Below are 115,343 nucleotides of genomic sequence, written 5' to 3'. Positions count from 1 at the left end.
GTCGGCACTCACAGATTCGGCTACCGCCGTCGCAGGTCTGGAGGCGGGTTCAGTTTCCCCCGGTGATGCTGCAGTGCAGGCCGTGGTCGCGTTCCTGCCGGCGTTCCTGGAGCTGAACACCCTCTTTGTGGAAGTGGGGGGCCAAGAGACCGAGATCGCTGCGGAACTCGGCCGCGCTCGTTTTGAAGTGTACGGCACGGACGTTCCACCCGATGCCACGTTCTCTCTCCGCATCGCCGACGGCGTTGTGGCCGGGTACGAATACAACGGCACTGTTGCACCCGCGTTCACCACGTTCTACGGGCTCTACGACCGGCACTATTCCCATGCCGGTATGGAAGACTGGGCGCTCCCGGATCGCTGGGCCAACCCTCCAGAGACGCTGGATCTCTCGACACCCATGAACTTCGTCTCGACGGCGGATATCATCGGAGGAAACTCTGGGTCTCCCGTACTGGATCGAGACCTCGAAGTGGTGGGTGTGGTGTTCGACGGCAACATCGAGAGCCTTCCTGGGGACTACATCTACCTCCCGACCTTGAATCGATCTGTGACCGTGGACGTTCGGGCGATTCTCGAAGCGCTCGATGAGATCTACGACACGGATCGGCTGGTACTGGAGCTGACCAGTGGTGATCTGGCTACGACGGAGGCGCAAGCCGACGGGCGTCGCTGAAGAACCTTGCGGCGTGGGGCGTAGCGTGGTTGTACGTTGCGGGGGAATTAAGCGTTAGGAGGTCGTATGGCCGGCAGTTTCTCGAATAGTTTTGCCCTGGTGAAGGCGAGCGCAAACGTATTGAGGCTCGACAAAGAGCTCTTGGTCTTTCCGCTCATGTCAGGCATCGCCACGGTATTGGTTACCGCGAGCTTTATCGCGCCGCTCGCGGTGACAGGTGGCTGGGAGATCTTCGCCGAGGACGGCGGCTACGTCAGCTACGTCCTCGGATTCTTGTTCTACTTGGTCCAGTACACGGTGATCTTCTTTTTCAACTCGGCGCTTGTGGGCGCCGCTTTGATCCGGCTCGATGGAGGTGATCCGACCATCAGCGATGGTCTCGCGATCGCCTCGAAGCGCATGAGCACCATCGTTGGCTATGCGATGATCGCCGCAACGGTAGGCATGGTGCTTCGTTTCATTTCTGAGCGATCCGGCTTCCTCGGACGTCTCGCAGCCGGCTTCTTGGGCATGGCGTGGACGCTGACCACGTACCTGACTGTCCCGGTCTTGGTGACCAAGAATGTGGGCCCCATCGATGCGGTTAAAGAGAGTGCTGCTCTCTTCAAAGCGACGTGGGGCGAACAAGTGGTGGGCAACTTCGGCCTGGGTTGGGCTGTAACGCTGATGGGGCTCTCCTGGGCTGCCGTTTCTGCAGTGCTGATTACCGTTGCCGCACAGCTCGGTGCCGCGCCAGTCATGGCGATGGTCGGTGTGGCTGTGCTTGGATTCGTGCTCTTGGCTCTCTTCTTTTCGGCGTTGAAGGGGGTCTATACGGCGGCGCTATATCGATACGCGACCACCGGAGAAGTCGGGTATTTCGACCCCGACATTATGGGTAACGCCTTCCGTCCCAAGGGGTGATTTGCCGCCTTGCCGTGTGGGGTAGCCAGTTCTACAATCAAGTTCCCAAGCGAGTTGAATCGGGGCTCTCGGCCATTCGGCAGAGGGCCTCGAGTCATCGAAAGATCCGGGAGGATTGGGAATGGCATCCGGTAAGGAATACACCACGGACCGCATCCGGAACGTTGCCGTGCTGGGGCATGGCGGGGCCGGGAAGACGAGTCTGGTTGACGCTCTTTGTTGGGTTTCTGGCACGACCAAGCGCCACGGAAGTGTCGACGATGGGACCGCCCTCACCATGCATTCGCCTGAGGAGCATGCCCACGACATCTCGATTCAGATGACGCCGGCGTTTGCCGAGCACTTGAATACGAAGATCAATCTGCTCGACACGCCTGGATATCTCGATTTCACTGGAGAGGCTATTTCGGCGGTGCGGGTGGCGGACGCCGCCATCATTGTCGTCAGCGCCACCTCCGGCGTAGAGGTGGGCACTGAACGCGTCTGGGAGTACTGCGAGGCCCGGGGAATCCCCCGGATCTTTTTTGTTTCCATGATGGATAAAGAGCATGCGGACTTTGAAGGGGTGTTCAAACAAATCAAAGGCCTCACTGAGGCTGCTCTACCGGTGGAGATCCCGGTCGGAGAGGGTGGGGACTTCCACGGCATCATCAATCTCTTCAGCGAGAAGGCACACCTCTACTCGAAGGGTACCACCAAGGGCGAGTACGACGAGACGGACATCCCGGATGAGCTGAAGGACAAAGAGGCCCAATGGGAGACGGAGCTGCAGGAATCTCTTGCCACGACAGACGAGTCGTTACTGGAGAAGTACCTGGAGGGTGGACACATCTCCCGGGAAGAAGCCATCGAGGCGATGGCGCTCGGGATGTCGCGCAACGAGGTGTATCCCGTCTTCTGCGGTGCTTCCCCTAAGACGTACGGTATGCAGGCATTGCTCCGGAAGCTCGTCGAGTTGTGCCCGAATCCGGCCGAGGCGGGTGTGGAGATTGCTGGAGGCTCGGAGCTAAGGGCAGATGACAACGGTGCCTTGGCTGCCTTGGTCTTCAAGACTGCGGCGGAGCCACACGTGGGTGAACTCTCGTACTTCCGGATCTTCTCAGGGTCGGTAGCGAACGGCTCCGAGGTCGTGAACGCATCGGACGGTCAGCCCGAGAAGCTCAATCACCTCAGTATTCCGCTCGGGAAGGAACGCCTCGAGGTGACCAAGCTTCATGCGGGGGACATCGGAGTCGTCGCGAAGCTCAAGCACACACACACGAATGACTCGTTGAACGAGAAGGGCGCCAAGATCTCGTTGGACAAGGTCCAGTTTCCGAACGCGGACATCTCCGTCGCGATCAAGGGTGTAACGCGGAACGATGAGGACAAGCTGGGCGAGGTGCTTCCCAAGCTGCGCGAGGAAGACCCCACGTTCTCAGCGGCGTTCAATGGTGAACTGCACCAGACCATCGCGTATGGCGTGGGGGAACTCCACCTCGACATCCAATTCGAGCGTATGGCGCGGAAGTACGGCGTGAAGGTCGTGACCGAGCGGCCCAAGATCGCGTACCGCGAGACTATCTCGAAGTCAGCTGAGGGGCAGGGACGTCACAAGAAGCAGTCCGGGGGCCGTGGCCAGTTCGGCGACTGCTGGATCCGCATGAAGCCCAAACCGCGCGGCGCCGGCTACGAGTTCGTTAATTCCATTAAGGGCGGAGTGATCCCCTCGAAATACCTACCGTCCGTCGACCGCGGCATTCGAGAGGCGTCGGGCGGAGGTGTGATCGCTGGTTTCCCGCTCGTCGATTTTGCGGCTGAGTGCTACGACGGGTCTTACCACGCCGTCGACTCTTCCGATATCGCGTTCAAGCTCGCGGGCTCCCATGCCTTCAAGTCCGTTGCCGAGAAGTGCGGACCCGTATTGCTGGAGCCGGTGATCGAGGTCGCGGTGACCACGCCCGATGAGTACGTGGGAGACATCATGGGTGACCTCACCTCACGGCGCGGTAAGGTTCTCGGGATGGACCCGTCGGGCGGGCGGACCACGATCAAGGCCATGGTGCCAGAGTCTGAGTTGTACAAGTACGCAGCCACGCTGCGATCGATCACGCAGGGTCGGGGACATCATTCGCGGGCTCTCGCCGGTTATGAGCCTGCTCCCCCGGACGTTGCGAAGAAGGTCGCTGCGGAGAAACAGGTCGAGGGCGCACGCTAGGCGTCAGTCCAATCGGTCGCTCTAGGCCAGGCGCTCTCTATCGTCTGCGGTGGAGGACTCGTCCGCTACTTGCCGAATTGGCGCAGGTGATGGTCCATATGTCGGTATCCCCATCGCCCCCACTCCCCGGCGGTCAACGCACCAAACGCGGCATGGGGGTAGAGGCCCACCCCCGCGGATCCTGTGAACCGGACGACCAACGCTTTGAGGTCACGGACATCGGCGTCGAAGTCCGCCGGTGGGGTGCCGCCCTTTTCTTGATCGAAGGCGGGCAGGGTTTTCGCTCCCCGCGGCCACTTCATCGGGGTGCTCAAAGCCACGAATCGAATGACGGTACGATGTAGGACGGTACCGACCTGCGCATGATGCGTGTCCCCGAGGCTGGCACGGAAGGTGTCACTCAAGTGGCAGACGGCTCGAGGTGCTGTCATGCGGCCCCACAGCCCTTCGGTGTCATGCCTAAGTCGTTCGAGGCGCTCAATGAGGGCCGAACACGAGGCCGGATCGTAAATTGTTTTCATAGAATAATTTTGTGTCTCAGTGCCAGAGATGCCAGCCTCCGAACGTAAGCAAATCGATGACTTGGCCGAGACTCGAGCAGGGCATTTCGAACGCCCTCTGACGGTGCTCGAAGTCGAGTAACGCGGAGGGCGTTGCCGTGCGCCCCGGTGCTGGCATATTACGACATCCCGCCGCGTTATCGTACCTGACGTTTCCGCCAGCCTGCGAACCTTCTATCGGTGCTTCAGCACCGCAAAAGGTCTTCAATGCCGTCCAAAGTCACGGCCCTTCCGGTCAAACGGAAATTCGGGGAGACCATGCGCGACGACGCATGGTGGGTCCAACCCCTCCTCGTCTTTACGGTCTTCAGTTCGTTCATCCTCTATTCGACGTGGGCCGTGCTCTTCGGCGCCGCGGGGGCCGAGTCAGCGAATCTGTTGTCGCCGTTCTTCTCGCCGCTTCTGTTCTGGCCCAGCCACCACGCGTTGATCGAATCTCCGGGGGCTCCCGGCTTCTGGCCGGATTTCTTGATCTATTCTCCGGCGATGCTCGTCATGTGGATGCCGGTGAGCTTCCGACTCACGTGCTACTACTACCGGGGTGCCTACTACAAGGCATTCTGGGCGGATCCGGTGGCATGTTCGGTCGGTGAACCGCGTAACTCCTACCTCGGTGAGCGGCACCTGCCCCTCATCATGCAGAACTTGCATCGGTACACGCTGCCGTTCGCGCTCCTGCTCTTGGTCTTTCTCACGAAGGATGCCTGGAACGCACTCTGGTTCGAGTCGACCGCAGGCACGGGTGAGTACGATCAATTCGGCGTGAGCATCGGGACGTTGGTGCTGACCACCAACGTCGTGCTGCTCAGTCTGTACACGTTCGGCTGTCACTCGCTTCGCCATCTGGTCGGCGGCGGGCTCGACATCCTGTCTGGCCGTCCGCTTCGGAAGAAGGCCTACGACTGTGTTACTTGGTGCAATAAGAGCCACATGCGTTTCGCATGGTTCAGCCTGGTCTGGGTCGCGCTGACCGACGTCTATGTCCGACTGTGCGCCACGGGCGTGTTCATCGACTGGAGGCTCTTCTAATGGCTGACCATAAAATTGTTGAGCACGACGTCCTGATCATCGGAGCAGGTGGGGCTGGGCTACGGGCGGCAATTGAAGCCGCTTCGGCAGGGGTATCTGTAGGGTTGGTGTGCAAATCGCTGCTCGGAAAGGCCCACACGGTAATGGCCGAAGGTGGGTGCGCGGCGGCACTGGCCAACGCGGACGAGCGGGACAGTTGGAAGGTCCACTTCGCGGATACCATGCGCGGCGGCCAGTACCTCAACAACTGGCGTATGGCTGAGATCCATGCCAAAGAGGCTCCCGATCGGGTCCGAGAGCTCGAGAGCTGGGGTGCGCTCATGGATCGCACTCCTGACGGAAAGATGAACCAGCGTAATTTCGGTGGACACGCGTATCCGCGGCTGGCTCACGTGGGAGATCGGACTGGGCTGGAGATGATCCGGACTCTGCAGGACCATGGGATTCACCAGGGCATCGACATTCATATGGAGGTGACCGTTCATCAGCTGTTCAAGGACGGCGACCGGGTGGCGGGTGCGTTCGCTTACGATCGTGACACGGGCGAGTTCATCCTCTTCAAAGCGAAGGCTGTTGTTCTCGCAACCGGCGGGATCGGGCGAGCGTTCCTGGTGACCAGCAATAGTTGGGAATACACAGGAGACGGACACGCGCTGGCTTACCATGCGGGTGCTGAATTGGTGGATATGGAGTTCGTTCAATTCCACCCGACCGGTATGATGTGGCCGCCGTCCGTGCGTGGAATCCTCGTCACGGAAGGCGTTCGTGGGGAAGGTGGGATCCTGAAGAACAGTGAAGGCAAACGCTTCATGTTCGATGACATTCCACCCTTGTATCAGGGCTCTACGGCGGACACACCCGAGGAAGGCTGGCGGTACGTGATTGGGGACCGCGAAGCCCGCAGGCCTCCTGAACTGCTCACGCGTGATCACGTGGCTCGTAAGATCGTGAAGGAAGTCAAGGAAGGGCGCGGTAGTCCGCATGGCGGCGCGTTCCTCGACATCGCGTGGGTCAAGGAGAAGATCAAAGACTCAGAAGCCCACATCAAAAAGAAGCTCCCGAGCATGTACCACCAGTTCAAAGAGCTGGCGGGCATCGATATCACGAAGGAGCCGATGGAAGTCGGGCCGACCACGCACTATGTGATGGGTGGCATCAAGGTTGACGGCGACACGCAGATGTGCACCACCGTGCCTGGCCTGTTCGCTGCGGGTGAGTGTGGTGGCGGTCTGCATGGAGCGAACCGTCTGGGTGGCAATTCGCTCTCCGATCTCTTGGTGTTTGGAAAAAGGGCGGGTGAGTACGCCGCGAAGTTCGCTCAGGAAAATGGTGCGCCTCAGATCGACGACGCGGAGGTCGAAGCGGCGGAGCGAGAAGCGCTCGCGCCGTTGTCGCGTGACCCAGGCGCGGATGTGGGGCCGTATCGTCTCCAGTCAGAGCTACAAGCGCTCATGCAGGACAAGGCGGGCATCGCGCGCGAAGACGAAGGCCTCGCCGAGGCCCAGGAAGAGTTGAAGAAGCTCAAGGCCCGCGCGGAAGTGATGGGCTCCGGTGGTAAGCGGGACTACAACCCGGGCTGGCACACCGCGCTTGACCTGCACAATCTGATGACCATTTCAGAAGCAGTCGTGATGGCTGCAAAGGCTCGCCAAGAGAGCCGCGGAGCGCACTCACGAATCGATCATCTGGAGAAGAAGAAAGAGTGGAGTACGTTCAACCACGTGATCGTAAAGGGTGACAACGGTGAGATGGAACTCCGGCGCGAGCCGATTCCTCAGATCCGACAGGAATTGCAGGACATCATCGAGGAGCAAGGCTGATGAAGAATGCGACCTTCAAAGTCTGGCGTGGCACCTCGGAAGGCGGAGCCTTCGAGGCCTACGAGGTTGAGCTCGATCACGGGTATGTAGTCCTTGATGCGATCCATCAGATCCAAGCAGAACAGGCCAACGACATGGCCGTCCGGTGGAACTGCAAGGCAGGGAAGTGCGGTTCGTGTTCGGCTGAGATCAATGGAATGCCGGGCCTCATGTGTATGACCCGGGTTGATGACCTCGACCTGAGCAAGCCCGTGACCGTCGAGCCGCTACGTGCGTTCCCGCTCGTCAAAGACCTGGTGACCGACGTCTCGTGGAACTACGAGGTGAAGGCGTCCATGACGAAGTTCACGCCGAAGCCGGCGGATATGGACGACGGCACGTGGCACATGGAACAATACGACGTGGAGCGTCCGCAGGAGTTCCGGAAGTGCATCGAGTGCTTCCTGTGTCAGGACGTTTGTCACGTGCTGCGCGACCATGCGATGCACGACAGGTTCGGAGGTCCGCGCCACTATGTGTATGCGGCCAACATGGAGATGAACCCCATCGACACCGCAGACCGAACAGCGGAACTCCGTGACGAACTGGGTATCGGGTACTGCAACATCACGAAGTGTTGCACAAAGGTGTGCCCCGAGGGCATTCAGATCACAGACAACGCGATCATCCCGCTCAAGGAGCGCGTGGTCGACAAGTCGTACGATCCGATCGCCAAACTGATCAGTATGGTGAAAGGCTGATCTGACAGGAGAACGCTGTGATGTCGAGGCCCCATCCCCGCTTCAGGGGGTGGGGCCTCGACCCGTTTTCACCCCACTCGCTGACGCGGGTTGCTTAGCGAAAAGCCGGTACGCACGATGGCTTCTGTTGTGCCCCTCGTCGGGGTCCTTTGAGGAGGTCAAGAATGAAACGTTCGAACCGAGCAGCTAGATCCTGTGTCGCGCTGTTAGCAGCCGCGGCTGGTGTGGAGCCTATGGTGCCCCTGACCGACGTGCTAGATGAATCCGTCGACCGAGCCGATCACTGAGGTACCACTCGCGAGTGCGATCAAGGGTCACGTGGACACAACGACCGCGCTGCACATCGTGGCTTACGTGCAGTCGCTGTCCGTTGACCCGGTAGGCCGCTTCCAGAGAGTCTTCCATCCAGGTGGTGCACAGCTTCAGTCCGATATGGACTTCGCCATGAATCTCTTTGGCGATGACCAATGGCCGGAGACGCTCTCGAGCGCCGACCTCGCGATCGAACAGCTCGATCAAGTCACGCGCGCGGTCGGGGTGCCCGGCCGTCGCGTAGCGCAGGGCAAAGATCCGGTGGCTGCGGTACGCGGGGGGCGACGAAAGGTTCGCGACCGTATTGGGCGGGATCTACGAAGGCAGGCGTCGGTGGCGAGACGACGGCTTCGACGACGCGACCTTCGACTGGCGTCACATCGTTTCACCCGGACCACATGAATCACGTGGCCGACACCGGTGCGTCGGATTTGCTTAGGGCGATCGCACGATCGCAACGTCCGTAGTCGCAGGGGGCCCGCGGCCGCACCAAGGCGGACACCGATAGGAGATCCCGTCGGCCCAGCTTCAGAACAGTTGCAGACCCACCACGATCGCCAGCGTCGCCAGGCCGAGGACGAAGAACACGATCTGTAGAGGGAGGATCCACCGATCAGGTACCGACAGGGCCTTGGCCGGCATAAACGCGCGCAGGCTTCTTGAGAGGGGGCTCGATATGGCAGATCTGACCCTGGCGTGGGTGTCCGATCCGACCCGTCGGGACGTCGCTCTTATGCTGGAACGGCGGATGACAGTGGGGCTCACGCACAGTGCCAACTTGGGTTTCACGCTAACGGCAGCGAAATCCCAACTCGAACGGGCCTTCCGGGCTTTGGGCTTGCCGGAAGATTACCGCCTGCCATATTGAGCAAGATGGGAGGCCGGGTAGCTCAGCTGTTTGGCCCCTCGCCGCCTTGGTGAGCGCTCCGTATCAAACCCGCGTGAAACGATGCGCCCCAAAGGGTCGCCTAGGTTGAGGCTTTCAAACGATAAAGTGTTTCAAGATGCACGAGTCGTTCTACGATACTGAAGCAGGTATCGTCTTTCTTCGCTTCGAAGGGGCGGTGGTCGGCGCAGAGACACAGACCGCGGCACTAGAGGCCTTCAGCCAGCTCGACGACCCGTCGAGTGTGAGAGGGTTGCTTCTTGACTACCGTGAAGTGACCGCAATGGACATGGTAGATAGCGATAGGGCCCTGTTCAGCATCACTATGCGCCGCCTCGAGAAGATGGGCGTCGATTTTAAGGAGCTGCCCATAGGGCGGGTGTCTGATCCGACCCGTTTGGATGTCGCCGCTATGCTGGATCGGCGATTCCAAGTGCTCGAGCACACCTACGGACATGATTCAGAGGTGTTCCGCCCGTACGCCCAAAAAACAATGGAATTCCAACTTGAAGAGGCTTTCCGGGTTTTGGGTTTGCCCGAAGATTACCGCCTGCCGTATTGAGTAAGATGGGAGGCAGGGCAGCTCAGATGTTTGGCCCCTCGCCGAGTCGGCGAGCGCACCTAACATGTCAGTAAGCAACCATTCGGCTCCCTCAGCGGGTTTCTTGGTTTGAACGTTGGCTTGAGGGAGAAAGAGCTGCGAGATGTACAAGACATATTACGATACTGAAGTAGGTATCGTCTTTCTTCGCTTCCAAGGGGCGGTGATCGGCGCAGAGACACAGCGCGCGACAGTAGAGGCCGTCAGCCAGCTCGACGACCCGTCGAGTGTGAGAGGGTTCTTTGTTGACTACCGTGAAGCGACCGCACTGGACCGGGTAGATAGCGATAGGGCCCTGTTCAGCATTACCGCGCGCAAGCTTCTTGCACTGGGCCTCGATATCGGACCTGTGAATGTGACGTGGGTGTCCGATCCGACCCGGCCAGATCTTGCCGCTGTCCTTGCTAAACGGAACGACCAACTGGCCATGCAACGCGTCAACGGCGCCCCCTCTTCACACAGCGCGGGGATAAAAACTGGTTTCCTGGCAACGGAAAAGGAATCCCAAGTCGAACAGGCTTTCCGGGTTTTGGGTTTGCCGAAAGACTACTGCCTGCCGTATTGAGTTTTGTCTTGAGAAGAGTCCGGGACTACGCTTAGGGGAACGCCGTGACCGTGCGTTGCGTTAGATCGGGGGCGGGACTATGAATGGAATGCTGCCGCCGCCGCTTATGTCATAGATGACGTACTCCTATTGATGGTCAGGTCATTATGCGATGCTCGAGTATTATGGGACTCGTTGGTTCTGTCTGTTCCCTGGTCTTCTTTGGCTGTGGAATCGTGGCGGTCGACGACCAACAGGGCCAACAGCTGGCAGTCAGCACCGTGCTCACGAGTACGTCGCTTAGCGGAGCTGGCTCGGCGGCACAGGTGCCGGCCATGAGCCGCAGCAGCACAGACGTTCAACTCACTCCGGACAACGTGTCGGGTGAAATCCTTACCTTCCTGTTCGCAACCGCTGGCCAGGCAGACGAAGGCATTTCTGTATTCGGAGACATACGCCCCGATACGGCGTGGTCGTCGGCGCCACTGTATCCGTTCGATTTAGCTAACCAACTGGCAGTCAACACACAGATCACGGTGAAACCGGGGTTTGTGGGTGGAACCTCCGAGCACGCTGTAGCCATATTCGGCTATGCGGATTTTTACCTGACTCTTGCCGGAAATCCACAAGTGGTGCGGGTCTCCATGGTAGAGTTAGGCAGCTTGGGCATGAAACGCGGTGACAAACTGCTCGCGGACGCTAATGGAACTTTTCAGTGGTATGACATGGATACTCAGACGTTCACCTCGACGCGTCCGAACAACCCTGCCGTCATCGAGGCCATCCGGGATTTCACCGACCCGATTCGCCCGCTGCTGGTGTTTTACCCGCTGAATGTCTTTCTGACCTCCCCTGTCACGGTCGATCCACAGGTGGTTACTACCGCGTCGGGTCTAGATGCCGTCGTCAACTTCTCAATGGGTGGTGCGGTCACACTCCTGGGGCAGACGACTTCGAACGTGACAGACGACGTACTCATAACCTCATTTTCGCTGACGCAGGTCGGGAATTGGGGAAACTCCGGTCTCCAGGCTTCTGCGGCACTTACTTTCTGGTAGTAGGCGTCACGTCGGCTTGCACGTACATCATCGTCGTGCGGATATCTGTGTGACCCATGAGCTCTTGGGCAGAACGCACGTCGTATCCGGCCCGAGGCTTGCTTTACCAGATGTTCCTGCTGACGCTGGCCGCTGAAGCGATGAATGAACGTGGGTTGGTTGCTTGAGGGGGCGTAAGGGAGCATTGTGACCGACGCGGTTTCCTCCCACTGGTGCCCCCATGCGTCTATTGGCCTCCCCCCTCTTTTCGGCGGTCCTCTTGTTCGTGGGAGCCTCGACGATATCTGCCCAGGCACCCACACACCCGCTCGACCATCTCTCTGCCGCGGAGCACTGGACACTGTACCAGGTCATCCGGGAGTCGGGAGAGATCGGAGAGGAGGCCCGGTTCCTCTTCGCGAACCTTCGGCCGCCGCCCAAAGCAGAGGTCCTCGCGTGGCAGCCAGGTCAGTCGTTTCGGCGCGATGCTTTCGTTCACATCGTGGAGGACGGGACGGGATACGAAGCGGTGGTGGACCTGGTCGGCGAGGAGTTGATCTCTTGGGAGGTCGCTTCGGAAAGCTCCTACATGCTCGGACCCGACGACTGGTCTTCGACGGACGACGTCACAGAGCATCCCGAGGTCCACGCTGCCCTCGAGGCTCGTGGATACACCGACTTCACCATGATCTCTTGCGGAGTCGGGTCGACCGCGTACCTGGGCGAGGAAGACCAGTTGGGCCGGCGGATCGGACGTGGCTCATGCTCCGATAAGACCGGGTCCGTGAACGGTCTGGGGGAGCAGATCCCTGGACTCGCCTTCGTCTTTGACTACGAGACGAAAGAAGTGCTGGAGGTCATCGACTCCGGAGCCATTCCGGGTCGCGGGCCGGTGGCCGAGCATCATCCCGAGGCGGTGGGGCCGACGCGTGAACCGCTGCCGCCGATCATCGTCAGCCAGCCACAGGGGGCCGGGTTCGAGGTGGACGGCAGCCAGTTCAGTTGGGAGTCGTGGCGCTTCCACCTCCGGATGGATCCGCGTGTTGGCCTAGTTCTGTCACAGGTGGGACACGAAATGGACGGCGAATTCCGTTCGGTCCTCTATGAGGCATCGCTCTCCGAACTGTTTGTGCCCTACCAGGGGCCCACGGCGCCCTGGTCGCACCAGGCATACTACGACCTGGGCTCGTTCGCCTCCACTTTCGAAGGGATCGCGGGCTCGATGGAGGTAGGCCGGGATTGTCCCGCGCGGGCGCATTACATCGACTCATGGGTCGTGAAGCCGGATGGTTCACCCCAACGGAAGGCGAGGGTGGCGTGCGTTTTCGAGCGACCGGGTGCGGAGCCGGCATGGCGACATGGGACGGATGACTACATCGAAAGCCGGAGTCGCACGGACCTTGTGGTTCGTATGATCATGCAGGCTGGAAACTACGACTACCTCTTCGACTGGATCTTCAAGCAGGACGGCGGCATCCGGGTGAACTTGGGCGCCACAGGTATCGACCAGGTCATGACGGTCGAGGCCGAGTCGGCGGCGACCGACCAGGGCGAGCCGGACGATCGGTATGGGAGTTTTGTGGCCCCTTACACCGTGGCTATGAACCACAGTCATTTCTTCAACTTCAGGCTGGACTTCGACGTGGACGGCCCGACTAACAGCCTCGCCGTGGATCGGATCGTCACAGAGGAACTGCCGGCAGCCAATCCGCGCCGGAGTGTGTGGCGGGTTCAGACCGACACGCCGCTGCGAGAGGCCGAAGGGAAGCGGACTTCGACGCTCACAGCTCCAGAGCACTGGCGCGTCGTGAGTCCGTCCCGCATCGGACCTCAGGGCTACCCGAGCGGCTACCTGCTCGAGGGCCATGGCGTCCGTACGATGCTCCTAGAGAGCGACTATATGCGCCGCAATGCGGGCTTCACTGAGCACACCCTTTGGACGACCCCCATGCGGGCGGACGAGATGTTCGCTTCCGGTGCCTATCCGACCAATGCTGCGGTCGACCAGGGACTGCCCGCATGGACGCAGGCCAACCGAGGGATCGAAAACACGGACATCGTGCTGTGGTACACCATCGGCTTCCACCACATTGCCCGCCCCGAGGACTGGCCGATCCTGCCGATGGAACTCCACGGATTCGATCTTAAGCCGGCTGCGTTTTTCGAGCGGAATCCGGTTCTGAACCTGCCGAATCGCTAGTGTCAGTCAGAGCGCAGGGCGTCAACCGGGTTCACCCTCGCCGCCTTTCGTGCGGGCACGTACACGGCTAGTGCCGCCACTGACATGAGCAGCATCGGGACGCCGATGAAGGCAACCGGATCCGTCGCCCGCACTCCGTACAGGAGGCCCTGGACCAGCCTGGCTGCTCCGGCCGCCACGATCAACCCGATGACCGCCCCCGCGATCGCGAGGCGCATGACCGAGGTCGCCGCTCACATCACTGATCACGTGCTCCCTCAGCTTCCCGTAGGGCAGTGGGTGCTGAGTTTGCCCAAGCGGCTGCGCCCCTTCCTCATTTGGGCCGTTGAATTTCCTATCCGTCTATCCGTAAGGCGAATCACCCAGCGCGACTTACGGGACTCAGAGGATTCGCACTTCCTATTAGAAGCGGAGCAGCCTCGTGACCTTCAGCGCGAACGCACGGTTGCGCAGCCCGGTGCTGCGGAGTGGGGTGTCGCGCTCGTCCGTCCACACCAAGAACAAGTCGCTGCCGGGTCGGAACTCCCAACGGAATCGTAGGTTGCTAGAGAAGGTCGCACGGCTCTCGTTGTACTGTACGAGGGTGCTGGCGAACATCCGCGGAGTGAATGCGTAGTCTGCACGTACCCTGAAGACAGTCTGGTTCGCCTCGCCGTCCGGCAGATCAATGAGGTTCACACTCACGCCGGGTTCTAGGGACAGGTGATCGGACACGACGATTCTCGCGCGGTTGATACTGATTGTCCGGATCGAACCACGGAAGAAGGCGCCCCACTGGTATGAGACATTGCCTGAGACCGGGCGCTGTGTGCCGAAATTGTAGGACGCTTGATACCCCGTGTACGTGTAACGTCCCTCCGGAATGAATACATCGGTGTCGATCTCGAACGGATCGTCGAGACGCTCGAAGTTCTGGGTAGCCTGCAGTGTGGCCTGGTCACTGTTTTCGAACTCGATGCTGAAGCGTCCCTGTTGGCTGCGGGATTCCATCCTGCCCGCTCCGTCTTCGAAGAAATTGACGGTGGCCTGCCAGGTGAGCTTCCGAATTGCCTCGATCGACGCCGGCCGCGGGCTGAACCTTACTGAGCCTGACGACTTCCTGAAGTCGCTTCTACGTAGGAACCCAATCTCTGGGTTGAAGTCGGAACCCACCTTGACGATACCGGCGTTCGCTCCATAGGTGTCACCTCCATAGTCGAAGCGAGCTTGATAGCTCTCGTTGTCGCCGTCTAGCGATGTGGTCTCCGTGCGCGCGTAGTATCCGCCAAGCTGAAGGTTTGTGAAAAACGCGAACGCGGCGTCCATGCCGTAGGCCTGGTTGGTGCCTGTACCCGATGCGCCGATCGAACGGTTGGTGAACATTGCCCCGATCGCGCTGCGCCGGAGGATGTCACGCTTGAAGCGCACAATCGAGAAGTCGGTGGCACCCACGCCCGCTACTTCGTCGTTGCCCGTGTGAATGTTCATGAGGCCGACGCTCCAAGGGCCGACCTTGCCCGTTAGCCGCCCTCCGGCTTGGATCGGGATGACAGCTCCGTCCTGGAAGCCGATCCGGCGGCTGTAGAAGAGCGACGGTGCATCTCCGCCACCGCGGCCGAATCCGCCTCCCCCACCTCCGCCTCCAAAGCCGCCGCCACCACCGGTGCCGAATTCAAAGACGCCACGCCCTTCCAAGAAGAACTCACGCTTCTCCGGAAAAAAGAGACTGAAGCGTGTCAAATTGACCTGTTGCTCGTCTGCCTCGACTTGGGCGAAGTCCGTGTTGAAAGTGAGATCCGCGGTGAGGTTGGCGGTTAAGCCGTACTTCAAGTCTAGGCCGGCCTCGGCAGTGCGATTCGTGATGCTGGGCGTAGTTACGCGATCCGTGGTGGAGCCCGCGATTCCGTATGTCTTGAGCTCCACATTGCTACCTGCGGGCGGCAAGTCTAATCCCACGAGCGTTCCCGCGACCGAAACCCGATTGAGTCCTTGGGGACCGGCGAGGATGGCTGGCACCGGGCTCAAGTACGTCCACTCATTCAGGTGGCGGATCGACCGGCGGAGTTGCAGGCCCCACATCTGCCCGGCGCCGGACTGGTAGCGCAGTGACTTGAATGGGATCGCGATCTCGACCGTCCAACCGCCGTCGAATCGGCCAGGAGCGACGTCCCAGATCGGATTCCAGTCCCGGTTCACCCCCGCCTCGTCGACGACCGAGTATTCGTTGCGAGCCCCGAGTGGATTCGTATAGAGCATGAATCCGTTCCGACGGTCGTAGAATGTGTCGAACATGATCCCGAAGTGCTCGTTGTTACGGATCCCATCCGCGTCACGTCTCAACTCGTTGACGATCCACTCGTCAGGCGGGGCGTCGTCCCAGCAGCGGCACGTCACGTAGATGTTCTCGTCATCGAAGGCGATCCAGACGTCGGTGCGCTGTGAAGACGGGTTACCCGAGACGGGTGTCACCTGCACGAACTCCCCAAAGGGTTCGAAGTCGGAGTACATGTCCTCGTCGAGCACGCCGTCTAGTGTCAGCGGCTCATCAAGGCGGATCGCGCGAACTGTCGGGCGGCCACGCGCGTCACGTGTCATCGCAACCGGATGCGTCGGCGCTGGGGATCCGTCGATCACAGTGCTTCGGGGCACTCTGGCCTGGGCCTCAGCCGAGCTGCCTGGAAGGAGGAGAGCCGCTGCTGCCGCGAGGGAGGCAAGAGCGTAGAGCCGCGATGGTAGGGCGCGAGCCCGCGGCGAGGGCGATTGGTGAATCACAATTCTGATGGGTTCAGGAGTGGGCGTGGGGCGAGTCGTGACGGCGACCACCCAGACAAGGACTCCGGGGGGGCAAAGGACGCTGAGATTTCAGTGGCTTACGATCTGCTGGTCGTGCGCGATCTAAGCGTGCACCTCACCCCTAGCCCACACTTAGCATCTCCGTAAGTGAAAACGAAAATGAGAAAGTGAAGCTGCCAAGGACGACTAACATTGCGAGGACTCCAGCGATCTGAGTACTTCGTCGTTCAGACACGGACAGCACCCCAATCAGCAGAAGGCAGCCCATTCTGACAGCATCTTGAACGCCTGGTCCGGGGCCCAGGAGGTTGAATGCGACGCTAGCCGTAATGAAAAAGCCCGCCATGGCCGCGAACATACTCCGTCGGATGTCCAAGAAGTACTCATCAAGCGGTATCGCTATCCCTGGCGCGGGATTCAGGACTGCGGCGCTGATGAAGACAAAGAGCCGCGGTGTAAGAATTACCACGAGATCTGAAAAAGACCAATCTGCCCGCACCTGATACGCCCATGCTGACCACAGTGACTGAAGAAGCATTAGCAGGATGAGGAACATCCAAAGGGAATGCAGTAGCCCGGGAGTTAGCTCCCGTCGAAGTATCCGTGCGACGACCTCGAGGACTTGGGCGATACCAAGCCCCGCCACGATCGATACGATGACCACCACAAACTCAAACGATTGCATAGACCCGTCGGCTTTGAAGGCGCTCTAGGGGCTCACGATTCTGCTGCACGGCCACAGTTGAGGACCCGCGCGAATCCGTGTCCGACCCGACAGTAACTCATGCCGCCGGTACCCAGCCAGACCTAATTGGTGGCTCCGGGGCGATGCTAGTGCAGGACCCCACACATTGCCTCCACTGCAACGGAGACCTCCGACATGTGTGGCATTCGGAGTGGGTCTTTCTGAATAGCAACGGATCAGGTGCGGTTGGGCCACCCTGCTCGCTCGGATCTACGACGTCCTACCGCTTCTGTGCCCCGCGTGTGGTGGCCAGATGAAGATTCTCGCCTTCCTCACGGACCCACCCGTCGTCTTCGCCATCCTCGAACATCTCAGGCTGCCCCACGCTCCGCCCCCAACACGCACTGCCACTTCAGGTCCCTTGGCGGAGGAAAGCGTGGTGACAGTAGGATCGATTCGTGACCAGATCCTGACTGCGCCCAGTCACCAGTTCAGATGGCGGCCGCAGAAGGGGGAGCGGAGCTTGAGTGACTATCCAAGGCCATTCGGTAGCGCTACAGTCGGGCTCGGAGCAATCGTACAAGCAGAAAAGAGGCGCGTGTCCATGCATTTTGAAAGTCGGGTCCCGTACTCGTTGAGGCGCCGTACCAGAGGCCGATATCCGGGAGTCAGAATGCGCCTCATCGTAGGCGCTGTCCTGCTGGCTCCGGCTGCCACTGCGTGCGTGAACCCGAATACTCTGTCTGACCCGCCGCCCAACATCGTCTTCGTCCTCCTCGATGATGTCCGGCTGGACGACATCGTCGAGAATCCGTTCGTTGAGCTTCCCAATTTCGCGCGTGTCGCCCAGGAGGGCGCGTCCTTCACCAATTTCTTTACGGCAGCGCCTCTGTGCTCTCCGTCACGTGCGGTTTTTCTCACGGGGCAGTATCCGCACAGGAACGGAATCGTCGACAACCGCGAGCGTGCCGAACAGAGTCATTCGATCCGGACCTTTCCGCGCATTCTCCATGACGCCGGCTACCGGTCAGCGTTTATCGGCAAGTGGCATATGGGCCACGAAGATGACACGCCTCGACCGGGATTCGATCGCTGGGTCAGTTTTGTCGGTCAGGGCACCTACTTCGACCCCGAGATGAACATCGACGGGGAGTATGTCCGGGAGTCCGGTTATATGACGGACATCCTGTCCAGATATTCCGCCGACTTCATCGAGTCCACGCATCGTAGCCAGCCGTTCGTACTCTACCTGGCGCACAAGGCGGTCCATCCGGAGATATTGGAGGGCCGACAGCGCTCGTTTCCACCCGCTCCAGAGGACGGTGAGCTCTATAAGGGGGCGACGCTTCCGAGGACTCCGGCGTGGCAAGCTCCCCTCGATGGTAAGCCAGCCTTGGAGCGGGTCACCGACTATACCGATCCGCGAAGTCCAGCTGGTGGGACACCAGACACGGACGTGCTGGCACGGCTTCGGATGTTGAGCGCTGTCGACCGCGGACTTGGGGAGATTCTCGGAGCTCTAGAAGACCAGGGCCAGTTGGATAACACCGTGGTCATCGTAACTAGCGACCAAGGGTTCTTCTACGGTGAGTTCGGATTGGCCCAGGAAAGGCGGCTCGCCTACGAGCCCAGCATCCGGATTCCATTGCTGGTCCGCTATCCACCGCTCATTTCAGGGGGTCAGGAGCTTTCCACAATGGCCGCCAATGTTGACGTTGCCCCGACTGTCTTGGACCTCGCTGGCCTCACTCCACCGGACGACATGGATGGCGTTTCGATCAAGTCGGTCTTCGGCGGTAGGGACTTCCAACCTCGATCCTCATTCCTGATCGAGTACTACACGGACGAGGTCTTTGAGCGCATCCAGGACATGGGATACCGGGCGATTCGAACGGATCGGTATAAGTACATCCGGTATACCGACCTTGAGGGAATGGATGAGCTGTACGATTTGGTGGCCGATCCCTACGAGCTTCGAAACATCTACGATGAGACGGATCCAGAAACGCGAGTGGAACTGGGGCGACAGCTGGATGGGTTACTGGTCCGCTGAGTGCTCCGGGCTTGACTCAACCCCGCAGCCCCATGCTCCGCGTCCCATGCCTCACGCTGTCCCCGCTCGCTTCTCACCTCATTTGGGCCGTTGAATTTCCTGTCCGTAAGCTGATTCGCTCGTGCATGGCAGCCCCATCGACAATGCTCAAGAAAACTGGGCGATGTGGATGTACCTGAGTTGGGCGTTCGCTCCTGACCGGCATGCGAGGACCTACTTGGCCAGTGCGCTCGTTCGGGAGGGGCTCTCACGGCACGGGGCCTTCCACGTGTTGCGTACTCAGGTGGCGCGCAGGCCTGGGAACCCAGAGGACGTGCTTCGCCTTGGTCCGTTGTTCGACCGCGTGGCCGAGCTACTGACACCGGTCTAGGCTCCGCGATCTACGCCCCGAGCGCCTTTCTTATAGCTGGGGCCACCACCGTTCCCAGCAGCTCGATCGACTTCATGACCTGAGCATGTGGGACTGAGCCGAACGACATCTGCAGCACGGCCCGGTCGTGTGCGAACAGCTCGTGCTCGAAGAGAATCTTGTCGATGACCTGCTGAGGGCTTCCGACCATGAGGCACCCACGCGGTCCAACCATGGCGTCGAACTGGCCTCGAGTGTGTGGCGGCCAGCCGCGCTCTCGCCCGATACGCGTCATCATTTCGGCGTATGGTGGAAAGAACGTGTCTGCCGCGTCCTGCGAGTCATCAGCGATGAAGGCGTGGTTGTTGATGCCCACCGGTAGTTTGGCGGGGTCGTGTCCAGCGCGCGTCGCGGACTCACGGTAGAGGTTCACCAGGGGAACGAACCGATCGGGTTCGCCTCCAATGATGGCGACTGCGAGCGGCAGACCGAGCGTGCCGGCTCGCACAACCGACTGTGGGGTGCCGCCCACGGCTATCCATACGGGCAGGGGGGCTTGGACAGGGCGGGGGTAAACGCCTTGGTCGTTCAGGTCGGCGCGGTGGCGTCCAGACCATGTCGTCTTTTCGGAGTCACGGATCGCGAGGAGCAGCTCCAGCTTTTCCGAAAAAAGCGTGTCGTAATCGTCCAGCGAGTACCCGAAAAGGGGGAAAGACTCCGTGAAGGACCCTCTGCCGGCCATGATCTCAGCGCGTCCACCGGAGATGAGATCCAGAGTCGCGAAGTCCTGAAATACGCGTACAGGGTCATCCGAACTCAAAACGGTCACAGCAGTGCTGAGACGGATTCGTTTTGTGCGTGCGGCACCGGCAGCCAGAGCAACGGTTGGTGACGAGATGAGGAAATCGGGTCGGTGATGCTCCCCAATGCCGAAGACGTCGAGACCCACTTGATCTGCCAATTCCATCTCCTCGAGCAGATTTGTCATGCGCTGCTCGGAGCCGACGGGGCTGCCTGTCTCGGGATCGAGAGACACTTCAGCGAAGGTAGCGAGACCGATTTCCATAGACTGTGCTCGATTCGAAGTCTGTCGGGGATTTTCGCGGTACCCGGGGCGGCCGAGTAGGTTCGGCACCTACCCTCAACCCCCGCGATCATGCCTCTCCCACGAACACTGCCGAGCTTGCTTGGCTCCGCGCTCCTCGTTCTTGCGTCCCTCTCGTCGGCATCCGCACAAACTGTGCATCGGCTAGAGGCCGGGCCCCAGACGGTCGCCTTCGGGCATTATGACCCTGCCAAGCCGGGCGTCCTGAGGATCGCATCTGGAGACATCGTCGACGTTACGACGATGCTCACCAGTAATCCGACACGCCTCCAGTCGATGGGTCTGCCCGCAGGCGAGGTCCAGCCGGAGTTGGCTGCGATCTACGATCAGGTGACCGACAGGGGACCCGGTGGGCACATCCTGACCGGACCGATCCACGTCGAAGGTGCCCGCCCGGGCGACGTGTTGGAGGTACGCGTCCTCGACATCGGCTACTCAATCCCATACGGCTACAACGGCTGCAGTGGCTTCGTGCGTGATCTCTGCGACGAAGAGCGCCGCTCGAGGCTCATCCGCATCGACACTGAGAACGAGCGGGCTGAAATTGCCCCAGGTGTCACGATCGATCTCCATCCGTTCTTCGGTAGCATGGGTGTGGCACCCCCGCCGGACTCAGGGCGGGTCAGCAGCAATCCGCCCGGCCGGCATGCCGGCAACATGGACAACAAAGAGTTGGTCGCCGGCACCACACTCTACCTCCCCGTCTGGGTAGAAGGTGCTCTCTTCCAAGTCGGCGATGGTCATGCGGCCCAGGGTGATGGTGAGGTCAATCAGACCGGCCTGGAGACGTCACTCAAGGGGCGTCTCCGGTTCTTCGTGCGCAAGGACATGACGCTGGACTGGCCGCGCGCTGAGACCTCCACCCACCACATTCTGATGGGCTTCGATCCGGATCTCGAGGCCGCGACCGAAATCGCGATCCGCGAGACCGTCGAGTTCATCATGGAACGTACAAGGCTCACGAGCGGCGAGGCCTACTCGGTCGTCTCTATGGCCGCAGACCTGCGCATTACTGAGCTCGTGGACGGAAACGTCGGCGTCCACATGATGGTGGCGAAGGAACTCGTAGGCGGCTGACCCGTGGGACTTCGCTCTAGAACATCCCCACGACTTCGCCGTCTTTGTTGATGTCGATACGTGTGCCGCCGGGCGTTCGACCCAGCCCGGGCATGGTCAGGATCTTTCCGGCGAGCGGGTAGACGAAGCCGGCGCCGACCGCGACTCGCGCGCTACGCACCACGAAGGTGTATCCCGTCGGTCGTCCCTTGAGCGCCGCATCGTGCGAGAACGAGTACTGCGTCTTCGCCATACAGATCGGCAAATGGCCGAAGCCGTCCTTCTCGAATTGGGCGAGCAGCTGCTCGGCCTCGTCCTCGTACTCGACCCCATCCGCACCGTAGATCTTCGTCGCGAGCTCATGGATCTTCTCCTTGAGGCTCATGTCGTCGGGGTAGAGAAGCTCAAAGTTGCTCTCTTCCTCACATGCCGCGACGAGCGCATGGGCGAGATCTTCTCCGCCCGCTCCGCCGTCCATGAACATGGTCGACACATGGGCTGCCGAAGCGCCCGCGGCCAGAGCCGCCTTCCGTACCATCTCGATCTCGGCTTCGGTGTCGGTCGGGAAGATGTTGATCGCTACGACGACCGGAATGCCGAAGCTCTTCACGTTTGCGATGTGCCCTTCCAGGTTGCACAGGCCCTCGGAGAGTGCACCGAGGTCTTCCTGGGTGAGTGCCTCGGGGAGCGGCTTGCCGGCCTTAATCTCGAAGCGCCCGCTGTGCATTTTCAGTGCGCGAATCGTGGCGACCATGAGTGCGGCGTCCGGATCGAGGCCTGACGCACGGCACTTGATGTCAAAGAACTTCTCGGCGCCCATGTCGGCGCCGAAGCCTGCCTCTGTGACCACGATGTCTGCGCTACGGAGCGCGATGCGGTCCGCGATGATCGAGCTGTTCCCGTGAGCGATGTTGGCGAACGGGCCTGTGTGCACGATGGCGGGCGTGCCTTCGAGCGTCTGCATGAGAGTTGGCTTGAGCGCGTCCTTGAGAACGGCAGCCATTGCTCCTGCGACCTTGAGGTCTTCGGCCGTGACGGGGTCTCCCGACGTGTTGTAGGCGACTACGATCGAGCCCAGTCGCTTGCGTAGATCCTGTAGATCTGTAGCGAGCCCGAGAATGGCCATGATCTCGCTGGCCGATGTGATGTCGAATCCGCTGCCGTGGGGTGTGCCGTTCTTCTCGCCACCGCGGGCGACCTCGATCTCGCGCAGGGCGCGGTCGTTCACGTCCATGACACGCCGCCACGTGATCCGATCAACGTCGATGTCCAGGTCGTTCCCGTGGAAGTACGAGGCGTCAAGGAACGCGGAGCAAAGGTTGTGTGCTGACGTCACCGCGTGGAAATCACCCGTCAGGTGAAGGTTGATCTCCTCGGGCGGGACGACCTGCGAGTATCCGCCGCCAGCGGCGCCACCCTTGATGCCGAAGACCGGGCCCATCGAAGCCTGCCGGATCACGCAGCACGTACGCTTGCCGATCTTGTTGAGCGCCTGGGAGATGCCGACGGTATGTACCGTCTTCCCTTCGCCGAGCGGGGTCGGGGTGATCGCGGTCACGACGATGTACTTACCCGGCTCCCGAGCGGACGGCGTGTCGAGCATGTCGATTTTAATCTTGGCTTTCGTGTCTCCATACATCTCGAGCTGGTCCACCCCGATGCCTAGGACCTCGGCGACTTCGGCGAGCGGACGGAGCGGGATGGAGCGCGCGACTTCTTGATCGTTCAAAGACATGCAGATCGGCCTCGTTATACGCGTTGATTCGTTGGTTTTTTGAGCGGCGGACACAATAAGGGGGAGTGGCCGTGGGAGCCACCACCCTACGCTCGAAGGGGGGGCACAGGACCTAGAAGGCGATCGCCTTCGTAATTTTCAGAGACAGCAACCGGTCCGTCGGGGTCGCTCCGGTTCGGTTCCGCCGTTCGGTGAAGACAAGAAAGAGGTCGGATAGCGGCGCATGCACGTAGTTGATACGGAGGTTGGTCACGACGATGTCGTTGAGCGCGTTGTATTGCACGTATGCACTCGTGAAGAACGTGGTCGAGGCCGCGAAGGTCGCACGCGCGGAATACACATCGGCTTCGTACTCACCTCCCGGCAGGCTGATCTTGTTCCGTTCCGCAGCCGCATCGAGCGCGAGGTGATAGTCCACACGCCAGCGCGCCGAGGCACCAAACGACGTGCGATCTCCGTCGAAGAAACCACCGTGCGTCACGCGGGCCGTCACAGACAGCGGCTTCCCCGCGCTCGTTCGCGCATTAAACGACGCCTCACGGAAATCGTAGTCACCCGGATCGACTGTCGCCCCAGCGACTGTGAATGGCTCCGCTACGCGCTCGAACGCATCGGTGACGGAGAAGCCGAAGCCGCTCCCATCCCTCAGACTCACGCTCAGGTTTGCACGGCGCTCCCGGGTGAGCAGTTCACCGTTCAGGTCTGTGATATGGTCGACTTCGACGTACGGGTTTACCTCGTTGATCCCGGAAATGCCGGGACGCGGATGCGCCCCGACCGTCGCGAAGTTCTGCCGAACCCCACGGCGCCTCACGAATCCGACTCTGGGTAGAAAGGCATCTCCAACCCGCTTCGTCGACGCTGATACGTTCCAGAACGTGTCGCGCCACCCGGCCCATACTCGGCCGGCCCAAGCGGAACCCGTCTCTTCCGAGTCCGAAGTGGCAGCGAGGTAGGAGTTCACACGCAGGTACTGGGACGGTCTCAGATTCGCCTCGAAGCCGTAGCTCCTGTTGAAGCTCCCTGATCCGTCGGTGGCTTGCCGGTTCACCAAGATGCCTCCGAAGTCTCCCAGACCTTCCACGGTCCGCTTCGTTCGCAGCACCGCGAAGTTCTCCTCCGGTAGGCCGCCAACGCTGCGGGTCTGCATATTGAGCGCGCCCACCTCGAAGCCACCCATCCGTCCGGTCACGCGGCCTCCACCGACGATGGGGACCTCCTGTCCGCTGCCATCCAATCCGATTCTTCGGGAGTGGAAAAGCGTGAAGTTCCGCAACGACGAGCCCGACCTGTAGTTCCGTTCGGAGATGTCACCGAACGAGAACACACCGGAGTTCTCCGTGAAGAAGTCGCGGCGCTCGGGGAAGAAGAGGCTGAAGCGCGTGAGGTTCACCCGCTCCTGGTCGACTTCCACCTGGGAGAAGTCGGTGCGGTATGTGAGGTCCATGGTGAGTTCTGGAGTTAGGCCGTACTTCACGTCCAGTCCTGCATCACTCGACCAGGCGCCCGGCGCGTCACCTGCCTCCGCTCGCGCTGACAAGGCGAACGGCTTCACCAGAAGATTCCTGCCGGATCGAATGCCTCGGAGGCCTTTCAACGTCCCTGCGCGTGACATCTTGTGAATCCTGTCGCGCTGATCCAGCGGTGCCCAATACGACTCTTCGTTGTGCCTACGAATCCGCCGCATCATCTGCATGCCCCAGTCCTGGACGGACAGATTCGGATTGAAGCGCACGGTGCTGAACGGGATCCGCCACTCGACGGTCCAACCTTCGTCGTGAATGCGGGTCCGCACTTCGAAGATCCCTTCCCAAGCCGCGTTCTCCTGTCGGGAGTCGTCGAAGTCCTGAGCTTCCTTCACGGCTCCATGGGCGTTCACCAGGAACATGAAGGCGTTTCTGCGATCCAGGAACGTGTCGAACGTGATCCCGAAAATGTCCGAATTGCCGCTCTGGAAATCCTGCTCAAGGCTCGGTGTCACGATCCGATGCGGCTCGCGATCCCACAGTTCCACACCGATGTACAGGAACGAATCGTCGTAGAGAATCCGGGCCTCGGTTTTTTCCGATGCGGGGTAGCCGGCATCGGGTCGTGACTGGGTGAAGCTGGAGAGCACAGGGGCGTTCGCCCAAGAGGCCTCGTCGAGGATGCCGTCCAATTCGATCGCGCCGGTCGTGCGTGTGGCGTCGACCTCAGGGCGAGGTGCCATCTCGACATCGACGGGTGCCGGGCGGGTCTGAGCGGATGCAGGATGCACCGTGGCCAGCGCGAGCAACGTGATGATGACCGGGGCGCAGAGGCGCGTCGGATTCGTGTGTCTCAGAGCTCTGCTCGTCGAGGTTAAGTCTGGCGGAGCACGAATCTATATCGAACAGCGGTCCAATAAACGGATTGAGTCGTGCTCCCGAGCGGAACCTCTCCCCAAGCCTGTACCGACCTCATAGCTTGAATCAGCCGCCAGGGGCACTACGGAAGACACCGTGGTTGAGAACGACCCTTGGAACCTGATCCGGTTCAACCCGGCGTAGGGAGCGCGGCACGACAGGTCCGTAAGGGCTCGCCGCACCCCGCGCTCATTCGCCAAGCAAGAGTGACCTATGAGCAACGATAAAGTCCGTATCGACCTGCCAATCACCGACGCTCCTTTGAACGGAAGCGGCCGTGCCCGAGTGGCTCCGGCGACCGAGGACGTCGGCACGGATTATCCGGGCGCCTTCCCGAACTCTAAAAAGGTTTACATCGAGGGTACTCGTGGCGTCAGAGTCCCGGTACGTGAGATCCAACTGTCGGGCGGGGAACCGCCGTTCCGTGTGTACGACACCAGCGGACCGCGCGACCTCGACGTGCGACAGGGTCTGTCGCCGCTTCGCGACGACTGGATTCGGGCCCGAGGCGAGTTGAGGGAAACCGGCCGGACGCGAGCCCCAGCCGAAGAGGTCGAGATGCCGGAGGGGCTGGCGCGCCGCACGCTGCGCGCGTCCGCATCCGTCACCCAGCTCACGTACGCCCGGAACGGTGAGATCACTCCCGAAATGGAGTTTGTTGCCATCCGTGAGAAGATGGACCCCGAGTTCATTCGCTCTGAGGTCGCACGCGGCCGTGCGATCATCCCGGCGAACATCAATCACCCAGAGATCGAGCCGATGATCATCGGCCGGAACTTCAAGGTGAAGATCAACGCCAACATCGGGAACTCGGCCGTCTCGTCATCGATCGAAGAAGAGGTGGAGAAGCTTCGTTGGTCCACGCTGTGGGGTGCCGACACGGTCATGGACCTCTCTACGGGGAAGAACATCCACGAGACGCGTGAATGGATTCTGCGCAACTCGCCGGTGCCCATCGGTACCGTCCCCATCTATCAGGCGCTCGAGAAGGTGGACGGCGTTCCGGAAGACCTCACATGGGAGATCTTCCGCGACACGATCATTGAGCAGGCGGAGCAGGGGGTCGACTACTTCACCGTGCATGCCGGTGTGCTGCTGCGCTTCATCCCGATGACGGCGAACCGCATGACTGGCATCGTGTCACGCGGTGGAGCGATCCTGGCCAAATGGTGCATGGCGCACCACAAGGAAAACTTCACCTATACGCACTTCCCTGAGTTGTGTGAGATCATGGCTCAATACGACGTCTCGTTCTCTCTGGGTGATGGACTCCGCCCAGGGTCGATCTACGATGCGAATGACGAGGCACAGTTTGCTGAGTTGAAGGTCCAAGGGGACCTGACCCGCATCGCCTGGGAGCACGGAGTTCAGGTCATGAACGAAGGCCCCGGGCACGTTCCCATGCATCTCATCAAGGAGAACATGGAGAAGCAGCTCGAGTGGTGTGACGAAGCGCCGTTCTACACACTCGGGCCGCTCACGACAGACATCGCGCCGGCATACGACCACATCACCAGTGCCATCGGGGCTGCGCAGATCGGCTGGTACGGCACGGCTCTCCTCTGCTACGTGACGCCGAAAGAGCACCTTGGCCTGCCGAACCGTGACGACGTGAAGCGCGGGGTGATCACATACAAGATTGCCGCGCATGCGGCAGACTTGGCCAAGGGCCACCCCGGCGCACAGGACTGGGATGATGCCCTGTCCAAGGCTCGATTCGAGTTCCGCTGGCGCGATCAGTTCAACCTCGCGCTCGACCCGGTCACTGCGCTCGAGTACCACGACGAGACACTCCCCGCCGATGGAGCGAAGGTTGCACACTTCTGTTCGATGTGCGGTCCGAAATTCTGCTCGATGAAGATCACTGAAGACATCCGACAGTTTGCGAAGGAACAGGGGATGGAAACGGTGGAGGCCATCGAGGAGGGCATGAAGCAGATGGCGTCGGAATTCAAGGAGCAGGGCAGCGAGATCTACGTGGAGACCGGGGACTGAAGAGGCTCGATTGAGTCCGGCGTGACATGGGCGTAGCCCATGAGTGCGCCTCTGATGCCTCAGCGAATCCCAGGTAGGCTTCTCGGGTCCACACTCGTCGTCCCATAGCGCACCACCCAATGGAGGTGGGGTCCGGTGACACGCCCTGTCGACCCGACCCGACCGATTGGCGTACCGGCCTCAACCGTGTCGCCCACAGCGACGAGTTGTTCACTCAAGTGGAAGTATCCGCTGAGTAGGCCGCCGCCATGCACCAGGTAGACGATGTTGCCGGCGAGTAGGAAGTCGTCCACGAGCGCCACGATGCCCCGGGTCGGAGCTACCACAGTGTCACCGGGTTCTCCATCGAGATCGAGCGCCATGTGGCGTCCGTTGACCTGCCCGTTGTAGACACGGCCGTTCCCGAAACCCGAAGTCACACGGTCATCTCGGGGCATCACCGGGTTCGGCGTCCACAGGCGTGGAGTCCCGTGAGCGAGGCGGGCCACATCAGCAGCCTTCGCCTGATCGCCTCGAAGCCTTGCGGCGTCCGCGCCGGCGAGAGGCCCGCCCAGTCTGGGAGCCACGGTGAGTCGCTCGTGTTGGTACACTCCGGCCTGGACCGGAACCGCCCGCTCCAACGACTCTTCGGTGCCGTTCTGGTATCGCACCCGAATCGAGACGCTCGCCGCCTCAGTGGTCCCGATCGGCATGGGTGCCAGGCTCTCGAATCCACCGGTCACCGGAACGAAGTGGAGTTCCTGCCCGCCGGCCGTCCCAGAGAGGGATTCGATGGGGCGCCCGGCCTCAGCTTCCACGCGCACGACGAAGAGATGCCCCTGGACGGGACGTTCCGGCGTGAACGAGACGTTGACCGCCGGCAGGGGCAGGAGTGCTGTCGAGACCGTCGAAGCGACGGCGACGAGTAGTCGAAGGAGCATGCATCACACTAGGCGCGCCGCCGCCCCTTCTCAAGCCGGCGCCGCGGGGGTCTCCCGATGTCGAACGATCTCGCGTCTAGTTCACGGCCAGGAGCTTCAGGTCTCGCAGGGAATCGAGACGTTCGGGAGAATGACATTGAAGAAGCCTTCAGCCAGTAGCTATGCCGCGCCGGAAATCGGCCACGCGGCCACCGAGTACAGGATCATCTCTGTCAGCTCATAGTGAGCCTTCATGTTCTCTGCCGGACCGCCCAGGACGGGGTCGTAGTATGGCTCGATCAGGACGACCTCCCACATGGGATCTTCGGCGTCAGGAGCTGGGATGTAGCTCCGCTGCTTGCACACGTTGGTCAAGCAGCCGTCCCGCATGTCGTAGAACTCGCGATCGAGGTCCGCGACTTGGTCGGGGGACGGGGTGCTCAGCGTAGGTGGCGGTTCTTCACAGCAGACTTGTGCCTGGAGCCGGACCGTAACGACGGCGACGAGCAGAAGCGTCAGAAAAAGAGTGGGTATGGTACCACCACCTCTTTGAAGTAATCACATACAACCACGTCTTCTGGGAGAGGCAATAGCGCCAACACATCGGTGCCTTCCCACGCTTGAAATCTAATGTCTGGGTCGCTGGAGAATTCCTTGGTTCTTCCTGAATCACGTGCGGGGATATTTCCCGAAAGCAAGGGTCGCACCACCCGCTAGAGAACACTACATTTCCGCACGATTACTGATGGAAACGACCATCCGAGACCCTCGGGAGTCCATACTCTTGAAACGCATTCTGGTGACCGGATCCGGCGGACAGATCGGCTCTTGGTTGGTACCGGCGCTACGCCGGACTTATGGAGACTCCAAAGTCCTCGCCACGGACGTGAGGCACCTGGATCGTGAGGCGACCGACGCGGGGCCATTCCAGGTGTTGGACGCTACTGACGCGAAGGCCGTGGGTCAGGCAGTCATGCGCCACCGTGCCGACACCGTCTACCACCTCGCGGCCATCTTGTCCGCGATCGGCGAGAAGGATCCTCGGCTGGCTTGGCACGTGAACATGGCCAGCCTCGAGGCCGTGCTCGAAGTCGCGCGGGAGCAGAATTGTGCGGTCTTCACTCCGAGCTCGATCGGTGCGTTCGGTCCAGACACACCCAAAGATCCGACGACGCAGGACACGCTCATGCGTCCGGCTACGATCTACGGGATCACGAAGGTGGCTGGGGAGCTTCTGTGCGACTACTACCACACACGTTACGGGGTGGACACCCGCGGCGTGCGCTTCCCCGGGCTGATCTCCTATGGTGCGCCTCCTGGAGGAGGTACCACGGACTGGGCCGTCGACATCTTCTACAAGGCGGTTCGGCACTCCCAGTACACGTGCTTCCTCAGGGGTAATTCACAGTTGGACATGATGTACATGCCCGATGCCGTTCGCGCGGCGATGCAGGTCATGGAGGCGGACCCGGGGCGTCTCGTTCACCGAAACGCGTTCAACGTCACCGGGATGCAACTCAGTCCGGAAACGCTGGCCGCCGAGATCCGAAAACACATTCCCGACTTCACGATCGACTACGACGTGGACCCGGTTCGGCAGGGGATCGCCGACTCGTGGCCAGATCGAATCGATGACTCTGCGGCACGCGCCGAGTGGGACTGGAACGCCGAGTTCGACGCGGCGGCGATGACCAAAGACATGCTCGAACATCTGGTAGAGGACTGATCCATGCCCGTCGATAGACTGAACGCAGTTTTGGATGCTCACGTGACCGGACTCGAAGAGGCCGGGACCGCGAAGGGTGCCGAGGTGGTGGTAACCGGAGTAGTCCGCGCCCAGGGAGACCATGGCCCGCGCGTTTTGCTCCGCGGCGAGAGCGACAAGCATTTCATTCGTATGAACTCCAATTCGTACCTCGGCATGGGGCTCAACCCCGAAGTCATCGAGGCAGAAGATGCGGCCACGAAGGAATTCGGTGCCGGTCCCGGCGCGGTGCGCTTCATCTCAGGGAGCTACGAGGCTCACCTCGCGCTCGAAGCCAAGATGGCCGCGTTCCATGACCGCGAAGCCGGGATGATTTTTTCGTCGGCTTATGCCGCGATCATGTCGTCCATTACTCCGCTGGTGACGAAGGAGACGGTTCTCATCTCCGATGAGTTGAACCACAACTGCATCATCAATGCGATGAAGTTGAGCCGGCCCGCTGGGAAAGCGATCTACGGACACAACGATGTGGACGGACTCGACAAAGCCCTCGGAGAGTGGAAAGGGAAAGCGAAGCGGGCGATCGTCGTGACAGACGGGATCTTTTCCATGCGGGGTGATCACGCGCCGATGGCTGAGATCATGGATGTGTGCGTCAAACACGATGCTGACTACGAAGAGAACGTCGTCTGCATCATGGACGACTCACACGGAGTTGGCTCGTTCGGCCGGACGGGACGGGGCACCGAAGAGTTCACCGGCGCCCGGCCCGTCGACGTGTTGGTCGGCACGCTCGGGAAGGCCTTTGGAGTCAACGGCGGATATGTCGCTGCAGGTGCGTCGATCATCGACTTCTTGCGAGAGTCGTCGCAGATGTACATCTACTCGAACCCGATCACCGTGGGTGAGGCGGCAGCCGCGTTACGCTCCGTGGAGATCGTGGACAGCCCAGCGGGATTAGAGCTTCTCGAGAACCTCCGCGCGCTCACGAAGCGTTTCGAGAATGGACTGGGTCGCATCGGCATCGAGACGATTCCGGGAGAACACCCGGTGGTCCCCCTCATGATTCGGGACACTCAGGGGACCAGAGATCTTGTGCAGTATCTCTACGACAACGGGGTCCTTGTCACCGGACTTGCATACCCGGTCGTACCTCGCGGTGACGAGGAAATCAGGACCCAAATCAACGCCGACCATACCGAGGCGGACATCGACCACGTTCTCGCCTTGTTGGAGGCCTACCAAGAACGGCAGTAGTGTAGAATGCCCCCCCGAGGCATTTCTCAAAACAACTGAGGCCCGCGCGTGGAGAAGCAAAACGAGACGACTTTGGCGAAAATCACGGACGCTGCCAGACGAGAGGCGGGGGAGTGAGCCGCCGCGACCTCAGTCGTCGCTCCCTCCTGAAGGGCGCTGTTGGTGCGGTAGGACTCGGGATGGTCGCCCCTTTCGTATCGACCGGGCGCCACCAGCTTTTTGCGTGGTCACCCCAAGAGTACTCGACCCGATGCATCGATCTGGTGGAAGGCTCGCTCGTGATCGACATGCTGGGCCTGCTGTCTCTGAACGGTGAAACGGAGCAACGGTGGGGACCTGGCTTCGACGGGATGACCGCGGAAGACATCGAACATTTCAAGGCGTCCGGCATCGACGTCTTCCACATCGCATCGGGTGTTGGCGGCGTCACGCAACAGGACGCGTACCAGAACTGTCTGGCGTTCGTGAGCCAGTACAACTCCATCGTCGCGAACCGACCAGACGTCTTCATGCGCATCGATTCGGTCACGGACCTGGCTGCGGTGCACAATTCGGATCGAACAGGGGTGCTCATTGGAATCCAGGATTCCTCGCACTTCAGAAATCCGAACGACGTGAACACGTTCCACGCTCTGGGTCAGCGTGTGAGTCAGCTCACATACAACTCCCGCAACTTGATCGGGAACGGCTCGACCGAGCGCATCGACGGCGGTATTAGTGACTTCGGTGTTCGGATCGTGGAGAGAATGAACGAGGTCGGCATGGCGGTCGACGTCTCGCACTCAGGAGACCAGACGACGCTCGATGCCTGCGAAGTCTCAGTAAAACCGGTGTTATTCACCCACTCCAATGTGCGAGACCTCGCCGCGGGGCATCCCCGTTGTAAGACAGATGAAGCGATTCGGAGGATGGCCGCCACGGGTGGCGTGATGGGCATTACCGGTGTCCGCATGTTCGTGACCACGGAAGAGCCCACTACGATCGAGCACTACATGGACCACTTCGATCACGTGCGGGACTTGGTCGGCGTGGAGCACCTCGGCATCGGGTCCGACATCGACCTCTTCGGTTATGACGACATGCCGGCCGACGCGTACGCTGCGCTAAAAGCCAACTACAAAGGTTCGTATGCGTTCCGCGACAAGATCGACATCGATGAAGTGGCACACCCCAAGCGGATGTTCGATGTGGCTGAAGGACTCATCCAGCGCGGATACACCGACGAACACATCCGTGGGATCCTAGGTGGCAACTTCCAGCGCGTCTTCGGAGAGATCTGGGGCGCGTGATCCCAGCTCGTAGGATTCGGCCTAGAGGTTCGCGGCCCACAGGGTAGCGTGGCGCAGAACCATCGCTTCGACAACACGTATTGCGAGAAGATCTTCGAGGCGTTCGAGCGTCTCTACACCGATGAGTTCGCCGGGACAGGCGTACGTCTCGCGACGGCTCGTAGATCGTACGCCGGCAAGGCGGCGATATATGGGCCGTCGGTGAACCGGATGAAGGCGCGACGTTCTGGTTCTCTACGATAGGGCCCAAATAGCGAATGACCTGACGCCTCTTGGCGGGCTCGCTCGATCCGTGCACAATGCGAGGTCCCAAACCATCTGGAGCTCTTATGCGAAGACGTGTCTGTCTCTTCTTGATCGCTGCCGGCCTGTCTGTTTCACCCCTGGTCGCCCAGGACTTCGCCGCTTCGGGTGACGAGGCCATTTCGCTCCTGCAAGGCATGGTCCGCATCGACTCGAGTTCGCCTCCTGGGAACGAGACCGAGGTGTGCGAGTTCATCCAGGGTGTGCTCGCCGCGGAAGGCATCGAGTCCCACATCTACGAGATGGAGCCGGGCCGAGGAAATCTGGTCGCGCGCATTCCCGGGAATGGCTCCAAGCGCCCGATCCTGCTCATGGGACACATCGACGTGGTCGGAGTCGAACGAGATTCATGGACGGTGGACCCATTCGCCGCCGTGATCAAAGACGGCTACCTGTGGGGTCGTGGCGCGCAGGACGACAAGGGTATGACGGCAGGTGCGCTCGAGGTTTTTCTGATGATCGCGCGGTCGGGTATCGAACTCGACCGGGACGTCATCTTCATGGCCAATGCGGGTGAAGAGGGGATGGCCCATCTCGGGGTCGAGTTCATGGTCGCCGAACACTTCGATAAGATCGATGCGGAGTTCGCGCTCAACGAGGGTGGGGGCTTTTCGCTGATCGACGGCGAAATCACCCGCCTGACCGTTGCGACGACGGAAAAAGTGAGTACGCGCATGCGGCTGGTGGCCAGTGGAACGTCGGGTCACGGATCCCGGCCCAGGCCCGACAATCCCATCGTGGCTTTGGCCCGAGCGGTAGCGAAGTTCGGTTTATGGCAGCCCCCCATGCGCCTGAATTCCACGACGCGAGAGTACTTCCGTCGCATGGCTGAAATTTCGTCTCCTGAGACTGCTTACCTCTACCGGAATCTGGAAAACCCCGAGATCACGGACCTGGTTCAGGAGCAACTGAGGCTTACGGACCTCACGGCGAACTCCATGCTACGTACCTCGGTTTCACCGACGATCATCGAGGGTGGCTTTCGCCGAAACGTCATTCCTGCGGAAGCCATCGCCACGCTCGATATCCGCGCCTTGCCTCAAGAGGATACGCTTTGGCTCAAGGCGGAGATTGAGCGGGTAGTGGACGATTCGACAATAGAGGTGGTGCGTTTCGGGGCACGTCGCCCGGTGTCGGACCCGATGCCCATCGACTCCGATCTGTTTCGCGCCATGGAAAAGATCCAGGCCGACCTATTTCCGGCGGCGACCACGATACCGACCATGCTGACGGGGGGGACCGATTCCTCGCAGCTGCGGGCGGCTGGGATTCTCGCGTATGGCATTGGACTCCCAACGGACCCGGCGACGGGATCGCGAGCACACGGGAACGATGAACGAACACCCATAGCCGGGATGCCGCTCTTCGTAGAGTTCCTATACAAAACCGTTCTGGAGATCTCGAACTGATGTCGACTCACGGAGCCATCGGATTCCGGATCTTCACGGACACGCCGCGGCCGTCGCCCGATTTGGTGGAGGCCTTCAGGGGTAAGGCGTCTTCGAACGTTGCAGACGCGATGGGTCGATTCCACTTCATGGACCCCGGCATCCAGAATCGGACGGGCTTGCCGATGTGTGGGGTCGCCGTCACCGTGAGTGTGCGACCGGGTGACAACCTCATGGTGCACAAAGCTTTAGAGGTCGCCTCTCCGGGTGATATCGTAGTCGTGAGCACGAACGGAAACACGACCAGTGCGGTCTTTGGTGAGCTGATGTGTCACTCTGCGGTCGCAGCGGATCTGGGCGGTATCATCGTGGATGGCGCGATCCGGGATGCCGACGGATTGAAGACGCTCGGTTTTCCGGCGTTTAGTCGAGTCGTAAACCCAGGTGGGTGCGACAAGGACGGCCCAGGGGAGATCAATATCCCTATCTCGTGCGGTCACACTGCGGTGCTTCCCGGAGACATCATTGTTGGTGATGCCGACGGCATCGCAGTCGTCCCCCTCGCGGACGCCCAGCAGGTGCTGGAAAGGGTCCGAGCCCTCGAGGACCGGGAAGAGAAACGCGTCGCAGCGATCGCATCAGGCGACGTGTTCAAGGCCGAGATTGACGAGACACTTCGCCGGAAGGGTGCAATCGAGTGAGGGAAGATGCCTTGCTCATGACTCCGGGACCCACGCGGATCCCGGAAAGAGTGCTACTCGCGTCGCATCGCGTACTTCACCACCGGACGCCTGAATTCTCCGACGTGTTGGACGAGACCTTCGATCTCATTCGCCCCTTTTTTGGGGCGGCGTCCGCGGACGTGCTGCCCGTACATGCGACGGGCAGGGCAGCTATGGAGGGTGCGATCACTAATTTCTTCGCGCCCGGGGATGCGGTCGTGGCGTGTTGCAACGGCAGCTTCGGAGAGATGTGGGCGGAATTCGCCGAATCCTACGGCCTCGACGTGCGCCGTGTGTGTGAGGACTGGGAGCACAGCGTCGACCCGGCTGTGGTCGAGGCCGCGTTGGCGGGAGGGGGCGTGCGGGGTGTCCTGTGCACGCATTCGGACACCAGCACCGCTGTATTGAACCCCATCGCTCAGATCGCTGCGGTCGCTCGAAGCCACGGATCGCTGATCCTGGTCGATGGCATCAGTTCCGTTGGGGGCGCGCCCTTCTCCTTCGATGCATGGGATCTCGACTTCGCGGTCACGTCATCTCAGAAATGTTTGATGGCGAGCCCGGGGCTCTCGTTTGCAGTCGTAGGAGAGCGTGCTTGGCAGGCCGTGGAGCGGTCCCCATTCCCGAAGAACTACCTGTCATTTGAGGCCATCCGCTCGACCTTGGCGCGGGATCGTGCTGAGACACCGGGCACGACCCCGGTGTCGTTAGTGCTCCAGGTGAGGGAGGGGCTTCGTATCCTCACCGAGGAGGGTCTCGATCACGTCTTTGAACGGCATGCGGAGATGGCGGAGCGGGTGCGTACAGGGACACGTGCGCTCGGCTTTGGTCTCTTAGGCGCGGGTATTCACCAGCGCTCCCCAACGCTGACGGCACTGACGGTTCCAGACGGTGTCGATGCCAATGCATACCGCGTGAAGGTGCGGAGCGGCGGGGTACAGATCGCGGTCGGGTTGCGGTCGTATGCTGGTAGTTGTGTTCGCGTGGGCCACATGGGTGATATTCGGATGGACGACGTAGAACGTACGCTGGAAGTGATGCGGTCGGCCCTTTCGTGACCGGGCTCACGTTTTCGGAAAAAGTGCTCGGGGCCAAATCCGGAACGGATGCTCGGGCGGGTGACATCGTTGTCGGTGAACCGGACCTGATCTTGGGCACGGACGGCTCGACCCCCATGGCCATCGACTACTATGAGGCCATGGGTGGTGGGGCGGTTGTAGCCCCCGAGCGCGTACTGCTGGCCCGGGATCACTACGCGCCTCCGACATCTCCGGCCACACAAGCGTTCCACTCCCGTATGGAGGAATTTGCCGCCGCGCACGGCATCGAGCTGCTGGCTGTCGGAGGTGGGATCAGTTTCCTCGTCGCTCTGGAAACGGGGCGCGTGGCGTCGGGGCATCTCGTAATTGGAGGGGACAGCCACACCGTCACGTGCGGAGTTGCGGGTGCGTTCGCCACCGGGGTTGGGTCGTCGGACCTGGCTGCCGCCTTCAAGACCGGTAAGGTCTGGCTTCGTGTCCCCGACACAACTCGTGTGGATCTGTCGGGCGTCATGGCAACGGGCGTCACCACCAAAGACGTCGCCCTGGAGTTGGTTGCACGGCTGGCTGGGGTTGTCAGCCCGTTCACTGCGCTGGAATTCGTGGGGCAGGGGGTGCGAGAACTTCCGCCAGAAGACCGAATCGTCTTATGCAACATGGTGGCCGAGATGGGCGGGATGGCCGGTGTGTTCCCGACCTCGGAATGGGCGTCGGACGACCACGCGGCATTCGCTTCGACCGTCTCGGTCGAACTCGGCGAGATCGACCCGCTCGTGGCTTTGCCTCATGACCCAGGGAATCGGGTCCCAATAGGTGATGCCCTCGGTCGGGAGGTCGATTGGGTTTTCCTCGGCACCTGCGCGGGCGGCCGTGCCGACGACTTCCGGGAAGCTCTTCGAGTCCTGCGCGCTGCTGGAGGGATCGCCAACGGTGTGACCGTGGCCGCCGCCCCGCCGACCGCGGCAGTACGGGCAGTTTTGGTCGACGACGGGACACTTGCTGCGCTCGAAGGGGCGGGGGTCTTGATTGCGGAAACCGGGTGTGGACCCTGTTGTGGCACATCAGGCCCCCTTCCCCCGCCCGGTGCTCGGGTAATATCAACCGCCAACCGCAATTTCCGGGCGCGCATGGGCGAGCCGAGCATCGAGATCATGCTGGGGTCACCTGCTACGTGTGCGGCAGCGGCTGCGGCGGGGTATGTGGTCGATCCACGCGAGGTGGCCTGATGCTGACCTTTGCCGGACGGGCGCGGAAGCTCGGTGACTCGATCAATACGGACTACATCATCTCATCTTCTCGAAAGAGAGAGACGATCGATCCGGATGTGCTCAAACAGTGGCTACTGGAATCTGTAGATCCCGACTTCGCCGCTTCGGTGCAGCCCGACGATGTTCTGGTCGCTGGTGAACAGTTCGGCTCGGGGTCAGCCATGGAGGTCGCGGTTACCGTCGTGCTTGCCGCCGGGATTCGGGTCGTAGTGGCGAAGAGCTTCTCGCGGACCTACTACCGAAACGCGCTGAACAACGGCCTCGTGCCTATAGAGATCGACAGCACCTCGATCGCGGAACATGCACGGTTGCGAATCGAGATCGATGCTCTTGGAATCAGAGTCGACGACGACACGGCCCAACTGCGGATTGATGCGGCCCCCTTTTCTCCGTTTGCGTTGAAGTTGCTTCAGGCGGGAGGGATCGTGCCTCTCGTCGCGCGGACAGGGGACCTGGAGAGCGTCAGTTGAAGCTCACGACGAAGATCCTGATCGGGCTCGTGTTGGGCATCGTGTCCGGGATTGTCGCTCAGGCCGTCGGAGGAGTGGCGCTCTCCATCGTGCTGGCGTTGGAACCGATCGGGACCGTGTTCATCCGCCTTATCAGCATGGTCGTGGTACCGCTGGTGGTCGCGAGTCTGCTGTTGGGGGTGGCGTCCGTGGGCGACGTGAGGGCTGTGGGCCGCATCGGTGGGAAGGCGTTGGGCTACTTCCTCGTCACAACCGTCATTGCGGCGATGATTGGGTTAGGACTCGGCCTCGCGGTGCAACCGGGAAGCTCGATCGAGTCGGACCAGCGGGACGCCATCGCAGCCCAATATTCGGACCGAGGGGAAGAGTCGGCGGAGCGGGCACAGACCGTGTCGCTCATGGAACGGTTCGTGGCGATCATCCCGAGGAATCCAGTGGCGGCCGCCGCGAATATGGATCTACTCGGGCTGATTTTCGCGACGCTTGCGTTTGGAGCCGCCCTGTCGGGGCTCCCGGCGGAGAGACGCGAGCCGGTCGTAGCCTTCTTCCGCGGGGTCAACGCTGCGGCCGCCGTGATCATCGACTGGGTAATGAAACTGGCTCCGTATGCGGTCTTTGTGTTGATTGCCGGGGCCTTGGCGCGGTTCGGAGCCGATCTCCTGCAGGCGCTGCTCGTGTACTCTGTCTTGGTCATCGCGGGCGAGCTGTTTCACACCTTCGTTGTGCTGTCGGGGATGCTGAAGCTCGCCGGGATCTCCGTGCGGGCGTTTTGGAAGCATGTGGCTGCGGCGCCAATCCTCGCGTTCTCAACGGCATCCTCGAATGCGACGTTGCCCGTGAGCTTGGAGGTATCGGAGAAGAATCTCGGTGTTTCGAACGAGGTCGCGAGCTTCGTGCTCCCCGTAGCGGCGACACTGAACATGAATGGAAGCGCCTTGTACAAGGCGCTGACGGCGGTGTTTGTCGCCCAGGTCTACGGGGTGCCACTCGGTGGCGCGGAGTACGTGGTCATCATCGTCACGGCCACGCTGGCGGCACTGGCTGGCGTCGGCGTTCCAGGGAGCTCGCTCGTTACGACGCTCATTGTCCTGACGGCGATCGGCATGGGGGCTGAGGCAGCCGCCGGGATTGCGCTTGTTGCCGGTCTCGATCGTTTCCTCGACATGTTCCGCACGGGCACGAACATCGTGGGGGACCTCACCGCTGCCGCCATTGTCGCGAAGTCCGAAGGGGAGACCCTCAACGCGTGACCGTCGTGGTCGAGGGATGTGTCACCTCGCTGGCGGAGGCCAGGGAGTGCGCCGATTCCGGTGCGGACCGACTCGAACTCTGTTACGACCTCGACGTGGACGGCGTCACGCCAGGCACGGCACTCGTGGAAGCAGTGGTTCAGGCGATCCAGATCCCCGCGTTCGTCATGGTTCGTTCTCGACCCGGGCCGTTCGTGTACGCCCCGGATGAAGTGGCTGCCATGGAAGAAACCGTCCGGGAGATGAAGGCTGCCGGTGCAGCGGGCATCGTCGTGGGTGCGCTGACCGATCGCGGGACCGTGGACCAGGAGGCGCTCCGGCGGTGGGTCGCCGCGGCCGGTTCTCTTCCGGTGACCTTCCATCGCGCGTTCGACGAAATCAGCGACGGTTCGGCGGCCTTGCACACACTGATGGACATTGGCGTCAGTCGTGTCCTGACGGGTGGAGGTCCGGGCCGGGCCGTGGACCAGGCGACAGCACTCGCCGGGCTCGTGGATGCTGCCCAGGACCGGATCGGGATCATCGCCGCCGGCGGAGTACGCGCCGACCACGTCTCTGTGCTTGTTGCTCGGACCGGGGTGGCAGAGGTGCACGCGCGCGCCGAGGGTGTCCGCGCCTTGGTGCGGGGATTAGAGGGTCCCGTCACAACGAACGCTGCGCGGTAGTCCCCGAGAGCGTGGAACGACATGTGACATCCTCGGCAGGTCCGTTCGACTGTCTCTTACTTGCCCTGCTCCCACCGCGGCCGCATCGTGACCGCGGCGGCCCATCCCAGGTCTCGCCCGAGAACGCACACTGCTCCGGAGGCACCTCGCATGCGTCGCACGACGTTCAGCTCGATCTTCTGCACCCTCGCACTCGCCGTCTTCCTTCCATCAGGATTGGTGGCTCAAGCCGACCCACGGTTGGACGACCTCAAGGATGAAGCCCTCGAAATGGTGCAGGCGGACGCCAAGCAGGTGCAGGAGATCGTCGACATGCTCTTCAGCTTCGGTGAGTTGGGCATGCAGGAGTTCGAGACGCAGCGGTACCTGACGGGGATTCTCGCAGACGCTGGCTTTGACATCGAGCTCGGTGTGGCAGGTATGCCGAGTGCCTGGACCGCTCGGTGGTCCAACGGAACCGGTCAGCCCGTGATCGCTCTTGGGTCGGATGTGGACGGCATCCCGCAGTCGAATCAGAAGCCGGGTGTGGCATACCGCGACCCAATCCTTTCCATGGCTCCGGGGCACGGGGAAGGGCACAACTCCGGACAAGCCGTGAACATCGTCGCGGCGCTCAACGTGCAAGAGCTCATGGAGCGCGAGGGGATCGACGGTACTCTCCTCATCTGGCCGGGCATTGCAGAGGAGCAGCTCGGCTCCAAGGCGTTCTTCGTTCGTGATGGCGTATTCGATGGCGTCGACGTGAATCTGTTCACGCACGTGTCTTCCAATTTCTCGATGACGTGGGGCCACACGAGCGGTAACGCGCTCGTTTCCGCGCAATTCCGCTTCCAAGGGGAGACCGCCCACTCGGCCGGGTCACCGTGGCGCGGTCGTTCGGCGCTCGACGCGGTGATGTTGCTGGCGCAGGCGTGGGAGTTCAAGCGCGAGCATCTGCGGCCACCACAGCGTTCGCATTACATCATTGTGGAGGGTGGTGACCAGCCCAACGTCGTGCCTCAGTTCGCGACGATCTGGTTCTTCTTACGTGAAGTGGACTACGAGCACGTCACGGAGATGTACGATGCGGCAAAGTTGATGGCTGAAGGCGCGGCGCTCATGACCGGAACCCAGATCGACACCATTATGACGATCGGCTCGGCGTGGAACCGACACTTCAGCAAGCCGGTCGCGGAGATGAGCCAGGCCAACATCGAGCGCGTCGGACTCCCCGAGTGGAGCGATGACGACATCGCGCTCGCCAACGCCCTCCAGGGAGAGATGGGGCAGGAGCCGAGAGGGCTCTCGACCGAAGTGCCTCCGCTCCGCGGACCGATCGATCTCGCCACCTACGCGGGTGGTGGTTCGGACGACATCGGTGACGTGTCCTGGAATATGCCGACGGTCACCATGCGTTATCCGGCGAATATGCCTGGTGGGCCCGGTCACAACTGGGCGAACGGTATCGCCATGGCGACGCCTATCGCCCACAAGGGCTCGTTGGCGGGTGCGAAGGTCCAGGCGCTCACTCTGCTCGACCTCTTCTTGGACGGAGAAACCGTCGATGCGGCCTGGGACTACTTCAATGACGTCCAGATGGTGGACATGGAGTACACACCGTTCATCACTGCGGACGACAAGCCGGCCATCTTCTTGAACGAGGGGATCATGGCCCAATGGCGCGAACGCATGCGGCCCTATTACTACGACCCGACTCGCTTCGGCACGTATCTCGAGCAACTCGGAATCGAGTATCCCATGATTCGGACCCGGCCCATCAGCGAGGACCGCGACGAAGGACGGTAACCCTCGATGTCGGGCCGTGAGTGAGCGGAATGCAACGTCGGGCTAGCGCGCGCGCTCGAACCTCAGGTTCCGCGCCCGTGCCTGGCCCACGAACATGTCGCCAAGGCTCCCGTCTGGGTTTCGTTCGAAACGGACAGGTCGGAAGAAGAGGCCTGTGCTCGTGAAAATATCCGTGGCAGTTGGTGTCATCTGCACTCGACCGTGCCGGTAGTGATCGGCGACCAGCCGGCCGTTCACCGCCGACAGGACATAGCGGGTGTCGAGCTCTTCACTGAACCACTCTCCTGTGAACTCTGCTAGGGCGGTCTCGGAAAGCGTGGGCCCTGGTTCCTGGTCGGCGGGTTCCGACTCCTCTCTCGGGGGCGGAGAAGATCCTAGTTCGTCGTCAAAAAAAATGTCCGCGAGGCGATTCGCAGTTCGGGTGGGATCGTAGTTCGCGGAGTTCGACAAGACGACGATGCCTGCGTTCAGGGTTGGCAGGTGTATGATCGCGGTCCTATTTCCTGCCCATGACCCGGTGTGGCTCCACGTTGGGATCCCGCGATAGCTCCCCGTCGAGATCCCGTAGGCGTAGGCGATCGTGTCCCCCGAATTGAGAACTCCTCGGGTGTGCATTCGGTCGATCACAGCTGGGCCGCCCACCGCGTGGGTGTCGAAATTCGTGAGCCACTTCACGAGATCGTCGACAGAGCTGTGTAGGGAACTCGATCCCAGCGCGGTTAGACCGTTTGGTGATTCGAGCCAACCCGCGCCCGGTACCAACGAGTGTCCGCGAGCACGTAGAGGAACCACTTCTAAGTGGTTGTCCTGGAACAGACTGCTTTCCATTCCCAGCGGCGCGAAGATGTTTTCGTCCGTCCATTCTCGAAACGTCTGCCCCGTGGCGCGCTGAACGATCTCCGCGAGGAGGTTGTACCCGGTATTCGAGTAGCTGTACTCGTCGCCGGACGGAAAGTTGAGCTCCTTTTGTGCCCATGTCATGCGTAGGATCTGATCGAAGGAGATTACGTCGTCGAAGCGCCACCCAGCGATCGCCAACGTGATCGGCCAGTCGCGGATGCCACTCATGTGATGAACAAGATGACGAACAGTGAGTGGGGCGCCGAAGTCTGCGAGTTCCGGTAGGTACTCTCTGACCTCGGCATCCAGATCGACAAGACCGGACTCGACCAACGACGCGATGGCGAAGCCGCCGAACTGTTTCGACACCGATGCGATGTCGAACACCGTCGCCGGGGTGATGGGCACGTGCTGGTTCAGATCCGCCATGCCGTAACCGGCCCGGAAGAGGACTTCTCCGTTGCGAACCACCGCGACTGCAGCTCCCGGCGTATTCTCCCCAAATACTCTGAACATCCGATCGACCTGAGACTGTTGGTCCTCTGTCTGGGCCCGGGTTTGGCCGGGCTGGCCCAGGAGGAGCGAAACAGGTAGGCATGCGCAGACAAGTCGGCGGAGTGTGCGGATACGATTCGTCATAGGTCTTCACCGGCTCAGAGGGTGCGTGGCAGACTACGAGGGGCGAAACCGCGCACGCAAGCCGCCCTCGCCGCGCGCCAACATGGCCGAATCCCCGCCTGCACCACACATTGGCGCTCACTTCAGAAGCCATTAAACGCATCAGCGCCGCTCTTGAATGGCGCTACTGCGTCGAGCGTTTTCATGGGCGACCCCACCACCTGACTTGGCGCCGATGCGGACGCGACGCTCACGATCGTCACCAACTGGTTCACGGAGCTCAAGGAGCGGCTAGGAAAAGGCAACGAGCTGACCCCGCCGTCTTGCCGCCTCGGTCCCTGCGGCGCATCGTGTCATATACTGGTTCGGCAGCCCAGCCGCGCCGGAAGGACCCACGGAGGAACCGATGTCCAAGTTGCCCTTAGAACGCCGTGACTTCCTCAAGGCGGCCGCAGCAGCTGCGGCCACCGGCGCTGTCTCGCCAGCCTCGCTTCTTGCCGCTGACGGGCCGATTTCGGATGCCACGCGCAGCAACGTTCCCCCGCAACAACAGGGCCCGCCCCCCGTACCCCTCGGTAACGGCGAGCACCCCGCGTTGGTCTACCAGGCCTACCCTGGCGGTACGGGATCGCTGTACGAGAAGTGGCACGCCCAGGGCGTGAATCCGTTCGAACGCCACGCCATCGAGATCCCGACGTGGCCAGGCGCGGTGCCCACCAACGAAGAGGACATCGCGTTTCTGCCCGTGCATCGCCTGTCGGCGCTCGTGCGAGACCGGCACATCTCCTCCGTTGACCTCACAGAGCTGTATCTGGACCGTCTGAAGCGGTATAACCCGGTGCTCCTCTGTGCGGTCACGATCTTGGAAGACCGGGCACGAGAGGAAGCTCAAGAGGCTGACGCCCAGCTCCGGCAGGGGAATTGGCTCGGTCCGCTCCATGGGATCCCGTATGGCATCAAGGACCTCTTCATGATCGAAGGGGCGCCCACGACGTGGGGTTCTGAAGTTTTCGCCGATCAGCACTTCGGTGAGGACGCCGAAATTGCACTGCGGCTCCGTGCTTCGGGTGCGGTCCTGCTCGCCAAGCTCGCGACGGGTGAGTTCGCCCGCGGCGACCAGTGGTTCCGGGGAAGAACTCGGAATCCGTGGAATATCGAGGAGGGCTCGAGTGGGTCGTCCGCGGGGCCCGGCTCGGCCACGGCTGCCGGTTGCGTGGGCTTCGCCATCGGCACGGAGACTCAGGGTTCGATCGTGTCTCCGGCGCGACGAAATGGTATTTCGGCGCTCCGGCCCACCTTCGGAAGCGTGAGCCGGCACGGCGGTATGGTGTTGTCTTGGAGCATGGACAAGGCCGGACCCATGTGCCGCAGCTCGATGGATTGTGCGCTTGTCTTTGAGGCGATGCGAGGTGCGAGCGAGCGCGATCCCGCGACGGTGACGGCGCCGTTTCGTTTCGACGCGAATGCCGGCATCAATGGCTTCCGCATCGGGTTCGATGAGAATGCTCCACGGGAGTTTCTCGATCAGCTCGAGGACCTTGGTGTGACGCTCCGTGAGATGAACCCGATGCCTCGGGGCAGCTCGAACTCGCTCGGGGTCGAGTCCTCGGCCGCATTCGACTTCCACATTGCGCCCGATGGCGTGGAGCCGGAGCCGTTGCCCGACGATCTCAGCCCCGGTGAGCGAAGGAGCCGCGGTCGCTTCCGCTCGGGACGCGACGTTCGTGGCATCGACTTCGTAAACAGCCAACGTCGTCGCCTCATCCTCATGAAGGAGATGGCGGAGGCGATGGAAGGCTTCGACATGTTCGTGAGTGGATCCGGAGAGGTGGGCCTGACCAACCAGACCGGCCACCCGGCGGCCATCGTACCCTACGGCTTCGGGCTCCGGAATGCCGATGCCGACAACCCTTCCACGATGCCGCTCACGACCACGTTACTCGGAGACTTGTTCGCGGATGACAAGGTCCTTGCCGTCGCCCATGCCTTCCAGAAGGCGACGGATTGGCATCTGCGGCGTCCTGATATGAGCTACGGCTAAGGATCTAGGCCATGCTCAGGTACCGGCGGGATATTCAGACCGTAGCCTTTATGGCGCTGACCACTGGGCTCTTGGTGGTCCAATGGCAGCGGGAGAGCTGGAGCCCCTGGCTGTGGTTCGCTTCGCTGTGGATGGGCCTCACGGTTGCAGTCATGACCCATAACCACAATCACGTCCGCACGTGGACGGCGGCGTGGATGAATCGGTTGCACGATTGGTGGCTCACCGTGTTCTACGGCTTCCCAGTTTTCGCGTGGGTTCCAACGCACAACAAGAACCATCACAAGTTCAACAACCGTGAGGGTGATCACACGATCTGGTATCGGCACTCTGAGCGAAACAACGCGGTTACGCTGCTGTCCTATCCAGCGATTTCCAGCTGGTTTCAGCAAAGGCCGATCGTGCAGTACCTGGCCTTCCAGAAGGAGCGCAATCCGGCGGAGTTCCGATGGTGTTTATCTCAGTACGTCGTCCTGGGAGCCTGGATTGCCGCAGCATTGTGGATCGACTGGAAGAAGGCGCTTCTCTATGTGGTTGCGCCCCAACAGTTCGCGCTGTTCGCGGTGCTGGTGCTGAATTACCTCCAGCATGTGCATGCGAACGAGGAGTCTGAGTGGGACCACTCGCGGAATTTCGTTGGAGGGTTGGCGAACTTCCTGCTGCTGAACAACGGATTCCACACAGTTCATCACGAGTGGCCCGGTGTGCATTGGAGTCAGGCTCCAGCTAAACACCGGGAGATCGAACACCACATCGACCCAGCGCTGAACGAACCGAACATCATTTGGGCGCTCTTCAGGATCTACGTTTTGGGGCTCGTGTTCCGGCGATTCCGCACCAGGAATTTGAGGCAGGAGCGGATCGCTCGAGAAGCCCTGTAGTAATGGCTGAGGCCGAGGGTGCCTCGACGATCACCCGTCGAGACTCCGAAGCGGCCTACGAGATCGGCCGCTCCTTTTTTTCCTCGAGCGTTTCGAGCACCTGCTGCCAATCGAACTTGTCGCCGATGCCACGAACGTAGTGGTCCATCCAGGCGAGCTCTGAGACCGACCGAACCAATCGGTTCCGCGCGTCTGGGATTCCATGACTGCGACCCGGATACATGAAGAGCTCGGTTGGCACATCGAGCTTCTTCAGTGCCATGTGCAGCTCGACCGACTGGGGACTCGGCACCCGGGGATCACCCTCGACGACGTGGATCATCGTGGGGGTGGATGCGTTCGCGATGTACTTCAGTGGGGATTGGTCCCAGGCGGGCTCGAAATTTTCGTACATGAACTCGTCGCCCAGGTAGAACTGTCGATTCCGCTGCACGTCGCTCTGCGCGTACATGCTGATCCAGTTCATGGTGCCCGCGCCTGAGCTGATCGCCTTGAAGCGATCCGTCTGGGTCAGGATCCAGTTAGACCAGTGGCCGCCCGCACTCCAGCCGAAGACCCCCATCTGGTCTTCATCGACGATGCCCTCTGAGATGAGGTGGTCCACGCCGGTCATGATGTCGTCATACCCGAGCGTGAAATAGTCACCCACGATGTCCGTGCGGTGCGCGTTGCCGTAGTTGGTGGATCCGCGGTAGTTCGGCATGAGCACTGCGTATCCGGCGCCTGCGTAGATCTGTGAGCCGTAGCCATCGTTGAACCCAAGCAGATCCGCGCTGGCTGGGCCGCCGTGGATCGCCACGACCAGCGGGTAACGCTGGCCTGCTTGGTACCCGACGGGATAGACCAGCACGCCGCCGACTGTCTTGCCATCTGTCGATGTCCACTCGACCTCCACCTGTTCACCCAGTTGGAAGTCTCGCACCTGCGGGTTGATGTCTGTCAGTTGTGTCCACTTTGAGCGATCCGTCACGTCGTTGACGTCGGCCACGGTGAACAAGGTCGTGGGCGTCAGGGGGTCCTGATAGTTGATCAGGAGCACGCCCGTTTCGTCGTCTTGCGAAACAGAAACAACCGCTCGTTCGTTCGTGATCTGCCGCACGCTTCCTGACTCCACGTCCACGGCGTGGAGCTGACGGGTGACTTTTACACCGACCGTCGTATAGATCGTCTCGCCGTCGTCGGACCAGAATCCCATTCCGAGATTTTCGTCCAAATCTCCGCCCAACTTGCGGAAGCTGCCGTCCCGGTCTGCCACGTCACGAACGTAGATGCGTGAGTTCGTCATCGAGTAGCGGGTCATGTCGTCTGGACCCGAGAAGGCGATGCGGCGACTATCTGGAGAGAAGCTCGGCCGCGACTCTCCGACCTCGTAGTTCTCCGCCAATCTTTCGACGTGCCCGGTGGATACTTCGAGCAGGTAAGGATCGGCGTAGAGGCGGGCCTGAGTGATGTTCCGCTCGTAGCGCTCCGGCGAGCCGCCTGAGAACGCGATCCAAGCCCCGTCCGGCGACACGGTGAAGCCGGCCACGGAATACGCGTCGTCCCGCTCCAAAACGCGCTCCCGCGCAGACATCACGTCGACAGCCCACAGGCTGGAGAGCGGAGTCTCACCGTTCCTCACGTCTACCGTGAAGCCCTCTTCCACGCGCCGCTTTTCGTCTTCGTCAAAGGAATCGGGCCGCGAGAAGTAGATTGTCCCGCCATCGGGCGAGAAATCCCACTGCCCAACGCCTGCGGCTGCGTGCGTGATCTGCTCGGCCTGGACGAATGTGGTGGCTCCTGCGGCCATGCGGTACAACTGCTCTTCACCAGATTCACCGCTCCGGTAGACGAGCCATTGGCCGTCCGGGCTGAGCGAGAATCCCGAGACGCCCTCCTCGGCTTCGGTGAGCTTTCTTGCCTCACCTCCATCGTGCCGCATGCGGTAGAGTTGGTTGCCACTGGCCTCGCCGTCGGAATCTCTGTTCGACGCGAAGACGAAATAGGACCCGTCCGTGGCCCAGGTCGGTTGGCTCTCATTTTTGTCATCCGTGTACGTCAACTGCCGCGCGGACGAGAAACCGTTCCTCATCGAGACGACGTAGATGTCGGTCTGCGTGTCGTCTTCTTGCCAATCCCGGGTGCTTGTGGTGTACAGCATCCACTGGCCGTCTGGACTGGGGGCATAGTCGCCACCGTTTCTCAGCTCCTGCACGTCCATGAAATTCATGGGGCGTTCTTGGGCATGAAGCGGTGCCGACGATACCAATAGGCAAAAGAGAATCGCCGTGCCTGAAGCGGCCGAGGCCTTCCGAATGTCGTGTGCCATGGTGCGGTCCGTAGTCGGGATTGTGTCCAACAACCATTGTATTGTTTCAAATTGGACCCGGCATGTGCGTCTGGCTAGGGCAGCCGGAATTGAGCCCCCCTTCTTGCCGGACCGCCCCCTGGGCTGCATCCTGAGCCCCTGATCATCAACCAGGCCCCGCCTCCCGCCACGGTGCCGCTAAGCAATACTATTCGGAGATATCTAAATGCGTCGTCTTTTGTCCGCTGCCCTGGTACTTGGAGTGGGGCTCACGCTCGTCCCGGACCTGTCAGCCCAGGCCGATCCGCGCCTTGAGGCCCTAAAGGATGAAGCCCAGGAGATGGTTCAAGACCGAGCCAAGCTCGTCCAGGAAATCATCGATCACCTGTTTTCGTTTGGTGAACTGGGCATGCAGGAATTCGAGACCCAGCGTTACTTGACAGACCTGCTCGCAGATGAAGGCTTCGACATCGAGCTCGGCGTGGCCGGTATGCCGAGTGCGTGGACCGCGCGCTGGTCCAACGGCTCAGGTAGCCCTGTGATCGCGATGGGTTCGGATGTTGACGGCATTCCGCAGTCGAACCAGAAGCCGGGTGTTGCATATCGAGATCCGATCCTCGCCATGGCTCCGGGCCACGGTGAGGGCCACAACTCGGGTCAGGCTGTGAACATCGTGGGCGCGCTCGTCGTGAAGGAACTGATGGAGCGTGAGAACATCGATGGCACGCTGCTCATCTGGCCGGGCGTCGCGGAAGAACAGGTGGCGTCGAAGGCTTTCTTCGTTCGCGAAGGCGTCTTCGACGGCGTGGATGTGAACATGTTCACTCACGTGTCGAGCAGATTCGGCGTGAACTGGGGCCAGCAGGGCGGCAACGCGTTGTGGTCGGTCCAGTACCGCTTCCAGGGCGAAACTGCACACTCGGCCGGCTCCCCTTGGCGTGGTCGCTCGGCGCTCGACGCGGTGATGCTCATGGCCCAGGCCTGGGAGTTCAAGCGGGAGCACCTCCGCCCGGCGGCTCGATCTCACTACATCATTGTCGAGGGTGGAGATCAGCCCAACGTGGTCCCGCAGTTCGCCACCATCTGGTTCTACTTCCGCGAGCGTGATTACGAACTCACTAAAGAACAGTTCGACGCCGCAGCGCTCATGGCCGAGGGTGCTGCGCTCATGACCGGGACCACGATCGATACCATTATGACCGTGGGCTCGGCGTGGAGCCGGCACTTCAGCAAGCCGGTTGCCGAGGCGTCTTTCGCGAACATCCAAGCGGTCGGAATGCCGGAGTGGAGCGAGGACGACATCCGCTTTGCCGAAGCCTTCCAGGCGGAGATGGAAGTCGAAGTCACCGGTTTGCAGATCGAGGTCCCAGAAGAGATGAGTGGTCCGGTCGATCTGTCTCGCTCGCTCGGCGGTGGCTCAGACGACATCGGAGACATCTCGTGGAATATGCCCACGGTGACGCTCGGTTTTCCGTCAAACATGAGCGGCGGTCCAGGTCACAATTGGGCGAATGGAATCGCCATGGCGACACCGATCGCTCATAAAGGCGGCGTTGCAGGTGCGAAGGTGCAGGCGCGTACGCTCCTCGACCTCTTCCTGGACGGTGAGACGGTCGAGGCGGCGTGGGACTACTTCAACGACGTCCAGACCGTTGATACCGAGTACATCCCCATGATCGCTCCGACGGACCAGCCGGCGATCTTCCTCAACGAGGGCATCATGGCGCAGTGGCGTGAGCGCATGCGGCCGTTCTACTACGATGCCACCAGGTTCGACACCTACCTCGAACAGCTAGGGATCGAGTATCCGACGATCCGTACGCGCCCCATCTCCGAGGACGGTGCTGCGGAACCCGAGGGTCGCGGCCCCGGCGGAAGCTGATTGCGTTAGAGGTGAGGATGATGTGGGGATGAAGGGCATGAAGAGCATCTTCCTGGCGGTCGGGATCGCATCTGCGGTCCCGGCCGCTTCGGCTGCCCAGCAGATCGATGTTGTCGAGATGACGGTGGCCGACGTCCAAGCGGCTTACGCCAACGGCACCTTCACGGCGGTCGCGTTGACTCAGGCATTCCTGGATCGCATCGAAACGTTCGAGCCGCACTACAACGCGTTCATTTCGATGAACCCTGATGCGCTTGAAATCGCTGCGTCACTCGATGCGGAGTATGCCGCGACAGGACCGCGCGGGCCGCTCCACGGAGTTCCGGTCGTGATTAAGGACAACATCGACTACGGCGGGCTGGTCACCACCGTCGGCTACGAGGGATTCAGCGCGGCGGCGGGAGGACTCGACATGGTCCCCGACGACGACGCTGCAGTGGTGTCACGCCTCCGGGAGGCCGGGGCGATCATCCTCGGCAAGACCAACCTCCCGGACTTCGCGAGTCACGGGACGCGCACGGTCAGCTCGGTAGCGGGCGTCACGCTCAACCCGTACAACGTGGACATGGTGCCCGGCGCTTCGAGCGGCGGCACGGCAACTGCCGTGAACGCGAGCTTCGCTGTCCTCGGACTTGGCACAGAGACCGGGGGGTCGATCCAGAACCCGTCGAGCGCACAGGCGCTTGTTGGTGTGAAGGGTACATACGGCCTCACGCCCATCGAGGGCATCTATCCACTCAGTGGGTCGTACGTGGACGTTGTTGGTCCCATGGCCCGAACGGTGTACGATGCTGCCGTCACGCTCGACGTCTTAGCAGGCCCCACTCCCGAGGACTATGCGACGTATGCCGCAGCCCAGCACATTCCGGAGGGAGGATACGTCGCTGGCCTAGATGCCGGGTCGCTTGAGGGGAAGCGCTTCGGGCTCGTTGGAACGGGCTGGCGGGAGCAGTGGCTTCCGCTCGATCCGCTGACCGAGGTCGAGTACCGGAAGGCGGTCGACGTATTGATCGGGCTCGGCGCCGAAGTCGTCGAGGACCCGTTTGAAGGCAGTGGGTTCAGGGAACTGTATCGCGAGCAGGCGCGGGTGAGCACGTCGACATACGACCAGGCGCTCTACTTTCGGGGCCTTGGCCCGAACGCTCCGTTCAACAGCATCGCAGAGTGGGAAGAACTTACGGGTCGCTCGTTCGGTCGGGGCCGTGGTCGCCGTGGTGGCCCGCCTCCTGTCCCGGCGCTCCCGAGTGCGACCGAGTCCGGGGACGCGTTTCAGGCATGGCGCATAGAGATCCGTGCGCTCTTCCGGGGTGTCATGGAGGAGCACGACCTAGACGGTCTCTTCTTCCCGCAGTCAGGAACGCCGAATCGTCCGCTCGTGCACGACCCAGAGAACCCGGAGAGCCGGCCGAACGACTGGGCTGAGATTCCGAGCAATATCATCAACGACATCGGACTCCCGACCGTGACCGTTCCTTATTCGTACTATGAGGACGGAAGCCCATTCGTCCTCGCGTGGATCGGTGACACGTGGAGTGAGCCGCAACTGCTTAGTTGGGCGTATGCGATGGAGCAGGCGACTCATGCCAGGCGTGCTCCCCAGCTCGAGGAAGCGCCGGGACGCTGAAGCCTGTTAGAGCTCCATCACGAGTCCGACGTCGGGGTCGATCGTCGCCGGCTTGTCCATCAGCGACACCACGATGAACAGGAACATCGAGACCACTAAGGCGACGGCGCCCATATCCGTACTGTAGGGGGCTGACACCCCGGCCACACGCGTCCCGAAGTTGATAGCTAGGCTGGCCACGATAGCAACGACTGCCGCACGAGGGGTCGCTCGTTTCCAATTAAGTCCGATGGCGAGCACGGGGACGAACGCAGCCGCGAAGGTTCCCCACCCGAAGGCACCGAGTAGCGCGACGAGTTCACCGCTGTAGACCGCGATGATCGCCGCGAAGACCGAGAGCCCGACCGTGGTGGCCCGAGCCCATAAAAGCTCGTTCTTTACGGACCGACCAATCAATGCGTTCGGGATATCGTGGACGATTGCGGCGGTCCCGACGTTCAAGAAGCTGTCCGCCGTGGACATGATCGCGGCGAGCAGCGCGGCGAATACCACCCCGGCGAGAACCGGGTTGGTGAAGCCCTGAAGGAACGCGGCCGCGGCCATATCAGGCGCGGCGAGCACGTCATGCCGACCGCTGAGGACCAGCGCCCGCATGGCCAGGCCGAGGCCGATCCACAGGAGCGCCGCGAGCATGTAGGCTCCTGCCATGACCGGGATGACGGTCCTCAGGCCGCGAACCTCCTTAATCATCATGTACTTCGTGACCACGTGGGGCTGCCCAGCTCCCCCCAGCGAGAACACTAGGATCCACGACATCGCCCCGAAAACGCCTATGGTCCCCCATGGACCCATAGCCTGTGCGTCGTCCGCCGCGATGATCGAACTGATTTCTGCCATGCCTCCGTCGAACGTGGTCAGGATGGTCCCGAACACGAGGACAGCGGCGACGACCATGATGATGCCCTGAATCAAGTCGGTATATACAGACGCGATAATCCCGCCAGTCACCGTGTAGAAGAGCAGCACTGAGGTCGACACCGTGACGGTCATTCCCAGACTGATATCCGGAAAGAAATTTGCGTCCCGCAGCACTTCTTGGAGGACCACCGACATCGCGAGAATCTGAGTGGCCAGGTAACCCAAGACCCCGAGAAGCACGACGACCGCCAAGAGGCCTCGCACGAGATTGCTTCGGAAGCGGAGGTAAGCGACGTCCGGGAGCGAGATGCAGTCTCCGAGTTGGGCGAGCAACCGCGCGCGCTTGGCAACAACGGAGAACCCGATCGCGATGGAAATCGCACTCACGACCACCATCCAGATCGAGCTCATTCCCATCCGATAGACGAGGCCGGGGCCACCGACGAAGCCGAAGCCACTGAGTGTGCTCGAGAATGCAGCGAAACCGATCACGAGAGGCCCCAGGTTCCGCCCACCCATGAAGAAGTCGTTGCTCGACTTGGTCCGTCGCATGGCCCATAACCCAACACCGATGCACACACCCAGGTAGATAATTACGGCGGTGAGGATGACGCTACCGCGGTTCAATGCTCACTCCGCTTGGTTTCCATGAGGGCTTCGAAACGGGCTTCAGCTTCCGGGGTGTAGGACACTGAGTCCCATAGCACCACGTAGACGAGCACCATCAGCCAGGGGATATGCCACATGCCGTGGATCATCCAGGCCGTGGGCGGAGGGAAGCCGAAGATGGTGCCGGTGAATCCTTCAGTGGCGTAGGTAGCATCTGTCACGAGAAGGGCGATGAACGTCACCACGTACAGAGCGGATGAAACGCCCATGAGACGTCGCCCTAGCTTCGATTTCGGAGACACGCCGATGAAGACGAAGGCGATCAACACGCCGAGCACGAGCACACCTGACACGTATCCCGCCCACAGCGTCCACGAATCCCCAGGTGCGCCAGAACCACTGACCAACATTGACGGATACGCGGGGTGGGGTGTCGCGACCAATTCCGGGGGCGCGGGAAACACGATCCCGATGGCGATCAGCGCCAAGAGTCCGGACAGGCAGAACAGGAGGGCGTAGATCACGCCTTTGCTGAGATCGGTGCGCATTGCCTGGCTGAGGGGAGGGGATGTGGGGATGGCCGCACGCGAAAGGTGTTTGTCCGGATTAGCCAGCGCCAGACTGCGCCGATACGGCTGACGCTTCAACCAAACCACCCATGCAGGTGTCTTGGTTTCCGGACACGTGTGCGACTCTGCTGGTCTCCGAGAGGAGCATCGCTCGCGTTACCTTTTTGGCTGTCCGCCAAGCGGTGGATTCACTCGGTACACAACACGGCTGCCCACGCACATGCGCCTGCGCCTTACACATATTCCGTTCGCTCTCGTGTGGCTCCTTACGCTCGGGGCCCCGTCGCTCGCAGAGAGTCAGAACGTCCGACCCAATGTCTTCTTCGACTGCAACGGCCGGAACTGCAACAGTCAGTACTACCGCACTGAAATCGATTGGGTGAACTGGGTCAACGACAAAGAAGTCGCTGATGTCCACGTCATCATGACCAGCCAGACGACCGGGGCGGGTGGGAATGAATATCGTCTCGACTTCATCGGACACGGCCAGGCGGAAGGATGGGAGGACACCCACCTCTTCCAGACGCTTCCCACCGACACGGAGCGAGAGCAACTCGACGGCATCTCGCATGCGCTCGGACTCGGGATCGCCAGTTATGCACAGCAAGCCGGCTACCGTGGCCTTGTGAGCCTCACGGGTCCCGCACCGGAGAGTTCAGGCGCAGGACGCCGCCTGGTGTCGCAGGACGAAGTGGACGATCCGTGGAACCTGTGGGTCTTCCGTTTCAACGGCAGCGGCAACTTGGACGGCGAGTCGACGCGCAGCACCACTCGGCTCAATGGGAGTTTTTCGGCGAACCGGATCACCCCGACGTGGAAGATGAACTTCAACGGGAACATCAACTACAACCGGGTCGATATCGAACTCGACAACGGCAACTTCCTCAACGTTCGGACGGATTGGGGCTTCAATCCGCTCATCGTCTACTCGGTCGCCGACCACTGGTCGATCGGGATCCAGGGCCAAGCTGGTCGGATGACCCGATTCAACCAGAACTTCCGAGTCGAAGTCACGCCTGCCATTGAATACAGCGTCTTTCCGTACGACGAGGCGACCCGACGTGCCTTCACGTTCTTCTACAAGGTCGGACCGGCATACCGCGACTACATCGAACCCACGATCTATAATGAGACGTCGGAACTGCGGTATGAGCAGTCGCTCCAGATGCAATTCTCCCAGCGTCAGGAGTGGGGTGATGCATCGCTGCGCATGACCGGCTCGCACTTCTTGAGTGACTTCGAGCGCAACAACCTGGCGATCCGTGGTGACATTGACGTCCGCATCGTTCGGGGCTTCAGCGTAAACATTCGAGGGGACATCGCTTGGGTCAACGACCAGATCTATCTGCCGCTCGATGACGCCACGGATGCGGAGACGCTGCTTCGGCTCCAGCAGGAAGCCACCAGCTTCAACTACGGCATCCAGGTTGGCTTCTCGATTCAGTTCGGGTCGATCTTCAACAACGTGGTGAACAACCGGTTCCGCAGTGCGGGCTTCGGCGGCGGGTACGACCGGCGGTAGTCCGTGGGCCGGCCCGCTCTTACGGAGCAGGCCTCTGCATGCCCGCTAGTTGCAGGCGACCGTGCCTGGCTGCGTGGCGGGAGACCCGTTTGATGCCGACGCGCTGCCGTAGTAGATCCCGCACTGCTGACCTGACAGACCTGAGTGCGTCGCTGTCGCCGCCCACCCGCGCCCATCGGACTCGTTGACCGTTACAGTCACAGCATCCGTCAACGTCTGGTCCATAGCGGTCGTCGTCGCCGCGTAAGTGTTGTTGTCGGTCAAGTAGATCTCTTGCTGGCTCGCCGTGCTCTTGAGGTCGGAGGTTACGGCGGCGATGTACGATTTTGTCCGCATGGAGGAGAACTTCGGGATGGCGATGGTCGCCAGGATGCCAATAACGACCACGACGATCAGCAATTCGATGAGGGTAAAGCCGCTTTTCTGGTTCTTCGGCACCATCTGTTCCTCCTGGGGGGGGAATGAATGTCCCCGGTCCTGGTCATGCTCACGGAGACCGACATTATTCCCCTTGGTAGAAGCGTGCAAGACTTCGGCGTGAAGCATCCTCAGTGGCGATTTGCCCCTTTGGCGGCTAGCCGTACTTTTCTACCTCTGTTTCGGGCGTGCAGCCCGCCATCTGAAGTTGTATCCCCGGAGGTTGTGTGGCCGGCCATAACAAGTGGTCCAAGATCAGGCGCAAGAAAGGAGTCACCGACGCCAAGCGCGGTGCGCTCTTCACCAAGCTGATTCGTGAGATCACGGTGGCGTCTAGGGAAGGCGGTGGTGAGCCAGAGTACAACGCACGCCTCCGTCTGGCGGTGGACACAGCGAAGGGCAACTCGATGCCCGCCGAGAACATTGAGCGGGCGATCAAGAAAGGAACCGGCGAGTTGGCGGGGGTCGCGTACGAAGAGGCGATCTACGAAGGATACGGGCCCGGTGGGGTCGCACTCTACATCGAGTGCCTCACGGACAACAAGAACCGCACCGTAGCGGACGTCCGCCACGCCCTAAACAAGAATGACGGCAGCTTGGGGACCGAGGGGTCCGTGGCCTGGCAGTTTGACCGGAAAGGGCAAATTACCATCGATGCTGCGAAGTACACGGAGGACTCCGTGTTCGACGCTGCGATCGAAGCCGGTGCGGAAGATGTGACCAATGAAGGCGACGAGTTCGTTGTGATCGCTGAAGTATCGGACTTCATGGCGGTTCAGGACGCTATGAAAGCAGCAGGTATCGAAGCCGCTTCGGCCGAACTCACGCGCATCGCCAAGAACGAGGTAGCGGTTGCCGGGCGGGACGGGGAGAAGCTATTGCACCTGCTCGACACGCTCGACGATCTGGACGACGTGCAGAAGGTGCACTCGAACGCCGACATCGACGAAGCCGTTCTCGCCGACGCGACGTAAAGGGCCGCTGAGATCGACGAAATCGACGCGGGTCAGATCATCCTGGGGATTGACCCAGGCACGGCGGTTACGGGATTTGGCGTCGTTGCTCGGAAGGGCGGGGGCGCTGTCTCGTTGGTGGAGTGCGGGGTGATCAGGACGTCGGCGAATGAGCCGCTGACTGCACGCATTCGTGAGATCCACGAAGCCGTGGTTGGACTCATCATCCGTCATCAGCCCTTCGCGATGTCCGTGGAAGACGTCTTCCACGGGAAGAACGCGCAAAGCGCGCTGAAGCTCGGACACGCACGTGGAGCTATTCTTCTGGCTGGAGCGCTCCACGATGTGTCCATTGCCGAGTACGCACCGCGTCAGATCAAGAAAGCGGTGACAGGAACGGGAAATGCCACGAAAGAACAAGTCGCGTTCATGGTGATGCAATTGCTGAAATTGAAGGAGCCTCCGACCCCGCACGATGCGTCCGATGGGGTCGCCGCTGCGCTGTGTCACTCGTTTCTCGGGAGTTTTGCTAATGTCTGATCTCGGGTGCCCGGCATGATCTCTAGACTCAACGGCGTCTTGCTGACTCGGGACACGGATCGGATCGAGATCGAGACTCCTGGTGGGGTCGTCTACGAGGTGGAGATCCCGCTGACCGTCCTTCAACGGCTGCCTTCTCCGGGTGCGACGCTCCAGCTGCGAACGCTGCAGGTGGTGACCGACTCATCTGTGGCCCTCTATGGATTCATCGAGGCGCACGAGCGGACGCTCTTTCGACGGTTGCTGTCGGCGTCCGGGGTCGGCGCCAAAGTGGCTCTGGCTATGATGTCGACGTACGACGCGGAGCGACTCGCCCGCGCCCTCGTCGAACGAGATCTCGTGGCGCTGCAGCAGGTGAGCGGCATCGGTAAGAAGAAGGCGGAGAAGATCTCTCTCGAGTTGGCCGACAAAGTGGCCGATCTCGCCATCGTCACGCCAACGAAGCCCGGATCGATTAGCGGTGCCCAGGAGGCGGTTCAGGCACTGGTAGCTCTCGGCTTCTCCTTCAGCGCTGCGGACAGCGCGGTACGCGCCGTAATCGAGGCCGGCGCTCCGGACTCCACGGAAGAGCTTATCCGGCGAGCACTCGCAAGAGACTGATGCTGGTCTCGTTCGGAAAAGGGGCGAATCAGAAGCGTTCCGGCGTCTGGCGGCAGGTCGCGGCTGAAGTAGGTGCGGTGTATGACGCTCGTAGGCAACAGCGGCCGGATACGGTTCCTGACCTGTTCACGAACGAAATCGTCCGGGAGCGGGAGCGGGTGCCGGTGAAAAAGATGCGCTTTGGCATCAGCGACAACGAAGGCATGGTGGGAGGCACAGACCCTGACGAGGTTGATCTTCTCCACGATCATGCGCCCGCTCGTATTACCGACCCGGAGCGCCTGGTCCGTATGTTCGAACTCCTCCGGGCCGTGCTCGACGAAGTGGCCATTCCGGACGACGAGAGTGAAATGGAACGACAGCTTCGCCGAATCCGGCTTCTCGAGCGCCGCCAAGGCCAGCGAAAACGCAAGCTGGCGGACGACGCTGGCGATGCGTTGGAGGGGATGGGCCACGGTTCGTTGCTGGAGGCGCTCGATGGGAGGCCGGGGCGTCTCGCGCACGGGTCGAAGGAGGTACGCCCGGAGATCATCGATGCGCTGCTTTCCGCGCTCGAGAGACCGGGTGGGCTCGTCGTATCGAACACGGTGCAAGCTCGGGCCAAGCTCGGGGCCGTCGAAGCCCCTCCCGCCCGGACGAGTCTCCCACCCCGGCGGGTCCGATGTCGCCCAATTCCAACACTCTCCCGTTGCCTGCAGATGGACGCGACCAAGAGTCGGATCCGGGCGAAGCGCCAGCCGCTTCTGATGAGTTAGATTCTCCGGCATGAACGAACACACCCACGTCACAACGCCCGAGACGCTAGAAGAAGACGTCGAGGCCGGTCCCAAGCTTCGCCCGACGCGTCTCAGTGAGTTCGTGGGGCAGGAGAAGGTCCGCGAGGCGCTGTCCATCGCCATCGAGGCGGCGAAGTTCCGTGGCGAAGCCCTCGATCATTTGCTGTTTCACGGTCCTCCTGGACTCGGCAAGACGACGCTCGCTTCGCTCCTGGCTCGCGAGATGGGTGTGAACATCAAGACCACCTCGGGTCCCGTGCTCGAAAAGCCCGCGGACCTGGTTGGCATTCTCACGAATCAGCGTGAGGGCGACATCCTGTTCATCGACGAGATCCATCGTCTGCGGCCCGTGATCGAGGAGTTCCTCTATCCGGCTATGGAGGACTGGCAAGTCGACATCCGTCTTTCCGACGGTCCGAAGGCGGATACGATGATCATGAAGATCGAGAAGTTCACATTGGTGGGTGCTACCACGCGGTTTGGGCTTCTCACGGCCCCGATGCGTGCACGTTTCGGCATCGTCCAGCGGCTTAATTTTTACCCGCCCGAAGAACTCGTGATCATCATTCGCCGAAGTGCCGAGATCTTGGGCGTGGAGGTCACGACCGAGGGAGCGGTGGAAATCGCTCGTCGCTCTAGAGGCACGCCGCGTGTCGCGAACCGGCTGCTGCGCCGCGTCCGTGACTTTGCTCAAGTAAGGGCGGATGGCCGGATCGACGAGTCGGTCGCTGGAGATGCGTTGACTCTTCTCGACGTGGATGAGTTCGGGTTGGACGAGATGGACACCCGTGTGCTGAGGACCCTCATCGAAAAATTCGAAGGAGGGCCGGTGGGGCTGAATTCGCTCGCAGTTGCGATGGGCGAGGATGCGACCACACTGGAAGAGGTCTACGAGCCCTTCTTGATCATGGAAGGCTTCTTGATGCGCACAGCCCAGGGACGGGTGGCTACGCCACGCGCGTTCCAGCGTCTGGGGTACACGATTGCGGACGCTAAGAAAGGACCCCAAGGCACGCTCTTCGTAGAGGAGTCTTGAGGAGCCCAGACGGCTCGCTCGTCTCCGACTACGAGTACGAGATCCCGGACGAACTGATCGCGCGCTATCCGGCGCCGCGGCGCGACGGCAGTCGACTGTTTGTGCTCCCCAGGACGGGTTCAGCACCATCCCGTCACCTTGGGTTCGCGGACATCGTGGAGCTCTTCCACCCCGGAGATGTCTTGGTCGTCAACGAGAGCAAGGTGCTCCCGGCGAGACTCGTCGGGCACAAGCCTACTGGGGCGCGCGCCGAGGTCTTTCTGATGCGCCCGGCACCCGACTCCGATGACCCACTCGTTTGGGAGGCGTTGGTTCGACCCGGAGGAAAACTCAAGCCGGGTCGTGAAGTCATCATTGGGGAGGATCTCTCGGTAGAAATCCTTGGTGGCGCGCCGGGCGGAGGCAGAACCGTGAGGCTCGTGACCGACCTCACTGTGGACGAGGCGCTCGACCGGCACGGTCACATGCCGCTGCCGCCTTACATGGGCCGTGAAGAGGAACCACTGGATCGGGAGCGCTACCAGACCGTCTATGCGCGTACCGCCGGGTCAGTGGCGGCGCCCACGGCCGGCCTGCATTTCACTCCTGAGTTGCTCGACTCGCTTACCGAACGAGGTGTGATGCGCGCGGAAGTCATCCTCCACGTTGGCATCGGGACGTTCCGACCCGTCGAGACGAACGATCCCGCTGAGCACGAGATGCACCATGAGCGATATGCGGTGACATCTGAGGCCGCATCGATTGTGAACGACGCCAAGCGGGCTGGTGGGCGCGTCTGGGCCGTCGGCACCACAGCTGTGCGTACACTCGAGTCGGCCGTGAACGAGGCCGGGGAAGTGGTAGCTGGTTCGGGTACCACGAACCTGTTTCTCCGCCCGCCGGCCGGGCCCCGTGTGGTAGACGGATTGTTGACCAATTTCCACTTGCCAAGGTCGACGCTGCTCATGCTCGTGTCCGCTTTCGCGGGTTACGACCGAACGATGTCGGCCTACCATGAAGCGATTGCGGAAGGGTATCGCTTCTATTCGTACGGCGACGCCATGGCGCTTCTTCCCTAACTCTGTAGTTGTCCGACTTTCCGGCTCCGCCGGAGTCAGTAGATTTCCAGATTCCTATTCATCATCCACCCGCAGTCCAGGTAGAAGTATGCGTTTGCATTCGAAGATTGCGTCCGTGTTCGCGCTCGGTGCACTGCTGGCTCCCGCGCCGACCGCCGCGCAGGTCGCTCAGGAGGCCGTCGATCTCGATGTCGTCGCCCAGATCCGTGAAGAGGGACTCGAACGGTCACAGATCGAAGCCCTGGCCCGCCACCTCACTGAGGTCATCGGGGCACGGCTTACCGGTTCGCCAGGCATGGCCGAGGCCAACGCTTGGACCGTCGAGAAGTTCAACGAGTGGGGCCTCGCCAACGCAGTGGTCGAGCCATGGGGAGAGTTTGGACGCGGTTGGAAGAACATGGGATATGCGGGACGGATCCTCACGCCTGTATCGCAGCCGCTACACGGGCAGCCGATGGCGTGGACGGGTAGCACGGACGGTTTGGTGCGCGGTGAAGCCGTGGTCATCCAGGCGGAGAGTGTCGAAGACGCCACCACGAAGTACGAAGGACAGCTCGGTGGCAAGTTCCTCTTGGTAGAGGCACTGCAAGACTTCGAGCCCGAGTTCGAGCACACGCCACGGAGGTCCTCGCTCGAATCCCTTTTGGAGCCGGCTCCCCAGACTGGCCGCGGTGGCCGGGGTGGGAACGCGGCTCTCTTCGCCCGCATGAGGGCGCAGCGTGCTGTTCAGCAAGCCATCTTTGAAATGGCGGCGTCCGAGGGCGCGGCAGGGGTGCTTCGCATCTCCTCGCGTGACGACGGTGTCATCCGTGGCGGGTCGGCCGGGAGCCGCGAGAGTGGGGCCCCTGAGGGGCTTCCGCACGTCGCGCTGTCCAAAGAGCAGTACAACCAGATTTTCCGTAACGTCACGAACGGATATCCGGTTGAGCTAGAGATCATGGTCGAGAATCAGTTCTACGAAGACGACCTGAACCAGTACAACTCTCTCGCCGAGATCCCGGGCACGGACAAAGCCGACGAGTATGTCATGCTCGGTGCGCACCTCGACTCGTGGCACATGGGCGGTGGTGCGACGGATAACGCGGCCGGCTCTACCATCATGATGGAAGCCATGCGCATCTTGAAGGCGATCGACGTGCAGCCGCGCCGCACGATCCGAATCGGACTGTGGAGTGGTGAAGAGCAGGGCCTCCTCGGCTCCCGTGCCTACGTCGCGAACCACGAGGAACTCCATGACAAGATCTCCGCTTATGTGAACGTCGATAACGGGACTGGACGCCTGCGCGGGATCTGGGACCAGTCGAATGAGGCAGCCATCCCGGTGTTCGAGCAGATCCTGTGGCCCTTCCGCGACCTTGGGGTCGTGGCGGTTCGCCACGGGGACACGGGCGGGACGGATCACCAGTCGTTCGACCGGGCGAACATCCCGGGCTTCAACTTCATTCAGGATCCCATCGAGTACGGCATCAACACGCACCACACCGAACTCGATACGTTCGACCACCTCGTCATCGCGGACCTTCAGCAGGCGGCGGTTGTTGTTGCTGCGACGGTGTACGCGCTCGCCATGCGCGACGAGATGATGCCGAGAAAGCCGGAACGCCCCGTTTCGTGATCTGACGAGAGGCATTCGAAGGAAGGGCCCGGCCACTTCATGTGGCTGGGCCCTTTTCGTTCGAGGCAGCCTTCCGCTCGGTGGATTGTACTTCGTGGTAGGCCTCTGCACGGTGTCCACTCCGGTCGCCCGCCGGGCAGGGAGCCAAGCGGAAATCAGGCCGACGCCCGCGAAGATCCTCACACCCGTGGGAAAGAAGTCCCTGTTCCTTGGGTCGTCTGAACCCTCCGGATCCCCAGCTGTGATAGCGATCTTTCACCGGCAGCCAGGGCGTCGCCCCGATCGCCTCTGCGCTGGCCAGTGATCCTACCCGTTCCTGGAAGAGCGTGTGGAACGCATCCCGTGACGTTCCGTCCTCATGGCGCGACGGCGGCAAGTGGACCTCAAACGTGAAGACGTCTTCGGCTTCCAACCCCAGAGGCACGCCAACCAGTGTCGTGAAGCTGCGCGTGAAAAGCGCGGCTCCGACGACCAAGGCTCAGGCCGTCCCCACGTGGACGATCACGAGCATGTCGCCCACCCTGCGTGCGAATCTGCCCTCCGCCGATGAGCGATCTCTTGCGCAGCACGTCTGCTGGTGTGGTGCGTGACATGCGGGCTGCAGGCGCGAGTCCGAAGAGCAGGTGACGCAAAAAGATAGTATGTGCCGCAAAGCAATCCTTTGGAGACTGAGACGGTGAAGGGGGGCTGAAGGTTGGAACGGCATGGGCGCTGGTTACATTCCCTCCCCATGTTCCAGCACACACTCGACGCCACTGAAGGCGCTGCCCGAAGTGGCACGTTCTCGACGCCACATGGCGACGTCCTCACCCCGGCGTTCATGCCGGTCGGAACGCTCGGGACCGTAAAGGGGCTCATCTCTGAGGAGGTGGAGGACCTTGGCGCTCAGGTTGTGCTCGCCAACACGTACCATCTGTATCTGCGTCCGGGGCACGAGCTCGTACACGAACTCGGAGGTATCCACGACTTCATGCGGTGGGACGGTCCGATTCTGACTGACTCGGGTGGTTATCAGGTCTTTTCGTTAGCTGACATCAGAGATATTCACGAAGATGGCGTGAACTTCCAGAGCCACATCGACGGCTCAAAGCATGTTTTCACCCCCGAATCCGTCATGGAGATTCAGCGCACATTGGGTGCGGACATCATCATGGCGTTCGACGAGTGCCCGCCGGGTGGGTCCGATCGAGCCACCGCGGAAGCCGCGAACGGGCGCACGCTCAACTGGCTACGCAGATGCCGCGACCGATTCCAGAGCCTGGAGTCCGAAGGTGACGTGCCGCATCAGTCGCTTTTCCCAGTGCTCCAGGGCAACGTCTACGACGATCTCCGACGTGAGCATGCCCGCCAATTCCAAGACATCGGTGACTGGCCAGGCTTCGGAATCGGCGGCCTTAGCGTGGGTGAGGCGAAGCCGGATATGTGGCGCACTTTGGAACTCCTCCACGAGGAACTGCCGGAGGACCGGCCGCGTTATCTCATGGGGGTGGGATACCCGGACGACCTCCTAGAAGCCGTAGCCCGTGGTTGTGACTTATTCGACTGCGTGGCCCCCACTAGGAACGCGCGTCACGGTACTGCCTGGACGAGCGAAGAAGGCCAGGTCAACTTGAAGGCGGCGCGCTTCCGAGCGGATACGCGCCCGATCGATCCTGGATGCGACTGCTATACCTGTTCGCGCTACGACCGCGCCTATTTGAGGCACCTCGTCGTGGCATCCGAATGGCTCGCGATGCGCCTTGTATCGATTCACAATTTGCGTTTCGTGGTGCGGCTCGGCGAAGAAGCCAGGCGACGAATCGCTAAGGGCACGTTTAAGGCGTGGAGCCAGGAATGGCTCGAGCGCTACAGGCGAGCCGGTAAAGAGGATTCGAAATAGATATAACTACGCTGGGAGATCGACTTTGACGCTGCCCCTTTATGCTCTGCTCGCCGTTCCTCGTGATGGCGCGAGCGGAGGCATGGTTCTTATGGTCCAAATGGGCCTGGTTTTCGCGATTTTCTACTTCTTGCTCATCCGGCCGCAGGCGAAGGAACGCAAGCGCCACGATGACATGTTGAAGAACCTCTCCAATGGTGATGAGATCATCACGAACGGTGGGATCATCGGGAAGGTCGTCCACGTCGAAGAGTCTCGTCTTACCGTGAAGACGGGTGATAACACCCGGCTGACGGTCGATCGGGGGCGGATCGCCGCCGTGATCGACCCGAGGGCTGGCACGAAGGACGCGAAGGACGAGTAGGAATGGCGTTGCGCGAAATCGTTCTCCTTGGTGATCCGGTCCTCCGTGCAGAGGCAGAAGAAATCGAGGACTTCGACAAGGGCCTCGGGTCACTCGTCCGCGACATGTTCGAGACGATGTACCACGCGGAAGGCATTGGTCTCGCGGCTCCCCAGATCGGAATTTCAAAACGCCTGATCGTGATCGACCTGCGGCTCGAAGATGAGCCGGATGCGAGGCTCGCCATGGTGAATCCTAGAGTCGTTTGGTCCAGCGATGATACGGAGAAGTCAACGGAAGGCTGCTTGAGCATTCCTGGGATGGAAGAGCTTGTACGCCGACCCTACTCCGTCATCATCAAGGGCTTCACACCCGAAGGGGAGCCCATGACAGTAGAGGCAGAAGAACTCTTCGCGCGTGCCCTCCAGCATGAGATCGATCACCTAGACGGTGTTCTCTTCATTGATCGTGTCAGTGCTCTGAAGCGACGCATGCTCATGAAGAAGTGGAAGAAGCTCCAGGCGGAAGAGTGAGAGTCCTCTTCTGGGGGACGCCCGACTTCGCCGTCCCTTCACTGCGCGCCTTGGACGAAGAAGGCCACGAGATCGTCGGTGTTGTCACTCAGCCTGACAGGCCAGCGGGGCGTGGCCGCCGACTGAAGCCTTCCGCGATCAAGCAGGTCGCGATCGAGCAGGGCGTTACGGTCCTCACGCCGGATCGTCCGCGTGGGGACGACTTTCTCGCCGAAATTGCAGCGCTCCAGCCCGATATCTCGGTTGTAGTGGCCTATGGGCACATTCTGAAGCGAGAGGTGCTCGATGTCCCCGCCCTTGGATCGATCAACGTCCACGCGTCGCTCCTGCCAGAGCTCCGCGGCGCGGCGCCGATCAACTGGGCGATCGCGCGTGGCCACTCCAAAACCGGAGTGACCGTCATGCGTATGGTCGAGGCCATGGATGCCGGCCCGATCCTGCACACGGTCGAAGAACCGATCTTCGAAGACGAGAACGCCTCGGAGCTGACAGTACGTTTGTCCGAGTTGGGCGCTGCCGCTCTCATCGAGGCTTTGACTCTGATGACGGCCGCGGACATCAAGGGTGAGCCGCAAGATGACGACTTGGCCACGTTCGCCCCCAAGGTGAGTCGTCAGGTGGCGCGTATCGATTGGCGGCGGACCGCTGTGGAGGTCTCGCAGCACATTCGTGGAATGGACTCCGTGCCGGGTGCGTGGTCCGAGTTGGCCGGTTTGCCGATCAAGCTCTTCAGGTCCAAGGTTGTACCGAATCATGTCATTGATCCTCCAGGCGAACCGGGACCTGGGGGCAATGGGGGACCACCTCCGGCGAAGGACCCGCCCGTGCCGGGCGAGGTTGTCGTCGCTGATGCCGAGAACGGCGTCGTGATCGAGACGCTGGACGGGGGCGTGCTGGTTACTGAAGTGCAGCCGCCGGGCAGGCGTCGCATGAGCGTTCGGGATTGGGTGATCGGACGCACTGTGACGCCCGGGCAGTGCTTCGAGTGAGGGTGCCGCGCCTACACGTCGTGACGGACGACGAGATTCTGGCCCGAGGTGATTTTCTCCGCTTGGCCCGTGAGGTCATTACGGCAGGTGGAGCTGAGATCGCTCTTCATGTGCGTGGACCGCGAAGCGACGGGCGAGTGGTGTTCGATGTGGCCTCACATCTTGTGGCGGTGGCCGACGAGGTCGGCGCCCGCCTGTTGATCAACGACCGTGTGGATATCGCTATGGCAACGGGGGCGCACGGGGTCCATCTGGGGCGGCGCTGTCTCGGCGTTCGCCAGGCTCGTGAGCTGCTAGGGGCCGACGCGATGATCGGGTCGTCCTGCCACAGTTCAGCCGAGGTGGGTGGAGCTGTGGCCGAGGGCGCAGATTTCGTGTTCGTGGGTGCGCTCTTTCGTACACCGAGTCACCCTGACACCGAAGCTGTGGGAGTCGAGTTGGTTTCTCGATCTGCAGGAGAGGCCAATGGCCAGCCGGTCATCGGGATCGGTGGTGTGGGACCTGAACAGGTCGAAGAGATCATTGATGCCGGGGGCCACGGAGTCGCGGTTGTACGGAGCGTCTGGGCTAACGAGGATCCAGCGGGAGCAGTGGGGCGGTTACTCGACGCCCTTCGGTTCGCGCCGACAGGAGGTGTCTTGCTGTGAGTGACAAGATCCAGGTGCGGTTGAACGGCAAGGAACGCGGCATCGATGGAGGGCACACGGTTCACACCCTTCTCGAGTCGCTCGAGCTCCACCCCGGAATGATCGTTGTGGAGTTGAACAAGAAGATCCTTGAGCGTGATCGGTACGGTGAATTCGGCATCCAGGAAGGTGATGTGATCGAACTCGTCCACTTCGTGGGCGGTGGCTGAGTGTGAAGGCTGTTGAAGAAGTGCAGCGGGTCTCGCGCAGGGGTCTTGCGGAGATCATGGTAGGAACGAGGACGAAGCGTAGCCATAGCTACGGTGAGGAGGAGAGACGACGCATGAGCCCGCAACCCCCGTGCGCCCTTCGGGTTACAGCGGCGAGGGGTCACATTGGTCGTTGGTGCTTCTCCCCGATGCGAAGCATCGCGTCGTCGCACCGCCTCGAACTTGACACCCTCGGCGCGTGGAACGAGACCCGCTGTACTTCTTCAACAGCCTTCAAAAAAAGATGACTGATCCCAAAGACACGTACCAAACGGCGAGAGCGTTAGACGGCTCGTTCCAGATCGGCGGTGTGGACTTCCAATCGCGACTCATTGTCGGGACGGGGAAGTACACGACCAACGAGATCATGCTCGATGCGATCCGAGCCAGTGGGGCCGAGATGGTCACCGTCGCGGTGCGGCGCGTGGATCTCGACCGCACGAAAGAGAAAGCCATCCTCCATCATCTGAGTCCCGATGAGTTCTTCTTGCTGGCGAACACCGCGGGCTGCTACACTGCCGAGGACGCGATCCGATATGCGCGTCTCGCCCGAGCCGCGGGTTTCAACGAATTCGTGAAGCTCGAGGTGATCGGGGATGAGGCGACGCTGCTTCCCGACGTGCATGCCACGCTCGAGGCGGCGAAGACCCTCGCCGACGAAGGGTTCAAGGTCATGGCCTACACCAACGACGATCTTATCACGGCGCTTCGTCTCGAAGACGCGGGATGCGCTGCAGTGATGCCTCTGGCAAGCCCGATCGGAAGCGGACTCGGTGTAGTGAACCCGTACTTCATCCGTGAGATCAAACGACGTCTCGAGGTGCCCGTGATCGTGGATGCGGGTGTCGGCACGGCTTCCGACGCGTGCGTCACCATGGAGCAGGGCGTGGATGGTATCCTCATGAACACGGCGTTGGCGGCAGCGGATGATCCGGTTCGGATGTCACACGCGATGAAACACGCGGTTCTCGCGGGCCGTTTGGCGTTTCTGGCCGGCCGCATGCCGTCACGCGAGATCGCTGTGCCCTCTTCCCCGACCACCGGGATGCTCGACTAGTCGTGCTACGACCCTCCTCAGAGTCCTTCCGTTCGTGACGAGCGGGGACATCACGACAGGGCGAGATGCCGCCTACGTCATCCGCGTTCAAGTCGAACGCGGACGCCGGCTCGATATCGCCTTAGGGGCTGCGCTGGTGGGCCTCGATCCGCGCGAGCGGGCATTCGCACATGACTTGGCGTACGGTACGACGCGTATGCGGGGACGACTCGACCACCTACTGGCCAAGCATATACACAAGGGACTGGCATCCCTGCAGCAGGACGTGCTCGAGGTGCTGCGCCTCGGCGCATACCAGATCCTCTACATGGGTTCTGTCCCTGATTATGCGGCCGTGTCCGGGTCGGTGGACCGAGCCCGAGAGCTGAAGGGGAAGGGCGCCGCGGGGTTGGTCAACGCCGTCCTGAGGCGTGTGTCGGAGGATGGCGATGGGGACGACCAGTTCCCTGATTGGACGACCGACCCTGCCGACTATCTCTCGACGTGGGGCTCCCACCCGCGGTGGCTCATCGATCGATGGTTGGCACGCTGGAGTCCGGAAGAGGTCCGCTCGCTCGTGGATACTAACAACGGCCGGCCGACGACCTTCTTGAATTCTCTAGACCAATCCCAGGACGCTGCGGTCGAGCTCCTGGCCCAGGCAGGTATCACGGCACGATCGGTTCAGGACGTTCCTAGCGCCGTCCGGCTCGCATGGAGTACTCCGCCCTCTGAGGCCCTGTCTGTCCTGCCGGGCTCCATCGTTCAGGACCCTGCGGCTCAACTGGTTGTTCGGTACATGGATATCGATCCGGGCACGAAGGTTGCAGACCTTTGTGCTGCCCCAGGCGGAAAGGCGCTCGCTGCCTCTGTCGGGGCTTCCTATACCGTCGCCGCAGATCGCTCGGAGTCACGCATACGTATGGTGCGAGAGAACGCAGATCGAACAGGCCGCCGAGTCAGCTGTGTGGTTGCGGATGCTGCTCACCCGCCCTTGGTGGACGCTGACGTCGTTCTTCTCGACGTTCCGTGTACAGGTACGGGCACCTTGGCACGACATCCAGATGCACGGTGGCGTTTACGCCCGGAGTCGGTGACGGAGCTCACGGCCGTTCAAGACCGAATGCTCGAGGCAGGCGCCACGACTGTGGGGAGGGGCGGATTGTTGGTGTACTCGACGTGCACGTTGGAGCCTGAAGAGAACGGGGAGCGAATCGAAGCGTTCCTGAACGCGCACCCCGACTTCACGATCGAAAACTCTGGATCGGTCTCGTCCAACTTCATCGACGAGCACGGTTACCTGTCGGTACTCCCGCATGAGGCCGGCTTCGATGGATCGTTCGCAGCGCGTCTGAGGAGATCCGAATGAGACTCGGCGGGTCGCTTGCGCGTCGACGTGGTGGAAAGAGCAAGGGGAAGTCGCCGAAAAAGGCGGCGGCGCCCAAGAAGCAGCTGGCGAAGAAGAAGGACCCAAGCACCAAGCGGTCCATGCCGTGGCTCCTTGTCGCGGCTCTCGCGCTTTTCGGTTGGGGCGGCGGGTACATCGCTGCGACACAATGGGTCTTCCCTGCGCCTGAACCGTTGGGCGACCTCTTCGAGGTTCCCGACGTCCGCGGCATGGGCCTAGCGAGTGCGCGAGAGCGGTTTGCTGATGCGGGTCTGCAACTTGGAGTCATCGACTCGTTGCTCCATCCGTCGGTCCCTGCAGCGTTGATCGTGGGCCAGGCTCCCCTGGCTGGGCAGATCGCACGCCCGGAGACTGAAATTCGGGTCACGATTTCTTTGGGCCCTCAGCTCCGTTCGATCCCTGACGTGACACAGCTCGACGAGGCCGGTGCGCGCATTGTCCTGGAAAGCAGCGGCTTCAGGGTTTTGCTCGATACCGCTCAGGCCGAAGTGCCTCGAGGCCGGATTATTGAAACGATCCCCCCCGCCGATTCGATCCTAGCGCTTCCATCTGATGTTCGTATGGTCGTGAGTACGGGACCGCCCCTCGTTCTCATGCCTCTCGTGCTAGGCCTAGAAGAACATGAGGCGGTGCAGATTTTGGACTCACTCGGCCTCGTTGTGGCCGAGACAGCCGAGGTCTTCCGCTTCGGGCGTGACCAGGGCATCGTGGTAGAGCAGGAGCCTGCCGTGGACACTGAGCTGGAGCGTGGGGCTGAGGTCCGATTGTCGGTGGGACGCCGGGCGAGACAGAGGGAACAATGACCGCACGGCGTCGTAGCAATCGTGACGTCAGTAGACGTCCCGATCCGTTGTCTCGCAACGCTTTTCGAGCCTCGACATGAAGCGCAGTTTTGCTCGCTCTCCCTATCTATGGACCATCCTCGGAGCCGTCACGGTTGTCATCGTGGCGTGGGCCGGACGTGAGAGCTATCAACCCGTAATCACGGGCGAGGTCGCACCCGAGTTCGTGGCGCGGGCGATGGACGGTACGGATGTCGCCATTTCGGACTACGCGGACAAAGTCGTCCTGGTGAACATTTGGGCCACTTGGTGTGGTCCGTGCCTCGAAGAAATGCCCTCGATGCAACGTCTCTACGAAGAACTCGACAACGAAGACTTCGAGATACTCGCCATCAGCATCGATGCCCCATTCGGGCAAGCCGATTCGTTCGGCCGACCGGGTGGCGACCTCGACGCTTTCGCTCAGGACTTGGGTCTCACCTTTCGCATTCTCCATAACCCGGCTGGTGACGTTCAGCGGGTCTATCAGACAACGGGCGTGCCAGAGACCTTTTTGATCGGAAAAGACGGCATCATCTACAAGAAGGTCGCGGGTGGAACCCATTGGGATTCGCCCGTGAATCACGCGCTCGTCCTCCGCCTCCTCGGGCAGTAGCACATGGCTTCGCGGCCGGGCAGGGTGCTTCTGCACAATTGGCGACTCAAGCTGGCTGCGCTCGGTCTGTCCGTGTTTCTCTGGGGCTTGGTCCAAACGGAGCCGAGAAACCAAGAGACATTCTCGTCGATCCCCATCATCGTCTCCGTCGCAGATACAGCTTGGACTTTGGCTGCACCTCCCAGTCCTGCTCAGGTTGAACTACGCCTAGGCGGACCCGCTAGAGAGATCATTCGACTCGCACGTGAAGGCACCACGGTTCGGGTCCCACTCGAAGGGATCAACTCCGCGGACACGCTCGTCTCACTTCGGCGAGAATGGGTTGGTTTGGGTGAAGGTCGCGGCCTGTCCGTTGAATCGCTTTCTCCGGTGAACATCCGCGTCTCTCTAGAGCGAGCGATGACGCGTACGCTCCCCATTGCGCTGCGCACGCGCGGGGCTGTGCCGTCCAACATGGCTTTGGCGAGCCCGCTCGGGCTCAACCCACGTGAGGTACGAATCCGGGGTCCGCGGAGCCGGATCGAAGGTCTGGATTCTGTGCATTTGAGCCCCTTCGACCTCACCGCCGTTCAGGCGTCCGGGGTCTTCAACGTCGCTCTGGACACGACGGGCTTGTTTGGGGTCATGTTGGTGCCGACTACGGCCACCGTAGGGGTCCGACTCGAGTCAGTGGTCGAGCGCGTGTTGTCCGGACTTACCGTCTTCGTAGACACCGAACGGATAGGCACTGAAGTCGTGGTGGACCCGCTGTCGGTCCAGCTCAGGGTTACGGGGGCGAGAACGCTGGTCACCGGAATCCAGCCGGAGCTTCTACGTGTATGGGTGCAGGGGGAGTTGCTTACGGGCATGGCTCCGGGAGAAGAGCGCCGTGTGCCGCTTCAAATCGATGGCGTGCCTGATCTCGTCACCGCAGTTCCGTCGACGGACGTCGTGACGGTACGGAGGGCTGCCGACCTAGCGGGCGGAGGGGACGCTAGCGGCTGGTGAGCACAGCCCGCGGCCCCCTCGTTCTGGGTCTCGAGACTTCGTGTGACGAGACCTCGGCTGCAGTGATCGACGGTGACAATCGCGTGCTGGGGCATGTGATTCTCTCGCAGGACGAACATGCCGTTTTCGGCGGGGTGATCCCTGAGATCGCGGCCCGTGCGCATCTGAGGAAGATCGACGTGGTGGTCGACGAGGCTTTGGCTCAGGCTGGCGTAACACTTGAGCAGGTGGACCTCATCGGCGCGACGGCGGGGCCGGGGCTCATTGGCGCGCTACTCGTGGGTGTGTGCTGGGCCAAATCAGCTGCCTTCGCGCTCGGGCGCCCGTTCGTGCCAGTGCACCACATGGAGGGGCACCTATTCGCCCCGTCTCTCGAGGACCCCGAGGCCCAGCCCCCCTTCGTCGGGCTGCTGGTGTCAGGCGGCCACACCATGTTGTTGCATGTTCCCGAATGGGGTGACTATCGACTGCTTGGCGAGACCAGGGATGATGCGGCTGGCGAGGCCTTCGATAAGGTCGCCAAACTCTTGGGTCTCTCGTATCCGGGCGGCCCTGAGATTCAGCGTGTGGCGGTGCTTGGTGACCCCAAGAAACACGTCCTTCCTCGCCCCATGCTCCGCAGAAACCAAAGCCTGAATGAAGCGGCGTATTTCGACTTTTCGTTCAGTGGGCTCAAGACGGCGGTGGTGGATTTGACGCGTCGTGTGGGGCATGAGCAGAGTGTCGGGGCCGAACGCCCGAACATTGCCGCTGCCTTTCAGGAAGCTGCGGTCGACGTCCTCGCTTCTAAGACAATGCGAGCCGTCCACGCGACCCAGTGCGACCGGGTACTGATTGGAGGAGGTGTTGCTGCGAATCTCCGGCTTCGAGAAGCGCTTTCGGAACGCCTCGGGGCGCATGGCCGGTTGTTCCACGCGTCCCCGCGGTTGTCGTTGGACAATGGAGCAATGATCGCGCGGGCCGCTCGCTTTCGTTATGACAGGGGTGACGTGAGCGGCTTCGATGCGTCCGCCTCCGCTGGACTCGAATTCCCTGGCCTTCGGTAGGGGGGCATTTGTTGACCCGAATGTCCCGGTTTACCTGTTTCGATAACTCCCTCCTCACGCGAAGTTAGGCTCATGTATCCCATCATTTTCGAATTTCCGGCCTGGGTTCCCTTCATGGGCGGAGAGGCGGTCACCTCATTCGGGGTGTTCATGCTCTTTTCGTTCCTCACGGGCGGATATCTGATCCGTGCCGAAATGGCCCGCATTGGCGAAGATCCCGACAAGGCTTGGGACCTCGTCTTTATGGGTGTCGTCGGCGGAATCTTGGGTGCCAAGATCTACTACATCCTGCTGAATTACCCTCGACTGGCGACAGATCCAGCGGCGCTGATTCTGTCGCGTGGTGGATTGGTGTGGTACGGCGGATTCATACTTGCCACGGCGTTGGTCGTGTGGGAGATCCGCAGGCAGAAGCTGCCTCTACCAACCATGGCAGATGTGGTCGCTCCAGGGCTGGCGATGGCCTACGGCGTGGGCCGGATGGGTTGCTTCCTCGTAGGTGATGATTGGGGTGTTCCGACTGATTCTTGGGTCGGTATCGCCTTCCCAAAGGGTTACCCGGCGACCACCGTCTCGAACATCGAGGCGCTTGGGATCTCCGTCGATCCGGCTTTAGTCGAGAAATACGGACAGGTACTGCCGGTACATCCGACCCAGTTGTACGAGGTCGGGATCAGCACGGCGGTGTTCTTCTTTTTGTGGAAGATTCGGCGCCATAAGCACAACGCGGGATGGCTGTTCATGCTCTGGTTGGGTTTCGCGGGCGCGGAACGATTCCTGGTCGAGTTCTTGCGGGCCAAGGACGATCGGTTCTTCGGAGTCCTTACCTTGGCTCAGATCATCTCGCTGGGAATCATCGGGGTGGGCATCTACGGTATGACGAAGCTGGGCCGGCCCGCTGAGGCCGCAGCCTAGGACGCGCTGTGCTGACCATTCTTCACGCCTCCGACTTGCAGTTCGGGAAGCCATTTCGCCCGAGAGCGGGAGATGCTTTCCGTAGTCTCGCCTTCGAAGTGATGCCGGATCTGATTGTGGTTTCGGGCGACCTTACGCAGCGTGCGAAGCCTCGCGAATTCAAGGCCGCCTGGGATTTCCTAGAGCGACTGCCTAGGGTTCCCCTCGTGGTGACACCTGGGAACCACGACGTGCCGCTCTATCGTATCTGGGAGCGGGCGGTCACGCCGTTCTGGCGCTGGCGGCATCACATCCCACGGGATGTGGATTCCGTCGTGCGGGTCGCTGGGTCGATGATCGTCGGATTGAACTCGGCCAGCCCGTACCGCGCGATCGTAAATGGGCGAATTCAGAGGCATCAACTCGCCTTCGCGCGAAAAGCGTTCGATGAAGTCCCTCCTGGGGGGCCGCGGGTCTTGGTGGTTCACCATCATTTTGTGTCTCCGCCAGATGGCGAGGGGGGCGCACCCCTACCTGGCGGGCGGAAGATCCTCCAGGAGATCGAAGACATGCAGGTGGATGTCGTGCTGAGCGGGCACATCCATCAGACCTTGATTGCCTCGTCGCGCGATGTGATCCCGGGTGACCGGGCGGGCGTTCCGCTGATCCACACCGGTACGACCACCTCTCGCCGGGGGCGTGGACCCGAACACCGCAAGAACAGCTGCAACATCGTGAAGGTGCTCGAGGACACGATCGAAGTAACGCCTCATTTCTTCGAGTCCCATGGGAGCGCGTTCGAGCCAGGTGAGACGGTTTCTGTTCCGCGTCCGGGTACGCCGATGAAGACCGCGTACCCCGGGGCGTTCCCCCAGGAGGACTAAGCGTGCGCTACCTGAGGAACCGGCCGACCCGTTCTGAGAACGTACGTGCAGCTGCTGTGTCCTCGGCGATCGCGGCTGGAGTGGGCGTAGTGACGTTCTACTTCGCTCGGATGTTACTCGCTCGTGAGCCCGTACGAACGGAGATCGCCGAGCGGGTGGACCTACCCCGATTCGGGGACGACTGATCGTGTCCCGGTTCAGCCCCGTGCTCGTTTGCCTGGGGGTATTGGTGGCGGCCGCCGTTTGTCCCGCCACCGGTTCTGCACAAATCGGTCGTACAGAAGTGGTTTCCGTCCGTTTCGAAGGGAACGAGTCGTTCCCCAGAGATTCCCTGGCGCGGGCCATCGTCACCCGAGAGACCGAGTGCCGTTCGGCGATCTTTTCCCCCTTTTGCTGGGCCGGAGCGGACTTTGCCCTGCAAGAGTTCTACTTGCAGGAGCGGCAGATTCCGCTGGACCGGCTGCGTCTTCAGGTGTGGTACCAGATCCGCGGATTCCGAGAAGCGACGGTAGATACGGCCCGAACCATGCATGAGGAGGGAACGGCAGAGGTGTCGTTTCTCGTGGTCGAAGGACAACCAGTCTTGGTAAGAAGCATTTCCGTAGAGGGTGTCGAGGGCTTCAATGACCCCGAGATCACCGCGACCCTGCCTCTTCTGCCTGGTGACCGCTTGAGCCAGATCGCCCTTGAGGCGACTCGGGATTCGCTTCAGAATCGGCTCGCGAACAGAGGATATGCTCGGGTAGAGGTATTCCGTCGCTTCAGGATTCCGGCCGACGACCCGTACGGTGCGGAAGTGACATACTCCGTCGAGGTGGGAACGCGCGCGTACTACGGGCCAGTCGAGATTTTCGGCAACGAGTCTCTGAGCGACGCCACGATCCGCAACACGCTCGAGTTCCGTGAAGGAGATCTATATCGCGGTGCCGAACTGTTCGAGAGTCAGTCGCGGCTCTTCGGCCTCGACATCATGCGCAGTGCGACGGTCCAGCCTGACTTCGCGAACGCCACAGACTCGGTGATTCCGGTTCGAGTGGATGTCACCGAGGGTGATGAGTACCGGGTCCGATATGGCGCTGGCCTGAGTAACGCAGAGTGTTTCGATCTGGAGACCCGCTGGACGGCTCGGAACTTCAGGGGAGGTGGCCGGATCCTTCAGGCCCGTGCGCGCGTGTCGAACCTTCTCACGCCGCAGTTCAGGGACATCCTTTGCCCACAGGCGGGCAAGGAAGAATTCGGCGAGTTGAACTGGCTGGCCTCGATAGACTTTGCGCAGCCCTGGATCTTTTCGACGCGCAATTCATTTGTCGCCTCGGTCTTTGGTGAGAGACAGAGTCTGCCGGACGTCTTTGTCCGCCAAGCTGTGGGCCTGCAGGTGGCGTTGACTCGTGCGATTGGTCCGCAGACGTCGCTTACGATCTCCTATCGGCCTGAGCTGTCTCGGCTCGAAGCTGCGGAGCTCTTGTTCTGCACGGGCTTCTTGGTGTGCACGCCCGAGGACATCGACATCCTCGACGACGTAAACATGATCGCTCCCATTGGGATCAGCTTCTCGCGCAATCTCGCGAACAATCCGCTGAACCCCACCCGAGGGTATTCACTCGCGTTGGACCTGGAGCACGCGGCGGGCTGGACCGGATCCAACTTCCGCTACGATCGGTTCTTAGCCGAGGCCGCGACCTATAACGCGTTTGGATCGGGAGTTGTCGCAGCGCGGATTCGGGGTGGGTGGGTAGGCGCGGGCCCCTTCAGCGAATTGGTGCGTGGAGGGGACGCAGTCGACATCGTACAGCCCGAAAAGCGCTTTTATGCAGGGGGTGCGAACTCCGTTAGAGGGTTCGCACAGAGCAGACTGGGACCTCGCGTCCTTCAAGTGTTGGATCCGGTGCGTCTCATGACTGTGAGCAGCACGAGTGTTACCGCCGCATGCACACCAGCCCAGGTCATGGACCTGTCGTGTGATGCCACACCGCTTGGAGACGCCGGCTTCATCCCGCGCCCCACGGGCGGGACGCGACTTCTGGAAGCCAATCTCGACATCCGCTTCGGGATCTCAAGCTCATTCGAAGGCGTGGTTTTTGCCGATGTAGGGCAGGTCTGGGCCGTCAAAGAGCGTGCGGCGCTTGCCGATCTCGAAATCACTCCGGGCGCCGGCGTGCGTTACCTGAGCCCCATCGGCCCAATCCGGGTCGACGTGGCGTATCGTTTTCGCGGCGGGCAGGCGCTCTCCGTAGTGACGTCACAGATCAGGCCGTTCGACCCGAGCGTGGACAACGAAGAAGCGAAGCTCAGCATCAACGGGGTTTTTGCGCCTTATGTAAGGACGAAGAACATCGCGCTGCTCACTCCGACGGTGCTCTTCGGGCACTCCTCCTCCTGGTCGCTCAGGCGTTTTCAACTCCACATCTCCATCGGACAGGCCTTCTAGTGGGTTCGGAGCACGAGGAACCGGTGGCGGGTGCGCCGGAGATCTCGCAGCCCGAAGCCGGCTCGGAAAGCGGCGACCCCGTGCTGCGACGCCGGGGTCGCAAGCGTGAGGCCGCACGGCGGGTGATGCGTTGGGCTGGTGCTGGTGTGTTGAGCGTTTTGCTGTTCGCGACAGTGATGGTGCAGAGCGGGCGAGGCCAACGAATGCTACTGGACGGGGTCCTCAGCCGTGCGGAGGACGCACTGCTCGGCACACTCGAAGTGCAGGGTGTGCGGAGCGGCACGCTCCTTACGGGCGCAACGCTGACGAACGTGACACTTACGGCCGAGAACCATCGACGACTCCTCACTGCGGACTCCATTCAACTCCGGTATTCCCCTGTCGCGCTCTTCGCGGGTGCCCCCGAGGTGTCTTCACTCGTGGTGTGGGGACTCGACCTGGAGATCTCGCGACTCGCCTCGGAGGAGAGAGTGAACATCACTCGCCTGCTTCGGCCCAGAGTCGACTCCGACGGAGTCGATAGTGTTTCTGGTGGCCCGACAGAGCCTATCCGTTTTGGGCGCATCGGGGTCCGTGAGGGTGTGGTTCAGATTTTGCACCCGGCGAGCGAAGACGGGAGAGGGACCACGGTCGAGTCGCCTGACGGTGAGGGCCGGCTAGACCGGCTCGCGTTCGAGGCGATCGACTTCGATTTAGAGGACGCCGAGCTCGATTTGAGCGGGGGTGACGAATACCTCCGAGCCAGGCTCGCTTCCCTTTCAATGGATGCTGCGATTCTCGCCGAACCACTCCGGGTCGATGAGGCGTTCGGGGAACTCACCTTCGGGCGGGGTGGCATCAGAGTGGAATCGGGGGCGTTCAGACTTCCTGGGTCACTTCTTCGTGGCGACCTCTCGGTGGGGCCGCGGGAGGGCGGTGACGTGTGGATTTTCGAGTCGGCGGCCGAAACGGATGGAGCGGGAGATCTCACTGACTTCGCGTGGATCGACCCGCGCATTCCGGCGGGCTCATTCAGGGGCGCGGCGAGCGTGCGTGTCGACGGCGACGTCGAAGTCCGCTTCCAGGACTTCGAGATGCAGGTGGAAGAGAGCACGCTCACTGCCACGGGCACGGCCCGATTCGGGCGTGAACTCGTGTTCGAGGACCTGGACCTCACCGCCAGCCCAGTCAATATCGATCGCATCGAGCCGTGGGTTCCAAGAGAAGCCCCCCTCAATGGCTGGTTGAGCGGGGAGGTTCGCATCAACGGGACGCTCGCCAGAACGGTGGCGACGGGACGGCTGACACTGGTCCCGAGCGGATATGGGGGTGCGGCCACCACCGCCGACTTCAGTGGCACGTTGTTTAGTGGAGTGAACCCAGGAGCCTCGGGATTCGAGGCTCGGATGAACCCGGTGAACTACGAGCTGGTCGAGGCGTTCTTCCCGGCTATCCTCATGGAAGGCACTGGCACGCTCAATCTGGACATCTCGGGAAGAGTGGACGATGCGCTCCGTTTCGTGGCGGATGCCACGCATCGAACGGATGGCCTTATGGAATCGCGTGCTATCGCTCGCGGGGCGGTGCGCCGGACCGATACAGGTGAGTGGATTCTCGACGTACAAGGGGATTTGGCTCCCCTTTCGTTGGGCATGTTCTCTGCGATGAGCCCGGACGTCGACCTGGGTGGGACGCTTACCGGGACATGGCGTGCGGAAGGACGGCTCAGGGACGTGAGCATCAGGGCCGCCCTCGACGCCGCAGACGGGCGTGTACTCTTCGACGGCGTGTTCGACATGCGTCGGCCAGGCTCCTTCTACCGGTTCGACGCCACCGCGGAGGAGATCTCGCTCTCTACGATCACCGGTCGGCTTCCTGCACCGTCGTTTTGGTCTGGGGGACTGTCCATGGAAGGGAGGGGGGTCCGCCTGGATTCGATGGACGCCGCGGCGACGCTGACGTCGACACGGGCGCGAATCGGCGGATTGCACGTGGATACTGTCACCGCGCACATGAGAGCGTCGGCGGGAATCCTGACTGTGGATAGCCTGGACGCTCTTCTGGGAGGCGTCCGCCTCACAGGGAACGGCCGCTTGGGTATGGCAGCTCCGCTGGACGGCGAGGCGCACCTCGATTTCTCGACCGAATCGCTCGCCGGACTCCGGCCTTTGTTGCTGGGGGACACCGTGATCGCCAAGGACACGCTAACCGCGATCGAGACCACCCTCTTGGCATGGGACGGCGTAGAAGTCGATGCTTTGCCAGACACGATCGACGTGCGTATGCACGGTGTGGCGAACGGTAGTGTGCGACTCGTGGGCTCGGTGGACGCGCTCAACGTAGAACTCACCATGGACGTCCGCCAAGCCATCTACGGTCACAACCAAGCCGACAGTGCGCACCTCCGGATGACGGCCCGGGACCTGCCTGCGTTGGACGGCGCGTGGGACGTCGTCCTCGATATGCATGGCGTGGAGTGGGAAGGTCGATCGTTCACGTCTGCCCATTTTGATGGAGACATGATCTCGAGAGCTGGAGCGGCGTTTTTGGATGTGGTTCGTGGCCCTGGTGAGGAGATCCAAGGACGTGGGCGATTCGCTTTCGATTCGCTTGGTGGGGGACTTGCCCTCGATGAGGTAACGGCGAGCGTCGACTCCCTCGTGTACTCGCTGGCTCGCCCCACGGAGCTGAGGTGGGATCGAACATCCCTAGTTGTGGATGATCTGGAAATCACACGACCCGGCGATGACCCCATGCGCTTGACCGCTGCGGGGAGTCTGTCTCGCAGTGGAACGTCGGATTTCGACCTGGTCGTAGAGGGCCTTCACCTCGGGCGGGTCGCCCGCATGCTGGAAATGGACGACTGGACCGGCGGTGGACACGCCGACTTCACGTTGTCTGTAGATGGGGTCGCTGAGGATCCCGCGATCTCGGCTCAGTGGGCCATCGAGGACCCGGTGCTTCAGGATGTCCAACTGTCACGGTTGGCCGGTGAACTGACATACGCTGGCCAGGAGGCGCAGGTGGCGACGAGTGCCTGGTCGGGCGATCACGAGGTCTTCGCCGTGAGCGGGCGCGTGCCGTTGGATCTCGCGTTGAGCGAGGTCTTGGACCGCACGCCTCCAAGGGTGATGGACCTGGCCGTGCGCGCCGACTCGTTGGATGCTTCCCTGGCGTTGGCGTACTTCCAGGTCCTCGAGGATGTAGTGGGGATCGTCGATGGTTCGGTGACCGTGAGAGGCACGCTCGACGCCCCTCGGCCCGATGGCGAGATGACGCTCGCCGGAGGAGCCTGGTCCATTGACGCGCTCGGCGTGCGCCACGCTGACGTGACTGGTGCGCTGACGCTGAATCCGGATCGCACGGTGACCGTCGATCTCAGTTCCTCGGCAACCGGACAGTCCACGGTGAGCGGAACAGTCACGCTGGTTCCACTCCGCAATCCTGGACTCGATCTCTCGTTTGCCTTTTCCAACTTCCAAGCGGTCAATCGACTCGACATGGAGGGCAGGATCAGCGGCGACCTCTTGCTCAGGGGCCCCTTCGGGAGACCTCGGGTGACCGGGGCCCTGCAAGTGGATGCGGGCACACTCTTCGTGAACGAGTTCGCGCGGAACGCGGAAGTTGTCGACTTGTCCGATCCGAGGCTGTTTGGAGCAGACACGACTGTTTTCGAGACCCAATCACTCATTCGGGATATCCAGAACCCCTTTCTACAGAGTCTCACTGTGGAAGTCGATCTCTCGGTCCCGCGCGATACGTGGATGCGGTCAGAGGAAATGTCCATTGAGATGGGTGGTGATCTGTTTGTGCGGTACGATCGCATCCAGAGAGACATCGTCCTCGTTGGGGAGCTGGAAGCTCTTCGGGGATCGTATTCTGTGCTCGGACGCACCTTCGACGTGACCGGTGGAACCGTTGGTTTTGCGGGGATCCCCGGTGTAAATCCCGTGCTCGACATCCAAGCGATGAGTAGGATTCGACGCCGGTTCGTGGAGGCGCTCGAGGTAAACGCGACCGTGGAGGGAACGCTCACACTTCCGAGAGTTACGCTTGCCACGGAAGAGGCGGGCGTGGCTGAGTCCGACCTCATCAGCTACCTGATTTTCGGCCGGTCGAGTTCCGAGTTGGCTACGGGTCAGCAGAGCTTCTTGGCGGGAGCAGCTGGGTCAGTGGCCGGCGCGGCCACCGGTGCCATTACGACCCTCGTGTCCGGCGCCGTGGCGAGTCAGCTTGGTGCCGCCCTCTCGCAGGGAATCGGTGTGGACTATTTGTCGATCACTCAGGCTGGCAACGTTGGATTCGCCTCCGGGATCACGAACTCACAGATCGAGATCGGACAGTACGTGGGGCAGGACGCCTTTATCGTCTTGGTCTTCCGTCCGCTGCAGGCTCGGCAGAGCGGCGGGAGCCCCTTCGGAGGTGCTCGACTAGAGTGGGCTCTGAACGACGACTACACCGTCGAAGGGTTCTTTGAGGATCGATTCCTGAGGAGTGGTAGCATCGGGCTGAGCGGGTTGGGTATCGCGCCGTCCCAGATCCTCGGAGTCTTCATTTTCCGAGAGTGGGGATACTAGCCGAGGCCTGACGCTAAGGCCCAGGATCGCTCCTCCGCGCCCCATTCCGCCGGCATCACCAGCAGAGGAGCTGGTGTTTTTCGAAGTGACCCGCGCGGAGCGGGTGTGGAGAGCCGCTCGCCTTGACCCCCGCGCCAGATGGGGGACGCCGTCGCTCTACACAAGCGGATTGAACCCGCCCACCCCCGGCCGTTAACTTCCCCTGCTATGGCAAAAACTTCCAAGTCGGCCACCGCCGCGTCCGAGAAACTCATTGTCCGCGGTGCCCGCGAGCACAATCTGCGGAACATCGACGTCGAGCTGCCTCGTGAAAAACTGGTCGTAATTACCGGTCTTTCAGGCTCAGGGAAGTCATCCCTGGCGTTCGACACGATTTACGCCGAGGGCCAACGCCGGTACGTGGAGTCCCTGTCCGCTTATGCGCGTCAGTTCCTGGGGCTCATGGAGAAACCCGACGTCGACTCGATCGAAGGTCTGTCGCCGGCCATCTCTATTGAGCAGAAGACGGTCAGCCGAAACCCGCGCTCAACCGTTGGCACGGTCACGGAGATCTATGACTACCTCCGGCTTCTTTGGGCTCGGGCCGGTACACCCCACTGTCCCACTTGCGGTGACCCGGTCATCCGGCAATCTGCCACGCAGATTGTGGATCAGCTTCTGGCCTTGGAGGAGGGGAATCGAATAGAGGTTCTCGCTCCCCTGGTTAGGGGGCGGAAGGGTGAATTCGTCATCATGTTCGAGAAGGCGCGGAAGGAGGGTTTCGTCAGAGTCAGAGTCGACGGCAAGACGTATGACCTCACTGAACCTCCGCAGTTGAACCGGTACGAGAACCATGACATTTCAGTTGTTGTTGACCGGCTCGTGGTGCGCGAAAAGGATCGGGAGCGTTTGGCGGACTCCGTGGAGACGGCGCTTCGTACGGGCGACGGGATCATGGAGGTCATCGAGCACGTCAAGAAGAGTGATCCGGTCGAACACGTGTTCAGCGAATACTATGCGTGCGATACGTGTGGGACGAGTCTGCCGGAGCTTGAGCCGCGTCAGTTCTCGTTCAATTCTCCTTATGGCGCTTGTGAAGACTGTGGCGGGTTAGGAACCAGAAAAGAGGTCAATCCCAACCTCCTGACAGCGGACCCGTCCGTGTCCATCCTGGAAGGCGTCATCCTTCCCTGGGGTGACCCGTCCGGCCACCTGCGGCGCTCCGTGATCCCCGGTCTGGCTGAGGCGTACGAGTTCGACCCGAACACGCCTTGGGGCCAACTCGAAGACGATGTCCGCCACGCGGTGCTCCACGGCTCCGGCGACATGAAGATCCGGTTCCCGTACAAGTCGGGTGCGGGCGAGTTCGATGGGCATTACCAGGACAAGTGGGAAGGTGTGCTGGAGAACGTGGAGCGGCGTTATCGCGAGACACAGTCGGAAGTCGTCAGGAACCAGCTGGACGACTACATGTCGACACTCTCGTGTGGAACCTGTTCGGGGACCCGCTTGAAGGCATCGTCCCGTGCCGTGACGATCGGCGGAAAATCGTTGGGAGATGTCGTCGAGATGTCCATCGGGGGCGCGGCTGCCTTCATCGATGGATTGCCAGTACAAGCCCGTGGCGAGAAGCCCAAGAAGTCGAGGAAGAAGAACCCCATTCGGCCGCTTCCAGCGGAGATCGCTGGACCCATCCTCAAAGAGGTCGGTGAGCGCCTTCGTTTCCTTCGGGATGTGGGTCTGGAATACCTCACGCTTGGCCGCTCTGCCGGGTCCTTGTCGGGTGGAGAGGCACAGCGAATTCGACTCGCGACTCAGATCGGAAGCCAGCTGGTCGGCGTGCTCTACATCTTGGACGAGCCTTCTATCGGACTGCACCAGCGTGACAACGCCCGGCTGCTTGCCACGCTGCAGCACCTTCGTGATCTCGGAAACACCGTCGTTGTCGTCGAACATGATGAGGACACGATCCGAATGGCGGATTACATCGTGGATCTCGGGCCCGGCGCAGGTCGCCATGGGGGAGAGGTCGTCGCGAGTGGGAACTATGAGGAGCTCATGGAGTCAGAGCGTTCCCTCACCGCCGCGTACCTCCGGGGGGATCGCGAAATCGCCGTCCCGAAGGAGCGCCGGCCTCCCTCGCCGGAACGCATACTCACCGTGCGCGGAGCACGGGGAAATAACCTGCAGAAGATCGACGTCGGCTTCCCCTTGGGGGCGTTCATCTGCGTGACCGGAGTCAGCGGATCCGGAAAATCCACACTGGTGAACGAGACGCTCTACCATGCCCTCGCGCGCCTCTTCTATCGCAGTAAGCTCGTGTCAGCCGGCCACGACGCGATCCACGGGCTCGAACTCATCGACAAGGTCATCGATGTCGATCAGTCGCCCATTGGTCGCACGCCGCGTTCGAATCCGGCGACGTACACCGGGCTCTTTACGCCGATTCGCGAGCTCTTCGCGAATTTGCCCGAGTCCCAGATGCGAGGCTACGGGCCGGGGCGCTTCTCCTTCAATGTGAAGGGCGGCCGTTGTGAGGCGTGTTCGGGCGACGGCCTCGTGAAGATCGAGATGCACTTCTTACCGGACGTGTACGTGCCCTGTGATGTCTGTCGCGGTCGTCGATACAATCGCGAGACCTTGGATGTCTACTACAAGGGTAAGAACATCGCGGACGTGCTCGACCTGACGGTCGAGGACGCTCTCGATTTCTTCGAGCCGGTCCCTAAGATCAAGATCAAGCTCCAGACGCTTCACGACGTCGGACTTGGGTATGTGCACCTCGGTCAGTCCGCCACAACGCTGTCGGGTGGTGAGGCGCAACGCGTGAAATTGGCGACCGAGCTTTCGAAGAAGGCCACAGGCCAGACGTTGTACATCCTTGACGAACCCACCACCGGATTGCATTTCGAGGACGTTCGCGTTCTGCTCGACGTCCTGCATCGGTTGGTCGACCTCGGAAATACAGTTGTCGTGATCGAGCACAACCTACACGTAGTAAAGACCGCTGACTGGGTCATCGATCTCGGCCCTGAAGGTGGAGCGGGTGGTGGCCGTATCGTCGTGGAAGGAACGCCTGAGGAAGTGGCTAAGGTGAAAGAGTCCTACACAGGCCAGCATTTGGCGCCATTGTTGGAGTCCTAGGCTGCTTGTGGGGGGCACGCTGCCCGTCCAGCGCGGGTAAGTACTGCAACGCAGCAGAAGACGCTTTACCTTTAATGGTCCCGGTGGCTTGGGGTAGCAGGACAATCGCCCGGTAAGAAACCGGGATTCGCGCGGGGCCGTAGGGTTCGGTCCTAGATACGGAATCGACATTCCGCCCCGCGGAGACTCAGAGAACGGAGACGGTCATGGTAACCCGAGAGGATCTTGAGAGCTTCTTGATTCGTATGGACATCGAGTATGAGGAGGTCGACGAGGGTATGTACCTTGTACGGGGCCATAACAGTGGACTCCCCGTAGTCGTCCATCACGCCGACGCACTCTTGCTGATCCGCATGAAGCTCATGGATCTTCCCGAGACGCTCGCGTCCGAGATGGAGCTCTATCGGACGCTACTGGAGCTCAATGCGACGGACGTCGTGCATGGCGCTTACGGCATCGAAGAAGGCGAGTTGATCTTGAGCGATACGCTCGAGCTCGAAACGCTCGACTTCCATGAATTGCGTGCATCGATGGAATCCATCGAGTTGGCTGCAACAGGTCATATGGAACGCGTTCGTGCGCTGGCTGGCGTCGCTGCCGCTGACAGCAGCGCGGCCGAAGGGGCGGAGGGTTAATCGATGAGCATTTTCACAAAATTCTCGACGATGATTAAGTCGAACATCAATGATCTCATCTCTCGGGCTGAAGATCCTGAGAAGATGTTGAACCAGATCATCATCGACATGCGGGACCAGCTGGCGAAAGCCAAGCGCGAAGTTGCGGCGGCCATTGCTGACGAGCGCAAGCTCAAGGCGCAGTTGGACGATGAGGTGAAGCAGTCCCGGGATTGGGAGCATCGGGCGATGCTCGCGGTTAAGGAGGGACGTGACGATCTGGCTAAGCAGGCGCTGATCCGCCAGCAAGAGCACGCCGAACGCGCGCGCGTCATTCAGCAGACATGGCAGGCGCAGGCGGGTGAGACGGAGAAGCTCAAGGGTTCGCTCCGTCAGCTCAACGACAAGATCGAGGAGGCCAAGCGCAAGCGGAACCTCCTGATCGCCAAGCAGAAGAGAGCGCAGGCCCAGCGCCGTATTCATGAGACCATGTCTGGTCTTTCAGACACGTCTGCGTTCGAGGCGTTCAACCGCATGGCGGACAAGATCGAGGACGAGGAGCGCAAGGTCATCGCGCACTCCGAGGTTACAGAGGCGCTCGGTGGCGACTCGCTCGAACAGGACTTCCTCAAGCTCGAAGCCGGCGGGGACGCTGGCGGTGCGGACCTCGAGGACAAGCTCCTCGCGCTCAAGAGCCAGATGGGTCTTATCGGTGAAGGCTCGGAAGAGGTCAGGCAACTGGAAGCGGGTGACGCACCCGCCGCGGCCCAGGCTGCTCCGGCAGTCCAGGAAGCGCAGGTCGAGGAGGTTTCCGAGGAGGAGGCTGCATCGATTCCAGAGGCTGAGTTGCTCTCGGAATTCGAGTCGCTCGGAGAGAACAACGTAGACACCTGATTCCATCGGGTCGTTCACGCGAAAAATGAGGGGGAGCGTTCTTCGGAACGCTCCCCCTTTTGTTTTTACCGGGGCTCGTCATCTTTGGGCGACAACGGCCCGAGTCATCGCGCGGCACTTCTTTTTACTGCACAGGTCCAGCAATGAGCACTGTCTTCCTGAACGGCGAGTTCCTTCCCAAAGAGGAAGCCAAGATCTCTCCCGACGACCGCGGATTTCTCCTCGCCGACGGTTTGTACGAGGTCACCCCGTTCTACCACGGTTCCCCGTTCGGGCTCGACAGACACCTGGAGCGGTTGGAAAAGGGTCTCGCCTGGATACGCATCGACTATCCTGTTGATGGCTTGGAAGCGATGCATCGTCGGTTAATCGCAGAGAACGGACTTGCCGACGCGCCGACATCTTTGGTTTATCTGCAGATCACGCGCGGCGCTGCGCCGCGCACTCATTACTTCCCGAAGGACCCCGTCCAGCCGACGGTCTACGCCTATGCGAAGACCTGGGACCGCCCCACGGATGAGCGTTGGACCGAAGGCTTCACCGCGGCAACTGTGCCGGATCGTCGCTGGAGCCGTGTGGACGTGAAGACGATCGGCCTGCTGCCCAACGCGATGGCTTTCCAGGAAGCGATCGACCAGGGTGCTGATGATGCGATCCTCGTGCGAGATGGAGTGGCTATCGAGGGTGCCCACATGAACGTGTGGGCGGTCATCGATGGCGTGACGGTCACCCACCCTAAGACCAACCACATCCTACCCGGCATCACACGAGCCGTGGTCCTTGAACTCGCTGCCAAGCATGGGATCGCGCATGAGGAACGCCCGATTCAGCTCGAAGAACTGCGTCGAGCGTCCGAGGTCTTCTACACCGGTACGACCGGCGAAGTGAAACCGTGTGTCCAAGTGGACGGCCGGCCGGTGGGCGACGGCACCGTTGGTCCAGTGGCTCGACACCTGTCGGACCTGTTCCGAGCCTATGTCGAGGAGACGAAGGGTGCGGCGGTCGGGACCGAGTAGTGAGGCCGAGCGGCTGACCCGCCTGAGGCACCTCGCCGTGCGCGCAATGGCGGCCACTCCTGCTCGTCCTGAAGGGATGCGCATATCGGGTGCCGGACTTCTGATTGGGCTCAGTGCCGTGATGGGTACCTCACGCCTACTGGGTAGCTTCCTCGTATGGCGTGGAACCGGGCGCTCCGCTCACGTTCGTGGGTGTGGCTGTGCTTCTTGGCACGGGAGTGTTAGTTGCCTGCATTCGACCCGCGATCCAAGCGACGGCGGCGGGTCCGATCGAGGTACTCAAGGCGGACTAGCCTTGAGGCCCCCGGGTCATTGGCGTCAGTCTTCCCTGCGGGGCGGTTCTCCCTCGAACCTGAACCGGACCCGTCGGCCCTCGGGGTCTTCTGCGACGATGAAGTAAGCCGGCGCTCCGGTATTCAGGCCGCCATCCTCGTCGAGTGCTTCGCGAGTTGGAATCAGGAACAGGCCCGAGACGTCTAAAGTGTCCTGAGCCTCTGTGAGGCCCATGTCACCAATGTCTGAGATCACACCTGCCTCGAACATGAGCGGCCGGTCGTAGTTGAGCAGAATGTCTGCGGCGAGGGGCGGTACTCCGGGCACCGCGATCGTGCCCCCGACGATGAGTAGATCGGGCACTCGTCGACCGTTGTAGGCGAGCTCTTCATAGTCGTCTGGGCTGTAGTCGGCGTACCGGCCGGTAGCGATGGCATCGAGCGCACTCAGGATGCCTACGAAGTTCGTCTTCCGGAGATGCTGCTTCTGGGGGTCGTCCGTGTACCCGCCTGACTCGATCAACACTGTGCTCGCACCCCACTGGCCCATGAGATCGCCGAAGGCACGCGGATTGAACGTGTCGTCGTATTTCGCGATCTGACCGCCGACCAGTGGGTCCATCGCCTCGATGATCAACGAGGCGACCTGCATTGCACGACGTCGTTTCGCGTCGACGTCGCGGGCTTCGTTGAACGCGGGGGCCAGCAGCGCGATCGCGACTCCTCGGTCCGTTGTGCCCACGCGAACCGCCGCCCCCTGGTCGTGCAGATTGAATCCGAAGTCGGGTTGGAGGGCGTCGTTTACCGCCTTGAGCGTCCGTCCCTCGGGCGTCTGGAGTCGACGAGCGTCGCGGTTCACATCGATCCCTTGTGCGTTCCTTCGCTGGAAACGCTCCGCGCCATCCGGGTTGAGCATGGGGACCATGTGGATCGTCGCGCCTTGGGCGATACGTCGAACCAGCGGGTGATCACCGCGCTCATGGAAGAACCGTACGATGTCTGCGAGTGACATCGACGCGGTGCTTTCGTTGCCGTGCATTTGTGACCACAGCAGGACCGTCGTCGGGCCCGAGCCGAACGTCAGATGGCGGATCTCCCGGCCCTCGGAGCTCTCTCCTGCGACCCGAGACGACACGTTGCCCCCCAGGAATGGGGCCACCGCGTTCCAATACGTGTCATGGTTGAAGCGTCGATCTTCGAGTCCTGGGACCCTTGTTCCGGAGTACAGATCGATCAATGCGGCGGCGGTGGTCGTGCCGGCAGTCGTGGCATGTGGCTCAGGGCTAGGACTTGCTGCGGACGCCGTCGATGCAGGTGCGGCACCGGTGCTACCCCCGCAGGCAGCGAGGAAAACAGCTCCGAACAGCGCGAGAGTCTTCATCAATTGTAGATCAGGTAGGGGGCACGCAATACTTCGAATGCGGACGTCTGAGCGTCCCACGTGGAGACCAATGCGGTGAAGCTCTCTTCAGCGTCCAGCCCAATCCGCAACTGATCTGTTCCAGCAAGCCGGTCGAAGTGTCCCACGCTCCACGACCAATCGTCGCCGGACATCGCTCGTGCCTCGATCAGCATGGCGACCGCAGCCTTCGAGGCATCGTAGTTCGTTGCGGATGGGACCAAGCGGACGCCCGACACTTCCTGGCCTTCGAACTTCCTGTCGCCGGCGTTGGAGGGCGTAAATGTGACTGCCTCGAAGCTGACCCCTTCCAGGTTATACCCGTTCAGGGCCTCAGCGAGGGCGGGGCCGTCCAGCCACGGTGCGCCGATCCATTGAAAGGCTCGCTCGGTTCCGCGCCCGACCGACAGAGGCGTGCCTTCAAAGAGACACGTGCCCGGATAGGCCAGCGCGCTTTCTTGGGTCGGGATGTTCGGGGACGGGGCCACCCAAGGCAGTCCAGTCTCTTCGAAGGTCATGGAGCGCCGCCAGCCCTCCATGGGCACGACCGTGAGATCCACGTCGATGCCGAATTCGCCGACGAACATGCGAGCGAGTTCACCCGCGGTCATGCCGTGTCTCATTGGGACGGGGTACAGCCCGACGAACGTCGAGTATTCCGGATCCAGCACATTGCCCTGCACCGCGTCCCCTCGGATGGGGTTCGGGCGGTCGAGAACCACAAAAGGGACACCGTTCTCACCAGCCGCTTCCATCGCGTAGGCCATGGTGGAGACGTAGGTGTAGTATCGAGCGCCGATGTCCTGCATGTCGAAGACCAGAACGTCCACACCTTCCAGCATCTCAGGCGTGGGACGGCGTGTCTGTCCATACAGTGAGTGGATCGTGAGTCCGGTCTTGTCGTCGACCCCGCTCTCGATGTGAGCTCCCGCTCGTTCCTCACCGCGGATGCCGTGCTCCGGACCGTAGAGGGCCACGAGATCCATATCTGGTGACTCGTGGAGTGCGTCGATCATGCTTCCGAACTCCCGCGGGGCTCCAGCTTCCTGCTCGAAGTCTCGAAAATAGACGCCCGTATGATTCGTGAGCAGCCCGACCCGTTTCCCACGGACGAGATGCAACGAATCGCTGATCAGGACCTCGATGCCGGAGCGGACACCAATGGCAGCGTCCTGTCCTGTGCTTTCCGCGGCGTCTCCACCCGGAACGCCGCACGCTCCTAGGGTAAGACACAGCAGGAAAGTGAAGCAGGATTGTGACGTTTTCGGGTAGCCGGTACCTTCTCGACCGTCCCAGACTCGGCGCTGCGCGCGCCCACGATTTGTCTTTTTCATAGGGCAAGCTTCGGGGTCGCGTCCGATGCCGTCAACGCAAGCGAATTCCACCTACTCGAGTCGCCTCTACGCGATGCTGTCAATCCAAGCCCGTCCCGACCCGTTCACGCCTAGATCGCATAAGGTGTGGATCTTGGCCCTGGGCCTCGTCTCCTGTGGGTCACCGACCCCCATGGTGACGCCAGAACCGGCCGCGAGCCCGCCCGTTCCGGCCGAATCACCAGAGGTTCAGGACTCCTTAGGCCTCGAACAAAGTCCCTCTGGTCCACCTGTGGAGCCGATGATCCATCCGGAGCCTCTGGCTCGAGATCTGGATACCGGAGCCGCTTGGGTAGAGCGCACGCTTAGGGAGATGACCGTCCGCGAGAAGGCTGGGCAGTTGATCATGCCGTGGGTGCTCGGCGACTTCGCTCCGGAGGGCTCTTCTAGCCACGACCGGGTGCTCGACTACATCGAGGAAGAAGGGATCGGGGGTGTGATCATGTCCGTCGGCTCGCCCACCGAGGTGGCCGCGAAGCTGAACGATTTCCAGGTGCACTCGAAATACCCACTCCTCGTAGGGGCCGACCTCGAGACGGGTGCGGGCTTCCGCATGCGAGGGGCCGTGCAGATGCCGGGGACGATCGAACTCGGTGGGGCCACCGACTTTCCTTCCCTCATGGCGCTGGGCGCAGCGGGAGATACCGAGCTTGCCTACGTCATGGGCCGTGTGACGGCGGTGGAAGCACGAGCAGTGGGCATCCACGTGCCGTTCGCTCCCGTTCTGGACGTCAACAACAACCCAGACAACCCCGTGATAAACGTCCGCTCGTTTGGAGAGGATCCAGCACAGGTTGCCGCACTCGGTGCAGCGTTCGTGCGCGGAGTGCAGGAGAACGGAGGCATCGCTACAGGGAAGCACTTTCCCGGACACGGTGACACAGATGTGGATTCCCACATGGCCCTCCCCCTGATCACTCACGATCGCGCTCGAATGGATTCGGTCGAGTTATTCCCGTTCCAAGCTGCGATCGATGCGGGTATGGGTGCGGTGATGACCGCTCACATCTCGGTGCCCTCGCTGAACAATGGCCTCAGGGATCCGGCGACGTTGTCTGCCGCAATTCTCACCGATTTGTTGCGGGAAGACATGCACTTCGACGGCCTCCTTTTCACAGATGCCATGGACATGAGTGCCATCGCGCGTCAGCACAGTGCTGAAGAAGCCGCTGTGCGAGCCTTTGAGGCCGGGGCCGACGTCATCCTTATGCCGCCCTCGCCAAAGCGTGCGGTGGACGGGATCGTGGCAGCTGTCGAGTCGGGGCGCATTTCCGAGGCCCGTCTGGACGATTCCGTGCGGAGACTGCTCGAGACCAAGGCCGGAATGGGACTTCACGAGGAGCGCACGGTGCCCATTGAGGGTGTCTTCGAAAGTGTCGGCATACCGGAGCATGTCGAAGCAGCCGGAAGAGTCGCTGAGGCGTCCATCACGGTTCTCAAGAACGGCGGGAATCTACTTCCGCTTCGGGGAACCCGAACGGCGCGGGTGATGTCCGTTTCCTACCGACGCGAGTCGGACGTATTGGCGGGCCGCTACTTCAACCGACGGTTGCGTTCGACTTATCCTCGGCTGACGAACGCGAGCATCACCCGAGACTCGAACGTTGGGGTGTACGAAGGCCTCATGCGCCAGGCTCGCCAGCAGGCACTAGTGGTCGTCAGCACCTATGTGACTGCTGTCTCTTATCAGGGCTCGATGGCGCTCCCTGAAGAATTGATTGGCTTTATCGAGGACCTCGACGAAGCGGGAATCCCTCATGTGGTGGTCTCGTTCGGTAACCCTTACCTCGTCACCACCTTCCCGGACGTCCGCGCGTATATGCTTGCCTGGAGTGGGTCCGAGGCCAGCCAAAGGGCCGCTGCGGGTGCACTATTTGGTGAATTCGATATTGAAGGTCGAATACCGACGCGTATCCCACCGCTCTACGAGATCGGAGATGGATTGACGATTCCGAGCAAGGAAAACACCAGTGGTCGCAACTAACCCGGTGCGTGCCCTCGCGCTCACAGTCGTTTTGGTTGTCGCCGGGTGCTCCGGTCAGACGGGTACGGTCGTGCCGAAGCCCTTTGGTCGTATCAATGACTTGGACGACGACGCCCAGGAGTGGGTCGACGAGACCCTCGCGAGCCTCTCGTTGGAGGAACTCGTCGGGCAGCTCGTGATCGAGTGGATTCCCGGCGGCTACGTGTCGCCGAGCAGCCCGGACTTCGAACCCCTCGAGACATGGGTGGTCACGGACAAGATCGGCGGCGTGTCGCCTTCCATTGGAACACCCCACGCTTACGTCGCGAAGCTCAACGCCCTCCAGGAGCGGGCCGAGATCCCCCTGTTGATTACGGCGGACTTCGAGAACGGTGGGCCGGGGATGCGCATCAACGGGTCCTATGCCCTCCCATCCATGCTGCCGCAGGGCGGAGGGACGTCGTTTCCGCCGACTATGGCCTTTGGGGCGGTCAACGACGAGCGCTTCGCCTTCGAGTACGGCCGCATTACAGCCGTCGAGGCTCGGGCGACCGGCGTCCACCTGCTGTTCTCTCCGGTCTTGGACGTGAACAACAACCCCGACAATCCGGTCATCGCGAGTCGCTCGTACGGGGCCGATCCCCAGCTCGTGGCACGTATGGGTGCTGCGTTCATCCGGGGAGCGAAGGAGGGAGGGGCCTTCACGACGGGGAAACACTTCCCTGGGCATGGCGACACCTCGGTCGACTCACACGTCGATCTGCCAGTCATCCCGGCTGACCGGGCACGCCTGGATGCGGTCGAGCTCGTTCCCTTCGATCATGCGATCCAAGCGGGTGTGGACGCGATTATGACGGCACACGTGGCGCTGCCTGAGATCCTCGGGGTCGACGGTCCTCCGGCCACGCTTTCGCCTGACATCATGACGGGATTGCTGCGGGCGGATCTGGCGTTCGATGGCGTCTTGTTCACGGACGCCATGACCATGGGTGCGATCACGGATGCGTATGGCATCGGTGAGGCATCGGTCCGCGCTGTTGAAGCCGGCTCGGATGTCATTCTGTCGCCCAAGGATGTGTCAGCCGCGATCAACGCCGTGGTGGCGGCGGTCAATGCGGGTCGTATCAACCGCCGTCGACTCGAGAACTCGGCACGCCGGCTTCTCGAGATGAAGGCCAAACTCGGGCTGCATCGGAATCGCTTCGTGTCGTTGGATGCCGTAGACGATGTCGTGGGCTCGGGTGCACACCTCGCCTTCGCCGACACCGCTGCTGCGCGCTCCATGACGTTGGTACAGGATGACGCGGGCCTCGTGCCGATGCGAGCTGAAGACCCCGTCCGTACGGTCCATGTGCGGTACGCTCCGTCGACCTGGCTGTGGGCCAACCGCGCATTTGCGGCTGGGTTGCTCTCTCGGGTTCCGAGCGCTCGTGAGGTCCGCATCGACGAGCGCAGCGATGAGGCCGCTTACGAGGCGGCCGCGGCTGCGGTGGAAGGTGCCGACCGCGTGATCGTCAGCGTTTATCTCCACACACGAGCCGGCTCCGGAGCGGATGCGCTCCCAGAGCGCTTTAGCAGATTGGTGAACTCCAGCGCACGGCAGAGACCCACCGTCCTGTTGTCGTTCGCTAGCCCGTATTTGGTTCGCGCGCTTCCCGACGTGTCCAGCTACATGGTAGCCTGGGGCGACCGGGAAGTATCCCAACGCGCAGCGGTTGCGGCGCTCTTTGGTGAGGAGGCCATCACCGGTCGCCTGCCGATCCAGATCCCTCCGCTCTTCGATCTGGGTCACGGGTTGAATCGAGACAAGGTGACGACCCGGGTCGTGACTCGCGTGGTGGATGACCCGCTTGTTGCGGCGGGAATCGTTGCACGCACGGGTGAAGGTGGGATCTCCGGCCAAGATCAGACGGTAGCCGATCCGGCTTCCGTCGGGATGTCTTCCGAAGGACTCGCGAGAGTCGATTCCATCATCAGGGCCGGACTCGACGACTCTGCCTTCTCTGGCGCGACTGTGGCGATCGGCCGGCACGGACGACTCGTGAAGCTCGACGCGTACGGCGAACTCGCATACGGGAGTGGGCGTCCGACCACCACAACCTCGATCTGGGACATGGCGTCTGTCTCGAAGGTTGTGGGGACGACGACTGCAGCCATGATGCTCGTTGGTGACGGGGCCCTCGATCTCGATGCGCCCGTGGTTCAGTATCTGCCATGGTGGTCCAGAGGGGACGAACGAAAGAACCAGATCACCGTGCGGCAACTGCTGATTCACCGGACGGGCCTGCCGCCTTTCCGTCGGTGGTTCTTCGACCACGAAGGACTCGAGGCCTACAAGAACGCAGCAGCGGACGAGCCGCTCGACATGGATCCGGGTCTCGAGACCATCTACTCGGATATCGGCATCATGACGTTGGCGTGGGTCATCGAAGAAGTATCGGGCCAGACGCTCGATGCGCTCCTCCAAGAGCGACTGTGGGATCCGCTGGGAATGGCCGAAACTCGATACCGGCCGGACGCTTCCTTGAAGCCGCGTATCGCCGCGACCGAGGTAGACACGCTCTGGCGTGACGAGCTCGTGTGGGGCCGAGTACACGACGAGAATGCGGACGCTATGGGTGGTGTGGCTGGCCATGCCGGGCTGTTCAGCACTGCCGTGGACCTGTCCGTCTTCGCCCAGATGATGCTCAACGGCGGAGAGTCACCAGCCTGTCAGCCCGGTGATGATGCCGGAGTGCCGTGCCCACTAGGCCGAGGGATCGCTCAGCAGATCGTCGATCCAGGGGTGCTTTCGATGTTCACCACCCGGTTCGACGAGACGTCCACCCGAGGATTGGGCTGGGACACACCCGGCGAGCGATCGTCTGGGGGTGACTACGTGACCTCGAGTGCGTTCGGTCACACCGGGTATACCGGGACGTCCATCTGGATGGATCCCGAACTGGACGTGTGGGTGATCCTGCTCACCAACCGGGTCCACCCGAGCCGTGAGAATTCGAAACATGTACCGCTGAGGCGCGCTGTCGCAGACGCGGCTCTGCTCGCTATCACTGACCAGCCTGTGAGAAAGCGTACTCCGTGACGTTCCTCGATTGGGCCATAATCGCCCTCTGCTTCGCGTTCGCCGGCGCCATTGGGGTCGCGATGTCGCGGCGAGCAGGGTCCTCGCTGAGTGAGCACTTCCTAGGCGGTCGCTCACTTCCGTGGTGGCTCGACGTTATCTCGATGGGAGGCATGCTCCGGAAGCTCGCAGAGAACGAAAACCGGGTCACCGTGGCCTATCAGACCTCCGGTAACATTGCGGTGTTCGACCACGAGGTCCGGCGCTACCTCGATTTCTCGCAAAGAGCGTCTAAAGCCGTCGGCCTCGGTGAACCGGGCGTTGTGAACGAGCTGTCCGACGGCATTCACCAGAACCTCGCCGGGAAAGACCCGGCGGATGTCGACATCGATGACGTCCAGGCCCTGAAGCGGATCATTCGGGAAACCGAGGCCATCGCAGGTCTGGAAGCATCTGGGCTGTCGGCCTCGAGTGGGCGGTTCTTGAACCTTCCGTTCTATCAGACGGGGAAGGTGAAGAAGGACCCCATCTCTTCCGCCGACGTGGACATTGTCCTCGAACTTCTGAATGAGAAGCGTCCCTCCATCATCTTCGCTGCGGGAGACCTGTCCGATCCCCACGGGACCCATCGCATGTGTCTCGAAGCGGTTGAGGCGGCGCTCGCCCTGTTCGAAGGCGATCCGCCCGAACTCTGGCTTTATCGTGGGGCCTGGCAAGAGTGGAACGTCAATGAAGCGACTGTGCTGGTTCCGCTCTCTGAAGAGGAGCTTAGAAAGAAGATCCAGGCGATCTTCAAGCACGAATCGCAAAAGGACTCGGCTCCGTTCCCGGGGCCCGATCCGAGAGAGTTTTGGCAGCGGGTTGTGGATCGTAACCGCGGGACAGCGGAGCTCCTGAGGGCGCTTGGACTTCCCGCGTACTATGCGATGGAAGCCTACGTCGCCCTGCGCGACGGTGTCCCCACTGAGACCCCGCAGGTTGCTACGGCTTCACTAGGCGAGGGTGCATCATGACCGGCTTCACCACACTCGATTTCTTCGTCCTAATCGTCTACCTGCTCGCTACCACCGCTTGGGGTGCATGGCTCGGGCGCGGCCAATCCGGCGGAACCGACTACTTCCTAGGGAGCCGGTCGCTCCCGTGGGTCGCAGTCATGCTTTCCGTGGTGGCCACGGAAACGAGTACGCTGACGTTCTTGAGTGTGCCGGGTGTGTCGTATGCCGGGAGTCTTGTCTTTCTGCAACTGACGCTCGGGTACCTGGCGGGTCGTGTCGCGGTATCCGCACTTTTTCTGCCCGCCTACTACCGGGGGGAACTCTCGACGGCTTACGCCCTCTTGGAAGATCGGTTCGGACTCGGGGCACGGCGCTTCACCTCGGCCATCTTTATGGTCACGCGGTTACTGGCCGATTCGGTGCGGTTGTTCGCCACGGCGATCCCGCTCGCACTGATCACAGGCTGGCCGTATCCGGTGTCGATTGCTGTGATCGGAGTGTTGACGGTGATTTACACGTACTTCGGGGGCATCAAGGCGGTGGTTTGGGTCGATGCCGTACAGATGGGATTGTACCTGCTTGGTGCACTAGTCACGCTCGTCGCCATTCAGGCGCTCGTGCCTGGCGGATGGGGTAGCGCATTAGCCGATGCCGATCTGGCGGGCAAGCTCCAGGTGATCGACTTCTCCTGGACCCTCACAACTGCATATACGATCTGGGCGGGTGTTCTTGGAGGCGCGGTGTTCACGATGGCCTCGCACGGAACCGATCAACTCATTGTCCAACGTCTGCTCACTTGCAGAGACCAGCGATCGGCCCAGAAGGCACTCATCGGTAGCGGAGTGGTGGTGATCTTCCAGTTCCTGCTCTTCTTGATGGTGGGAATCGGCCTGTGGGCCTTCTACGAGGGTGCCGCGTTCGATTCCACGGACGAGATCTTCGCGACGTTCATCGTCCAGCAGCTTCCGCCGGGACTGACTGGACTCCTGATCGCCGGGGTTTTCGCGGCGGCTATGTCGTCCCTGTCGTCATCTATCAATTCTCTCGCGTCCGCGACGGCCTACGACTACTGGGCTCCGCTGGCTGGAGCTCGCGACGACGAGGCTCGGATTCTCAAGGCTGGGAAGATCTTCACGCTGGTGTGGGCGGCGCTTCTGATTGGAGGTGCGACGCTGTTTATCCCGCTGTCCCAGGGCACCTCAGCTGTTGAGGTGGCTTTAGGAGTCGCCGCGCTCGTCTACGGTGGCCTGTTAGGAGTCTTCGCCCTGGGTGTCCTTACCACCAAGCCAGGGCAGACAGCGGCGATCATTGGGGTCGCGGTCGGGATCGGGTCGGTGACGCTTCTTCGAGGCGCGATGGCGTGGCCGTGGTACGTACCCACCGGTGCTACGATCACCCTGATCGTCGGGTGGCTCGCGGGCTTCGCGTTTCCCAAACGGTCTGTGTGATGCGGATCGTGGTGGGCGTGGATGGTGGGGGCACCAGCACGCGCGCTGTGGTTCTGGACGAGACGGGCCATGAGATGGCTCGAGCAGAAGGTCCGGGTGCCGTTGCGACCCTGGACGATCCGGGAGCGGTGTCCGCTGCAGTGGTATCCGTAGTGGCTCGGGCACTCGAAGATGCGGATGTCACCCTTCCGGTCGACGTGCTCTGGGCTGGACTCTCCGGTGCGGGCCGAGATGACGTCCAGGCTGCTGTGCGAGCGTCTCTGATGGAGGCCAGTCTCGCCGAGCGAGTCTTTGTCGGCACAGATGTGGAAGCGGCCTTCTCGGACGCGTTCCCGCTCGCCGAGCCAGGCATCCTGCTTATCGCAGGGACCGGCTCCATTCTGTGGGCGAGAAGCCCAGGCGCGCACATGATTCGTGTCGGCGGGTGGGGGCAAGACATGGGCGACGAAGGCAGCGGCTATTGGATTGGTCGTGAAGCTCTGCGGAGCGTGGCTGCCGCCGCGGATGGGCGCGGGCCTGAAACAGAGCTGACCGGGAAGGCTCTTGTGCACTCCAGCGGGCAGGAACCCGGCGACCTGATCGCGTGGGCGGCGTCGGCTTCGAAGTCAGACATTGCCGCACTGGCCCCCGCTGTCACGGAAGTCGCTGACGCCGGGGATGGGGTAGCCGAGCGAATTCTCTCGGAGGCTGTTGAAGAGTTGGTCGGCCACATTACCGTGGGCGTCGAGAGATCAGGCCCGTGGCAGAGTCGACCCACGCTTTGTGTCTGGGGTGGACTCGTGTGGAAAGGAGGACCGCTCCACAGACGCCTCAATGGCGCCGTCCAACAGCTGGCTGTGGATTTGGCGAGCCGCGAACTCGATCCGCCTGCAGGGGCGGCTCGCATGGCGCTCTCCGAACTCGGTGACCAGCCCTAGGGGCTCGGTGTCTTGGATGTTGCCTGTTCGGCAGGTCCGTCACAGGTGATGTGCCGATCCGGCAGGCCGAGGGCGACGTAACCTATTGATGCAGTTCACTTTGGCAGGTTCTTGGTGGCTTTCCTTTGGCACGGCCGTTGCACTTGGCTCCCGCGGGAAGTCAATCCAACTCGGGCGTCGGCTAGGCTGGTGCCCACCTCAAAAAGGAGCCCATCGTGGCCATCACCCAATACACCCTCCGGAACGCTCGTCCTTCTGCCCGACGTAGCATCGAAGAGGCATCGAATCGCCTGTCGCCTTTCTTTGAGGAAACACCCGCGGACCGGTCGGGCTTCGTCCCACCGGTCAACATCGCGGAGGGTAAGAATGAGCTGTCCCTTACCATCGAGTTGCCCGGAGTAAATGAGTCCGACCTGTCCATCGATCTCGAAAACAGCGTTCTCACGGTTTCTGGAGAAAAGGTCGAGATCAGGACCGAGGGCGAGGAGGAAATTCGCCATCACGTGCGCGAACGCCGGTATGGTGCATTCAAGCGCCGCTTCCAGCTTCCGCGGTCCGTTCAGACCGAGGGAATTGGCGCGCACTTCGAGAACGGTCTCCTCACCGTGACGCTCCCTAAGTCCGAGGAAGCTCAGGGCCGGAAGATCGAGATCGCGAAGAACTAGCTCGCGCCGCCGGTGGAATTGAAAGCGGGGTCCGGGCGTCAGCCCGGACCCCGCCGCTTTTCATCTAGATGTTGTCGCTAACCGTTCGGATCTAGGATCGCGTCGATGCGTTGGATCGCATCGTGGAAGTGCAGGAGTGTCGCACGGTGCGACATCCCATCTGCGCCGGTGGCGAGTTCACCCCGCAGCGCACCTAGCTGTCCCCGAACGAACGGGGCGATGTCGGTCTGAAGGGCGTCCTCGTCTTCCATCAGGACCCCCATGCGATCCAGATATGCACGTTGGAGGTTTCGGCGGTAGGTGTCGGTCTCGCCCCCACTCTGAGCTTCGGCCCATACACCGCCACGTAGGTCGTCGAGCATCTGCCCGAGCCCATACGCGTCGTTCCCATTAAACGCCTCCTGCTCGATCAGCCTCTTCATACGAGCCACGTTCAGCACCTGGTTCAGTGCAGACGACTGGCGGGCCCGTACCAAGTCCGTCGCGCCACTGCCTTGGAAACGGTCCAAGATGTCGGCGTTCAGCAGCCAAACGGGGGTCGCGAAGACCTGACGGTTCATGTACTCCATGGCCCGAGACTGCATGTCTCGCGGTACCATTTCGTACGGTACGCCGTCCTGATCCTGCCGTTTGCGGGTACGAACGACGCCCCCAAGGTTGTTCACGACGTGGCCGGTATATCGGTTCCACTGGCTGACCACGTTGTTGTACAGCTCCTGCAGCTGCGTGTAGTCCTCTCCGTCTTCACGGGTCCAGTCGCGTAGGTTGTCCGTGACGCGCTTGAGGTTCTCAACGCCATAGTCGGACGCACGCATCGCGTCGTCGCCAATCGCTTCCGAGAGTGCTGACGGATCACTCCCCGTCGAGCTGGAGAAGAGGTACGTGCGGTCTTCCTGCATGTCCGCGACGAAGTCCCGAAGGATGGCCTTTTCCGTGTTCCGGTCTTCACCAGCGTGCGGTCGGTAGCCCCACTCGATCGCGAATTTGTCATACGGCCCGACCAGTGGCATAAAGCACGTGTCGTCCCCAGGCTGCGCGACGTAGTTGAAGCGAGCGTAGTCCATGATGGATGGCGCGACGCCCATTTCACACACGAAGCGTGTCCGGAGCTGCTCAACCGGGTAGGCGGACGAAGCCTGCATGTTGTGCTGCAGCCCGATCGTGTGTCCGACCTCATGGGCTGAGACGAAGCGGATCAGTTCACCCATGACTTCGTCCGAGAACGTCACGCCACGGGCTTCCTCGTTCGCCGCCGCGGTCTGAATGAAGTACCAGTTGCGCACCAGGTTCATGACGTTGTGGTACCACTGGATATCGCTTTCCAGGATCTCACCCGATCGCGGATCGTGTACGTGTGGGCCCGAAGCGTTCTGGACGTCGGAGGCCAGGTAACGGATGACCGAGTAGCGAGCGTCCTCTGGGTCCCAATTCGGATCGTCCGGTGCATCCACCGCGATGATCGCATTGCTGAAGCCCGCTGCCTCGAAGGCAGCCTGCCAGTCCTCGACGCCCTGCTTGAGGTAAGGCACCCATTTGGGCGGCGTCGCCGGGTCGATGTGGTATACGATGGGCTGGACCGGATCGACCAACTCGCCCCGCGCGAACGCGGCCGGGTCGCTCGGCTCCAGGCGCCAACGCGTTACGTAACACGTCTCGACCGCTCGCTGAGTGTCGAGCCCGTAATCTGTCTGACTCGTGCTGAAGTAGCCGACGCGTTCGTCGCACATGCGCGGCTCCATCGGATTCTCAGGGAGGAGGAGCATCGAATGATGCATCTCCATTGAGAGTGTGTTGCTGGCAGAGTTCGAAGGCGGCTCCGTTGCATCGTACGTGAGCACGCGTCTCACTTCGACGTTCCTAGGGAACGCCGAGGCGCGCATCACGTAGGTCCGATCCGCGTCGACGCGGCGCACGCTGTATGCCGTTCGACGGGACTTCTGGAGGCCTAGAAGCGCGATGTCCTCCGTGAACAGGTCTGTCACTTCAACCACGACCGCCATCGAGTCCTCAGGCATCGTCTCGACGTCGAACGCCATGATGATGGGTTCAAAATTCGAATTTCTCACGGCACCTGCGATCGCTGTCGTGTCGTCTGCGAAGTTCTGGTAACTCACCAGACGTAGGAGGACGCGATCGCCTTCACGTTCCCAGCGCACCGTGGAGGTGTTGGCCTTCGATCCGCCGTATCCCGCACCAGAGGGGGTACGCGCGATCCGGGTGAGGAGCACCATCTCACGGCCCATCATGTCGAGAGGGATCTCGTAGAAGAGATCAGTGCCAATCATGTGTGTGTCGAATAGGCCTTGGCTGGATACGGCTTCGTCGGTGATGACGTCGCTGTATGACGTTCCTTCGCCCTCGTCCTCCTCATCCGCTTGTTCTTCTTCCTGCCACACGAATGGGGATGCGGAGAGATGTGCGGGGACGAAGGCCGAGGTGGCCAAAGCGAGTAGGAGCGTCAGTAAGGTGTCTGAGCGTTTCATGTTCGTTCTCCGAAGTTCGGGTGCAAACGAAGAGGGCGGCCGACAAAGTATCCGGCCGCCCTCCATCCTACCAGCGCGTTCTGTGCGCTTCCGGGATCTCCGCCAGTCGGCCCGGAGCGTGTGTTGGCAGGGTCCAAGCGAGTTGCTCGCCGAGTTGGGAGAATGTTGGCGAGCGTCCCGACCGCTGCCAAAACCAAGGGCACTCCGATGAATGTCACGGGATGGGTGGGGCTGATCCCGAACACCAGGTTTCCAAGGAGCCGACTGCGGCCGAACGGAGCCACCAGCCCGCACGATCATTAGGGTGAGCGCCATGGACACTTGTGCCGTGACCAAGAAGCCCCGGGCTCGCTTGCCGGACCGATCTCTGTCTGCCGAGCGCCCATCTCGGAGTGGGGCTTGTGGCTCCGCCGAAGACGCACGCAGGGCCGGGAACAGGCCGAAGACGAGCGGGGCGGCGAGTGAGACGAGTAATGTGAACGCCAGTACCCGCCCGTTTAGTTCAGCCATGTTGAAGCTCTCCTCGGTGCCCGCGGAGATCCAAACCATCGCCCAGTTCAATTTGTACGCGAACGCGATGCCGAGCCCGGCTGCTGCGAGCGAGATCAACAAGCTCTCGGTGAGGAGATGGCGAATCAGTCGCTGAAGACCCGCTGCCGGAGGGCCGAGGCGGGTTTCAGCCGTCGAGAATCGCTTGCAATTCCTGGAGTAGATGTGCGGAGTTCGCGCCTGTTACAGGTCCCGTAGCGATGTCCAACGGGCTTCCGTCGGGACGGGCGAGCACCCCGCCGGCCTCTCGGACGAGCACGAGCCCGGCCGCGAAATCCCACGGCATGAGGATCTTCTCCCAGAACGCGTCGAGTGACCCCTGTGCGAGGTAGCAGAGGTCCAGCGCTGCGGCTCCAGCCCGCCTTACGCCCGAAGCAGCAGGGAGCACCCGACCAAGCTCACCTAGGTACTCAGGGAGGACTTCGAGGATCTTGAACGGAAATCCGGTCCCGACCATCGCAGAACTCAGTGGCCGTTCTGACGAGACCGAAATTCTCCGCCCGCCTTTGAAGGCGCCGTGCCCCTTTGCGGCCCACCACCGCTCCCCACTGGATCCACTCGCGACCGCTCCAGCCACAGGATCACCGTCCACGGCTACCGCCACAGAAGCACAGTAGTGTGGGTGGGCGTGAAGGAAGTTGGCTGTTCCATCTAAAGGATCCACAATCCACAGTGGGCGCCCATCCCAGCGCGCGAGCTGCTCCTCGACCGACTCGTCACTCTCCTCCGCGAGGATCAAGTGATCCGGGTGATTCCTCTGAATCACAGCGAGTGCTACTTCTTGAGCGTCGATGTCGGTCTGGGAGACGTAGTCGGCCCTGGCCTTGATCGTGGCGCCAGCCAAGAGGACCCGACCCGCGTCTCTTCTGTGAATTGCTACTGCAGCCTCAGCCGCCTCCCGGGCCGTGTTGAGCAGAGAGTCCAGCCCGGCGTCAGCCCCCACGCTTGGTCCACAGCCCGACCATGCAGAACGCAGATGTCGAGTACTCCAGCGGAATGCTACTCGCGCTTGGGAAGAGTTCGATGACCTCGACCTCTACGGTGTTCAACGCCATGAACTCGCTCACGTCATCGCCCGAGCGTACAACCCGTATTCCGTCCAGCCAGATCTCAGGGGCGCACCCTGCGTTGCCCTGCTGCATTCCTCGCCGAAAGCGCATCTGGTAGCGGAAGCCCGCGCCGGTCACTGAGGTACTGGGTAACCCTTGCAGCATCTGAGCGACCGGGCCGTAACCGCGGCGTTTGAAGTCGGTGGCTGTGAGATAGATGCCGCCGAGGCCACGTTCCATACGCTCAAACACTGGTTGCAGCTTTCTGGCTACAGCACGGGAGCGCACCGTGACTTCGATACCGTCCAGGGGAATGGCCTCTTCCTCCACCGGGATCCATGCGTCGTACGAGGTCCCGGGCTGGGTGTCTATAGCCCACTCCCGCGCTGTGTATCCCAGATGGTCTGCCCGGATACGGATCGGACCGGGGCGTACGTCACCCAACACGAAACGCCCGTCGTACCGCGTTAGGACCTGTCGGCCTGTGGCCATGTCTGTGATCTCGGCGTTCTCGACTCCGTCGCCCGTACTCGCAACGACCACTTGCCCCCGAATATGGGCGATTCGCTCGTCGCCGAGAGTCTCCTCAACGTCCGCGATGCCCATCGAAGCCATAGAGATCGTCACGCCGACCTGTGCCAGCTGGATGGGGCCGACTTCGATGATCTCGGGTGCCGCACCGAAGCCGGTCTTTTCAGCGACGACCACATAACGCTCGGGCCCGTTGGCCTGAAAGGAGAAGCGCCCCAGGATGTCGGTGCGTGTGGTATCGATCGGCTCGAGGGTCCGGCTGAGCAGACGGATCAGGACCCCACCCAGAGGAGCTCCGGAATCTTCGCCAAAAACAAAACCGCGCACGTTCTGCGCGGATGCGGCGGCAGGAGCCAGGGCGAGCACCAGAAGTGCGAAGCTGACGATTCTCAAGATTCGAAGATTCATGGTGCGAGCCATAGGGTGCGACGGCGATCAGGGTCCCCGATCTGAAAGGCACCCGCTAAGTTAGCGTGCCGGCGGAGGGGAGACATCCTCCGCCCTGTACCAACGTACGCACTCAACCTCTCCTCGTTCCGATCCCATGAACGAAAACACCACGACCGGCCGAAAGAAGCGCGTCTTCAGCGGCATGCAGCCGTCCGGAGAAGCACACCTGGGTAACTATCTAGGGGCGCTTCGCCGTTGGGTGAAGATGCAAGACGAGTACGACTGTCTTTGGTGTATCGTGGACGAGCACGCCATCACAGCGGGCGGAGATCCTGCTGAGATGCCGAAGAACGTCTTCGATCTCGCCGTGTCGTACCTCGCCGTGGGCCTCGATCCCGAAAAGGCCATCATCTTCGTACAGTCGGATGTCCAGGAGCACACGAGCCTCGCTTGGCTGTTCAACGCGGTCACGCCCGTGGGTGACCTCGAACGGATGACTCAGTACAAGGACAAGTCGCAGCATTTTGAGTCGATCCCTGCTGGGATTCTCAACTATCCGATTTTGCAGGCCGCGGACATCCTCTTGTACAAGGGCGAGGGAGTGCCCGTGGGTGAAGACCAACGTCAGCACCTTGAACTCACTCGGGAGATCGCTCGGAAATTCAATGCGGCGTACGGAGAGACCTTCCCGATCACTGAGCCGCTCATTGAGAAAAATGTTGGGCGGATCATGGGGCTCGACGGCAACGCCAAGATGAGCAAGTCGCTCAACAACACCGTGCCGATGTTGTCTGAACCGGAAGATGTGTGGGCCCGGGTGCGCACTGCGGTCACGGATCCGCAGCGGGTTCGCAGGGACGACCCTGGGCGGCCTGAGGTGTGCAACGTCTTCAGCCTGCATCAGTTCTTCGCGAGTGAAGACGCCCGCACCGACATCGAAACACGGTGCCGAGGAGGTACGATCGGTTGTGTGGACTGCAAGCGTATCCTGGCGGACAACATCGCGGAGGCCTTTGGCCCGTATCGTGAAAAGGCCGCCTACTACAACGCGAATCCGAGTGAGGTGCGCCAGATCCTGGATGATGGCGCAGAGCGGGCGCGTACGATTGCCCGCGCTACGATCGATGAGGTGAAGTCAAAGATGGGACTGCACTGGCGCGATGCCCTGTAGCGACCAGGGCGCGGCCTTTCGCGAGGCTGCGTCCGGGTAGCTATTATCGGTGAATCGCTGAGACGCTTCGGAGGATCATCCATGCAGGAATTGTTCAAAGCCGCCATTGAGCGCGGCGCGAGCGACATCCATATCAAGACGGGTGACTTCATTCGCGCGCGTATCCACGGTGAACTTCAGCCGCTCACGCAGCAGCGGTTGTCCGTGGAGCAAGTGACGGGTATCGCGCTCAAGTTGATCCCTCACGAAGAGGATCGACAGAACTTTGATAAGATGCTGGACTACGACTGTTCGTGGGGCATTCCAGGCGTGGGCCGGTTTCGTGTGAACATCATGAAGCAACGCGGCTCGCCCATGATCGTCATGCGCTCCATCCCAATCGAGATTCCGTCGACGAGCGACTTAGGCTTGCCGCCGATGGTCGACAAGATCGCGAACCACGAACGAGGTCTGATTCTGGTGACCGGTGTCACGGGATCGGGCAAGAGTTCGACGATGGCGGCCATGATCGACTGGATGAACAAGAACAAGGCGCTTCACATCGTCACGCTCGAGAACCCTATCGAGTTCCTGCACCGCGACAACAAGTCTTCCATTTCGCAGCGGGGCATCGGCACCGACACCGAGTCCTTTGTCTCGGGCCTGCGTGCGGTGCTGCGCCAGGACCCCGATGTGATTCTCATTGGTGAGATGCGAGACAAGACCACGATTGAGATTGCCCTAAAGGCGGCTGAGACGGGTCACTTGGTGGTGTCCACGCTGCACACAAAGAACGCCACGCAGACGATTTCGCGTATCATCGCGGTCTTCCCGCCGGAAGAGCAGGACATGATCCGGATTCGACTCGCAGAGTCGCTTCAGGCGGTCCTTAGTCAGCGCCTCGTGCAGAAGAAGGATGGCGGGCGGGTGGCCGCTATGGAGATCATGCCCGTGACGGCTACGATCCGGGACTGCATTCGGGACCCGGTCCGCATGGACGACATCTCGAATCTGATCGCAGATGGGAAGGATCATTATGGCTCCCAGACCTTCGACCAGCATCTCATGGATCTCGTGAAGAGCGGAGTGGTGGACTTCCAACTCGCCATGGCTGCCGCAAGCAACTCGGCGGACTTTGATTTGAAGATGAACATGTTCAACGACCCGGCGGGTGGCGAGAAGGCCGGAGATGGGAACATGCAAGACGAAATAACCCAGATTTTCGGAGGCTAGGACCAAAATATGATCGACCTCAGCGGTACTTTTCTGCCGGTTACTACACCGTTTGACCCTGTCACCGGCGACATCGATGTCGTCGCGTTCCGCGCCAATCTCAGGCGTTGGTTCGAGGACCCGATCAGCGGAATCTTGATCGCTGGTTCGACCGGGGAGTCCGTCTTCCTGGATGAAGCTGAGTGTAAGGACCTCATCGAAGCTGCTCGCGAGGTCGTCCCTGCGGACAGGATCATCATCGTAGGTACCGGTGGAGAGTCCACCCGACACACCATTCGCAATTGTGAGCAGGCTGCTGCCGCTGGAGCCGATGCGGTCTTGGTGAGTCCGCCCGCGTACTTCAAAGGTGCCATGACACCCGAGGTGCTGGACCGGCACTACCGGGCGGTTGCCGCGGGATCCCCGTTACCGGTGCTGATCTACCAGGTGCCCCTACGTCTCAGCACGTTGGAGTTCCCGACCGGACTGGTTGCCGAACTGTCGCGCGTCGACAACATCGTGGGCATCAAGGACTCGCGCGGTAAGCTCGAACTCGTCGGGGAACTCGTCGAAGCATGTGCTGACGATTTCCAGGTCATGGTAGGGTCGGGGGCCATTCTCTATGGCGCCCTCGAAACCGGTGCGGTCGGCGGAATCGTCGCCGTGGGCCTGATGGCTTCCAGTGCCGCCGCGCACATCTCGGTCGCATTCAAGGATGGACGGACCGCGGAAGCCGGCCAACTCCAAGAACGCATCGTCCCGGTCCATAATCAGATCGTCGGCGGCATGGGAGTTCCCGGAGTGAAGGCAGGCATGGACATCCTTGGCTTCAACGGCGGCGCACCCCGCCCTCCGCTGGCACCAGCGTCCGACGCACGAATCGAAGAGATCCGAGGCATCCTGGACGCAGCCGGCCTACTGGAAGGCGTTGTAGTCTAGGACGGGACCACCGCGTTTCGGAGTTCCCGGCGAGGGCGCTTCGTTCGGGCTGGTTTTGTCCGGGCGTCTTGTCACTGCGTCGAGTCATCTTCGTTTCTCGCTCACTTCGCTCCGAGGCATAGCCTCGAGCCGTCGCTGGGAACTCCGAGACACGGTGGCCCCTCCCGTTCCTTCTGGGCACGGGGGTTGTAGCCTTTCTTCGTGGCTGGCGGTGTGCCTCCACTGAGTGGAGGTGCCAACGAACCACAAACGCAAAACGAACAGCCACATCGAAGCAGGGGTTCGTTGACACCCCCCGAAGCCCCGCCTAGCTTTTCCCAAAGGATACACCGGTCAAACGGGCCATCCCCCGCGCGGGGAGGGCCCGTTTTCTCGTGCCCCAGACCCCGCGTTGTTCAGGCTTTCAAAACGCGCTGGAGATCATGCCTGCTCAGGGTAAGTGCACCGTCATCGTCGGTTGCCAGTGGGGAGATGAGGGGAAAGGGAAGATTGTCGATGTCCTGTCGGAGGGTGTCGACATCGTCGCTCGCTACCAAGGCGGGGCGAATGCCGGTCACACAGTTCACGTCGGCGAGTCTGAGTTCATCCTTCATCAGATCCCTTCGGGGATTTTGCACGACGGAAAACGCTGCCTTCTAGGCAACGGCGTCGTGCTCGATATCCGGCAGTTCTTCGATGAATACGATGCGCTGGTGAAGCGCGGGATCGATCTCACAGGTCGCGTGGGTGTGAGCCAGCGGGCACAGCTGCTACTTCCCTACCACCGCATGCTTGACAAGGCGGCTGAGGGGGCGGCGACCACGAAAATCGGCACGACAGGCCGCGGAATTGGACCGGCCTACGAGGACAAGGCCGGACGTCGCGGTGTACGCGTGATCGACCTCGGGAACCCCGAGCGCTTGGCGAAGCTGGTTGATTCGGCCAAAGAGCGCGTATGTCGCCGTTTGGATCAGCTCGGTGTCGGGACAGGGGAGCTGGATGCCGCCATGGAAGAGGCTATGAGCCTCGGTGAGCGACTGCTTTCGCTTTCGACGGACACCGGCCCGGAAATTTCTGCGGCGCTCCGTGCCGGGAAGCGTGTGCTTCTCGAAGGCGCTCAAGGGACCGCTCTCGACCTGGATCACGGCACATACCCCTTCGTTACGTCGTCGAACACGACCGCTGCGGGAGCCGCGACGGGCACCGGAATTGGGCCCACAGCCATCGATTCGGTGGTTGGCGTGGTGAAGGCATATACGACGCGAGTCGGTGAAGGCCCACTCCCCAGTGCGTTCGAGCCTGAGATGGACGAGCATGTTCGTATGCTCGGCGGAGAGTTCGGTGCCACGACCGGTCGGCCGAGACGTTGCGGTTGGTTTGATTCGGTCCTGTCTCGGCATGCTGCTCAGGTCAACGGACTGACTGGCATCGCGGTTACGAAGCTCGATGTGTTGGATACGCTGCCCGAGCTCCAGGTCGCGACCGCGTATCGGATGCCGGACGGGAGTGTCACGGACACGTTCCCTGCAGACACCTGGTCACTTTCCTCTGTCGAGCCGGTCTACGAGACGTTGCCCGGTTGGGAAGCGCCTACGGGGCACGTACGTCGCCTTGAAGACCTCCCTACGAACGCGCGGGCATATCTGGATCGGCTCGAGGAACTGACCCTCGCTAAGGTTGAGTGGATCTCTGTGGGTACGAAGCGCAACCAGATTATTCCCGTCGATTGACGGAACCCGCACGCTAGCGACGCCGTAGAGGGATCATGTTCGACGAACTCAGCTCAAAACTAGACGGAGCGCTCAAGAAGCTCCGGCAGCGTGGCGTTCTCAACGAGGCCATGATCAAAGAGGGCCTCCGGGAGGTACGGAGGGTCCTGCTCGAGGCCGACGTGAATTTCCAGGTCACGCGCGAGTTCTTAGGCCGGGTACAAGAGAAGGCCCTCGGCGAAGCGGTCCTCAAGGCGGTGTCTCCAGGTCAGCAGATCGTCAAGATCGTCCATGACGAATTGGCCTATCTGTTTGGTGATGGGCCGACTGTCATCGAGCATCCCTCCAAGCCGCCCACTGTCATTCTCATGGTCGGGCTGCAGGGCTCCGGAAAAACTATTTCGGCGGCCAAGCTGGCTCGCCGCTTCGGACGCGAGGGCCGGACGCCTCTGCTGGCGGCCTGCGACCTTCAGCGCCCAGGGGCCATCGAGCAGTTGAAGATGCTGGGGGAACAGATCGGCACGCCGGTGGTCGCGGGTGACTTCGAGGGCGATCCGGTCGCTGCGGCTTCGGCTGCCAAAGAAAAGGCGGTGGCCGACAATCACTCGGTCCTCATCGTGGATACCGCGGGTCGTCTCCAGATCGAGGAGGCGCTCATGGGCGAGTTGGGGCGCATTCGTGATGCGGTGCAGCCCCACGAGATCCTGCTCGTTGCAGACGCGATGACGGGGCAGGAGGCAGTGAAGATCGCCCAGGGCTTCGACGAGGCTTTGGGGATCACCGGTGTTGTCATGACGAAGATGGACGGTGACGCGCGTGGCGGTGCCGCTCTGTCCATCAGGGGCGTGACCGGGAAGCCGATCAGGTACGTGGGTGTCGGCGAGGGCGTGGATGACCTCGACGCGGCGGACCCTCAGCGACTCGCGGGTCGCATCCTCCAGATGGGTGATGTGATCGGGCTGGTCGAGCGTGCTCAGGTCACCATGGATATGGAGGAGCAGGAGAAGCTCCAGAAGAAGGTGCTCGGGGAAGGGCGCTTCACGCTCGAAGATTTCCTCGTGGCCATGCGCCAGGTACAGAAGATGGGCCCACTCGATCAGCTGCTGAAGCTGATTCCAGGGGCGGGACGCATGAAGATCCCGGCTGCGAACATGGACCCCAAGCGTATGAAACACGTGGAAGCGATCATCTTGTCGATGACGCCCGATGAGCGCAGGAAGCCGGCGATCTTGAACGGTTCACGCCGCGCCAGGATCGCGAAGGGCAGTGGTCGCCCCGTCGCCGAAGTGAATCGCCTCATGAAGCAGTTCAAGGAGATGCGGAAATTCATGAAGCAGATGAAGGGCATGATGGGTGGCGGGGGCGGCGGGATGCCCGGAATGGGCGGGGGTCTCCCCGGGATGCCGTTCGGGCGCTGAGTCCAGCCGATGATGTATGCGAATTCCGCTGAGACTACTGCAGGAGTTCAACCACCCGCTCGCGAAGGGCTATGACACGGGCTCGGATGGCTGAATCCTCAGCCAACCACCGCTCGCCCTCATTCCAGGTCAATGTGACCATCTCAAGGGCAGCCCTCGAGTCGAGACCGGCGGGGCTCCCAGCCTCCAGACGGTCGACGTAGTAATCGAACACGAACTCCGTGACGCCCGGTCCCACCGTGTTTTCATACCCGCCCTCCACCGAGTCGGCCAGCATCGCACTTCTGACGGCGAGAAAGCCGTCCTGAAGGAATTGATCCGCGTGCTCCTGATGGGCGGGTCCATTCCCGACCATGCGCCTCAGCGCCACGAACACGGCCACGCGCGGTAGCTCCTGCGCCTGAATAAACGTGCTCATGTACCCACTGGGTTCGTTGAACGCCTCTGGATGATACGAATAGGCCAGGTACATCCAGCGGGCACCGATGATGTAGATCGACGCGATCACACGGTCAAAACCCGCGTAGTTTTCCTGGTCTGTCGTTACACCACTGAGCGCGATCGCCGACGTGCCCACGTCCCACCAGGCCTGCGCCACCTCGACGGGCACCGCCTCAGGCGCGCCGAGGCGCAGGTAGTGCTGCGCACCGAGACTTGCCATCCAGCGGCGTGCGTCGAAACAAGGGTCCGGGTCCAGTTGCCAACACAACAACTCGGGCCCTTCGGTCGCGGCCTTGAACGGTTCTAGGACACGGAGGAGATTGGATTCGGTCGGGTCGGAGTAGTAGGCAGCTAGCCTGGTCCGTATGGCACCTCCCGAGTAATCCAGCACCTCCCTAGGAAGCCGGACGTCCGGCATCCAGTCTTCGGCGGAATCTTCCAGTGACCACTCGGGCATCGCGAGCGGGACTTGGAGAGATCTCGGGTTGATGGCCCGCAATACATCGGCCGTCAGGCCGGTGGGCCACCCGGACGTTCCGAGCGCGTCGCTCCAATACTTCTGATCGCCTTCCCCAACCCCCCCACCAGGCTGAAACGGAGGGCTCCCGAACGAAACAACGGGCTTCAAGGTCTCGATGTACGCCGTGATGTCTAGGCTCGTCGCACTGTCTACATGACTCAGGCTGCGCCGGAACACATCGAAACTCGAGAAACCGAAGGCCGCGAGATCGTAACCGTCGTGACTTGAGTGACACTGCGCACAACTCTGCACGAACCCGATGTGCCCCGCTACCGGATTACCCAGCGCGTTGGGCGGCGTGACTGGCTCCGGCCCGGTCACGGTTGGCTCGCAACCCGTGAGCACAGCCATCAGGACGATGACGAACGCCGACACCCGCACGCGGGCGATTTCGCCCACTGTGGGTGGACGCTCATGCTGTGGACGGCTGCAGCTCGTCAAATCTCGACTGCCTGTCGCTGAAAGTGGCTCAGAACCTTGGGAAATGTAAGCTACGTCAAGCCTATTGCGCAAAGCTGATCAATCCCGTGCCTACACGGCTTCGTGGGCCACGGAGGCGACGCCATCGAGCTCGCGTTTCTCACGGAGAGGTCGGTCCTTCGAATCATCTTCTGCTCGACCTCCAGCCAGTCGGAGTGGTCTACGTCGCGTCAAGTGGTTCCGGCGGACAGGGTAGGATCTTCCAGTTCGCGGTTAGCGACCACCGTGGTGTCGCTCCGGCAGCGACACCGTCCACGGCCTGGGTAGAGGATCAGCACGTCTTCAGTGGGGACACGATCAAGGTGCCGGTGTGGCTTGATGTCTCGGGCTCGGGGCAAGCGGCGGGTTGGTTCGACGCCGGCCTGTCGTGGGACACTACAAAGGTGGCCTTCGTAGAGATCACGGGTGCGGATTGGGCCGGGGTCTTCACGCCCGACCTCGCATCGGTGAGCCAAGGTACCGTCTCGTTCGTGGCGACCAATCCTGACGGGGCCGAGAATACGGATAGCACCAGAGCCGCCGAACTCGAGATGGTCATCCTGCAAGCACCGGGAGACACGACTCGGATTGATCTCCACGTCTCGTCACTGCTGAGTACGGGTGAAACTGATCTCTCCATCGGCATGTCGGTATACGACGCGCTCTTGTCTACTGGAGTGGGCATGTGGGGTGATGCGAGTGGTGATGGCAGTCTGACTTCATTGGATGCACTGATGTGCCTCACGGCGGTCGTTGGTGGATTGCTGCCCGTCGGGTCAGACGCGTCCGCCTGCGATGTGGCGCCCGATCTCGATCTGAACCAAGACGGTGAGCCGGAGTCCTATGACGGCACTGTGACTGCGCTCGATGCGTTGGCAATTCTCACGCAGATTGTCGCGAAGCCGCTACCGGCTGCCTTCCGGGCGGGACGGCCGCGTTAGCCAGCGGTCAGCTAGCCTGACTGTGTTCGGCGGCCGCGTTCCCCGCTGCTCGCCCAGTCGACCAGGCCCACAAGAAATTGTGGCCACCAATAGGTCCGAAAGCGTCTAGGATCTCCCCACAAAGGTAGAGGCCTGGGGCGCGACGACTCTCGAGCGTTCGAGGGTCCACTTCGGACAGTGCCACGCCACCACCGGTGACCTCCGCTTTCTTGTATCCCTCGTCGCCCGTCCAGGGGAGTGGATACCTCGAGAGTGCTGCGACGAGCCGCTGGCGTTCATCGCGCTTTAGCTGGGACGTCCGGGCGTCCAGCGGCACGCCGCACTCAACCAGCAATGCGTCGGCGAGTCGCTTCGGAATGGCGTCGGCGACCAGCGACCTCACGGCGGAGTGGCCTCCCAAGAGCCGGGCATTCCAGGTCTCCGCATCATCTGCGGTCCACTGGACCGTGATCTCTTGGCGTTCGCCGTCGGTTCGCCCTCGGATGGCCAGGTGGGACGCGTCGAGTACGGTGGGGCCGCTCCAACCCCGATGCGTGAAGAGGAAGCCACCTCGAGTTGAGAAGGCCGGCTTTGTTCCTGGGGCCGAGAGCGTCGCGGTCAGCGAAATGCCGGAGAGGTCCACGTGGGGATGGGGTGTGGCGGTAAGGGGCGTCAGGGCCGGGTACGTTGAGTGAACCACATGGCCCAGCCGGCGCGCGAGTCCGAGTCCGAACCCGTCGCTGCCAGTGGCTGGCACCGAAAGGCCCCCGGTCGCCAGAATCACCGCCTGGGCGTTTAGCGGTGGGGCGTCGCCCATTTCCACTAGCCAAGCGCCTCCATGGGGTTGGACTTGGGTCACACGGGTGTCGAACCAGATCTGCACGCCGGCCTCCCGTACGCGCCGGACCAACCCGTCGCGGACGTCCCGCGCTTGATGGCTGGCGGGAAACAACTTTCCCGACTCCTCCTCGAGTTCGAGCGGCATCTCAAGCTCCGCCTCGAAGAAGCTTCGTTGCTCAGAGAGCGGCCAGGCGCGTAGCAATTTCTTCAGAGTATTCGGTGACGATTCGGTGGTGTACCGCTCAGGATGAACTACGGAGGGCAGGATGTTGCACCTGCCACCGCCGCTGATCAGGATCTTCCTGCCGCCGTCCTTGCTCCCCTCAATCAGCACGACAGGGGCGCCGGCCCGCGCCGCGAATAGGGCGGCCATTAGGCCTGCCGCTCCGGCACCGACAACGACGACAGGGAACTGTGTTTCTGGCTCGGCGGCTACGTTCGGCTCCCGACTCGGGGGGGGGTGATCGGGCCGAAGCTACGAACGTGGCTTGGGCAGCGGTAGCCGTGGCGAATGGACCCTTCACTTGGATCGACCCTCATCGCTGTACAGTCACTACCGACTCTTTTATCGTATCCCTCTGTCCAGCGCATGGTAAACAGCTGTCTGGACTCGCCCCTCGCGTCTTTGCGGCGGGCGGACGTACCGTCAGACCATTGAGAACATGTCCGTAAAGATTCGTCTCCGGCGTATGGGCCGGAAAAAGAAGGCCCACTACCGGGTTGTCGTCGCCGATAGCGCTTCCCCGCGTGATGGCCGATTTGTCGAGACGCTCGGCTACTACAAGCCGCTTTCACACCCCGCTCGTCTGGTCATAGATCTGGGGCGCGTCGATCACTGGATCGGAGAGGGTGCACAGCCTTCCACGACGGTGAAGTCGCTGATCTCCAAGGCGCGTGCTGGCGGAGACGCCACGGTCGCTCTGGGCGAGGTCGGGAAAGAAGAGCGTGAGGCCAAACGTGCCGAACAACTCGCTGCCCGCCAAGCTGCCGAGGTAAAGGCCGGTGCTGCTGCCGCTGCTGAAGCTGCTGCCGAGGCTGCTGCTGCCGAAGCTGCGGCTGCTGAAGCTGCTGCTGCTGAAGCTGCTGCAGAGACTGCGGCTGCAGAGGCTGCTGCAGACGCCGAAGCTGAGGAAGCTCCTGCAGAGGAAGCTGCTGCTCCAGAGGCCGAAGCTGAGGAAGCTCCTGCAGAGGAAGCTGCTGCTCCCGAGGCCGAAGCTGAGGACGCTCCTGCAGAGGAAGCTGCTGCTCCCGAGGCCGAAGCTGAGGACGCTCCTGCAGAGGAAGCTGCTGCTC

The 115,343-nt window shown here is 61.6% G+C and carries 96 protein-coding genes, 1 pseudogene and 1 riboswitch (1 of these 98 running past the window's edge); of the genes and pseudogenes, 74 read left to right on the top strand and 23 right to left on the bottom strand.

Annotated elements, in window-relative coordinates; translation table 11 throughout:
* The 3 genes from P8L30_03510 to fusA form a co-directional block, all read left to right on the top strand.
* Positions 1-676, top strand: the 3' portion of a protein-coding gene (locus tag P8L30_03510) for a S46 family peptidase (GenBank protein MDG2239244.1). It extends 1,610 nt beyond the left edge of the window; 676 of the gene's 2,286 nt are visible here — the last part of the coding sequence; the start codon falls outside the window, past its left edge; the stop codon is at positions 674-676.
* Positions 677-742: 66 nt separating this feature from the next.
* Positions 743-1,579: a DUF6159 family protein gene (locus P8L30_03505; GenBank protein MDG2239243.1), complete on the top strand. Its 837-nt coding sequence runs from the start codon at positions 743-745 to the stop codon at positions 1,577-1,579.
* A gap of 121 nt (positions 1,580-1,700) precedes the next feature.
* Positions 1,701-3,776 carry an elongation factor G gene (fusA, locus tag P8L30_03500; GenBank protein ID MDG2239242.1) on the top strand — a complete coding sequence of 692 codons (2,076 nt, stop codon included), beginning with the start codon at positions 1,701-1,703 and terminating at the stop codon, positions 3,774-3,776.
* Between the two features lie 65 nt (positions 3,777-3,841).
* On the opposite strand, the gene P8L30_03495 is transcribed toward fusA, so the two are convergent.
* Positions 3,842-4,297, bottom strand: coding sequence for a DUF1569 domain-containing protein (locus P8L30_03495; protein ID MDG2239241.1), 456 nt, complete (start codon positions 4,295-4,297; stop codon positions 3,842-3,844).
* 246 nt (positions 4,298-4,543) lie between these two features.
* Between P8L30_03495 and P8L30_03490 the strand changes: the two genes are divergently transcribed.
* The 9 genes from P8L30_03490 to P8L30_03450 all read left to right on the top strand — a co-directional run bounded on the left by P8L30_03490 (position 4,544) and on the right by P8L30_03450 (position 13,505).
* Complete coding sequence (locus P8L30_03490; GenBank protein ID MDG2239240.1) at positions 4,544-5,365, top strand: hypothetical protein; 822 nt, start codon at positions 4,544-4,546, stop codon at positions 5,363-5,365.
* Complete coding sequence (locus P8L30_03485; protein ID MDG2239239.1) at positions 5,365-7,185, top strand: fumarate reductase/succinate dehydrogenase flavoprotein subunit; 1,821 nt, start codon at positions 5,365-5,367, stop codon at positions 7,183-7,185. The genes P8L30_03490 and P8L30_03485 overlap by 1 nt, the downstream gene beginning before the upstream one ends.
* Positions 7,185-7,925, top strand: coding sequence for a succinate dehydrogenase/fumarate reductase iron-sulfur subunit (locus P8L30_03480; protein ID MDG2239238.1), 741 nt, complete (start codon positions 7,185-7,187; stop codon positions 7,923-7,925). The genes P8L30_03485 and P8L30_03480 overlap by 1 nt, the downstream gene beginning before the upstream one ends.
* 258 nt (positions 7,926-8,183) lie before the next feature.
* Positions 8,184-8,639, top strand: coding sequence for a hypothetical protein (locus P8L30_03475; GenBank protein ID MDG2239237.1), 456 nt, complete (start codon positions 8,184-8,186; stop codon positions 8,637-8,639).
* Between the two features lie 274 nt (positions 8,640-8,913).
* Positions 8,914-9,105, top strand: coding sequence for a hypothetical protein (locus P8L30_03470; protein ID MDG2239236.1), 192 nt, complete (start codon positions 8,914-8,916; stop codon positions 9,103-9,105).
* Positions 9,106-9,241: 136 nt separating this feature from the next.
* Positions 9,242-9,685 (top strand): hypothetical protein, encoded by a 444-nt coding sequence (locus tag P8L30_03465; GenBank protein ID MDG2239235.1) that lies wholly within the window; start codon positions 9,242-9,244, stop codon positions 9,683-9,685.
* A gap of 142 nt (positions 9,686-9,827) precedes the next feature.
* A complete protein-coding gene (locus P8L30_03460) occupies positions 9,828-10,289 on the top strand; it encodes a hypothetical protein (GenBank protein ID MDG2239234.1) in 462 nt (153 codons plus the stop codon).
* 164 nt (positions 10,290-10,453) lie between these two features.
* On the top strand, positions 10,454-11,326 hold the full coding sequence (locus P8L30_03455; protein ID MDG2239233.1) for a hypothetical protein: 873 nt from the start codon (positions 10,454-10,456) through the stop codon (positions 11,324-11,326).
* Between the two features lie 220 nt (positions 11,327-11,546).
* Positions 11,547-13,505, top strand: coding sequence for a hypothetical protein (locus tag P8L30_03450; protein ID MDG2239232.1), 1,959 nt, complete (start codon positions 11,547-11,549; stop codon positions 13,503-13,505).
* A 2-nt stretch (positions 13,506-13,507) separates the two neighbouring features.
* Here P8L30_03450 and P8L30_03445 read toward each other — a convergent pair whose 3' ends face one another.
* The 3 genes from P8L30_03445 to P8L30_03435 form a co-directional block, all read right to left on the bottom strand.
* A complete protein-coding gene (locus P8L30_03445; GenBank protein ID MDG2239231.1) occupies positions 13,508-13,723 on the bottom strand; it encodes a hypothetical protein in 216 nt (71 codons plus the stop codon).
* Positions 13,724-13,907: 184 nt separating this feature from the next.
* The gene (locus tag P8L30_03440) at positions 13,908-16,118 is read right to left on the bottom strand and encodes a DUF5916 domain-containing protein (GenBank protein MDG2239230.1); all 2,211 of its coding nucleotides are present in this window, start codon (positions 16,116-16,118) and stop codon (positions 13,908-13,910) included.
* A gap of 280 nt (positions 16,119-16,398) precedes the next feature.
* Positions 16,399-16,962, bottom strand: coding sequence for a hypothetical protein (locus P8L30_03435; GenBank protein ID MDG2239229.1), 564 nt, complete (start codon positions 16,960-16,962; stop codon positions 16,399-16,401).
* A 673-nt stretch (positions 16,963-17,635) separates the two neighbouring features.
* On the opposite strand from P8L30_03435, the gene P8L30_03430 reads away from it, so the two are divergent.
* Both P8L30_03430 and P8L30_03425 read left to right on the top strand, forming a co-directional pair.
* Entirely contained in the window at positions 17,636-19,015 is a 1,380-nt protein-coding gene (locus tag P8L30_03430; protein ID MDG2239228.1) for a sulfatase-like hydrolase/transferase, read from the top strand.
* Between the two features lie 121 nt (positions 19,016-19,136).
* Entirely contained in the window at positions 19,137-19,385 is a 249-nt protein-coding gene (locus tag P8L30_03425; GenBank protein MDG2239227.1) for a hypothetical protein, read from the top strand.
* A 10-nt stretch (positions 19,386-19,395) separates the two neighbouring features.
* On the opposite strand, the gene P8L30_03420 is transcribed toward P8L30_03425, so the two are convergent.
* Positions 19,396-20,430 (bottom strand): LLM class flavin-dependent oxidoreductase, encoded by a 1,035-nt coding sequence (locus P8L30_03420; protein ID MDG2239226.1) that lies wholly within the window; start codon positions 20,428-20,430, stop codon positions 19,396-19,398.
* A gap of 90 nt (positions 20,431-20,520) precedes the next feature.
* Between P8L30_03420 and P8L30_03415 the strand changes: the two genes are divergently transcribed.
* A complete protein-coding gene (locus tag P8L30_03415; GenBank protein MDG2239225.1) occupies positions 20,521-21,546 on the top strand; it encodes an acetamidase/formamidase family protein in 1,026 nt (341 codons plus the stop codon).
* Between the two features lie 16 nt (positions 21,547-21,562).
* Here P8L30_03415 and P8L30_03410 read toward each other — a convergent pair whose 3' ends face one another.
* Positions 21,563-23,260: a formate--tetrahydrofolate ligase gene (locus tag P8L30_03410; protein MDG2239224.1), complete on the bottom strand. Its 1,698-nt coding sequence runs from the start codon at positions 23,258-23,260 to the stop codon at positions 21,563-21,565.
* A gap of 112 nt (positions 23,261-23,372) precedes the next feature.
* Positions 23,373-25,517, bottom strand: a complete 2,145-nt coding sequence (locus P8L30_03405) for a DUF5916 domain-containing protein (protein ID MDG2239223.1) — start codon at positions 25,515-25,517, stop codon at positions 23,373-23,375.
* A 192-nt stretch (positions 25,518-25,709) separates the two neighbouring features.
* Positions 25,710-25,809: riboswitch (TPP riboswitch) on the top strand.
* Between the two features lie 48 nt (positions 25,810-25,857).
* Between P8L30_03405 and thiC the strand changes: the two genes are divergently transcribed.
* Positions 25,858-27,639, top strand: a complete 1,782-nt coding sequence (gene thiC, locus P8L30_03400; GenBank protein ID MDG2239222.1) for a phosphomethylpyrimidine synthase ThiC — start codon at positions 25,858-25,860, stop codon at positions 27,637-27,639.
* A gap of 59 nt (positions 27,640-27,698) precedes the next feature.
* Here the strand turns inward: thiC and P8L30_03395 are convergent, their stop codons facing one another.
* Positions 27,699-28,559, bottom strand: a complete 861-nt coding sequence (locus P8L30_03395; GenBank protein MDG2239221.1) for a M23 family metallopeptidase — start codon at positions 28,557-28,559, stop codon at positions 27,699-27,701.
* A gap of 159 nt (positions 28,560-28,718) precedes the next feature.
* Positions 28,719-28,928 (bottom strand): hypothetical protein, encoded by a 210-nt coding sequence (locus P8L30_03390; GenBank protein ID MDG2239220.1) that lies wholly within the window; start codon positions 28,926-28,928, stop codon positions 28,719-28,721.
* A gap of 355 nt (positions 28,929-29,283) precedes the next feature.
* On the opposite strand from P8L30_03390, the gene P8L30_03385 reads away from it, so the two are divergent.
* From P8L30_03385 to P8L30_03335, 11 genes are all read left to right on the top strand, one after another.
* Positions 29,284-30,264 carry an NAD-dependent epimerase/dehydratase family protein gene (locus P8L30_03385; protein ID MDG2239219.1) on the top strand — a complete coding sequence of 327 codons (981 nt, stop codon included), beginning with the start codon at positions 29,284-29,286 and terminating at the stop codon, positions 30,262-30,264.
* 3 nt (positions 30,265-30,267) lie between these two features.
* Positions 30,268-31,500 carry an aminotransferase class I/II-fold pyridoxal phosphate-dependent enzyme gene (locus P8L30_03380; protein ID MDG2239218.1) on the top strand — a complete coding sequence of 411 codons (1,233 nt, stop codon included), beginning with the start codon at positions 30,268-30,270 and terminating at the stop codon, positions 31,498-31,500.
* A gap of 113 nt (positions 31,501-31,613) precedes the next feature.
* Complete coding sequence (locus P8L30_03375; GenBank protein MDG2239217.1) at positions 31,614-32,789, top strand: membrane dipeptidase; 1,176 nt, start codon at positions 31,614-31,616, stop codon at positions 32,787-32,789.
* 329 nt (positions 32,790-33,118) lie between these two features.
* Positions 33,119-34,501, top strand: a complete 1,383-nt coding sequence (locus P8L30_03370) for a M20/M25/M40 family metallo-hydrolase (protein ID MDG2239216.1) — start codon at positions 33,119-33,121, stop codon at positions 34,499-34,501.
* Positions 34,501-35,181 carry a hypothetical protein gene (locus tag P8L30_03365; protein MDG2239215.1) on the top strand — a complete coding sequence of 227 codons (681 nt, stop codon included), beginning with the start codon at positions 34,501-34,503 and terminating at the stop codon, positions 35,179-35,181. Before P8L30_03370 ends, P8L30_03365 begins: the two co-directional genes overlap by 1 nt.
* Positions 35,178-36,260: an alanine--glyoxylate aminotransferase family protein gene (locus P8L30_03360; GenBank protein ID MDG2239214.1), complete on the top strand. Its 1,083-nt coding sequence runs from the start codon at positions 35,178-35,180 to the stop codon at positions 36,258-36,260. Before P8L30_03365 ends, P8L30_03360 begins: the two co-directional genes overlap by 4 nt.
* Positions 36,257-37,468: an aconitase family protein gene (locus P8L30_03355; protein MDG2239213.1), complete on the top strand. Its 1,212-nt coding sequence runs from the start codon at positions 36,257-36,259 to the stop codon at positions 37,466-37,468. The genes P8L30_03360 and P8L30_03355 overlap by 4 nt, the downstream gene beginning before the upstream one ends.
* Positions 37,468-37,980, top strand: coding sequence for a hypothetical protein (locus P8L30_03350; protein MDG2239212.1), 513 nt, complete (start codon positions 37,468-37,470; stop codon positions 37,978-37,980). Before P8L30_03355 ends, P8L30_03350 begins: the two co-directional genes overlap by 1 nt.
* A complete protein-coding gene (locus P8L30_03345) occupies positions 37,977-39,230 on the top strand; it encodes a dicarboxylate/amino acid:cation symporter (protein ID MDG2239211.1) in 1,254 nt (417 codons plus the stop codon). The genes P8L30_03350 and P8L30_03345 overlap by 4 nt, the downstream gene beginning before the upstream one ends.
* The gene (locus tag P8L30_03340) at positions 39,227-39,895 is read left to right on the top strand and encodes a copper homeostasis protein CutC (protein MDG2239210.1); all 669 of its coding nucleotides are present in this window, start codon (positions 39,227-39,229) and stop codon (positions 39,893-39,895) included. Before P8L30_03345 ends, P8L30_03340 begins: the two co-directional genes overlap by 4 nt.
* Before the next feature lie 150 nt (positions 39,896-40,045).
* Positions 40,046-41,680, top strand: a complete 1,635-nt coding sequence (locus P8L30_03335; GenBank protein MDG2239209.1) for an amidohydrolase — start codon at positions 40,046-40,048, stop codon at positions 41,678-41,680.
* 42 nt (positions 41,681-41,722) lie between these two features.
* Here the strand turns inward: P8L30_03335 and P8L30_03330 are convergent, their stop codons facing one another.
* On the bottom strand, positions 41,723-43,159 hold the full coding sequence (locus tag P8L30_03330; GenBank protein MDG2239208.1) for a serine hydrolase: 1,437 nt from the start codon (positions 43,157-43,159) through the stop codon (positions 41,723-41,725).
* Between the two features lie 122 nt (positions 43,160-43,281).
* Positions 43,282-43,422, bottom strand: a complete 141-nt coding sequence (locus tag P8L30_03325; protein MDG2239207.1) for a hypothetical protein — start codon at positions 43,420-43,422, stop codon at positions 43,282-43,284.
* Positions 43,423-43,544: 122 nt separating this feature from the next.
* On the opposite strand from P8L30_03325, the gene P8L30_03320 reads away from it, so the two are divergent.
* Both P8L30_03320 and P8L30_03315 read left to right on the top strand, forming a co-directional pair.
* Positions 43,545-45,179 carry an amidase gene (locus P8L30_03320; GenBank protein MDG2239206.1) on the top strand — a complete coding sequence of 545 codons (1,635 nt, stop codon included), beginning with the start codon at positions 43,545-43,547 and terminating at the stop codon, positions 45,177-45,179.
* A gap of 11 nt (positions 45,180-45,190) precedes the next feature.
* Positions 45,191-46,060 (top strand): fatty acid desaturase, encoded by an 870-nt coding sequence (locus tag P8L30_03315; GenBank protein ID MDG2239205.1) that lies wholly within the window; start codon positions 45,191-45,193, stop codon positions 46,058-46,060.
* A 55-nt stretch (positions 46,061-46,115) separates the two neighbouring features.
* On the opposite strand, the gene P8L30_03310 is transcribed toward P8L30_03315, so the two are convergent.
* Positions 46,116-48,368, bottom strand: a complete 2,253-nt coding sequence (locus tag P8L30_03310) for a S9 family peptidase (GenBank protein ID MDG2239204.1) — start codon at positions 48,366-48,368, stop codon at positions 46,116-46,118.
* A 205-nt stretch (positions 48,369-48,573) separates the two neighbouring features.
* On the opposite strand from P8L30_03310, the gene P8L30_03305 reads away from it, so the two are divergent.
* Positions 48,574-50,229 carry a peptidase dimerization domain-containing protein gene (locus P8L30_03305; GenBank protein MDG2239203.1) on the top strand — a complete coding sequence of 552 codons (1,656 nt, stop codon included), beginning with the start codon at positions 48,574-48,576 and terminating at the stop codon, positions 50,227-50,229.
* Positions 50,230-50,266: 37 nt separating this feature from the next.
* Complete coding sequence (locus tag P8L30_03300) at positions 50,267-51,853, top strand: amidase family protein (protein MDG2239202.1); 1,587 nt, start codon at positions 50,267-50,269, stop codon at positions 51,851-51,853.
* A gap of 6 nt (positions 51,854-51,859) precedes the next feature.
* On the opposite strand, the gene P8L30_03295 is transcribed toward P8L30_03300, so the two are convergent.
* Together P8L30_03295 and P8L30_03290 are read right to left on the bottom strand one after the other, a co-directional pair.
* Entirely contained in the window at positions 51,860-53,338 is a 1,479-nt protein-coding gene (locus P8L30_03295; protein MDG2239201.1) for a hypothetical protein, read from the bottom strand.
* Complete coding sequence (locus P8L30_03290; protein ID MDG2239200.1) at positions 53,335-53,868, bottom strand: hypothetical protein; 534 nt, start codon at positions 53,866-53,868, stop codon at positions 53,335-53,337. The genes P8L30_03295 and P8L30_03290 overlap by 4 nt, the downstream gene beginning before the upstream one ends.
* A 241-nt stretch (positions 53,869-54,109) precedes the next feature.
* Here P8L30_03290 and P8L30_03285 point away from each other — a divergent pair, with 241 nt between their 5' ends.
* Entirely contained in the window at positions 54,110-55,411 is a 1,302-nt protein-coding gene (locus tag P8L30_03285) for a hypothetical protein (GenBank protein MDG2239199.1), read from the top strand.
* A gap of 45 nt (positions 55,412-55,456) precedes the next feature.
* On the opposite strand, the gene P8L30_03280 is transcribed toward P8L30_03285, so the two are convergent.
* Entirely contained in the window at positions 55,457-55,849 is a 393-nt protein-coding gene (locus P8L30_03280; GenBank protein ID MDG2239198.1) for a prepilin-type N-terminal cleavage/methylation domain-containing protein, read from the bottom strand.
* A gap of 206 nt (positions 55,850-56,055) precedes the next feature.
* On the opposite strand from P8L30_03280, the gene P8L30_03275 reads away from it, so the two are divergent.
* From P8L30_03275 to P8L30_03245, 7 genes are all read left to right on the top strand, one after another.
* Positions 56,056-56,802: a YebC/PmpR family DNA-binding transcriptional regulator gene (locus P8L30_03275; GenBank protein ID MDG2239197.1), complete on the top strand. Its 747-nt coding sequence runs from the start codon at positions 56,056-56,058 to the stop codon at positions 56,800-56,802.
* Positions 56,803-56,850: 48 nt separating this feature from the next.
* Positions 56,851-57,321, top strand: coding sequence for a crossover junction endodeoxyribonuclease RuvC (gene ruvC / locus P8L30_03270; GenBank protein ID MDG2239196.1), 471 nt, complete (start codon positions 56,851-56,853; stop codon positions 57,319-57,321).
* A 15-nt stretch (positions 57,322-57,336) separates the two neighbouring features.
* The gene (gene ruvA / locus P8L30_03265) at positions 57,337-57,921 is read left to right on the top strand and encodes a Holliday junction branch migration protein RuvA (protein MDG2239195.1); all 585 of its coding nucleotides are present in this window, start codon (positions 57,337-57,339) and stop codon (positions 57,919-57,921) included.
* Positions 57,921-58,676, top strand: a complete 756-nt coding sequence (locus tag P8L30_03260) for a hypothetical protein (protein ID MDG2239194.1) — start codon at positions 57,921-57,923, stop codon at positions 58,674-58,676. The genes ruvA and P8L30_03260 overlap by 1 nt, the downstream gene beginning before the upstream one ends.
* A gap of 10 nt (positions 58,677-58,686) precedes the next feature.
* On the top strand, positions 58,687-59,733 hold the full coding sequence (ruvB, locus tag P8L30_03255; GenBank protein MDG2239193.1) for a Holliday junction branch migration DNA helicase RuvB: 1,047 nt from the start codon (positions 58,687-58,689) through the stop codon (positions 59,731-59,733).
* Entirely contained in the window at positions 59,730-60,791 is a 1,062-nt protein-coding gene (gene queA, locus P8L30_03250; GenBank protein MDG2239192.1) for a tRNA preQ1(34) S-adenosylmethionine ribosyltransferase-isomerase QueA, read from the top strand. Before ruvB ends, queA begins: the two co-directional genes overlap by 4 nt.
* An 88-nt stretch (positions 60,792-60,879) precedes the next feature.
* Complete coding sequence (locus P8L30_03245; GenBank protein MDG2239191.1) at positions 60,880-62,406, top strand: M20/M25/M40 family metallo-hydrolase; 1,527 nt, start codon at positions 60,880-60,882, stop codon at positions 62,404-62,406.
* A gap of 37 nt (positions 62,407-62,443) precedes the next feature.
* Here P8L30_03245 and P8L30_03240 read toward each other — a convergent pair whose 3' ends face one another.
* The gene (locus tag P8L30_03240; protein MDG2239190.1) at positions 62,444-62,881 is read right to left on the bottom strand and encodes a hypothetical protein; all 438 of its coding nucleotides are present in this window, start codon (positions 62,879-62,881) and stop codon (positions 62,444-62,446) included.
* Positions 62,882-63,136: 255 nt separating this feature from the next.
* Here P8L30_03240 and tgt point away from each other — a divergent pair, with 255 nt between their 5' ends.
* The 21 genes from tgt (at position 63,137) to P8L30_03135 (ending at position 87,368) form a co-directional block, all read left to right on the top strand.
* Entirely contained in the window at positions 63,137-64,285 is a 1,149-nt protein-coding gene (tgt, locus tag P8L30_03235; protein MDG2239189.1) for a tRNA guanosine(34) transglycosylase Tgt, read from the top strand.
* 25 nt (positions 64,286-64,310) lie between these two features.
* The gene (yajC, locus tag P8L30_03230) at positions 64,311-64,649 is read left to right on the top strand and encodes a preprotein translocase subunit YajC (GenBank protein ID MDG2239188.1); all 339 of its coding nucleotides are present in this window, start codon (positions 64,311-64,313) and stop codon (positions 64,647-64,649) included.
* A 2-nt stretch (positions 64,650-64,651) separates the two neighbouring features.
* Positions 64,652-65,161: a peptide deformylase gene (gene def, locus P8L30_03225; protein MDG2239187.1), complete on the top strand. Its 510-nt coding sequence runs from the start codon at positions 64,652-64,654 to the stop codon at positions 65,159-65,161.
* The gene (gene fmt / locus P8L30_03220) at positions 65,158-66,150 is read left to right on the top strand and encodes a methionyl-tRNA formyltransferase (GenBank protein ID MDG2239186.1); all 993 of its coding nucleotides are present in this window, start codon (positions 65,158-65,160) and stop codon (positions 66,148-66,150) included. Before def ends, fmt begins: the two co-directional genes overlap by 4 nt.
* A gap of 2 nt (positions 66,151-66,152) precedes the next feature.
* Positions 66,153-66,797: a thiamine phosphate synthase gene (locus tag P8L30_03215; GenBank protein MDG2239185.1), complete on the top strand. Its 645-nt coding sequence runs from the start codon at positions 66,153-66,155 to the stop codon at positions 66,795-66,797.
* Positions 66,794-67,006, top strand: coding sequence for a sulfur carrier protein ThiS (gene thiS / locus P8L30_03210; protein MDG2239184.1), 213 nt, complete (start codon positions 66,794-66,796; stop codon positions 67,004-67,006). The genes P8L30_03215 and thiS overlap by 4 nt, the downstream gene beginning before the upstream one ends.
* Before the next feature lie 283 nt (positions 67,007-67,289).
* Positions 67,290-68,102: a thiazole synthase gene (locus P8L30_03205; protein MDG2239183.1), complete on the top strand. Its 813-nt coding sequence runs from the start codon at positions 67,290-67,292 to the stop codon at positions 68,100-68,102.
* Positions 68,103-68,136: 34 nt separating this feature from the next.
* Complete coding sequence (gene rsmB / locus P8L30_03200; protein MDG2239182.1) at positions 68,137-69,450, top strand: 16S rRNA (cytosine(967)-C(5))-methyltransferase RsmB; 1,314 nt, start codon at positions 68,137-68,139, stop codon at positions 69,448-69,450.
* A complete protein-coding gene (locus tag P8L30_03195; GenBank protein MDG2239181.1) occupies positions 69,447-70,292 on the top strand; it encodes a PASTA domain-containing protein in 846 nt (281 codons plus the stop codon). The genes rsmB and P8L30_03195 overlap by 4 nt, the downstream gene beginning before the upstream one ends.
* 76 nt (positions 70,293-70,368) lie before the next feature.
* Complete coding sequence (locus tag P8L30_03190) at positions 70,369-70,926, top strand: TlpA disulfide reductase family protein (protein ID MDG2239180.1); 558 nt, start codon at positions 70,369-70,371, stop codon at positions 70,924-70,926.
* A gap of 3 nt (positions 70,927-70,929) precedes the next feature.
* Positions 70,930-71,913 carry a CdaR family protein gene (locus P8L30_03185; protein ID MDG2239179.1) on the top strand — a complete coding sequence of 328 codons (984 nt, stop codon included), beginning with the start codon at positions 70,930-70,932 and terminating at the stop codon, positions 71,911-71,913.
* The gene (gene tsaD, locus P8L30_03180; protein ID MDG2239178.1) at positions 71,910-72,959 is read left to right on the top strand and encodes a tRNA (adenosine(37)-N6)-threonylcarbamoyltransferase complex transferase subunit TsaD; all 1,050 of its coding nucleotides are present in this window, start codon (positions 71,910-71,912) and stop codon (positions 72,957-72,959) included. The genes P8L30_03185 and tsaD overlap by 4 nt, the downstream gene beginning before the upstream one ends.
* Positions 72,960-73,031: 72 nt before the next feature.
* Entirely contained in the window at positions 73,032-73,874 is an 843-nt protein-coding gene (locus P8L30_03175; GenBank protein ID MDG2239177.1) for a prolipoprotein diacylglyceryl transferase, read from the top strand.
* An 8-nt stretch (positions 73,875-73,882) separates the two neighbouring features.
* Positions 73,883-74,737 (top strand): metallophosphoesterase, encoded by an 855-nt coding sequence (locus tag P8L30_03170; GenBank protein ID MDG2239176.1) that lies wholly within the window; start codon positions 73,883-73,885, stop codon positions 74,735-74,737.
* Between the two features lie 2 nt (positions 74,738-74,739).
* Positions 74,740-74,922, top strand: coding sequence for a hypothetical protein (locus P8L30_03165; protein ID MDG2239175.1), 183 nt, complete (start codon positions 74,740-74,742; stop codon positions 74,920-74,922).
* A 2-nt stretch (positions 74,923-74,924) separates the two neighbouring features.
* Positions 74,925-77,165, top strand: a complete 2,241-nt coding sequence (locus tag P8L30_03160; protein ID MDG2239174.1) for a BamA/TamA family outer membrane protein — start codon at positions 74,925-74,927, stop codon at positions 77,163-77,165.
* On the top strand, positions 77,165-81,721 hold the full coding sequence (locus P8L30_03155) for a translocation/assembly module TamB domain-containing protein (protein ID MDG2239173.1): 4,557 nt from the start codon (positions 77,165-77,167) through the stop codon (positions 81,719-81,721). The genes P8L30_03160 and P8L30_03155 overlap by 1 nt, the downstream gene beginning before the upstream one ends.
* 207 nt (positions 81,722-81,928) lie before the next feature.
* Positions 81,929-84,844 (top strand): excinuclease ABC subunit UvrA, encoded by a 2,916-nt coding sequence (gene uvrA / locus P8L30_03150; GenBank protein ID MDG2239172.1) that lies wholly within the window; start codon positions 81,929-81,931, stop codon positions 84,842-84,844.
* 206 nt (positions 84,845-85,050) lie between these two features.
* Positions 85,051-85,479, top strand: coding sequence for a CesT family type III secretion system chaperone (locus tag P8L30_03145; GenBank protein ID MDG2239171.1), 429 nt, complete (start codon positions 85,051-85,053; stop codon positions 85,477-85,479).
* Between the two features lie 3 nt (positions 85,480-85,482).
* Positions 85,483-86,352, top strand: coding sequence for a PspA/IM30 family protein (locus P8L30_03140; protein MDG2239170.1), 870 nt, complete (start codon positions 85,483-85,485; stop codon positions 86,350-86,352).
* 143 nt (positions 86,353-86,495) lie between these two features.
* Positions 86,496-87,368, top strand: a complete 873-nt coding sequence (locus P8L30_03135; protein MDG2239169.1) for a D-amino acid aminotransferase — start codon at positions 86,496-86,498, stop codon at positions 87,366-87,368.
* 318 nt (positions 87,369-87,686) lie between these two features.
* Here P8L30_03135 and P8L30_03130 read toward each other — a convergent pair whose 3' ends face one another.
* Positions 87,687-89,021, bottom strand: coding sequence for a M14 family zinc carboxypeptidase (locus P8L30_03130; protein MDG2239168.1), 1,335 nt, complete (start codon positions 89,019-89,021; stop codon positions 87,687-87,689).
* On the bottom strand, positions 89,021-90,373 hold the full coding sequence (locus tag P8L30_03125; GenBank protein ID MDG2239167.1) for a DUF1343 domain-containing protein: 1,353 nt from the start codon (positions 90,371-90,373) through the stop codon (positions 89,021-89,023). The genes P8L30_03130 and P8L30_03125 overlap by 1 nt, the downstream gene beginning before the upstream one ends.
* Before the next feature lie 280 nt (positions 90,374-90,653).
* Here P8L30_03125 and P8L30_03120 point away from each other — a divergent pair, with 280 nt between their 5' ends.
* From P8L30_03120 to P8L30_03095, 6 genes are all read left to right on the top strand, one after another.
* Complete coding sequence (locus P8L30_03120) at positions 90,654-92,396, top strand: glycoside hydrolase family 3 N-terminal domain-containing protein (protein ID MDG2239166.1); 1,743 nt, start codon at positions 90,654-90,656, stop codon at positions 92,394-92,396.
* Positions 92,383-95,457: a glycoside hydrolase family 3 N-terminal domain-containing protein gene (locus P8L30_03115; GenBank protein ID MDG2239165.1), complete on the top strand. Its 3,075-nt coding sequence runs from the start codon at positions 92,383-92,385 to the stop codon at positions 95,455-95,457. Before P8L30_03120 ends, P8L30_03115 begins: the two co-directional genes overlap by 14 nt.
* A complete protein-coding gene (locus P8L30_03110) occupies positions 95,454-96,449 on the top strand; it encodes a PIG-L family deacetylase (GenBank protein MDG2239164.1) in 996 nt (331 codons plus the stop codon). The genes P8L30_03115 and P8L30_03110 overlap by 4 nt, the downstream gene beginning before the upstream one ends.
* Positions 96,446-97,879 carry a sodium:solute symporter gene (locus tag P8L30_03105; GenBank protein MDG2239163.1) on the top strand — a complete coding sequence of 478 codons (1,434 nt, stop codon included), beginning with the start codon at positions 96,446-96,448 and terminating at the stop codon, positions 97,877-97,879. The genes P8L30_03110 and P8L30_03105 overlap by 4 nt, the downstream gene beginning before the upstream one ends.
* The gene (locus tag P8L30_03100) at positions 97,879-98,796 is read left to right on the top strand and encodes a BadF/BadG/BcrA/BcrD ATPase family protein (protein MDG2239162.1); all 918 of its coding nucleotides are present in this window, start codon (positions 97,879-97,881) and stop codon (positions 98,794-98,796) included. The genes P8L30_03105 and P8L30_03100 overlap by 1 nt, the downstream gene beginning before the upstream one ends.
* A 215-nt stretch (positions 98,797-99,011) precedes the next feature.
* The gene (locus tag P8L30_03095; protein ID MDG2239161.1) at positions 99,012-99,461 is read left to right on the top strand and encodes an Hsp20/alpha crystallin family protein; all 450 of its coding nucleotides are present in this window, start codon (positions 99,012-99,014) and stop codon (positions 99,459-99,461) included.
* A 77-nt stretch (positions 99,462-99,538) separates the two neighbouring features.
* Here the strand turns inward: P8L30_03095 and P8L30_03090 are convergent, their stop codons facing one another.
* Positions 99,539-101,944, bottom strand: a complete 2,406-nt coding sequence (locus P8L30_03090) for a zinc-dependent metalloprotease (protein ID MDG2239160.1) — start codon at positions 101,942-101,944, stop codon at positions 99,539-99,541.
* Positions 101,945-102,452: 508 nt separating this feature from the next.
* Between P8L30_03090 and P8L30_03085 the strand changes: the two genes are divergently transcribed.
* Positions 102,453-102,590, top strand: coding sequence for a hypothetical protein (locus P8L30_03085; GenBank protein ID MDG2239159.1), 138 nt, complete (start codon positions 102,453-102,455; stop codon positions 102,588-102,590).
* A 30-nt stretch (positions 102,591-102,620) separates the two neighbouring features.
* Here P8L30_03085 and P8L30_03080 read toward each other — a convergent pair whose 3' ends face one another.
* The gene (locus tag P8L30_03080; GenBank protein MDG2239158.1) at positions 102,621-103,436 is read right to left on the bottom strand and encodes an inositol monophosphatase family protein; all 816 of its coding nucleotides are present in this window, start codon (positions 103,434-103,436) and stop codon (positions 102,621-102,623) included.
* On the bottom strand, positions 103,426-104,481 hold the full coding sequence (locus tag P8L30_03075) for a hypothetical protein (GenBank protein ID MDG2239157.1): 1,056 nt from the start codon (positions 104,479-104,481) through the stop codon (positions 103,426-103,428). Before P8L30_03075 ends, P8L30_03080 begins: the two co-directional genes overlap by 11 nt.
* A gap of 136 nt (positions 104,482-104,617) precedes the next feature.
* Here P8L30_03075 and trpS point away from each other — a divergent pair, with 136 nt between their 5' ends.
* From trpS to ffh, 5 genes are all read left to right on the top strand, one after another.
* Complete coding sequence (gene trpS, locus P8L30_03070; protein MDG2239156.1) at positions 104,618-105,634, top strand: tryptophan--tRNA ligase; 1,017 nt, start codon at positions 104,618-104,620, stop codon at positions 105,632-105,634.
* An 81-nt stretch (positions 105,635-105,715) separates the two neighbouring features.
* Entirely contained in the window at positions 105,716-106,846 is a 1,131-nt protein-coding gene (locus P8L30_03065; protein MDG2239155.1) for a PilT/PilU family type 4a pilus ATPase, read from the top strand.
* A gap of 9 nt (positions 106,847-106,855) precedes the next feature.
* Positions 106,856-107,764 (top strand): dihydrodipicolinate synthase family protein, encoded by a 909-nt coding sequence (locus P8L30_03060; GenBank protein ID MDG2239154.1) that lies wholly within the window; start codon positions 106,856-106,858, stop codon positions 107,762-107,764.
* 422 nt (positions 107,765-108,186) lie between these two features.
* Positions 108,187-109,473 (top strand): adenylosuccinate synthase, encoded by a 1,287-nt coding sequence (locus P8L30_03055; GenBank protein MDG2239153.1) that lies wholly within the window; start codon positions 108,187-108,189, stop codon positions 109,471-109,473.
* A 35-nt stretch (positions 109,474-109,508) separates the two neighbouring features.
* Complete coding sequence (ffh, locus tag P8L30_03050; GenBank protein MDG2239152.1) at positions 109,509-110,870, top strand: signal recognition particle protein; 1,362 nt, start codon at positions 109,509-109,511, stop codon at positions 110,868-110,870.
* Between the two features lie 34 nt (positions 110,871-110,904).
* On the opposite strand, the gene P8L30_03045 is transcribed toward ffh, so the two are convergent.
* Entirely contained in the window at positions 110,905-112,230 is a 1,326-nt protein-coding gene (locus P8L30_03045; GenBank protein MDG2239151.1) for a hypothetical protein, read from the bottom strand.
* A 236-nt stretch (positions 112,231-112,466) separates the two neighbouring features.
* Here P8L30_03045 and P8L30_03040 point away from each other — a divergent pair, with 236 nt between their 5' ends.
* On the top strand, positions 112,467-113,231 hold the full coding sequence (locus tag P8L30_03040) for a hypothetical protein (GenBank protein MDG2239150.1): 765 nt from the start codon (positions 112,467-112,469) through the stop codon (positions 113,229-113,231).
* A 7-nt stretch (positions 113,232-113,238) separates the two neighbouring features.
* On the opposite strand, the pseudogene P8L30_03035 reads toward P8L30_03040, so the two are convergent.
* A pseudogene (locus P8L30_03035) lies at positions 113,239-114,447 on the bottom strand (aminoacetone oxidase family FAD-binding enzyme).
* 265 nt (positions 114,448-114,712) lie between these two features.
* Here P8L30_03035 and rpsP point away from each other — a divergent pair.
* On the top strand, positions 114,713-115,343 hold a 631-nt coding region (rpsP, locus tag P8L30_03030; protein ID MDG2239149.1), incomplete at its 3' end, for a 30S ribosomal protein S16.

Source organism: Longimicrobiales bacterium (assembly GCA_029245345.1).
In the GTDB taxonomy this organism is placed as follows: Bacteria; Gemmatimonadota; Gemmatimonadetes; order Longimicrobiales; family Gaopeijiaceae; genus CALFPJ01.
The sequence above is the reverse complement of the archived record's forward strand: the minus strand, read 5'-3'. Positions and strand labels throughout refer to the sequence as shown.

Bases quoted from the DNA above. Each gene is read 5' to 3' on its own strand.
- thiC (MDG2239222.1), top strand. From the start codon at position 25,858: ATGAGCAACGATAAAGTCCGTATCGACCTGCCAATCACCGACGCTCCT.
- P8L30_03480 (MDG2239238.1), top strand. From the start codon at position 7,185: ATGAAGAATGCGACCTTCAAAGTCTGGCGTGGCACCTCGGAAGGCGGA.
- P8L30_03460 (MDG2239234.1), top strand. From the start codon at position 9,828: ATGTACAAGACATATTACGATACTGAAGTAGGTATCGTCTTTCTTCGC.
- ruvA (MDG2239195.1), top strand. From the start codon at position 57,337: ATGATCTCTAGACTCAACGGCGTCTTGCTGACTCGGGACACGGATCGG.
- def (MDG2239187.1), top strand. From the start codon at position 64,652: ATGGCGTTGCGCGAAATCGTTCTCCTTGGTGATCCGGTCCTCCGTGCA.
- P8L30_03385 (MDG2239219.1), top strand. From the start codon at position 29,284: ATGGAAACGACCATCCGAGACCCTCGGGAGTCCATACTCTTGAAACGC.
- P8L30_03465 (MDG2239235.1), top strand. From the start codon at position 9,242: ATGCACGAGTCGTTCTACGATACTGAAGCAGGTATCGTCTTTCTTCGC.
- P8L30_03145 (MDG2239171.1), top strand. From the start codon at position 85,051: ATGGTAACCCGAGAGGATCTTGAGAGCTTCTTGATTCGTATGGACATC.
- P8L30_03090 (MDG2239160.1), bottom strand. From the start codon at position 101,944: ATGAAACGCTCAGACACCTTACTGACGCTCCTACTCGCTTTGGCCACC.
- P8L30_03485 (MDG2239239.1), top strand. From the start codon at position 5,365: ATGGCTGACCATAAAATTGTTGAGCACGACGTCCTGATCATCGGAGCA.
- P8L30_03290 (MDG2239200.1), bottom strand. From the start codon at position 53,868: ATGCGCACCGATCTCAGCAAAGGCGTGATCTACGCCCTCCTGTTCTGC.
- P8L30_03365 (MDG2239215.1), top strand. From the start codon at position 34,501: ATGTCGACTCACGGAGCCATCGGATTCCGGATCTTCACGGACACGCCG.
- ruvB (MDG2239193.1), top strand. From the start codon at position 58,687: ATGAACGAACACACCCACGTCACAACGCCCGAGACGCTAGAAGAAGAC.
- P8L30_03320 (MDG2239206.1), top strand. From the start codon at position 43,545: ATGTCCAAGTTGCCCTTAGAACGCCGTGACTTCCTCAAGGCGGCCGCA.
- P8L30_03185 (MDG2239179.1), top strand. From the start codon at position 70,930: ATGGCTTCGCGGCCGGGCAGGGTGCTTCTGCACAATTGGCGACTCAAG.
- P8L30_03260 (MDG2239194.1), top strand. From the start codon at position 57,921: ATGCTGGTCTCGTTCGGAAAAGGGGCGAATCAGAAGCGTTCCGGCGTC.
- P8L30_03470 (MDG2239236.1), top strand. From the start codon at position 8,914: ATGGCAGATCTGACCCTGGCGTGGGTGTCCGATCCGACCCGTCGGGAC.
- P8L30_03330 (MDG2239208.1), bottom strand. From the start codon at position 43,159: ATGACGAATCGTATCCGCACACTCCGCCGACTTGTCTGCGCATGCCTA.
- P8L30_03175 (MDG2239177.1), top strand. From the start codon at position 73,032: ATGTATCCCATCATTTTCGAATTTCCGGCCTGGGTTCCCTTCATGGGC.
- fusA (MDG2239242.1), top strand. From the start codon at position 1,701: ATGGCATCCGGTAAGGAATACACCACGGACCGCATCCGGAACGTTGCC.
- P8L30_03305 (MDG2239203.1), top strand. From the start codon at position 48,574: ATGCGTCGTCTTTTGTCCGCTGCCCTGGTACTTGGAGTGGGGCTCACG.
- P8L30_03055 (MDG2239153.1), top strand. From the start codon at position 108,187: ATGCCTGCTCAGGGTAAGTGCACCGTCATCGTCGGTTGCCAGTGGGGA.
- ffh (MDG2239152.1), top strand. From the start codon at position 109,509: ATGTTCGACGAACTCAGCTCAAAACTAGACGGAGCGCTCAAGAAGCTC.
- P8L30_03410 (MDG2239224.1), bottom strand. From the start codon at position 23,260: ATGTCTTTGAACGATCAAGAAGTCGCGCGCTCCATCCCGCTCCGTCCG.
- P8L30_03495 (MDG2239241.1), bottom strand. From the start codon at position 4,297: ATGAAAACAATTTACGATCCGGCCTCGTGTTCGGCCCTCATTGAGCGC.
- P8L30_03455 (MDG2239233.1), top strand. From the start codon at position 10,454: ATGGGACTCGTTGGTTCTGTCTGTTCCCTGGTCTTCTTTGGCTGTGGA.
- uvrA (MDG2239172.1), top strand. From the start codon at position 81,929: ATGGCAAAAACTTCCAAGTCGGCCACCGCCGCGTCCGAGAAACTCATT.
- P8L30_03140 (MDG2239170.1), top strand. From the start codon at position 85,483: ATGAGCATTTTCACAAAATTCTCGACGATGATTAAGTCGAACATCAAT.
- P8L30_03135 (MDG2239169.1), top strand. From the start codon at position 86,496: ATGAGCACTGTCTTCCTGAACGGCGAGTTCCTTCCCAAAGAGGAAGCC.
- P8L30_03060 (MDG2239154.1), top strand. From the start codon at position 106,856: ATGATCGACCTCAGCGGTACTTTTCTGCCGGTTACTACACCGTTTGAC.
- P8L30_03105 (MDG2239163.1), top strand. From the start codon at position 96,446: ATGACCGGCTTCACCACACTCGATTTCTTCGTCCTAATCGTCTACCTG.
- P8L30_03065 (MDG2239155.1), top strand. From the start codon at position 105,716: ATGCAGGAATTGTTCAAAGCCGCCATTGAGCGCGGCGCGAGCGACATC.
- P8L30_03395 (MDG2239221.1), bottom strand. From the start codon at position 28,559: ATGCTCCTTCGACTACTCGTCGCCGTCGCTTCGACGGTCTCGACAGCA.
- P8L30_03285 (MDG2239199.1), top strand. From the start codon at position 54,110: ATGCGCCTGCGCCTTACACATATTCCGTTCGCTCTCGTGTGGCTCCTT.
- tgt (MDG2239189.1), top strand. From the start codon at position 63,137: ATGTTCCAGCACACACTCGACGCCACTGAAGGCGCTGCCCGAAGTGGC.
- P8L30_03450 (MDG2239232.1), top strand. From the start codon at position 11,547: ATGCGTCTATTGGCCTCCCCCCTCTTTTCGGCGGTCCTCTTGTTCGTG.
- P8L30_03125 (MDG2239167.1), bottom strand. From the start codon at position 90,373: ATGAAAAAGACAAATCGTGGGCGCGCGCAGCGCCGAGTCTGGGACGGT.
- P8L30_03075 (MDG2239157.1), bottom strand. From the start codon at position 104,481: ATGAATCTTCGAATCTTGAGAATCGTCAGCTTCGCACTTCTGGTGCTC.
- P8L30_03505 (MDG2239243.1), top strand. From the start codon at position 743: ATGGCCGGCAGTTTCTCGAATAGTTTTGCCCTGGTGAAGGCGAGCGCA.
- P8L30_03420 (MDG2239226.1), bottom strand. From the start codon at position 20,430: ATGGAAATCGGTCTCGCTACCTTCGCTGAAGTGTCTCTCGATCCCGAG.
- P8L30_03245 (MDG2239191.1), top strand. From the start codon at position 60,880: ATGCGTTTGCATTCGAAGATTGCGTCCGTGTTCGCGCTCGGTGCACTG.
- P8L30_03445 (MDG2239231.1), bottom strand. From the start codon at position 13,723: ATGCGCCTCGCGATCGCGGGGGCGGTCATCGGGTTGATCGTGGCGGCC.
- P8L30_03315 (MDG2239205.1), top strand. From the start codon at position 45,191: ATGCTCAGGTACCGGCGGGATATTCAGACCGTAGCCTTTATGGCGCTG.
- P8L30_03435 (MDG2239229.1), bottom strand. From the start codon at position 16,962: ATGCAATCGTTTGAGTTTGTGGTGGTCATCGTATCGATCGTGGCGGGG.
- P8L30_03100 (MDG2239162.1), top strand. From the start codon at position 97,879: ATGCGGATCGTGGTGGGCGTGGATGGTGGGGGCACCAGCACGCGCGCT.
- P8L30_03430 (MDG2239228.1), top strand. From the start codon at position 17,636: ATGCGCCTCATCGTAGGCGCTGTCCTGCTGGCTCCGGCTGCCACTGCG.
- P8L30_03190 (MDG2239180.1), top strand. From the start codon at position 70,369: ATGAAGCGCAGTTTTGCTCGCTCTCCCTATCTATGGACCATCCTCGGA.
- P8L30_03380 (MDG2239218.1), top strand. From the start codon at position 30,268: ATGCCCGTCGATAGACTGAACGCAGTTTTGGATGCTCACGTGACCGGA.
- P8L30_03120 (MDG2239166.1), top strand. From the start codon at position 90,654: ATGATCCATCCGGAGCCTCTGGCTCGAGATCTGGATACCGGAGCCGCT.
- P8L30_03335 (MDG2239209.1), top strand. From the start codon at position 40,046: ATGCGTCGCACGACGTTCAGCTCGATCTTCTGCACCCTCGCACTCGCC.
- P8L30_03350 (MDG2239212.1), top strand. From the start codon at position 37,468: ATGCTGACCTTTGCCGGACGGGCGCGGAAGCTCGGTGACTCGATCAAT.
- P8L30_03130 (MDG2239168.1), bottom strand. From the start codon at position 89,021: ATGAAGACTCTCGCGCTGTTCGGAGCTGTTTTCCTCGCTGCCTGCGGG.
- P8L30_03370 (MDG2239216.1), top strand. From the start codon at position 33,119: ATGCGAAGACGTGTCTGTCTCTTCTTGATCGCTGCCGGCCTGTCTGTT.
- P8L30_03300 (MDG2239202.1), top strand. From the start codon at position 50,267: ATGAAGAGCATCTTCCTGGCGGTCGGGATCGCATCTGCGGTCCCGGCC.
- P8L30_03415 (MDG2239225.1), top strand. From the start codon at position 20,521: ATGCCTCTCCCACGAACACTGCCGAGCTTGCTTGGCTCCGCGCTCCTC.
- trpS (MDG2239156.1), top strand. From the start codon at position 104,618: ATGAACGAAAACACCACGACCGGCCGAAAGAAGCGCGTCTTCAGCGGC.
- P8L30_03205 (MDG2239183.1), top strand. From the start codon at position 67,290: ATGACTGATCCCAAAGACACGTACCAAACGGCGAGAGCGTTAGACGGC.
- P8L30_03310 (MDG2239204.1), bottom strand. From the start codon at position 48,368: ATGGCACACGACATTCGGAAGGCCTCGGCCGCTTCAGGCACGGCGATT.
- P8L30_03475 (MDG2239237.1), top strand. From the start codon at position 8,184: ATGAATCCGTCGACCGAGCCGATCACTGAGGTACCACTCGCGAGTGCG.
- P8L30_03490 (MDG2239240.1), top strand. From the start codon at position 4,544: ATGCCGTCCAAAGTCACGGCCCTTCCGGTCAAACGGAAATTCGGGGAG.
- P8L30_03195 (MDG2239181.1), top strand. From the start codon at position 69,447: ATGAGACTCGGCGGGTCGCTTGCGCGTCGACGTGGTGGAAAGAGCAAG.
- P8L30_03390 (MDG2239220.1), bottom strand. From the start codon at position 28,928: ATGCGGGACGGCTGCTTGACCAACGTGTGCAAGCAGCGGAGCTACATC.
- P8L30_03085 (MDG2239159.1), top strand. From the start codon at position 102,453: ATGTTGAAGCTCTCCTCGGTGCCCGCGGAGATCCAAACCATCGCCCAG.